Annotated in this window: 94 protein-coding genes and 22 pseudogenes (1 of these 116 only partly in view); 68 read left to right on the top strand and 48 right to left on the bottom strand. The window is 57.1% G+C overall.

The window, feature by feature from the left end; translation table 11 throughout:
• Positions 1-14: 14 nt before the first annotated feature.
• The 3 genes from NE851_RS07765 to traA are packed head-to-tail and all read right to left on the bottom strand — an operon-like array spanning position 15 to position 5,057.
• Entirely contained in the window at positions 15-1,181 is a 1,167-nt protein-coding gene (locus NE851_RS07765) for a conjugal transfer protein TraB (RefSeq protein WP_128408812.1), read from the bottom strand.
• On the bottom strand, positions 1,171-1,683 hold the full coding sequence (gene traF / locus NE851_RS07760; RefSeq protein ID WP_245458277.1) for a conjugative transfer signal peptidase TraF: 513 nt from the start codon (positions 1,681-1,683) through the stop codon (positions 1,171-1,173). Before traF ends, NE851_RS07765 begins: the two co-directional genes overlap by 11 nt.
• A 47-nt stretch (positions 1,684-1,730) precedes the next feature.
• Positions 1,731-5,057 (bottom strand): Ti-type conjugative transfer relaxase TraA, encoded by a 3,327-nt coding sequence (traA, locus tag NE851_RS07755; protein ID WP_254956948.1) that lies wholly within the window; start codon positions 5,055-5,057, stop codon positions 1,731-1,733.
• A 254-nt stretch (positions 5,058-5,311) separates the two neighbouring features.
• Between traA and traC the strand changes: the two genes are divergently transcribed.
• The 6 genes and pseudogenes from traC to NE851_RS07725 form a co-directional block, all read left to right on the top strand.
• A complete protein-coding gene (gene traC, locus NE851_RS07750; protein ID WP_128409207.1) occupies positions 5,312-5,605 on the top strand; it encodes a conjugal transfer protein TraC in 294 nt (97 codons plus the stop codon).
• A 4-nt stretch (positions 5,606-5,609) separates the two neighbouring features.
• Complete coding sequence (traD, locus tag NE851_RS07745) at positions 5,610-5,825, top strand: type IV conjugative transfer system coupling protein TraD (protein WP_011654561.1); 216 nt, start codon at positions 5,610-5,612, stop codon at positions 5,823-5,825.
• Complete coding sequence (gene traG, locus NE851_RS07740; protein WP_128409206.1) at positions 5,812-7,746, top strand: Ti-type conjugative transfer system protein TraG; 1,935 nt, start codon at positions 5,812-5,814, stop codon at positions 7,744-7,746. Before traD ends, traG begins: the two co-directional genes overlap by 14 nt.
• 439 nt (positions 7,747-8,185) lie before the next feature.
• A pseudogene (locus NE851_RS07735) lies at positions 8,186-8,488 on the top strand (thermonuclease family protein); the annotation flags it as partial.
• A 69-nt stretch (positions 8,489-8,557) separates the two neighbouring features.
• Positions 8,558-9,638, top strand: a pseudogene (locus NE851_RS07730) (IS630 family transposase).
• Positions 9,623-9,784: pseudogene (locus NE851_RS07725) on the top strand (thermonuclease family protein); the annotation flags it as partial. The pseudogenes NE851_RS07730 and NE851_RS07725, both read left to right, overlap by 16 nt.
• A gap of 231 nt (positions 9,785-10,015) precedes the next feature.
• On the opposite strand, the gene NE851_RS07720 reads toward NE851_RS07725, so the two are convergent.
• Positions 10,016-10,330 carry a hypothetical protein gene (locus NE851_RS07720; RefSeq protein ID WP_128408836.1) on the bottom strand — a complete coding sequence of 105 codons (315 nt, stop codon included), beginning with the start codon at positions 10,328-10,330 and terminating at the stop codon, positions 10,016-10,018.
• 443 nt (positions 10,331-10,773) lie between these two features.
• Between NE851_RS07720 and NE851_RS35305 the strand changes: the two genes are divergently transcribed.
• Complete coding sequence (locus tag NE851_RS35305) at positions 10,774-11,082, top strand: WGR domain-containing protein (RefSeq protein ID WP_130784881.1); 309 nt, start codon at positions 10,774-10,776, stop codon at positions 11,080-11,082.
• A gap of 168 nt (positions 11,083-11,250) precedes the next feature.
• Positions 11,251-11,394: a hypothetical protein gene (locus NE851_RS07710; protein ID WP_245488070.1), complete on the top strand. Its 144-nt coding sequence runs from the start codon at positions 11,251-11,253 to the stop codon at positions 11,392-11,394.
• Positions 11,395-11,615: 221 nt separating this feature from the next.
• Here the strand turns inward: NE851_RS07710 and NE851_RS07705 are convergent, their stop codons facing one another.
• Together NE851_RS07705 and NE851_RS07700 are read right to left on the bottom strand one after the other, a co-directional pair.
• Positions 11,616-11,777, bottom strand: coding sequence for a hypothetical protein (locus tag NE851_RS07705; protein WP_018516739.1), 162 nt, complete (start codon positions 11,775-11,777; stop codon positions 11,616-11,618).
• A gap of 300 nt (positions 11,778-12,077) precedes the next feature.
• Positions 12,078-12,389, bottom strand: coding sequence for a DUF736 domain-containing protein (locus tag NE851_RS07700; RefSeq protein WP_127431460.1), 312 nt, complete (start codon positions 12,387-12,389; stop codon positions 12,078-12,080).
• A 450-nt stretch (positions 12,390-12,839) separates the two neighbouring features.
• Between NE851_RS07700 and NE851_RS07695 the strand changes: the two genes are divergently transcribed.
• Positions 12,840-13,016, top strand: coding sequence for a hypothetical protein (locus NE851_RS07695; RefSeq protein ID WP_018482051.1), 177 nt, complete (start codon positions 12,840-12,842; stop codon positions 13,014-13,016).
• A gap of 6 nt (positions 13,017-13,022) precedes the next feature.
• On the opposite strand, the pseudogene NE851_RS07690 reads toward NE851_RS07695, so the two are convergent.
• From NE851_RS07690 to NE851_RS07670, 5 genes and pseudogenes are all read right to left on the bottom strand, one after another.
• A pseudogene (locus NE851_RS07690) lies at positions 13,023-13,322 on the bottom strand (zincin-like metallopeptidase domain-containing protein); the annotation flags it as partial.
• A 138-nt stretch (positions 13,323-13,460) separates the two neighbouring features.
• Complete coding sequence (locus tag NE851_RS07685) at positions 13,461-14,069, bottom strand: DNA-3-methyladenine glycosylase I (protein ID WP_254956053.1); 609 nt, start codon at positions 14,067-14,069, stop codon at positions 13,461-13,463.
• Positions 14,070-14,072: 3 nt separating this feature from the next.
• A complete protein-coding gene (locus tag NE851_RS07680) occupies positions 14,073-14,360 on the bottom strand; it encodes a YciI family protein (protein ID WP_254956055.1) in 288 nt (95 codons plus the stop codon).
• Positions 14,361-14,411: 51 nt separating this feature from the next.
• The gene (locus NE851_RS07675) at positions 14,412-15,035 is read right to left on the bottom strand and encodes a TetR/AcrR family transcriptional regulator (RefSeq protein ID WP_254956058.1); all 624 of its coding nucleotides are present in this window, start codon (positions 15,033-15,035) and stop codon (positions 14,412-14,414) included.
• Positions 15,036-15,066: 31 nt separating this feature from the next.
• Complete coding sequence (locus NE851_RS07670) at positions 15,067-16,158, bottom strand: alkene reductase (RefSeq protein ID WP_254956060.1); 1,092 nt, start codon at positions 16,156-16,158, stop codon at positions 15,067-15,069.
• Positions 16,159-16,397: 239 nt separating this feature from the next.
• On the opposite strand from NE851_RS07670, the gene NE851_RS07665 reads away from it, so the two are divergent.
• The 3 genes from NE851_RS07665 to NE851_RS07655 are packed head-to-tail and all read left to right on the top strand — an operon-like array spanning position 16,398 to position 19,542.
• Positions 16,398-17,618, top strand: a complete 1,221-nt coding sequence (locus NE851_RS07665; protein ID WP_254956290.1) for a site-specific integrase — start codon at positions 16,398-16,400, stop codon at positions 17,616-17,618.
• Entirely contained in the window at positions 17,615-18,553 is a 939-nt protein-coding gene (locus NE851_RS07660) for a tyrosine-type recombinase/integrase (RefSeq protein WP_254956062.1), read from the top strand. Before NE851_RS07665 ends, NE851_RS07660 begins: the two co-directional genes overlap by 4 nt.
• Positions 18,550-19,542, top strand: a complete 993-nt coding sequence (locus NE851_RS07655; RefSeq protein ID WP_254956064.1) for a tyrosine-type recombinase/integrase — start codon at positions 18,550-18,552, stop codon at positions 19,540-19,542. The genes NE851_RS07660 and NE851_RS07655 overlap by 4 nt, the downstream gene beginning before the upstream one ends.
• Here NE851_RS07655 and NE851_RS07650 read toward each other — a convergent pair.
• From NE851_RS07650 to NE851_RS07620, 7 genes and pseudogenes are all read right to left on the bottom strand, one after another.
• On the bottom strand, positions 19,469-20,254 hold the full coding sequence (locus tag NE851_RS07650; protein WP_254956926.1) for an ArdC family protein: 786 nt from the start codon (positions 20,252-20,254) through the stop codon (positions 19,469-19,471). The genes NE851_RS07655 and NE851_RS07650 overlap by 74 nt on opposite strands.
• Positions 20,255-20,556: 302 nt before the next feature.
• Complete coding sequence (locus NE851_RS07645; RefSeq protein ID WP_128408831.1) at positions 20,557-21,141, bottom strand: hypothetical protein; 585 nt, start codon at positions 21,139-21,141, stop codon at positions 20,557-20,559.
• 243 nt (positions 21,142-21,384) lie between these two features.
• Positions 21,385-21,735 (bottom strand): hypothetical protein, encoded by a 351-nt coding sequence (locus NE851_RS07640; protein ID WP_130714105.1) that lies wholly within the window; start codon positions 21,733-21,735, stop codon positions 21,385-21,387.
• Positions 21,732-22,607 (bottom strand): annotated as a pseudogene (locus NE851_RS07635) (DUF7007 domain-containing protein). The gene NE851_RS07640 and the pseudogene NE851_RS07635 overlap by 4 nt, the downstream one beginning before the upstream one ends.
• A pseudogene (locus NE851_RS07630) lies at positions 22,604-23,077 on the bottom strand (UCP036055 family protein). The pseudogenes NE851_RS07635 and NE851_RS07630 overlap by 4 nt, the downstream one beginning before the upstream one ends.
• A gap of 90 nt (positions 23,078-23,167) precedes the next feature.
• A complete protein-coding gene (locus tag NE851_RS07625; protein WP_254956920.1) occupies positions 23,168-24,991 on the bottom strand; it encodes a ParB/RepB/Spo0J family partition protein in 1,824 nt (607 codons plus the stop codon).
• Positions 24,992-25,635: 644 nt separating this feature from the next.
• Positions 25,636-26,257: pseudogene (locus NE851_RS07620) on the bottom strand (IS6 family transposase); the annotation flags it as partial.
• Positions 26,258-26,322: 65 nt separating this feature from the next.
• Between NE851_RS07620 and NE851_RS07615 the strand changes: the two are divergent.
• Positions 26,323-26,427, top strand: a pseudogene (locus NE851_RS07615) (IS6 family transposase); the annotation flags it as partial.
• Between the two features lie 72 nt (positions 26,428-26,499).
• Here NE851_RS07615 and NE851_RS07610 read toward each other — a convergent pair.
• Both NE851_RS07610 and NE851_RS07605 read right to left on the bottom strand, forming a co-directional pair.
• On the bottom strand, positions 26,500-27,978 hold the full coding sequence (locus tag NE851_RS07610) for an alkaline phosphatase family protein (RefSeq protein WP_128408829.1): 1,479 nt from the start codon (positions 27,976-27,978) through the stop codon (positions 26,500-26,502).
• On the bottom strand, positions 27,968-28,693 hold the full coding sequence (locus tag NE851_RS07605) for a DeoR/GlpR family DNA-binding transcription regulator (protein ID WP_254956916.1): 726 nt from the start codon (positions 28,691-28,693) through the stop codon (positions 27,968-27,970). Before NE851_RS07605 ends, NE851_RS07610 begins: the two co-directional genes overlap by 11 nt.
• Before the next feature lie 396 nt (positions 28,694-29,089).
• Between NE851_RS07605 and NE851_RS07600 the strand changes: the two genes are divergently transcribed.
• The 4 genes and pseudogenes from NE851_RS07600 to NE851_RS07585 all read left to right on the top strand — a co-directional run.
• Entirely contained in the window at positions 29,090-30,172 is a 1,083-nt protein-coding gene (locus NE851_RS07600; RefSeq protein WP_397463103.1) for an ABC transporter substrate-binding protein, read from the top strand.
• A gap of 1 nt (position 30,173) precedes the next feature.
• On the top strand, positions 30,174-31,097 hold the full coding sequence (locus NE851_RS07595; protein WP_130692316.1) for an ABC transporter permease: 924 nt from the start codon (positions 30,174-30,176) through the stop codon (positions 31,095-31,097).
• Complete coding sequence (locus tag NE851_RS07590) at positions 31,094-31,876, top strand: ABC transporter permease (protein WP_065276647.1); 783 nt, start codon at positions 31,094-31,096, stop codon at positions 31,874-31,876. The genes NE851_RS07595 and NE851_RS07590 overlap by 4 nt, the downstream gene beginning before the upstream one ends.
• Positions 31,877-31,910: 34 nt before the next feature.
• Positions 31,911-32,769, top strand: a pseudogene (locus tag NE851_RS07585) (transposase); the annotation flags it as partial.
• Between the two features lie 21 nt (positions 32,770-32,790).
• Here the strand turns inward: NE851_RS07585 and NE851_RS07580 are convergent.
• From NE851_RS07580 to NE851_RS07565, 4 genes are all read right to left on the bottom strand, one after another.
• Positions 32,791-34,485 (bottom strand): asparagine synthetase B family protein, encoded by a 1,695-nt coding sequence (locus NE851_RS07580; RefSeq protein ID WP_254956986.1) that lies wholly within the window; start codon positions 34,483-34,485, stop codon positions 32,791-32,793.
• A 223-nt stretch (positions 34,486-34,708) separates the two neighbouring features.
• Positions 34,709-35,344 (bottom strand): CDP-alcohol phosphatidyltransferase family protein, encoded by a 636-nt coding sequence (locus NE851_RS07575; RefSeq protein WP_128408824.1) that lies wholly within the window; start codon positions 35,342-35,344, stop codon positions 34,709-34,711.
• A 180-nt stretch (positions 35,345-35,524) separates the two neighbouring features.
• On the bottom strand, positions 35,525-36,412 hold the full coding sequence (locus NE851_RS07570; protein ID WP_254956909.1) for a GHMP family kinase ATP-binding protein: 888 nt from the start codon (positions 36,410-36,412) through the stop codon (positions 35,525-35,527).
• A gap of 10 nt (positions 36,413-36,422) precedes the next feature.
• Positions 36,423-37,283, bottom strand: a complete 861-nt coding sequence (locus NE851_RS07565) for a phosphocholine cytidylyltransferase family protein (RefSeq protein ID WP_254956907.1) — start codon at positions 37,281-37,283, stop codon at positions 36,423-36,425.
• Positions 37,284-37,570: 287 nt separating this feature from the next.
• Here NE851_RS07565 and NE851_RS07560 point away from each other — a divergent pair.
• From NE851_RS07560 to NE851_RS07545, 4 genes and pseudogenes are all read left to right on the top strand, one after another.
• Positions 37,571-38,029: pseudogene (locus NE851_RS07560) on the top strand (IS21 family transposase); the annotation flags it as partial.
• 64 nt (positions 38,030-38,093) lie between these two features.
• Positions 38,094-39,241 (top strand): IS3 family transposase gene (locus NE851_RS07555; protein ID WP_130718853.1). Its coding sequence is split into 2 segments (ribosomal slippage): positions 38,094-38,343 and positions 38,343-39,241, totalling 1,149 coding nucleotides; the frame shifts between segments, so codons are not numbered across the junction.
• 29 nt (positions 39,242-39,270) lie between these two features.
• Positions 39,271-39,593 (top strand): annotated as a pseudogene (locus NE851_RS07550) (IS21 family transposase); the annotation flags it as partial.
• A gap of 68 nt (positions 39,594-39,661) precedes the next feature.
• Positions 39,662-39,868, top strand: a complete 207-nt coding sequence (locus NE851_RS07545) for a hypothetical protein (RefSeq protein ID WP_244915125.1) — start codon at positions 39,662-39,664, stop codon at positions 39,866-39,868.
• Between the two features lie 356 nt (positions 39,869-40,224).
• Here NE851_RS07545 and NE851_RS07535 read toward each other — a convergent pair.
• Positions 40,225-40,355, bottom strand: a pseudogene (locus tag NE851_RS07535) (SOS response-associated peptidase); the annotation flags it as partial.
• 866 nt (positions 40,356-41,221) lie between these two features.
• Between NE851_RS07535 and NE851_RS07525 the strand changes: the two are divergent.
• Positions 41,222-41,521: pseudogene (locus NE851_RS07525) on the top strand (DDE-type integrase/transposase/recombinase); the annotation flags it as partial.
• A gap of 55 nt (positions 41,522-41,576) precedes the next feature.
• On the opposite strand, the gene NE851_RS07520 reads toward NE851_RS07525, so the two are convergent.
• Positions 41,577-42,557 (bottom strand): LysR family transcriptional regulator, encoded by a 981-nt coding sequence (locus NE851_RS07520; RefSeq protein WP_033181974.1) that lies wholly within the window; start codon positions 42,555-42,557, stop codon positions 41,577-41,579.
• A gap of 828 nt (positions 42,558-43,385) precedes the next feature.
• On the opposite strand from NE851_RS07520, the gene NE851_RS07515 reads away from it, so the two are divergent.
• Together NE851_RS07515 and NE851_RS07510 are read left to right on the top strand one after the other, a co-directional pair.
• Positions 43,386-44,246: a S49 family peptidase gene (locus NE851_RS07515; protein ID WP_065276653.1), complete on the top strand. Its 861-nt coding sequence runs from the start codon at positions 43,386-43,388 to the stop codon at positions 44,244-44,246.
• Between the two features lie 128 nt (positions 44,247-44,374).
• Positions 44,375-45,079, top strand: a pseudogene (locus tag NE851_RS07510) (IS6 family transposase).
• Here NE851_RS07510 and NE851_RS07505 read toward each other — a convergent pair.
• The 8 genes and pseudogenes from NE851_RS07505 to NE851_RS07470 all read right to left on the bottom strand — a co-directional run bounded on the left by NE851_RS07505 (position 45,025) and on the right by NE851_RS07470 (position 50,345).
• Positions 45,025-45,216, bottom strand: a complete 192-nt coding sequence (locus NE851_RS07505) for a hypothetical protein (RefSeq protein WP_254956999.1) — start codon at positions 45,214-45,216, stop codon at positions 45,025-45,027. The pseudogene NE851_RS07510 and the gene NE851_RS07505 sit on opposite strands and share 55 nt — an antisense overlap.
• A gap of 120 nt (positions 45,217-45,336) precedes the next feature.
• Positions 45,337-45,736: pseudogene (locus tag NE851_RS07500) on the bottom strand (DUF3085 domain-containing protein).
• A pseudogene (locus NE851_RS07495) lies at positions 45,723-46,288 on the bottom strand (DUF1419 domain-containing protein). The pseudogenes NE851_RS07500 and NE851_RS07495 overlap by 14 nt, the downstream one beginning before the upstream one ends.
• Positions 46,289-46,346: 58 nt before the next feature.
• Entirely contained in the window at positions 46,347-47,315 is a 969-nt protein-coding gene (locus NE851_RS07490; RefSeq protein WP_438270074.1) for a DUF3991 and toprim domain-containing protein, read from the bottom strand.
• A 681-nt stretch (positions 47,316-47,996) separates the two neighbouring features.
• Complete coding sequence (locus NE851_RS07485; protein WP_063473361.1) at positions 47,997-48,197, bottom strand: helix-turn-helix domain-containing protein; 201 nt, start codon at positions 48,195-48,197, stop codon at positions 47,997-47,999.
• Positions 48,198-48,538: 341 nt separating this feature from the next.
• A complete protein-coding gene (locus NE851_RS07480; RefSeq protein ID WP_254956887.1) occupies positions 48,539-48,673 on the bottom strand; it encodes a hypothetical protein in 135 nt (44 codons plus the stop codon).
• A 29-nt stretch (positions 48,674-48,702) separates the two neighbouring features.
• On the bottom strand, positions 48,703-49,467 hold the full coding sequence (locus NE851_RS07475; RefSeq protein ID WP_254956885.1) for a GntR family transcriptional regulator: 765 nt from the start codon (positions 49,465-49,467) through the stop codon (positions 48,703-48,705).
• Positions 49,464-50,345, bottom strand: coding sequence for a glucosamine kinase nucleotide-binding domain-containing protein (locus tag NE851_RS07470; RefSeq protein WP_128408581.1), 882 nt, complete (start codon positions 50,343-50,345; stop codon positions 49,464-49,466). The genes NE851_RS07475 and NE851_RS07470 overlap by 4 nt, the downstream gene beginning before the upstream one ends.
• 471 nt (positions 50,346-50,816) lie before the next feature.
• On the opposite strand from NE851_RS07470, the gene NE851_RS07465 reads away from it, so the two are divergent.
• Positions 50,817-51,539, top strand: coding sequence for a Crp/Fnr family transcriptional regulator (locus tag NE851_RS07465; RefSeq protein WP_128408580.1), 723 nt, complete (start codon positions 50,817-50,819; stop codon positions 51,537-51,539).
• Between the two features lie 90 nt (positions 51,540-51,629).
• Here NE851_RS07465 and NE851_RS07460 read toward each other — a convergent pair.
• Positions 51,630-51,761, bottom strand: a pseudogene (locus NE851_RS07460) (L,D-transpeptidase); the annotation flags it as partial.
• A 65-nt stretch (positions 51,762-51,826) separates the two neighbouring features.
• On the opposite strand from NE851_RS07460, the gene NE851_RS07455 reads away from it, so the two are divergent.
• The gene (locus NE851_RS07455; protein ID WP_254956881.1) at positions 51,827-53,038 is read left to right on the top strand and encodes an NADP-dependent isocitrate dehydrogenase; all 1,212 of its coding nucleotides are present in this window, start codon (positions 51,827-51,829) and stop codon (positions 53,036-53,038) included.
• 318 nt (positions 53,039-53,356) lie between these two features.
• Here the strand turns inward: NE851_RS07455 and NE851_RS07450 are convergent, their stop codons facing one another.
• From NE851_RS07450 to NE851_RS07435, 4 genes are read right to left on the bottom strand one after another with little or no spacing between them, the layout of a single operon-like run.
• Complete coding sequence (locus NE851_RS07450) at positions 53,357-54,280, bottom strand: sugar phosphate isomerase/epimerase family protein (RefSeq protein ID WP_063473366.1); 924 nt, start codon at positions 54,278-54,280, stop codon at positions 53,357-53,359.
• Positions 54,281-54,297: 17 nt separating this feature from the next.
• A complete protein-coding gene (locus NE851_RS07445; RefSeq protein ID WP_128408578.1) occupies positions 54,298-56,007 on the bottom strand; it encodes an ABC transporter permease in 1,710 nt (569 codons plus the stop codon).
• On the bottom strand, positions 56,004-57,008 hold the full coding sequence (locus NE851_RS07440; protein ID WP_065276673.1) for an ABC transporter ATP-binding protein: 1,005 nt from the start codon (positions 57,006-57,008) through the stop codon (positions 56,004-56,006). Before NE851_RS07440 ends, NE851_RS07445 begins: the two co-directional genes overlap by 4 nt.
• 50 nt (positions 57,009-57,058) lie before the next feature.
• On the bottom strand, positions 57,059-58,063 hold the full coding sequence (locus NE851_RS07435; protein ID WP_254956877.1) for an extracellular solute-binding protein: 1,005 nt from the start codon (positions 58,061-58,063) through the stop codon (positions 57,059-57,061).
• A gap of 147 nt (positions 58,064-58,210) precedes the next feature.
• Between NE851_RS07435 and NE851_RS07430 the strand changes: the two genes are divergently transcribed.
• Complete coding sequence (locus NE851_RS07430) at positions 58,211-59,368, top strand: ROK family transcriptional regulator (RefSeq protein WP_254956875.1); 1,158 nt, start codon at positions 58,211-58,213, stop codon at positions 59,366-59,368.
• Between the two features lie 92 nt (positions 59,369-59,460).
• Here the strand turns inward: NE851_RS07430 and NE851_RS07425 are convergent, their stop codons facing one another.
• The gene (locus tag NE851_RS07425) at positions 59,461-60,720 is read right to left on the bottom strand and encodes an ROK family transcriptional regulator (protein WP_065276662.1); all 1,260 of its coding nucleotides are present in this window, start codon (positions 60,718-60,720) and stop codon (positions 59,461-59,463) included.
• 281 nt (positions 60,721-61,001) lie between these two features.
• Here NE851_RS07425 and NE851_RS07420 point away from each other — a divergent pair, with 281 nt between their 5' ends.
• The 6 genes from NE851_RS07420 (at position 61,002) to NE851_RS07395 (ending at position 68,678) form a co-directional block, all read left to right on the top strand.
• Positions 61,002-62,456, top strand: coding sequence for an ABC transporter substrate-binding protein (locus tag NE851_RS07420; protein WP_130784896.1), 1,455 nt, complete (start codon positions 61,002-61,004; stop codon positions 62,454-62,456).
• A 70-nt stretch (positions 62,457-62,526) separates the two neighbouring features.
• The gene (locus tag NE851_RS07415) at positions 62,527-63,456 is read left to right on the top strand and encodes a carbohydrate ABC transporter permease (RefSeq protein ID WP_128408575.1); all 930 of its coding nucleotides are present in this window, start codon (positions 62,527-62,529) and stop codon (positions 63,454-63,456) included.
• Position 63,457: 1 nt separating this feature from the next.
• Positions 63,458-64,291: a carbohydrate ABC transporter permease gene (locus tag NE851_RS07410; protein WP_064682883.1), complete on the top strand. Its 834-nt coding sequence runs from the start codon at positions 63,458-63,460 to the stop codon at positions 64,289-64,291.
• A gap of 28 nt (positions 64,292-64,319) precedes the next feature.
• On the top strand, positions 64,320-65,345 hold the full coding sequence (locus tag NE851_RS07405; protein WP_254956866.1) for a Gfo/Idh/MocA family protein: 1,026 nt from the start codon (positions 64,320-64,322) through the stop codon (positions 65,343-65,345).
• Between the two features lie 79 nt (positions 65,346-65,424).
• Positions 65,425-66,591 carry an ABC transporter ATP-binding protein gene (locus NE851_RS07400; RefSeq protein ID WP_254956864.1) on the top strand — a complete coding sequence of 389 codons (1,167 nt, stop codon included), beginning with the start codon at positions 65,425-65,427 and terminating at the stop codon, positions 66,589-66,591.
• 179 nt (positions 66,592-66,770) lie between these two features.
• Positions 66,771-68,678, top strand: coding sequence for a methyl-accepting chemotaxis protein (locus NE851_RS07395; RefSeq protein ID WP_254956862.1), 1,908 nt, complete (start codon positions 66,771-66,773; stop codon positions 68,676-68,678).
• Positions 68,679-68,737: 59 nt separating this feature from the next.
• Here the strand turns inward: NE851_RS07395 and NE851_RS07390 are convergent, their stop codons facing one another.
• Positions 68,738-70,012, bottom strand: a complete 1,275-nt coding sequence (locus NE851_RS07390) for an ROK family protein (protein ID WP_166481260.1) — start codon at positions 70,010-70,012, stop codon at positions 68,738-68,740.
• 404 nt (positions 70,013-70,416) lie between these two features.
• On the opposite strand from NE851_RS07390, the gene NE851_RS07385 reads away from it, so the two are divergent.
• The 5 genes from NE851_RS07385 (at position 70,417) to NE851_RS07365 (ending at position 75,770) form a co-directional block, all read left to right on the top strand.
• Positions 70,417-71,703 (top strand): DegT/DnrJ/EryC1/StrS family aminotransferase, encoded by a 1,287-nt coding sequence (locus tag NE851_RS07385; protein ID WP_166481259.1) that lies wholly within the window; start codon positions 70,417-70,419, stop codon positions 71,701-71,703.
• A 130-nt stretch (positions 71,704-71,833) separates the two neighbouring features.
• Positions 71,834-72,505 (top strand): HAD family hydrolase, encoded by a 672-nt coding sequence (locus NE851_RS07380; RefSeq protein ID WP_128408570.1) that lies wholly within the window; start codon positions 71,834-71,836, stop codon positions 72,503-72,505.
• 145 nt (positions 72,506-72,650) lie between these two features.
• Positions 72,651-73,178, top strand: coding sequence for a GNAT family N-acetyltransferase (locus NE851_RS07375; protein WP_254956857.1), 528 nt, complete (start codon positions 72,651-72,653; stop codon positions 73,176-73,178).
• A gap of 129 nt (positions 73,179-73,307) precedes the next feature.
• Positions 73,308-74,654: a glycerophosphodiester phosphodiesterase family protein gene (locus tag NE851_RS07370; protein ID WP_245458260.1), complete on the top strand. Its 1,347-nt coding sequence runs from the start codon at positions 73,308-73,310 to the stop codon at positions 74,652-74,654.
• Positions 74,655-74,687: 33 nt separating this feature from the next.
• Positions 74,688-75,770: a hypothetical protein gene (locus NE851_RS07365; RefSeq protein WP_254956848.1), complete on the top strand. Its 1,083-nt coding sequence runs from the start codon at positions 74,688-74,690 to the stop codon at positions 75,768-75,770.
• Between the two features lie 222 nt (positions 75,771-75,992).
• Here NE851_RS07365 and NE851_RS07360 read toward each other — a convergent pair whose 3' ends face one another.
• On the bottom strand, positions 75,993-77,318 hold the full coding sequence (locus NE851_RS07360) for a CapA family protein (RefSeq protein ID WP_254956846.1): 1,326 nt from the start codon (positions 77,316-77,318) through the stop codon (positions 75,993-75,995).
• Between the two features lie 405 nt (positions 77,319-77,723).
• Between NE851_RS07360 and NE851_RS07355 the strand changes: the two genes are divergently transcribed.
• The 8 genes from NE851_RS07355 (at position 77,724) to NE851_RS07320 (ending at position 88,236) form a co-directional block, all read left to right on the top strand.
• Complete coding sequence (locus NE851_RS07355) at positions 77,724-78,803, top strand: IS630 family transposase (protein ID WP_254956844.1); 1,080 nt, start codon at positions 77,724-77,726, stop codon at positions 78,801-78,803.
• 1,252 nt (positions 78,804-80,055) lie between these two features.
• Complete coding sequence (locus tag NE851_RS07350) at positions 80,056-81,093, top strand: transporter substrate-binding domain-containing protein (protein WP_254956842.1); 1,038 nt, start codon at positions 80,056-80,058, stop codon at positions 81,091-81,093.
• A gap of 44 nt (positions 81,094-81,137) precedes the next feature.
• Positions 81,138-82,343: an ABC transporter permease subunit gene (locus tag NE851_RS07345; RefSeq protein ID WP_254956840.1), complete on the top strand. Its 1,206-nt coding sequence runs from the start codon at positions 81,138-81,140 to the stop codon at positions 82,341-82,343.
• A gap of 212 nt (positions 82,344-82,555) precedes the next feature.
• The gene (locus NE851_RS07340; protein WP_254956838.1) at positions 82,556-83,314 is read left to right on the top strand and encodes an amino acid ABC transporter permease; all 759 of its coding nucleotides are present in this window, start codon (positions 82,556-82,558) and stop codon (positions 83,312-83,314) included.
• A complete protein-coding gene (locus NE851_RS07335) occupies positions 83,314-84,096 on the top strand; it encodes an amino acid ABC transporter ATP-binding protein (RefSeq protein ID WP_254956836.1) in 783 nt (260 codons plus the stop codon). Before NE851_RS07340 ends, NE851_RS07335 begins: the two co-directional genes overlap by 1 nt.
• A gap of 185 nt (positions 84,097-84,281) precedes the next feature.
• Positions 84,282-85,259 (top strand): asparaginase, encoded by a 978-nt coding sequence (locus NE851_RS07330; RefSeq protein ID WP_254956834.1) that lies wholly within the window; start codon positions 84,282-84,284, stop codon positions 85,257-85,259.
• A gap of 135 nt (positions 85,260-85,394) precedes the next feature.
• Positions 85,395-86,834 carry a M20/M25/M40 family metallo-hydrolase gene (locus NE851_RS07325; protein ID WP_254956984.1) on the top strand — a complete coding sequence of 480 codons (1,440 nt, stop codon included), beginning with the start codon at positions 85,395-85,397 and terminating at the stop codon, positions 86,832-86,834.
• Between the two features lie 28 nt (positions 86,835-86,862).
• Positions 86,863-88,236, top strand: coding sequence for an amidohydrolase family protein (locus NE851_RS07320; protein ID WP_254956832.1), 1,374 nt, complete (start codon positions 86,863-86,865; stop codon positions 88,234-88,236).
• Positions 88,237-88,312: 76 nt separating this feature from the next.
• Here the strand turns inward: NE851_RS07320 and NE851_RS07315 are convergent, their stop codons facing one another.
• Positions 88,313-89,107: an IclR family transcriptional regulator gene (locus NE851_RS07315; RefSeq protein WP_254956830.1), complete on the bottom strand. Its 795-nt coding sequence runs from the start codon at positions 89,105-89,107 to the stop codon at positions 88,313-88,315.
• Between the two features lie 400 nt (positions 89,108-89,507).
• On the opposite strand from NE851_RS07315, the gene NE851_RS07310 reads away from it, so the two are divergent.
• From NE851_RS07310 to gfa, 4 genes are all read left to right on the top strand, one after another.
• Positions 89,508-90,674, top strand: a complete 1,167-nt coding sequence (locus NE851_RS07310) for an aminotransferase class V-fold PLP-dependent enzyme (RefSeq protein ID WP_254956829.1) — start codon at positions 89,508-89,510, stop codon at positions 90,672-90,674.
• Positions 90,675-90,787: 113 nt separating this feature from the next.
• Positions 90,788-92,212, top strand: coding sequence for an aspartate ammonia-lyase (locus NE851_RS07305; RefSeq protein ID WP_254956828.1), 1,425 nt, complete (start codon positions 90,788-90,790; stop codon positions 92,210-92,212).
• A gap of 64 nt (positions 92,213-92,276) precedes the next feature.
• Entirely contained in the window at positions 92,277-93,389 is a 1,113-nt protein-coding gene (locus NE851_RS07300; protein ID WP_254956827.1) for an S-(hydroxymethyl)glutathione dehydrogenase/class III alcohol dehydrogenase, read from the top strand.
• A 39-nt stretch (positions 93,390-93,428) separates the two neighbouring features.
• Positions 93,429-93,998, top strand: a complete 570-nt coding sequence (gene gfa, locus NE851_RS07295; protein WP_254956826.1) for an S-(hydroxymethyl)glutathione synthase — start codon at positions 93,429-93,431, stop codon at positions 93,996-93,998.
• A 575-nt stretch (positions 93,999-94,573) separates the two neighbouring features.
• Here the strand turns inward: gfa and NE851_RS07290 are convergent.
• Both NE851_RS07290 and NE851_RS07285 read right to left on the bottom strand, forming a co-directional pair.
• Positions 94,574-94,875, bottom strand: a pseudogene (locus tag NE851_RS07290) (FAD-dependent oxidoreductase); the annotation flags it as partial.
• Positions 94,876-94,951: 76 nt separating this feature from the next.
• A pseudogene (locus NE851_RS07285) lies at positions 94,952-95,704 on the bottom strand (IS5 family transposase).
• Positions 95,705-95,967: 263 nt separating this feature from the next.
• On the opposite strand from NE851_RS07285, the gene NE851_RS07280 reads away from it, so the two are divergent.
• From NE851_RS07280 to NE851_RS07265, 4 genes are read left to right on the top strand one after another with little or no spacing between them, the layout of a single operon-like run.
• Positions 95,968-97,125 (top strand): M20 family metallopeptidase, encoded by a 1,158-nt coding sequence (locus NE851_RS07280; protein WP_254956825.1) that lies wholly within the window; start codon positions 95,968-95,970, stop codon positions 97,123-97,125.
• Between the two features lie 8 nt (positions 97,126-97,133).
• Positions 97,134-97,853: a gamma-glutamyl-gamma-aminobutyrate hydrolase family protein gene (locus NE851_RS07275; protein WP_233942772.1), complete on the top strand. Its 720-nt coding sequence runs from the start codon at positions 97,134-97,136 to the stop codon at positions 97,851-97,853.
• 4 nt (positions 97,854-97,857) lie between these two features.
• Positions 97,858-98,331, top strand: coding sequence for a RidA family protein (locus NE851_RS07270; RefSeq protein ID WP_233942770.1), 474 nt, complete (start codon positions 97,858-97,860; stop codon positions 98,329-98,331).
• 3 nt (positions 98,332-98,334) lie between these two features.
• Positions 98,335-99,546 carry an FAD-dependent oxidoreductase gene (locus tag NE851_RS07265; RefSeq protein ID WP_254956824.1) on the top strand — a complete coding sequence of 404 codons (1,212 nt, stop codon included), beginning with the start codon at positions 98,335-98,337 and terminating at the stop codon, positions 99,544-99,546.
• On the opposite strand, the gene NE851_RS07260 is transcribed toward NE851_RS07265, so the two are convergent.
• The gene (locus NE851_RS07260) at positions 99,543-100,430 is read right to left on the bottom strand and encodes a LysR family transcriptional regulator (protein WP_233942766.1); all 888 of its coding nucleotides are present in this window, start codon (positions 100,428-100,430) and stop codon (positions 99,543-99,545) included. The genes NE851_RS07265 and NE851_RS07260 overlap by 4 nt on opposite strands.
• 689 nt (positions 100,431-101,119) lie before the next feature.
• On the opposite strand from NE851_RS07260, the gene NE851_RS35300 reads away from it, so the two are divergent.
• The 14 genes and pseudogenes from NE851_RS35300 to NE851_RS07195 all read left to right on the top strand — a co-directional run.
• A complete protein-coding gene (locus NE851_RS35300) occupies positions 101,120-101,350 on the top strand; it encodes a 3-keto-5-aminohexanoate cleavage protein (protein WP_368411033.1) in 231 nt (76 codons plus the stop codon).
• 258 nt (positions 101,351-101,608) lie between these two features.
• Positions 101,609-101,713, top strand: a pseudogene (locus NE851_RS07255) (thiolase family protein); the annotation flags it as partial.
• A 217-nt stretch (positions 101,714-101,930) separates the two neighbouring features.
• On the top strand, positions 101,931-103,130 hold the full coding sequence (locus NE851_RS07250; RefSeq protein ID WP_254956822.1) for a M20 family metallopeptidase: 1,200 nt from the start codon (positions 101,931-101,933) through the stop codon (positions 103,128-103,130).
• A gap of 217 nt (positions 103,131-103,347) precedes the next feature.
• A complete protein-coding gene (locus tag NE851_RS07245; RefSeq protein ID WP_233942762.1) occupies positions 103,348-104,946 on the top strand; it encodes an ABC transporter substrate-binding protein in 1,599 nt (532 codons plus the stop codon).
• A 5-nt stretch (positions 104,947-104,951) separates the two neighbouring features.
• Entirely contained in the window at positions 104,952-105,893 is a 942-nt protein-coding gene (locus tag NE851_RS07240) for an ABC transporter permease (protein ID WP_254956819.1), read from the top strand.
• A gap of 52 nt (positions 105,894-105,945) precedes the next feature.
• Positions 105,946-106,776: an ABC transporter permease gene (locus tag NE851_RS07235; protein ID WP_438270073.1), complete on the top strand. Its 831-nt coding sequence runs from the start codon at positions 105,946-105,948 to the stop codon at positions 106,774-106,776.
• 1 nt (position 106,777) lies between these two features.
• Complete coding sequence (locus NE851_RS07230) at positions 106,778-107,785, top strand: ABC transporter ATP-binding protein (protein WP_254956815.1); 1,008 nt, start codon at positions 106,778-106,780, stop codon at positions 107,783-107,785.
• Positions 107,782-108,822: an ABC transporter ATP-binding protein gene (locus tag NE851_RS07225; protein ID WP_254956813.1), complete on the top strand. Its 1,041-nt coding sequence runs from the start codon at positions 107,782-107,784 to the stop codon at positions 108,820-108,822. The genes NE851_RS07230 and NE851_RS07225 overlap by 4 nt, the downstream gene beginning before the upstream one ends.
• Before the next feature lie 83 nt (positions 108,823-108,905).
• Entirely contained in the window at positions 108,906-110,258 is a 1,353-nt protein-coding gene (locus NE851_RS07220) for a CapA family protein (protein WP_233942752.1), read from the top strand.
• A 173-nt stretch (positions 110,259-110,431) separates the two neighbouring features.
• A complete protein-coding gene (locus NE851_RS07215; protein ID WP_233942921.1) occupies positions 110,432-111,229 on the top strand; it encodes a gamma-glutamyl-gamma-aminobutyrate hydrolase family protein in 798 nt (265 codons plus the stop codon).
• 113 nt (positions 111,230-111,342) lie between these two features.
• On the top strand, positions 111,343-112,494 hold the full coding sequence (locus NE851_RS07210) for a M24 family metallopeptidase (protein ID WP_233942750.1): 1,152 nt from the start codon (positions 111,343-111,345) through the stop codon (positions 112,492-112,494).
• A 114-nt stretch (positions 112,495-112,608) separates the two neighbouring features.
• Positions 112,609-113,307: an aspartate/glutamate racemase family protein gene (locus NE851_RS07205; RefSeq protein ID WP_254956810.1), complete on the top strand. Its 699-nt coding sequence runs from the start codon at positions 112,609-112,611 to the stop codon at positions 113,305-113,307.
• Positions 113,304-113,675, top strand: coding sequence for a transposase (locus tag NE851_RS07200; RefSeq protein ID WP_254956808.1), 372 nt, complete (start codon positions 113,304-113,306; stop codon positions 113,673-113,675). The genes NE851_RS07205 and NE851_RS07200 overlap by 4 nt, the downstream gene beginning before the upstream one ends.
• A 132-nt stretch (positions 113,676-113,807) precedes the next feature.
• Positions 113,808-113,888, top strand: a pseudogene (locus NE851_RS07195) (IS66-like element accessory protein TnpA); the annotation flags it as partial.
• A 1-nt stretch (position 113,889) separates the two neighbouring features.
• Here the strand turns inward: NE851_RS07195 and NE851_RS07190 are convergent.
• A pseudogene (locus NE851_RS07190) lies at positions 113,890-114,519 on the bottom strand (transposase); the annotation flags it as partial.
• 124 nt (positions 114,520-114,643) lie between these two features.
• Positions 114,644-115,343, bottom strand: the 3' portion of a protein-coding gene (locus tag NE851_RS07185) for a M24 family metallopeptidase (RefSeq protein ID WP_254956806.1). The gene runs 434 nt beyond the window's last position; only the last 700 of its 1,134 coding nucleotides appear in the window; the start codon falls outside the window, past its right edge — the gene reads right to left on this strand; its stop codon occupies positions 114,644-114,646.

Here is a 115,343-nt window from a genome sequence, read left to right as displayed (position 1 = left end):
GCCTCCTTGGCGCCTCAGGTGTTGAAGGCGGTAACAAGCGGTTTTGCGAAGAGCCTCGCCCAGGCGGTGGTAGCGGCGCGCTGGATGGAGACAATCGATGTCCCTGTGGTCCACCAGCCGTTTCCCACGGCAACGACAAAATCCGGATCGTGGAGCATGGACTGGAGGATCGGCCAAACGATCAGTTGCTCGTAGCAGATCAGTGGCGCTGCCCGGCCGGCACCGATGGAGACGGCCGGGTTCGCAAAAAAATCCGCCCTGGCACCGCCACTCTCCCCGAACAAGAAACGCCACGGCTGCCACATCGAGCCGGGAACTGGCATGCGTTCGCGATAGAGGATGCTGCTTCCGCCCTTCCTGTCGATCGCGACGAGGACATTGTCGTAGCCGGTGGCATCGAGCACCGTTGCGCCGGCGATGACCGTCGCAGCCCCGCCGCGGAGGGCGCCTGTCCAAACCCTCTCGACGGTCGGCGTCCAGAAACCGAGCGCACTTTCGGGCAGCGCTACGAAACGGGCGCTATCGTTGGCCGCGCCACGCACCGTTGCGATCATGTCACGCTGCCGTTGAAGACCGGCTTCACGACCAAGCGAAACGCCCAACTCCAGATCGACGCCACGCCAGCCTTCCGGTAGTTTCGGGTCGGTCCAGGTAGCGGCGGACCACAGCCAAAGGCCTGCGAAGGTGATGGCGACAGCTGGCCATATTCGGGTTACGAGGCCCGCAAGGCCAGCTGTGATCAAGCTCAGTCCCCACCACCCCCATCCCGGAAACAACACGCCGGCGGCGGTGACGGGATGCGCCCAACCTGTGATGCCGAACGGCGGGATGGCCATAATCACGGCCCCGAGGAGATAGCGGAACGGACGAGTGCCAGTTTTCTTCGTCCAGAGGACGGCATGCACGATGACAAAGCTTATGGACGCACATAGCCAGAGCAACAAGCCCGGCCAGATATCGAACGAGTAAAAGGCGGCCACGCCTTGGGGCAAACCACGTGATGCGGCCAGGAAATATCCGGCGGAGACAAGTGCCGCCACTGATCTCGTTCGCGCGATCGACCAAAGAACCGGAAACCCCAGCGCGATGGGTAGAAACAACGCATGGCCGCTCCAGCCCACCACGCCGATCCCGATCGAACCGAATATCAGCAGCGCCGGCCGAAGGTAATCACGGCACATAGGTGAGGACCTCCTGCGCCAAGCCGCGAATGCCGGAGATCGGCACCGGGCCAAAATATCGGGAGTCATAGGAGCCGGGGAATGCTGAATGCAGGAAGACATATCCTGGCGGTACGATGCCGCTCGGAAAGGGCGTCAATGGCCGGCCTTTTCCATCTCGTAGTGCGAGACTGGAAGAGGAAACCCCCCGCCCATCCACGCTCACGCTGACGCCGATTTCGGCATGCTGTCCTGCAACGGCGATCACTGTCTTGATCAACGGTGCAACACCGCCCCGGCAGGAACCAGAACGGAGATAGCCTCGTGCCCTCGCTTCCCGCATCGCCGCCGTTTCCGGTGGGCAGATGAACAGGAGGTCGCCAACTGCGGCAGGTCGATGAAGCGGGATAATGCGCCACAGGCCGAGTGGCTCGCTCAGTGTCAGATTGATGCGGTAGCCGCCGGCGACGGCAGTCACCACCAGCAGGATGGCGGCCACCGCCGCCATCGATAGAACCGCCATGGCTCGTCGTTGCTGCGTGGTCATCGACCGGCTGGTTGCAGCCCGGGTCATTTCAGCGAGAGCCCTTGGCTCTTCGTCTGACGCATCGTCTCAGCCTGCTTGAGCGCTTCCGTCGTTCGTTCATGAGAGCCAAGTTGCTGGACTGTCCGCATGGAGTTCCACGCGGACTGGACCTCCGCCTTCTGGTCGGCCGTCATTCCTGCTGTGACTGTCTCAAAAGTCTTGCCATCAGTGTCTTTCGCAGCCAAAGGCAGGAAGGTCCGTTCCCCGAAACGTTCGGAAACCGCCTTGGCGAAACCTTCGAGTTCTGCCTTCACCATTTTGTCGGCAAGCGCGTATTCGAGGCCGGCCGGAAGATCGTTGCGATCGATCGCATCGCGCACGCGTTCGAGCGTTTGCTTGGCGGCTGGAGAGAGCGCCGGAATGTCGACCGAAACCTTGAGCCGGACCGCGCGCTCCTCCGTCTCATGTTTGAATTCGGCCTCGGCCCGCTCACGAAGGTAACGTTCAAGATTTCGGGCGAGCGCCGGCACATTGGCGAGCGCTTTTTCCCGGTCCTGCTTGTCGCCACGGCTGGCGAGAACACCGGTTTTGCCCTTCAGCGCGCCAAAGCTCTCTGGCTCGCCGGCAATCCTTGCCAGGGTGGACTGCGCGACCGACTGGTCCTTCAACATGGTATCGACATTGATCGCCTTGAAGGCAGCTTCCGGCTGCGCGTAGACGAGCTGGAAGCGGGTCGAGACGTCCTCCCATTGCTTCTTGAGGCCGGGATCGGCGGCCAGCTTGTCCTCAACAGCGTGATCGAGCGATTTCGGGAAGGTGGTGATGCCTGATACCATGGGCTTGGCCCCCTTGATCGTGTTCGGGATGGAGTGTTTGTTGCTGCCGCGGGCCAGCCCGAGCGCTGTGCTGATGGCCGCAAGACGGGCGCCGAGGTCGGCGAGTTTCTGTTTTTGGCGGACGGCCCAGTGGATACGATCGTGTGCGATCGTGCGGGCGACGTTGACAAGATGAAGGCCCCGCGCTTCCGCGAAGCGCAGCGCTTGGCCGTAGAACGACGCCTTCTCGTAATCGAGCGTCGTTTCCTTGGCGTTCCGGCGCGACAGGATCGGAATGAGGCCACCGGATTTCGCGAAGGAGCGTCTGCCGTAGTAGACGGCGAGATCCTCGCGATGGCGCGTCATAGCCACATAGGTGAGATGCTTGTCCAATGAAAGGGAAGCAAGCACCTTCACCCGGTCGACGGTCGCACCCTGGCTCTTGTGGATGGTCGTCGCATAGCCGTGGTCGAGATTGTTGTAGAAGCGCTGCTCGACCGTGACCTGCCGGCGGTGCTCGCCGTCACCAACCTCGGCAACAATCCGGCCAGGAGCGGATTCAAGCACCTTTGCGAGCATGCCATTCTTGACGCCAAGGCTGCCCTCGTTCTTGAGGAACACAACCTGGTCGCCGGTCGCGAACATGCGGGTTCCGTCCTCTGTCTTGAACGCAAATCCGTCTGCGACGACGCCGCGTTCGACCAGCTTGGCGCGCGCCATATCGTTAAGCATTCGGACGTCGCGGCGAAGGTGTGCGAGGATCAGGCTGGTCTTCGAAAGGTCGTAGTCCCGGTCCCAAGCTGCGATCAGGCTTTCGACGGCCTCGTCCTTCAGTCTCAAACCAATCATTCGACCATGGGCGGTGTAGGCATCGACAGCCTTGCGGACATTGCCACGCGCGAGATCGAGCGAGGCGTCGCGCATCCATTGCTGGCGCTGACGATAGATCGTCTCGAGTTCGGCATAGCCGATGCGATCGGCGATCGCACGGAAGGCGGCGCCCGCTTCGATCGGTTGAAGCTGTTCCGGATCGCCGACAAGCACGAGTTTGGCGCCGGCCCTGGTGACGGCTTCGACAAAGAGCGCCATCTGCCGTGACGACACCATGCCGGCCTCGTCGAGTACGAAGACCGTCTTGTCGTCGAGCTGATTGCGGCCCTGGTTCCAGCGAAGCTCCCACGACGACAGAGTGCGGGAAACGATGCCAGCTTCCTTCTCCAAACCTTCGGCGGCTTTGCCAGCCAACGCTCCGCCGACCACTCGATAGCCGGCCGCTTCCCACGCCTCGCGCGCCGCCTTCATCATCGTCGTCTTGCCGGCGCCGGCGCGGCCAATGATAGCGGCAATCCGCGTGGCCCTGGCGACATGCTCGATCGCCGTTCGCTGCTCATCCGACAGACGGGAATGGCGCGCAAAGGTCGTCTGCAGGACCTCCTCACGGACGCCATGGGAGGCGCGACCGGAGAGCCAGATCGCGCGATTGGCCATCTCGGCTTCAAGCCGGACCATGTCGCGCGTGGTGTACTTCGCGGGAGTCCGAATACCTGTCGCAAAGTCGATCCGCTCGCGTTCGAGCCGGAGCGCTTCCGGACTTTGCAGAATGCGGACCATCAGACTTTGGAACAGAGCGGCGTCGTCGATATAGCGATACAACACCTTCGCAACATCGCGTTCGTCGAAGACGCTCTTCTCCCGCGTGATCAGGTCGAGCACGATCTCCGGACGGCGCTCGATGCGGCGGGCGTTCTCGCTGCGGCGCTCCCCCTGAAGCTCGATGCGTTCGAGTTTGGGAGCCGACGCCTGCGTCTTGTGGTCGGATTGCTCGGCCTTGCGCTCGATGGCTTTGGCGCCGACGCCGAGGTGAATGGTTGGCTCGAGGTCAATACCCTGCTTTTCGAAGGAACGGCCATCGATGTGGATCTCGAGGCCGGCAAGCGCCAGATGTTTGTTCTGGCAGGCAAACCAGCCGTCGCGAAACGCATTAAAATCCTCAGTGCTACCGGCCCACAGCTGATAGACGAGCTTGCCGGCGTCATTGCGGACCGGCTTGCCGTCCGGGCCGAGGAGCGCAATCTTCTTCGAACCAAAGCCATCTTCGGTTAGCGGGCGCAACGTGGTCATGAGGTGGACGTGAGGATTGCCGGGGGCGTCGTGATAGACCCAGTCCGCGACCATGCCCTGCGCGGTGATGTGGCCCGCCACAAAGTCGCGCATGAGCGCGATGTTCTGCTCGGCCGTCAGCTCGAGCGGCAGGGCGATGGTGACGTCCTTTGCGAGCTGCGCGTCGGATCGCTTTTCGAACGTCTCAACCTTGTTCCAGAAGGCTTCGGATGCTCCGGCGACCGAACGATCGGCTATCATGCTGCACACCCATTCCGGCGCGTCGGCAGGGATCACGAACTCCTCATGCAGGAGCCCTTGCTTGCGGGTGTAGTCGATCGTCCGGGCTTCCCGCTCGAACTCCATCTTAGCGCAGTGCCGGTAGGCCGCCGACAGCACGGCACTGCGGCCGGAGCCGCGAGCGACGATGCTGACAGAGAAGTGAGGGACGGCCACGGCGAAGTTCTTCCCGGTTGCGAACGAAATCAATAGGTTCGTCGGGAACGGGAGGCCTGACCAGGCCTCAAGCAAGGACGTCGCGCCAGCGACGTATAATTGCGCCCTTGGAAGCCGCTCCTTCGGAACGGCCGGGATCATTCCCGAAAGCATCGCCCTTGGCGATTGTAGGATTCACAGTAGTGCGTTCCGCACTCCGGTCCGAAAAACTGGGTTCGAAAGGCAAGCTTTCGCACCCAGGGAGACAGACGGAAATGAAGAAGCCATCCGCGAAACTTCGCGACGAAATCGCCAAGCTGCAGGAACAGCTCAAGATCGCCGAGACCCGGGAAGCGGAACGCATCGGCCGGATCGCGCTCAAGGCGGGCCTTGGCGAGATCGAGATCGACGAGGCGGAGCTTCAGGCAGCGTTTGAGCAACTGACCAAGCGATTTGGCGGAGGGCAGGGCGCTACGGCCGGAAAAGAAAGGGGAGGGGCAGCCGTCGTCTCGCAGCAAACCGCGCCGGTCACGTCTGGCGCGGGCGCGGGCAGCGCTGGCGAGGCTTGAACGCATGGCGAGGACGATGACATCCGACGCCCGCAAGAAGGACACGCGAGAAAAGATCGAGCTCGGCGGACTGATCGTCAAGGCCGGTCTGCGCTACGAGAAGCGAGCGCTGTTGCTGGGCGCGCTGGTCGATGCAGCGCGCCGCATCAAGAGTGACGATACCGAGCGATCCAGGCTCACGGCAATCGGCGTGGAGGCCTTCGGCAATGACGATCAATAGGATTGCGCTCGTCGTCATGCCAGGGACGTTGATGATCCTGGTCGTCATCGGGATGACAGGGGTAGAGCAGTGGCTTTCCGGTTTTGGCAAGACCGAGGCCGCGCGACTGGCATGGGGGCGGGCGGGCATCGCATTGCCCTATGTGGCCAGTGCGGCGATCGGAATTCTGTTGCTGTTTTCGAGCGCCGGTTCGATCAATATCAAGCAGGCAGGTTGGGGCGTCGTCGCGGGATGCAGTGGGACGATCTTGATCGCAGCCATTCGCGAAACAATGCGCCTTTCCTCTTTCATGAAAACGGTACCCGCCGACAAGACGGTCTTGGCCTTTCTCGATCCAGCAACGTCGATCGGAGCGAGTGCGGCGCTATTATGTGCCTGCTTCGCACTCCGCGTCGCGCTCATCGGCAATGCGGCATTCGCAAGGGCCGAGCCGAAGCGCATTCAGGGCAAGCGGGCGCTCCATGGCGAAGCGGATTGGATGAAGCTCACAGAGGCGGCAAAGTTGTTTCCCGATGTTGGTGGCATCGTCATCGGCGAGCGCTATCGGGTCGACAAGGACAGTGTCGGGAGCCAAGCGTTTCGCGCCGACAGCGCTGAGACCTGGGGCGCCGGTGGCAAGTCGCCGTTGCTGTGCTTCGATGGCTCGTTCGGCTCGTCGCACGGGATCGTCTTTGCCGGCTCCGGCGGTTTCAAGACGACGTCGGTGACGATCCCGACGGCACTGAAATGGGGCGGCACGCTGATCGTGCTCGATCCATCGAACGAGGTCGCACCGATGGTCTCCGGGCATCGGGGCCGAGCGGGAAGGGACGTGTTCCTTCTCGATCCGAGGAAGCCTGACATCGGTTTTAACGTCCTGGATTGGGTCGGTCGTTTCGGCGGAACCAAGGAAGAGGATATTGCCTCGATCGCCTCATGGATCATGAGCGACAGCGGCGGCGTGCGTGGTGTCCGTGATGACTTCTTTCGCGCATCGGCGCTGCAACTGCTGACGGCACTCATCGCCGATGTCTGCCTTTCCGGTCACACGGATGAAAAAGACCAGACACTTCGGCAGGTACGCATGAACCTCTCGGAGCCGGAACCGACATTACGCAAGCGGCTGCAAGACATCTACGACAATTCGGGCTCGGATTTCGTGAAGGAAAACGTCGCAGCCTTCGTCAACATGACGCCGGAAACCTTCTCTGGCGTCTACGCCAACGCGGTCAAGGAGACGCACTGGCTTTCCTATCCGAACTATGCCGCCCTCGTGTCGGGAAAGAAATTCTCGACCAGCGATATAGCGGCCGGCAATACGGACGTCTTCATCAACATCGACCTCAAGACCTTGGAGACCCATTCCGGTCTTGCGCGGGTCATCATCGGCTCGTTTCTCAATGCGATCTACAATCGCGACGGACAGATCAAGGGGCGCGCCCTGTTTCTCCTCGATGAGGTCGCCCGCCTAGGCTACATGCGGATCATAGAGACCGCGCGCGATGCCGGTCGCAAATACGGCATCGCGCTGACGATGATCTATCAGTCGATCGGCCAGATGCGCGAAACTTATGGCGGCCGCGATGCGGCAAGCAAGTGGTTCGAGAGTGCCAGCTGGATTTCGTTTGCCGCGATCAACGATCCAGAGACCGCCGATTACATCTCCCGACGCTGCGGCATGACCACGGTCGAGATTGACCAGGTGAGCCGCAGTTTTCAGGCAAAGGGATCGTCGCGAACGCGATCGAAACAGCTCGCTGCTCGACCATTGATCCAACCTCATGAAGTTCTGCGCATGCGGGCGGATGAGCAGATCGTGTTCACCGCAGGAAACGCACCGCTCAGGTGCGGACGAGCTATCTGGTTCAGGCGCGACGACATGAAGGCCTGCGTCGGCACGAACAGGTTTCACATGGTCGGGGATACGCCAAGGCCCGCATGATCCAAGCCGGCGCGCGGTGCAACCGAGCAAGGCTGATCCAGAAAAAAAGAAGAGTATCGGAGAAATCAGCATAGCGACGCCCGGCGGGCGGGATTTCGGGAACTCTCGTTGCGCGACGGGAGGAAAGCAGGGCAGCCGCAGGAGCCTCAACATAGTGGTCCGAAGGGGAGGCGGGATCGACTGCTCCCCGCCCCTCGCGCACCATTTTGCCGGCCACACCGCAGCCCGGAGCCAAGCTCCTCCGTAAACGCAGATGAAACCGGGTCCGACATAGGCTGAGGCGAAACGAGGGGATCGGATAGTGGCGAAATCAAATGTGGTTCCGTTCAGAAAGCCGCCGAAGGCCGGAGGCGGTCGCGACCGGCAGCGCGCGGGTGGAGGATTGCTGAGATCTGGCCGGAACAGATGGCGTAAACGCTCGACGGCAGTTCTATGCACCGTGATCATTGCTGTTGGAGGTTGGCTTGCCTATGGCGGCGCCGACGCTCTCCCCGGTTTCGCCACTTTGGCCAAGACACCGACGACGGATTCATTGTCGGCCGCATTTTCGATCTGCGACGGAAGCCATCGAGCGAACTGCGTCGTCGACGGCGACACCTTCTGGTTCGAGGGCCAGAAAATCCGCATCGCCGATATCGATACGCCCGAACTCAGCCCGCCCCGCTGCGAGGCCGAACGGATAAAGGGTGAGGCGGCAAAATCCCGCCTGCTGACGCTGCTCAACGCTGGAAAATTCTCGCTAGTGGATTGATCGCGACGAAAGATTCCGTCCTGAGATTCCCAACCGTTTGGGATTGTGCGACGGTTGGGGATGCGCACAGGGATCACATTTGACGTCACCGCCGCCGACCGTTCTCGGCTTGAAGCCATCATTGCTGCCCCAACGTCTCCGCAGAAGCATGTCTGGCGGGCCAAGATCATCTTGATGAGCGGCAACGGCCTGGGAACGGTCGCCATCATGCAGGCGACGGGAAAGTCCAAACCTTGCGTCTGGCGCTGGCAGGAGCGTTTCATGTCCGAGGGGGTCGATGGCCTGTTGCGCGACAAGAGCAGGCCTCCGGGCATGGCGCCTCTGGAGAGCGACGTGGTGGAGCAGGTCGTTGCGCTGACGCTGGAACCGCCTCGACAGGAGGCAACGCACTGGACCGTGCGTGCCATGGCAAATGCCGTTGGGATCGCGGCCTCTTCCGTCGTCAAGATCTGGCACGAGCATGGGCTGGCGCCGCATCGGTGGCGCAGTTTCAAACTCTCCAACGACAAGGCTTTTGCCGAGAAGCTTCACGATGTCGTCGGTCTCTACGTCTCGCCACCGGCCCACGCCATTGTCTTGTCCGTCGATGAGAAAAGCCAGATCCAGGCGCTCGACCGGACCCAACCGGGCTTGCCGCTCAAGAAGGGGCGCGCCGGCACAATGACCCACGATTACAAGCGCCACGGCACGACCACCCTGTTTGCCGCCCTCAATGTTCTCGACGGATCGGTCATCGGCCGAAACATGCAGCGCCACCGGCATCAGGAGTTTATTCGGTTCCTCAACGCCATTGAGGCGGAGCTGCCGAAAGATAAGGCGGTCCACGTCATTCTCGACAATTACGCGACGCATAAACAGCCGAAGGTCCGCGCCTGGCTGGCAAGGCATCCACGATGGACCTTCCACTTCGTCCCGATATCGTGCTCATGGCTCAATGCTGTCGAAGGCTTCTTCGCAAAACTGACACGCCGGCGGCTGAAGCACGGCGTTTTCCACTCCGTCGTTGACCCTGCAGGCGGCCATCAACCGCTTCGTCAAAGAACACAACCACGAACCAAAGCCATTCATCTGGAAAGCAGACCCCGATGAGATCATCGCAGCCGTCAAACGTGGGCACCAAACGTTGGAATCAATCCACTAGCCGCCGGGTTCCGTGACGAAGACAGATATGGACGCAAACTGCGAACCGTATTTCGTGCAGGCAATTCGCTGGGCGATGCCTTGATCAAGGAAGGGTTTGCCCGATCATGGGATGGTGCCCGACACGGCTGGTGCCAGGGCGGGTGACAGCCATCATCACCTTCCCTGCACGGGAGAGGGATAGGGGCTTGGGGAAAGGGAGGAGGGAACCGTCCCCTTTCTCCATTTGAAGGAGGGGCATTGCCCTTCCTTCATGGGGTGAGATTGAGAGGGGCGGCAGAGCACCCTTTCATAGCCGCTCGGCTCGGTCGATCCGGCTGGAGGGGCTCATGTGAATAGGCAAAGACCAGAGGCGACAAGCCGCCTCTGGTCTCGACCTCAGTCGCTCGGATCGAAAGGCTCTTTGTCCTCAAGGCCGATGTGCCATCGTTTGTCGGACCACTGCGACGGGAGGTAGATCTCATCACCGCCGAAGTGCGCAATGATGATCTCGCTGGCCTCGTGGAACAAACCGAAATCGACCTTGTTGTCGACTGCCCAAAGCAGCGCTGCAGACAGAAACTCCCGCGAGATATCGGCGGGAAGATGCACTTCCGCATCAAAATTTCGGCGCAGTCGTTCAAGCCAATCCGGCTGTTGATCCGGCCGCTTCTGATCTTCTTCCACCACACGAGCGAATTGATGCTTTGTCATCAGAGTCTCCTTTTCGTTTTCTGACGAAAGGTGTCGGCACCGTAGTCCGTGAGGGGTCAGGGACCGCGGAACGCGGCCGCCCTGCGGCGAGCGGAGGAACCGATTTTCTCTGTGCCGCTTGCGGCGTTGGGAAAATTGGAGGGGCCGCGATGTCCTTGACGCCGGAACGGCGGGTGCAAAATGGGACGTCAGAGAGAGATAGAACCGCGTCCTGAAGGGATGCGACCGCTTGCCATCTCCGATGGCGACGGGAGGCTCCGGCTGTCTCCGGACAATGAGATTTCGCAGAGGCATGCTTCTTGCTGCGAGAGGATCGTAACCCGGCGGGGCGGAGACCGCGTGCGGGCTCCGGTCGCAGTGCGACTAGAGCCGCGCGCCATCGGCGCCTCGCCCGAACGCCATTCTTCACGAAAATGAATCGGTCGCACCTGTAGGATTCACATATGTCGTTGGACGTAGCGGCGCTGTGTGACGATCATGCGGCCATGATTTCGCAACCCTACCAGCTCTATGTCGAACGAACGGATCCAGCCAAGAACATGGCGCGGTACTATGCCATGGAGATCGGGCCGACGATGTTCGGAGAGGCTTGCCTGACCCGGCGATGGGGGAGGATCGGCAAACGAGGCCAGGAGAAGCAGCATGTGTTCGAACGGGAAGAGGAAGCGGTTCGGTTGTTCCTCGACCTGGTCAAACAAAAACGTGCTCGCGGCTATCGGCCACGAGCCACTCTCCGATATTTCCAAAGCTGACCCCAATCGTCTCCGATCGCTCGAGTAGCGAAACAGGGGGCCGCCGAAGCGGTCCCCTGATGGCGCGTCATTCGCGCCGGTTCCAGTCGGTCTCGAACGACGCCTCGATCTCACGAAGAACGGAATCTTGATGGCCAGTTTCAGGCCGAGTTTCCCCTTGCGGAAGTAGTGACAGATCACCTTGCCGAGGGTGCGGAGCCGACGGCCGGTGGCGGTGAGGAACTGAGCGAGCTGTTGCACGGTATTTTCTCCTTTCGAAATGCCGATATCGCGGGGATAGGCCGCATGGCGGACAAGGAGGGACGCACCTGAAAGGACGAAACGAGAGTGAAGGACCTGCCGGCGCCAGAATTTAGCACGCGAGGAGCCGCAATACGGCGGGGAAAATTCTGGCGCCGGCTGGTTGCGGGCGACGGACGGGATGCAGCATCCCCGATGTCGATGACGGTAGATCGAAAGGAGAGTCGCAGCGGATCGCCCCTCTCGGGATCCTGGATGCCGGCGGTCCCCCCAGTGCTGGTGGTATGCCGCCCTCAGAAGGGCGGCTCGGCGTCGATGGAACCATCCTGTTCGCCAAGCATCATGATCAGCTCGGCCTGGGCGATTTCGAGCTCGGCTTCGATCTCGCGACGCTCGGCGGGCTCGATGCAAGCGTTCAGCTCGGCGCGCAGTTCTTCGATTTGTTGTTCGATCATCGTCATCTCCTTGATGTTTGAGAAAGATGACGCCCGCCGGCGTGGCGGTGGGTCAGGGTCAAGGATCGCGCATGCGACCGCCAGCGGCGGTGAGTGGAGGAGCCGAAATGCGCCAAGCATTTTGGGGGGACCGCTCATCCTTGAGGCTGGCCCGGCTCCACGGCACGATTGGCTTGATATGAGCAGACCCCACCTCTCCGTACGGCACCCAAAAAGCTGGAAACGGGCTCGACGCCCGTCGCCTGCTTTCTCAAAGCGGCCTGTTGGCCCCGCCTTAGGCGGCGGGGCCTTGGTGGGACCTCAATCCCGGTTGGGGCGGGACCAGATCAGCTGGTAGCCGTCCTCGCCTTCGACCTCGGTGAGCGTTGCGTAGATCGGCGCCGGGAAGCTCGGGTCGTCCAGCTTGACCGAGAGGTAGTCGCGGTCGGTCTCGCTGGAGCGCTTCTGCCAGGCGGCACCCAGCTCGACATTGCCGGCGTAGATACGGAAGTGCGGACCCTTGTCGGAGGGGTTTTCGATGCGGGCGATGCGGGCCTTGACGTTGAGTGCGAGGGTGCGGATCGAGCCGGTGAAGCCGCTTTCGGTGGAGGTGAAGGTGCCGATGGTAGCCATTGTCTGTTCCTTTCGGTTGTTTCGGGCCGCGCCCTTCGCGGCCTCGATGGCTGTCGCAAGGATCGGGGGCGATCGGACCGCACCTGAAAGGCCGCAATGAAATGGAGGGCGGCCGGAGAAACTTTGTTGTCGCGCGAGGAATGCGAACACAGTTCGCAGGGGGAGAAAGTTGCGGACGGCCGTTGCGGGAGAACGATCGAGGCGAAGCCGGTCTCCGATCAGACATGCCTCATCGAGCCCGCGGAGGGCGTGGCCTATGACAGCGGTGGAAGGAACTTGGTCATGGCCCTCGCCGTGCGTTGCCCCGACAGAACAGCCCGGCCGCGAAGCCGTTCCTCTGTCTCTAAAGCATAGCGTCGGCTTCGGATGCGACAAACTCGGCCGTCCGGGCAGTTGTCTCCCCTCATCAACGCAATATTGTCGGGCCGCGATTCGTCGCCTGGAGGATCTATGCGTCAGCAGACAAAGCCGTTTACCGTCGAAATCAAGCAGTCCCGAAAGCTGAAAGCCAACGATCGGAAACCATCGATCTGGGGGAGGCTGGACCTCACGTCCGATGAGCACGCGCTCGCGGAGAGAGCGCCGAAAGAGCTGTCGGCCGTTGCGGGTGACAACGACCGACCTTGACGTCTCCTACGCGGCCGCTCTCTCGTCGGCCTGAACGGGCTGGAGACCGTGCAGGAAGCTGACAGCACGCTGGGCATGCGCCGCAGCTTGGAAGATAGCCCGCTTGTCGTCAGATAGAACCTTCAGCCACGAGCCGAGATAAGACGCATGGTCCGGCCGTGGCTCCAGCTCCGGTGCGATCCCGAGATCGGCGCATAGGAAGCAACTCCCGAGCTCCGCAATCAGCTCCTCGCGGGCGCGTTCGGTCTTGTCCTTCGCATAGCGACTAAGATCGCGATCGACGCGATCGGGGCGCGCAGTCCAATGTGAATTATGCCGATATCGGCATAAGACGCATTATGCCGTAAGCCGGATTATGCCGAATCTGATGAGAACGACACTGGAATTAAACACTAACTCCGCCTTGATGGTCGGCATAATAGCTACCGGTTTGCTTTCCGTTGGCTACACTGGTCGCTGGAAATCCGCTCTCGCCTCTTCGACAGAAGCCCTGATCTCGCATCCCCAAGCGTGGTCGTTGATGAGCCCCATTGCCTGCATGAAGGCGTAGACGGTGGTTGGCCCGACGAAGGACCACCCACGCTTTTTTAAATCTTTCGATAGCGCGATTGAAGCTGCGGAAGTCGATGCAGTCTGCGGTTCGGCGCAATCTTCACGTCTCGGCTCGAAGCGCCAGATGTAGTTGGCGAAGGAGCCCTCCGCCTTGACGAGTTCTTGCGCACGCTTCGCATTGTTGATGACAGCATTGATTTTGCCACGATGGCGCACAATTCCCTCGTCCTTCAAGAGTCGTTCGATGTCGGCGTCATTGAATTGCGCGATGCGGTTGAAATCGAAGGCCCAAAAGGCAAACCTGAAGTTCTCGCGCTTGGCCAGGATTGTTCGCCAGCTCAAGCCCGACTGAAAGCCTTCGAGGCAGAGCTTTTCGAACAGACGAAAATCGTCGAAGACCGGAAAGCCCCACTCGGCGTCATGGTAATGAAGAAAGTGGGGTGCGGCCGCACACCAACGGCAGCGCAGCCGCCCGTCATGACCCAGGACAGTTCCGCTCATCAATTACCCTTTCAGGAACATAAGCCGTTCATCAAGCCGGCCTGGGGTGACTTCGTGGATCTCGGCGCTCACCACACGCTCTGCCACGAACGGATCCTCCTGAACCAACGCCTCAAGGCTTATCCGATCAATGTTGTGAGCGAGAAGTGTACCTCCCGCGTTCGGCTGCAGGCTGCCTGCAAGCAGAAAAGTTCCGCTGTCGAAACCTCTTTTGATCCAGGCATTGTGTCCCTCAAGAAATTGAGAGGCCTGCGGCTTGTTGTCGGAAAACCTGAGAAATACGATAAACATGAACTGTCCCGTTTCTTGAGCTGTGATGGAATGAGAAAGACACGCGCCTCGTTATGTCGCGTTGAGCGGTTTCGTTCGAGGCAGCTTATCACCGGTCGGTTTTGACGCCTCGGCAGCGATATCCTTCAACCAGCCCTTCATCTGATCGACCTCGCGCTGAACGAAGTCTTGATCCTGGAATGCATTGAAAAGGGTCGCTGCGCCCTGACACCGGGAGAGAAGATGCATGGCAAGCACATCCGCATCGGCTTCTCGACCCAGTGTTACGAACTGACGGCGAATCCATGTCCGAAACAGCGTGAACAATCTGCCGGCGTCTGGCTGCGCTGGATGGTTCAGTTTCGCAAGCTCGCTCGTCAAAGTCCCGATCGGGCATCCATACAGTTTGATCTTATCCCCATTCACAATCAGGATATCGATGAAGCTGCTGATCCGCTCTACAGGTGTTTCGCCCTCTATCTCCCATCGCTCCACCATGGCATTGCGATCAGCGAGGCGTTTCTGGATCACCGCTTCGAGAATGTCGTCCTTCGTTTTGAAATGGTGATAGAAGTTGCCGCGAGAAATCTTCACCAGCTCGGCAATGTCTGCAAAGGACGTGTGATCAAATCCTCTGCGATAGAACAGATCGTCCGCTACGCCGACGATCTCCTCACGTGTAGCCCGATTGGCCATCGTAGTAATTCCCTGTTGGTCTTCGGACGCCTTAGGCAGCAGAGGCCTCTTCGCCCGTGAAGAACGGATAATCAGTATATCCGGCGTCGCCCCCACCATAGAACGTCGCTGGATCAGCCGTGTTCAATGGCAATCCCTGCCGGTAACGCCGTACGAGATCAGGGTTGGCGAGAAAGGGGAGGCCGAATGCCACGAGATCGGCTTCGCCATTCGCGATTGCCTGCTTTGCGCGGGCTAGGTCATAGCCGTTGTTCGCGATATAAGTGCCAGCGAAACATGCCCGAAGAGCGCGATAGTCGACCACAGACGATTTTGCTGACATGTCTCCTTGTAGAACGTGGACGTATGCAACCCCTCGAGCCCCAAGCTCCCTGATGACGTATTCGAAATGAGCTTGCGGGTCGGAATCGACCATGTCGTTGAAGCTGTTCTCTGGTGTCAGGCGCACACCAATTCTCCCTACGGGCCAAACTTCACTGACGGCGTCGAGGATCTCGTTCAGCAATCGCATACGGTTGCCGACACTGCCGCCGTACGCGTCACCTCGCCGGTTGCTGCCGTCGCGCAGGAACTGGTCGATTAGGTATCCGTTCGCTCCGTGAATCTCGACCCCATCGAATCCCGCGCGCTTTGCCAACGCCGCGGCATGTCGAAACTGAGCGACGAGACCTGGAATCTCTGCGAGCATTAGTTCGCGCGGCGTCACAAAATCCTGCATCCCGGCGTATGTGACTGCCTTGCCGGCTGGACGAACCGGCGATGGCGCGACCGGGGGAGCTTCTTCCGGCTGGAGGCTGGGATGGGAAACCCGGCCGCAGTGTTGCAGTTGCACGAAAATACGGCCTCCTGAGGAATGCACGGCGTTGGTCAGTCGCAGCCAACTGCTCACGTGTGTGTCGGTGAAAAGGCCGGGAGTGAAGGGGTAGCCAACAGCCTCGGGAGAAACAGTAGTGGACTCGGCGATGATTAAACCGGCTGAAGCCCGCTGTTGGTAGTGCGAAACCATAATGGGCGTCACATTGCCACCACCGTCGGCGCGGTTGCGCGTCATTGGCGCCATCACCATGCGATTGGTCAGCGGCAAATCACTTAGCTGAAAGGTATTGAAGAGATCGGCGATCATGAAACTTCTCCACGACTAGGTCACTTGTCCTAGTTTGGTAATTAGGTCAATTGTCCTACTCTGTCAACATCGATATATCTTCCCTACCGACATGTGGCAAACCACCCTCTTGCGGCACTCCCGGCGTGCCGTAATCAGCTCGACCACGTCATGTCTGCCAGCAGGTCAGCAAAGGCCGGTATCGAATTGATGTAGAGTTGTTGAAGAAGATTGTTGCTCCACCAACCCGGAGCACAATGATGGACATATCCAACCGATTTACCTGCCTTGAGCCCTATCTCGCCTCTTTCGAGGAAAGCCTCTCCGCCAAGAACTACAAGCCTGCCACCGTGGAGAACTATCGTTACCTCCTGCGGCGCTTTGGCCAACTGCTGGAAGACGAGGGAATTGCGCCGTCAGGTTTGACGACAGAACTTGCGGTCGAATTGGGTCGGCGGCTGCCGACGACACCAAAGAGCCAAAACAAGGTTCCCAACCTTGCCAGGCTATTTGTCGAGCACCTGATCGAAATCGGCGTAGCGACGCGACCGCCACTCACTGCTGCGCAAGCCGAACGCCGAGAGCTTCTCGGCAACCTTGAGCTTTACCTTCTGCGGCAGCGCGGCCTCAGCCCACGGTCCGTCAAACACGTGCTGGGGTTTGCCGCCCGCTTCCTGGCTCATCGCTTTGGAGACGGTGGGCTCGATCTTGCTGTGCTCAGCGCCCGCGACGTCGTTGCGTTTATGGAGCATGTTATCGCGCGCAAGACGCCCTACCGCGACAAGACGTTGTCCACGCATCTGCGTGGCTTCTTCCAGTATCTGTTCGCCCGAGGTCTGACCACCACCAACCTCTCGCTCTGCGTGCCCAGGGTGCACAAGCCTTGGGGCGAGAGGCTTCCGCGATATCTGTCGCCCGACGAAGTGGATGCCCTTCTGGCATCGGTCGCGACCAATCCGCGGCGTGGCGCCCGTGACTACGCGATGTTGCTTTTGATGGCCAGGCTCGGCATGCGCGCGCCGGAGGTCATGGCGATCCAGCTCGATGACATCGACTGGCGGGCCGGCGAGCTTCTGGTTCGCGGAAAGGGTCAATGTCATGACCGTCTGCCAATCCCGCCAGACGTCGGCGAGGCAATCAGCAGGTATTTGCGCGACGAGCGAACGTCAACGACAACCCGCACGCTGTTCGTGAGCCATCGGGCACCGAACCGCCCGTTCAAGGATAGCCAGATCGTCAACTCGATTTTGCGGGAAGCGTTCGCGGCAACCGGGGTGAAGCCGCCGACACCCTATGTCGGATCGCATGTTCTGCGTCACAGCCTTGCGACAAACCTGGTTCGGTCCGGTGCCTCGCTGGAGGAGATCGGCGATCTGTTGCGGCATCGATCGCGTGCAACAACGATGATCTATGCGAAGCTCGACACGGATGGATTGCGCTCCATCGCCCAGCCTTGGCCGACTGTGGAGGCAGCGCAATGAGCTTCCTCGCCGAACAGCATCGCTACATCAGCATCAGAAGACGGCTGGGTGCCGACCTGAGTACGGACGAACGCATTTTGCGTCGCTTCACCGCCTTCGCCGATAACAATGGTGCGGAGTACGTCGATACCAGATTGATCATGCGCTGGCTCGAAAGCCTGCCCTCCGCCAGTGCCGGAACACGAGGCGCTCGCTTCCGGGTCGCTCGTCAATTTGCCCTCTGGCTACACGGCATGGATCGGCGGCACGAGGTTCCGCCCCAGGGGTTGGTGCCTGCTCATGTCCAACGGGTACATCCATACATTTACAGCGACGCCGAAATCATTGCGATTATCGAGCATGCCAGCACGTTGCCATCAGTCTACGGCATCCGCGGTCTCACCTGTTCGACGCTCTTCGGCCTGATCGCCGTGACCGGACTTCGGATTAACGAAGCCCTGCGTCTCGACCAGACCGATCTCGATGTTGAATCGGGCGTCCTTCGTGTTCGCTTCGGAAAACTTGGCAAGGAACGGCTTTTGCCGCTGGATCAAACCGTCGTGCACCAACTGGAGATTTATAGGCGTGAACGGGACCGGCTATTAGGGCACAGATCAGAGCCCATGTTTGTCACGTGCGATGGCCATCGTCTCGGCGATTGCGGCGCACGCTACAACTTCGCGCTCGTCTGCCAGCAGATCGGTTTGAGGCCGAGGCAGGCTTACAAGCGCCATGGGCGCGGGCCACGTATCCACGACCTTCGCCACACCTTCGCGGTTCGGACGATGCTGAACTGGTATCGTTCCGGCCAGGATGTCGGGCGCGAGATGATCAAGCTCACGACCTGGCTCGGTCACGCAAGCCCCGCCAATACCTATTGGTATCTGGAGGCGGTTCCGGAATTGCTGGAATTGGCTTCCGCCCGAATAGCAAGGGCGGCGGAGGGGGAGCTATGAAGGCGAGCAGTTTCCCCGCACTCATCCAACGCTTCTTCACTGACCGGCTATGCACACAGATGGAGGCAAGCCCCCACACCATCGCCGGCTACCGGGATACATTCCGGCTGCTGATACGCTACGCTGGCTCTCGGCGTGGAAAGCCGCCCACGAAGCTGACGATCGAAGATCTTGACGCCGATCTCGTCGCCGACTTCCTAACCCACGTCGAGACGGCGCGCGGTAACACGGCACGAACCCGCAATACGCGCCTTGCCGCAATACGCTCATTCTTCCGATACGTTGCGATGACCGATCCGACCTGGCTTCTTCATTGCCAGCGCATTCTCTCGATGCCAAGCAAGCGATACGTGAAGCGAAGTGTGACGTTCCTGGACGCAGAGGAAATAGCGGCGCTGTTGGCCGCGCCGGATCGAACGACGTGGGTGGGGCGACGTGATCACGCCCTGCTGTTGCTTGCGCTTCAGACCGGATTGCGGGCCTCCGAGCTGATCAGTCTGCGCTGCAATGATGTGGTCCTTAGCACCGGCGCCCACATCCGGTGCATCGGGAAGGGGCGAAAGGAACGCAGTACGCCTCTTCGTCGCGATACGGTAAAGCTGATCCAGGGTTGGATTGGGGAGCGCCGTGACAGCGACAGTCCCCTGTTCCCCTCGATCCGGGGCGAGCGGCTCAGCCGTGATGCGCTTGAACATCTGGTGCGCAAGCATTGCCTCACGGCATCCCGAGCATGTCCGAGCCTCAAGAGCAAGCGCGTAACGCCGCATACCTTGCGACATAGCACGGCGATGGAACTGCTTCATCACGGCGTCGACCAATCCGTGATTGCGCTCTGGCTTGGGCATGAATCCGTGGAAACGACCCAAATCTATATCCACGCCGACATGCGGTTGAAGGAGAAGGCGCTCTCTCAAGTCACCAGGCCGGAAGCCCATCCAGGACGATATCAACCCAACGACGAACTGCTCGCGTTCCTAGAATCGCTCTGATTATGCCGAACCGTCGCATGGCCGAATAGAGGAGTTTCCACCCTGAAGATCGGTCATGCGGCATAATCCGGCTTACGGCATAATGGCAACTTTCGTGACTGAGCGTGGCCACGTAGGACGCCGCGTCGCGGAACGTTTCGAACGGCGGCATCTGGATGTGGTCCGTGATAGGGGAATAATAGGCCTGCGCTCCACCATGGCGGATGACAGCGCCCGTGTTGCGGAAAAAGCAATCGGCGTGCTCGATGTGCTCGATCGCATCGAGCACCGGGGTCGGTGGGTGACGATAGTGTTCGGGCAGTCCGCCGATCTGCTCGATGTTGAACACTGTGTAAGCCTTCAAGAATGGGATTTCTCGATCGACTTCTCCACCACTGCCGTCCGCCTCGGACTTGGTGAACCGGCTGGCGAAGACGACCGTCGAACCGGTCTCGCCCTTTCGCACCGCCGCCCCCAGTTCAAGCGCCTGCTTGAAGGTCATCCACATGGGGGAAGTGAACCCCCGCGCCATTCCCTCCGACCATAACAAGAGAATGTTCATGCCCGAATACGGCTGGCCGTTGTGGCGCAGCGGCAGGGTGATCCGGCCATTGGTGGTGGCCGCGTGCCAGGGTTTCATCCAAGGCTTCACACCCTTTTCAAGATCTGCGACGATCCTATCCGTGATCCGCGCATAGATGTCGGCGCGTTCGCCTTCGGCTTTCCTGCTCATGTCATTATGCTCCGTTTTGGAGGCCGCGCCATCGCGGCCCCGTCGCGGAGGTCCGAAAGCAGGAGCGATCAGGAGGCCGGCCGCACCGGAACGGCCGTAACGGAGTGAAGGACGGCAAAGCCGTTGCGGCAGGCGCCGGCTCCTGCAGGACCGCCGAGCGGGACGGGACGCGTGGCGGGCGGGGTCCGTGTTCTTCCTTCTCTTCTTTCGTGACATGGAAAAAGGCCGGTCCGAAAGGAACCGGCCTAAAGGTCAAAGAGGGAAGAGATGGCGAAGCCGAAGCTCTCCGCGCGACAAGCGGCTCAACCGAGAGCCGCCATCTGTGCCTCGGCCGCCTTGCGGTCGAGCGATTGGCCCAGGTTTTCGACCGGGCGGTCGAAGGGCTTCCAGGCTTCGCCGATGACGTGGCTGTAAGCTGCGACTGCGCCCTCGGCGGCCATCCGCAACGCGTGGGACTGTATGCCCATGTCGGCGGCGAATTCGCGTTTGCGCTGGGCGGCGCTGTCGTAACCGACCGGGCCATCGAGATCCTCGTCGCGGGCATCGTTTGCCGATTTGGCGGTTGCGTCTCGGGCTTCGGAGATTGCTCGACTGTAGAACTGGCCGGCGCCGTGCGCCGAGCCGACATAGGCACCGACGATACGCTGGAGATGGATCTGCATCGCCTTCTCACCGAGACCGTCCGAGAGGCTATCGGCGGTCTCAATGATCAGGCGCTCGTGGAGTTCACGGATGCCGTCGCTGTCGACCACCGCGGTTCCGAAACTCTCGGCGATCAGCATTGCCTGGGCGGTGTCCGGGCATGTGAGCCTGACCATTTCAAGGGTGGCGCCCTTGCGGAGCGGCACGACGCGGGCGGCAGGTCGATTGGTTGCGGGCTTGGCCATGGGATCTTCCTTTCGTGGTTTTCACCGAAGCGGCTCCGGCCCCTGCCGGTCTGCCCTTCGATGCGGTCGACAGGAATCGGTTGAGGACGGGCGCTTTCACAGGTCCGAGACGGCCGGACGAGCGAAACGGGTTTGCGAACAAGCGGGGTAAAGCCCTGCGAAGGGCGCGGAGCCGTTTTGCGAGGGAGGCTGCACCGGCCGCTCCGCGGCGCGCCAGCGGCCTTGAAACGACCGGCCGCCGGTTCAGACCGCGGCGAAAACGAAGGGCGGGCCGGCAGGGGTCGGGCTATGACTCAGAAACCCCGAAGGACAGAAACCACTGCGACCGATAGCCCCCGCATCCCTTTCTCCCGCTCGGATCAGCCGCCACGAAAGCCCCATCCGGTCGGGCTCACGCCGCCGCATTGCCCACATCATCGCCGAGCACATACGCATGGTGGCGATCGCCCGCTCCTGACGTTGGAGTTTGCGAGCCAGGGCAGCGATTTCCGTTCGCCGCTCGACGTGATCGTGAAACAGCAACTCGTCGGAGCGCGTCCACCGCCGCGCCGCCTCAATGCGGAACAGAAGAACGCGAGAACTGACCGGATTCATGGACCGGTCACCCGCGGCTGCCAACTGATGAACGACGACGGTCCGTCATGGCCAGCATGTCGCGCGGTATCGATGACGAAGCCAAATCGGCCGACCTCGTACTCGTCGCTTGGCACAAAGAAGCGGCGCTCTTCCGCGTGGACGGCACGCACGCCACCAATCGTGGCGATAACTTCGGTCATGCCGGGTTGGTGATCTGAGCGTAGCGCGGAGATGACGATCCAGTCGCCGGCATGCTCGCGCTCAAAGGCGCGGCGATCCTTCTCGTGGGATTCGGCCGAAAATCGATTCCCAGGCATCGGGCAAGAAATCCCGGATCGTCCGATCGGCGGACTTGCGCTCGTATCTCGTAAAGGTGTTCCGGATAGGCGAGGGCAACCGCGGCCCACGCGGCACCTTCGTCGTACCAACCACCGGCGCAACGAAGCATCACATGGATTTTGCCGTTGCGATCGTTGGACAACTTGAACCCGCCATGCCCGGCCGTGGTGTGAGATACGATACCCTCCGCGTAGACGGTGGCGCCCTGCGACGGTCCCCATGGGGTGGAGCAGCTCATCCGGACAGTCTGCCGGGCGAGCGCCCAGAGGTCTCGGGACGTGCTCCGCCTGTTCGAACATCCGTGCCCGAAATTCCGCCTCATCCGCAACGGCGCCATGATGCGAGTAGAAGTCGTAGCGCTTGAGCTCGGAAGACGGCCGTGACACGCGCCAGGCACTCGCGAGAAAATGCTGGCCGTCACGTCCCGGCACCGTGGCGAAAACGAGATCGCCGACACGGGCAACCGGCATGTCATCGGCGCTGCGGCCAAACTCCACCCCTGAACCTTCAGGGGTGGAAGCTGCTTTGGCTTGGAGAGCAGGCGTGTTCATGCCGCGACCCTCCCTTCGACATGGGCGGCCGCCACTTCATCGGCAGTGACCTCTTCCAGCACGGCATTGGGATAGCCATGCTGCGTCAACCATTCTCCGCGGCTTGGCGATTGGCGGCGAGGTGGACGATCTCGGCGTTTTCGCCGGCGAGGTCGAAGACCCTGATGTGGCCGAGCTGCGGGCGCTCGATCACCTTGAATGTCAGGTTGGTGTCGAGCGAGAACGTCCGGTGGATGCGAATGGTGATGACGCCTTTGGCGCTGAAATCGCCCTCATGCAGCGTAAAATCCGGCGACAGGCCGACATTGCCGATGCCACGCTTGCCCTCCTTGCGGATCAGGCGGCCCTTGCTGTTGCGGTCTTCCCAGGCGGCGAGCTTCTTCCTGTGGCGCTCGGGCGGGCGGTGCGTGCCGTCGGACCAGACGACAATCGAGCCATGGGGTGAGGTCATAAATCAAAGACGCGGACATGCGTATTCTCCTATTTTGAGGTGAGGAAACAAAGCCGCCGCCGGTGATGGCCGGCGGCGGTATCGATCAATATGACGTTGTGGGGGAGGATTACTCTGCCGCAATTCCGTAAGCGGTATCAGGATCCTCAGTGCTGGTGTCAGCGGCGGCATCGTCCAAGTCTTCGAGCTCGGTGTCGGCTGCGCTGCCGCCGTCTTCGGTTTCCGGAACATGCGGTTTGACAAGTGCGCGATCCTCGATCGACGGATCAGACCCACCGTCGGCGCCGTTCTCGATGCCGCCGATCGGCCGGTCGGCAGGTGCATCTTCGTCCTCGCTGCCATGCTCCATGTTCTTGGCCAGCCACTCGGCCAGCTTTGCGTCATCGGGTGCGAAGAGGGCTGCCGGATGCACGAAGCGTTCTTCCTTGAAGTGCTCGACAAGGGCAGCCCGGGTGTCCCTGACGCGCGGGCGGGGGGCGACACTGGTGCCGCCGCAGGACGCTTCCAGCGCCGGGCGGGAGAGGCACGCGAGGAACTCCTCCGTGCCCATGTTCGGAAGATAGGTGTCGGCGCCTATGGCATCGCCGGCGATCCGGGCGACAATGCCGCTGTCCGTGCGGTTGGTCCGCGCCGACAGTGCGTCGATCAGTGTCAACCTGGCCACGACACGAAGCGTATCCGTGTCGAATTCCAGCTCGCCGCTTTCACCGATCAGCGGGACCGCGTGCCGGGCAAAACGCCTGGAGCCGTAGACATGGTTAGAGGTTTCGGAGCCGGAATCTACCGAGACGTTCTGCCCGGCGAATGCGAGGACGAGCAGCGCCATGAGGGTATCGTCCTCAATCGGCGCTCGTGCCAGTGCCTCGTGCAGAGCGTCTGTGCGGAAATCCCCGATCATGTCGAGGCCGTTTCGGGTCACGTCGGGACGGGTCTTCGCTGCAACGTCGATACCTTCGTTTTCGTCCTCGCCGCCGGGGGCGGTCGGATCGCCCTTTCCCTTCGCCTTCTTGATCTCCGGCAACCGGAAATGGGCGGACTGCACCTTCCCCTCGCGATCAAGATACATAGCGGTGCAATCGCCTTTGCCGGGCTTGCCGTAGACACGCTCCGCCTTCGGCGGCAATTGCGGTTGGCCCCAATTGTTGAGCTCGACGATGGAACCCTTCTTGGGAAGATTGCTGCTCATCCATTCCTGCTGCGCACCGAGGAATGCTTCGACGTTGGTGGTATAGCGGTTATCCTGGTCGGCCGGTCCGAACAGGTCTTCCGCCCATTCGATGCCATAGGCCTGGCGGAGATCGTCGCCGAAACTCGCATCGCGCGCGAACATGCGGGTCTTGGTGAGGCCGTTGGCGATCGCCCACCAGGATGCTGTGTCACTCTTCTTCGGCTTTTGTGCCTTCCAGACTTCCTTCTGCTCGTGGAGTGACGCCGCGGAAATCGTGCGAAGCTGCTGCTCGCTCGGCATGTCGCCCTTGGCCATGTGATCGAGCATCGCAGGCAGGACATTGGCGAGCAGACGAAGCTTGCGGATCTGTCTGACCGACAACGCCAGCGCGATCGCAATCGCTTCCTCGGTCCAACCGAGTGCAACGAGACGCTCGATGCCCCGCCATTGGTCGACCGGATTGAGGGGCTCGCGCGCGATGTTTTCGATCATCGATCGCATCGCGCCATTGTCGTTGGCCGCCTCGACGACGATAACATCGATTTCCTCGATGCCGGCGGCGATGGCCATGCGCGTGCGCCGGTGGCCCGCTTCGATGACATAGCCGTTTCCGCTGGCTTCGGCGAAAATGACGGGCGGCTGGATGACGCCGACAGCCTTGATGGTCGCAAGCAGCAGCGCGTCGGCCTGGGGCGTCGACTTCGACTGACGAGTATTGTCGGGATTGTCCTTCAGCGCACGCGGATCGACTTTCATGAGTTGCATGGGAATGTTCCTTTTTCCGGCGATGCGGACGCGGCCTTCTGCCGGTCCTTCCTGTCTTCATTTTTTTCTGAAGACACCTCCCGGAGCGCAAAGCGGCCCGACCGGCGCAACTGCGGGCGAGCTGCCCTGCCGCGAAGGATAAGCGGGGCCAACAGCCATGCGAAAGACGAGTGGCCGGGATGCGGAGTGCCGCGGTTGAGCGCCAGCGGCGGCGGGAGGACCGATCTGCGACCGGTTTTCCTTCCCTTTCCCCTTCTCCTTTCCCAACTTCTTCTGATAAGCGCTCTGCTACAGAGCTCGGTATCTGGGTTGAGCGGGAACAAAAAAATGGGCCGTCGGAAGAACCGAGGCCCATGAAGTGTGAAGGTTATTTAACCTCCAGAGGGGAACAGCTGTTGCGGCGGCACTGGGAGGAGACCGCCATGTGCATCAGCTGTGTGCACTATGATGATATTTTGATCAGATGGAAACCATTTATTGTGCAATGCACCTATGCATATGCTGCACTGCTTCCAAAATCAGGCTGCCTCCCTGGTAGGGGCACCTGCTTCGCACGCCTCGGCTGCGAGCTCGGCCTCAACCTCCCGGAGCTGGCGACGCTTTTCGGGCAGCTCACTCGCGAAGGCAAAATCGCCACCCTGACGGGACAGGAAGCCGCCGATCTTCGGCATGTTCTTTTTCACACGGAAATGATCGCTCTCAATGCCTTGTTGCAGGTGCTTGGTCGCATAGTGCGCGGGGGCGGGCTGTAGGAGCCCGTCTTCAACCGAAGCTTTGGTCGCCGACGGGAAGGTATTTGCACCATCTGTGCAGATCTTGTTCGGCGACAGTAAGGGTTGATCTTTCAGCGTCTTGCGGAAGAACCGCTTGGCGGCTTCGAGATCTCGCTTTGCAGAAAGCAGGAAATCCACCGGGTTGCCATGCTTATCGATGGCTCGGTATAGATAGCGCCATTTGACGCGGATCTTAACGTAGGTCTCGTCAATCCGAACCGATCCGCAATGCGGCCGGCGAAACTGCCGAAGACGCTTCTCGATCATCGGCGCATAGCTCAATACCCAGCGGTTGATCGTGCTATGATCCCTCGAAGCCGCGCTCTTCGAACATTTCTTCCAGATCACGATAGCTCAGGGGATATCTCAAATACCAGGTGACCGCCTGTACGATCAGCCATGCCTCGAAATGCCTGCCTTTGAAATCATCCTTCGACTGCCGCTTCAGCTTTTCGGCAATAGCATTTAGAATCGTCCGTAGGCTCCACAACATTTGGAGCGGAAATTTCTCCTCCGACGATCAACATACCGTTAAGCGCAAAAATTTGCGAAGGGCCCCTCTTTAACGTTCCCCGCCACGATATTCCATCCACCCACCATCGAGAACTGCGAGCAACTGCCATGCAAGCATGGCGCCAAATCGCCCGCCTTCACGCCGAATGAACCAAAGCCTCACTCCCAGATCTTGTTTTCACAGCGTTAAGTTTACGGTGCCAGCCCTTCTGTAGGATGCCCCTACTGAATCCCACCTTCGCTGACATGGAAATGGCCCTGCCGCTCGATGCCCGTCAGGAAGGTGGTTTTGTGGACGCCGGCAGAGAGAATCTCCGCGTATGCCAGTTCCTCACTCTCCGGCGCATCGCCGCCCAGCACGCGGCCTGTCATCGTCTTCGGCGCTTCGATGCCCAACAGTGACAGGATTGTGGGCGCAATGTCCGTGATTGAACTCGGAGCATCTGAAACCCGGCCCTGCGCGAGTCCCGCGCCGTAGCCCGCGAGAACGGCCGTGAACTCGCCGCGATGCAGCCCCCCATGCGTGCCGCCGCCTATCCGCAGATCGTTGTCGCCGGGGTCGTAAAAGACCGAATCCACATGCCCGGCCTGATCGGTCTGATTGTCGGCAGGCGTTTTCCCGAGGTGCACGAACAGGCCAGGAGCGCGCTCGCCGCCCGCACCCAACAGTTCCAGCGCAAGACTGCCATCCACCGTGCCGCTGGTGCTGCCCGGTTCACTGGCAGGGCTGAATGCGCCGCCGAACCATACCTGTTCCATCATGAAGTCCCGTATGTCCCGCAGTAAGGCCGGGTCATCATGTTTGAGCCACAGGCCCACGGCGCGGCCCGGTCGAACAAGCACCTGCGTTGCATGATCGTTGAACGATGCCGCCGCCTTGAAACCGGCCTGACAAAGAGCGTCGGCCACGTTGACTGTGCCGCCGATCGTCACATGGCCATGATCGGAAACGATAAACAACGTGATGCTGTCGCGCTCCGGCTGGGCGTCCCGCCATGCCCGCAGCTCTCCAATTACATCATCGCAGGCCCGCATAATCTCTCGTAGCTGGGTCGATTGCAGGCCGTGCAGATGGCTGACGCTATCGACTTCGGTGCACCATAGAATGGTGGCGGCGGGCTTGTCGTAGGGCCATACTTCGCGCTCAAAAACCCGGAACGCTGTCATTGGTCCATCGGCGGAGATGCCCCCGGCCGGGATTTTCAGGGAACGATGGGCGCGGGCGGCAAACGAATGCGGGTAGCCGATCTGGGGATGGCGGACATTGAACCCGGTTTGTCCGCGCTGCTGGCCCTTCCAGTTCAGCGCGGGCAGAACGCCGGGGCCACTCGACGTGACGACCGCAAACGGCCGTCCCGCTTGGTGTAGAACTTCCGAGATCGAGGGCACTTTCACCAGGTTGCCCGCTAGGCGTTCATCCGCCGCCCACCAATCATGCGTGGTTTCTGTGAACACTTGATCGGGGCTGGTCCCCCGGATATAGAATTGGTTTCCGGCAATCCCGTTCACCTGCGCGGTTGCGCCAGTGGCCAAGGCCGTGAGCGCCCCCCGCGTCTCGCTGGGGAACACAGTGGTATGACGGCGGCTCCACGTTCCGTCGCTGGCCAGCGCCGCAAGATGGGGCATGGTGCTTTCAGCGACCAGATCGGGCCGCAGGCCGTCAATTCCCAGCACCACGACATGGCGCGCGTCATTGGCCATTGGTGTTTTCTTCCATGTTGTTCGTATCGTTCTTTTGTGGACAAACCACGCGCACACCTGCATCCTTGAACCCATCCGCAAAGCGGGCGGGCGGTGGCTCGTCGGTGACGATGGTTCCAATGTCCGACAGGGACGCCGAGACATAAGCTCCTGACGCGCCGAATTTGCTATGGTCAGCAACGAAGATGCGACGGCGACTGCGCTCGAACAGCAGTCGCTTGAAGCGTTGCAGGTACTTGCTTGACTCTACCAAGCCATGCACCGGGTCAACGCCGTAGGCTGCAATGATGGCCGTGTCGAAAATGCACTCGGAAATGGCCTCTAGTACTTGTTCGCCCATTAGCGCGCCATTGGCATAGTCGTACTCCCCCCCGGTGAGCGTGACCCGGTGCTTGAGGCCGCTTTGCAGCACTTCCGCGATGGCCGGCATGTTCGTCATGACCGATACCGCAGGGCCATCGTTCAACGCCTTTGCGACGGCCAGTGCTGTGCTGCCGTGGGTGATGAATATCCAGCCGTCCCGGGTCGCGGTTTGCGCTGCCAGCTTTCCAATCACGGCTTTTTCTGCACTCAGGCTGGCCAGCCGCGACGGCAGCGGCGCGGCGCGGGAAACTGGGATTGCGCCCCCATGCACCCGCGTCAGCAGGCCGTCCTTTTCGAGAAGGACCAGATCACGACGGACGGTTTCCATCGTCACCGAGAAGCGCTCGGCCATTGCGGCAATTCCAATGCCTTCGCCTGTGCGAAGCATATCAGCTATGGCTTGCAGGCGGCTTGCTGCCGGTAGTTTCGTCACAAATTCCTCACTCTACACGATGGAGTCGGCCGCGCTTGCAACCGATATGTTGTCATTTTTGGGAATAATTGCCTTTCAAATATCTGTCAACGGCTCTTTCATGACAGTTTTCGCGAGCATACACTGAAAATGCCTGCCATTCCTTCATCTCACCTTATGGGTTCCAAGCAAAAGCGCACTTTCCTGGCACGTATTTTCTGTAATTGCCACTTTATGCCAGATATTGTCACATTCTTGTAAAGAGTAGCCGTTAGTCGGCAAGGCTTCATTTAATTGCTAGTTCCCGCGAGAGGAAACCGGATGATTAGGAAACGGATGACTGCCTATCTGACTGTAGGTGTTGCTTGCCTGGCCATGCCATTTGGCGCGCATGCTGACGAAATGGATGATCTTGTCGCGGCTGCAAAGGCCGAAGGGCAATTGACGGTTATTGCCCTCGGGCATGATTGGTGCGGCTATGCTGCGCTGATTCAAGGCTTTAAAGATAAATACGGCCTCACCGTAAACGAACTCAGCCCGACTGCCGGATCCGGTGAAGAATTGGCAACGATCAAGGCTAATATTGGCAACAACGGCTCGCAGGCGCCGGATGTCATCGATGTGGGCCTTGTTTTTGGCCCCATTGCGCAGAAAGAGGGCTTGCTGCAATCGTACAAGGTGCAAACGTGGGACGAAATCCCGGCCACCGCCAAAGACCCCGAAGGGCAATGGTACGGCGACTATTACGGCGTGCTTTCTTTCGTCGTGAATAAGGACGTTATCTCAAAGTCTCCAGCCGATTGGGCTGATCTTCTCGACCCCGCCTATCGCAAGAGCGTTTCACTGCCTGCTGACCCGCGAACCGCCAACAATTCCATCCTGAGCGTCTATGCCGCGGGCCTTGCAGCCGGCGCGCAGCCGGGCGCGGCAGCAGCCCGCGCTGGGCTCGAGTTCTACCGCCAATTGAAGGACTCCGGCAATCTCCTTCCCGGTTTCGGCTCTGCAGCATCCATCGCCAAGGGCGAAACGCCAATTACCACGCGCTGGGATTCCAACGGCATCACCTATGCCGAAAATTTCAAGGGAAATCCGCCACTGGACACCATTGTCCCGGCAAGCCTTACCGTGGCTGGCGTTTATGCCCAAGCCATCAGCAAGTACGCGCCGCATCCGCATGCCGCCAAGCTCTGGATGGAGTACCTTTATTCCGACGAGGGGCAACTTGGCTACCTCAAGGGCCTTTGCCACCCCATCCGCTTTGACGCCATGCGCAAATCCGGCAAAATTGCCGATGACATGCTGACCAAGCTCCCGGCGACAGGTAACAATCTAGTATTTCCCGAGTTGTCCCATCTAGTGGAAGCCGGCGAAGTGATTGCCAAGGAATGGACTTCAACCGTAGGCGCAGGCAGCAAATAAGTTGAAACCACAGTCCACACACGGCAAGCCCGGTGCGAGTGGCATTCGCGCCGGGCTGGCAGGTACCTCATCCCTCAAGTCCATTGACTGGCCCGCACTGCTTGCCACGGCCCCGTTTTTCATGTTTGCCATCGTCATGATGGTGATGCCCACCGCGGCGCTACTGGCCACGGCCTTTGTTGATAAGCAGGGAGGTTTTACGTTAGCGAACTTCGCGGAGATCGTCACGCCGGAGGTTGCCGACGCCTTCATGGCTTCGGCCAAAATCTCCGCCGTCACCGCCGGTCTTGGAACGGTGCTCGGGCTCGTACTGGCCCTCACCGTTGGCCGGCGCATGACCAGCCAGAAGGTGAAGGCCGCCGTTATGAGCTTTTGCGGCGTGGCCTCGCATTTCTCAGGCATTCCCCTTGCCTTCGCCTTCATCGCCACTTTGGGGCGGCTTGGCCTCGTGACTGTGTTTTTACGGAAGGCCTTCGGCATCGACATTTACGCGGCAGGTTTTGAGCTTGCTAGCTTTTCCGGCTTGACGCTTACCTACCTGTTCTTTCAGGTCCCGATTGCATTCACGATCATCATGCCCGCCGTTGACCGGCTTTCCACACAGACACGTGAGGCGGCCGAGATGTTGGGTGCCACGGCTACCCAGTATTGGCGCTTTGTTGGCCTGCCAATCCTCTGGCCAACAATCCTCGGGGCGTTGGCGTTGTTGTTCGCCAATGCATTCGGGGGCGTCGCAACGGCCTACGCGCTGACAGGAACGGCGGTGAACGTCATCCCGATCTTGCTCTACGCGCAAATTCGCGGCGACGTGCTGCACAACGAGCAGCTTGGCGCCGTCCTAGCCTTGCTCATGGTATTTGTCATGACGGTGACCATTTCTCTTTACCTGATGCTTCGCGTGCGCTCCGAACGGTGGATGAAATGAAATTCGTCCTGCGCTATTCCCCTTGGACCATATTCGCCATCGCCGCAGTGTTCTTTCTGATGCCGCTTTTCAGCACGGCGGAATTTTCATTAAGCATCCGGCGCGGCGTATATTCGCTTGAGGCTTACGAGTCGGTTTTCTTAGACCCGGAATTTGCGGCCAGCTTCTTCTATTCGCTGATAATAGCAGTATTGACGATTATCTTTGGCACGATCATCGTGGTTCCGATGGCCTATTATGTCCGGTTGCGCCTCCAATGGCTACGGCCTGTGGTGGAAATCTTCGTGATGCTGCCCATGGTCGTGCCGCCTATCGTGCTTGTCTTTGGCTATCTGCGGCTGTTTTCGTCATCGTCGGTGCTGCCGCTGGCCGATAGCAGCGCTGGTGCGAGCATCCTGCTTATCTGCGGCTGTACCACATTATCTCTGCCGTACCTCTACCGCACGATTGATACCGGCTTGCAGACGATTGACGTTCAGACGCTGACGGACGCCGCTGGCATTCTCGGCGCTCGGCCATTCGCGACAATCAGGCTGGTGATCTTCCCGAACATCTTGCCTTCCGTCATGGCAGGCGCATTCCTGACCTTCGCGGTCGTGATGGGCGAATTCGTGATTGCTAGCCTTTTGACGCGCCCGGCTTTCGGCACCTACATTCAAAAAATCGGCATGAGCAAAGCCTATGAGCCTGCGGCTCTGACCATCCTGTCTTTTGCCATCACTTGGGGCGCACTGGCCATGATGAACGTCATGACGCGGTTTTCGCGGCGAGCAGGGTAGGGTTTCCTCTCATTCTTCTGGTGTGAACGGTATCCTGTATCTGAAGGCTCTGCAGATGCTGGTCCGTCACGCCAAGAAGCATGGCATCGAGCTGAGGCAGAGCGATACGCGTCTGACGAAAGCAGCGGCGGTGCGCGCCGGCCGTTATGCCCATGCCCGGCAATTCCGCCGCATGCGCCGCGAACTGAAGCGCCGGCGCATCTCTCTTGGCTGCGTCTTGCGCGATATTGGCCGCAAGGTCGCCGGCAACGTCGAAGTGGAGCGGACTTTTGCCCGGCTGTTCGGTCTTATCGAACGGCTGCTGGCGCAAAAGCCGAAGGACAAGAACAAGGTCTATGCGCTGCATTGCTCCCGAGGTCGTCTGCTTCTCGAAGGGCAAGGCTCGCGCGCCATTCGAGTTCGGTTGCGAGGTAGGGTTCGCGGCGACGGACCGCGAAGGGCTGGTTCCGGCCGCCAAGGCATTCGAAGACAATTCCTATGGCGGGCACACCCTCTCACATCCCGTCGACCAGGCTGTTGCCATGGGTGGTATCAAGATCGCATCTACGTCGAGGAATATCGCGGTCATGATTACACCGGATCGGCGTCGGTGATGATTGCCGGAAGCCGGCGCGGGCTGACGCCGACCATGCGACGGGAGCTGAAACGACGATCGGCCATCGAGCCCACCATCGGCCATATGAAGACCGATGGCAGGCTGGACCGGAACTTCCTTCTCGGGCACGATGGCAACACCATCAATGCGCTGCTCGTCGGCGTAGGTCACAATCTGCGCCTCATCCTGGCCAAACTGGCCCCTTTGGCGTGGTTCATCAGGGCCGCGCTTAACGTTCTCATGGCGAAATCGGATACTTCTCCAGATCTTCCCAACCGCCAGAAGATCAATGATTTAAGCCTTTCTTCAGGCCGACTAATTAGGGGCTGGCGGGCGAAAAGACCGCTTCCGGTTTTACACTTTCGTCGGTAATGGCGCGGGCGAAATGCTCCTCGTCCGCGAACATCCGAAGCCAAGTTTCAATCGAAATGGCTTTCCAGGCGTTTTGAACGGTACTACGGGTGACCTCGCGCACGAGCTCTTCCCTTACCAGAGCCAGATTTTCATAATCGTAGACGTCCCGCTTTTGCGCCGCGACGGAGTTGAACAAGAGATCAAATGTCGTCAACAACCAAGTCCGCATTGCGCTGTCATACATCAGCTGTTGTATTCGCTTCGGTCGCTTTACAAGCTCCTCGGGCAAAAACATCGCCGACGCTTGGCGCAGGATAAGCTTATTTCCTTTGTCGTTGACCTTCTGGGCGTCAGGAATGCGCATTGCGGTTCGGACGACGTGGGTGTCGGCATACGGCATGCGCAGATCGATGCCAAAACGAGCGGCTAGCATTTCCTGGGCACCCATCCGCTCGTCCCGCCTATCCATTGTGGCGACAAGTTCGGCATGCAAGGAACCGTGAGAAGGCGACCGCGTCCGCAGCGTCGCGTGGGTGCCGCTTGCTGCCCCCTTGAGGATTGTAAGGCTTCCATTTGGGGCCGATTCCTCATCAGTTGGCCGCCCGTTAAGGCTCTTCCACAACTGTGTGTGGAAGTTCATGCCTCCAAATAATGTATCCGAGAGATTGCCAGAAAATAGAACATCGACATGCGACCCTGCCATCTCGCAAAGCCCGAACAAGCATGGATACTCGTCATAGCCCCCGGGGTTCTCCATCGCCCACATCGCTTCTGGAAGCAGTCGTGAAAATTCTGATGGTTCCAGAAATAGTTCGTGATGCTCCAGTCCCAAAGCCAACGCGGTCAACCGGGCGCCTTCGATCTCGGGGTCTCCTCCGTTGTGACCAACAGTGAACGACTTGACCGTGATTTGCTTCATGGAGCGGGCGACCAACTCTGCGATTAGAGCTGAGTCCACTCCGCTACTCAGCATTATGCCCACCGCTGGCGGTTGATCGGCGCCGAGCCTTTCCACAGCGCTCAGCAAAGCGTCTGCGACCACCTCCACCGGTACGAAAGCATCCGCTATCGCAGGCGTGAACGATGATGCCGCCTCCGATGGAAAGGAATTGTCTTCATAACTGACCTTCGACCATTTTCCGGGCAAAACCGGCTTTACCTGGGAAAAGAATGTTAGCCCGCTCGGCACCCACCCGGTTCGTTCGAATCCCTTGATCGCTTCCAGGTCGATTGATCGATCAAAGCCAGCCAAAGCCCGAAGGCATTTGTATTCAGTGCAGAAGGCCAGGCCCCTTCCGATCCGCGTGACATAGAGGGTGTTGACCCCGATGTTGTCACGGAGGAAACGAATCTGTTGCTTCGGTATGTCGACCAGTGCGATGCAATAGTGACCATTTACTGCATCTGGGGCGTCCAGCTTGCCTGTTGCGTAAAGCTCCGCAAGATCCGCGGCCATCGAGACCTGTTTTCCTTCGACAGAAGGGGATCCGGTATAGGCCACCATCAACTCTGGATCCTTGAAGATTCTACCAGGCAACCTACTGACCGTGGTTAGTGAAATGTCGGCCCCTTTGATCGTGTCGACGTAACTTCCCCGGTGTTTCAGCATCCTGGAAAATAGTACGGGGTCGACAAGTGGCATGCCGATCGAGCCAAACATTGCGTCCACGATAATCCTCTCCTGTTCGATGGCTAAAATGACGTGCCAAACTCGAATTGTGCTTTTGTTGCTTAGCCGGATGTCTTTTCGTGACCTGCGGCAGTTCATGTGAAACGGTGTCACAAAAGGGTGGTATTGTCGGGATTACGACGACGTAAAGCATCGAACGAATTCGGTAGTAAAGAATTGCAAGAATAGAGACCGATACTGAGACATTTGTTTACTAAAGAGCGAGAAGAGCGCTCATCGCGGTAATGAAGACTGCCGAAAGGACAATCCAAGTCACATTCATCTTTGGAAATCGGATCGACGAGAGATGTAACCCGCTCATGATGACCGCAACGGCGCCCATCAGCAGGATCAGGTGATCCGTTACGATTTGGGAGCCGATGTAGTACGACAGGGCGAATACGAGGATGTTGTGGGGCAGCGGCACCCCGACGAAAGAGCCTCCCGACAGTCCGAACGCTTCGAAGTAGCTCAGCCGCAAAATGCCCGCGGCACAGATGAGTAGCCCCGCGAACGTCGGGAATGGTGCCGCCTCACCCAATGAAGCGAGAAAGATCAAGGGAAAGACACCAGCGGATAGGAAATCTCCCAACGCGTCCATCGCCTTTCCGACATCGCTCATCCCCGGTTGGCGATGGTGCATCCTGCGGGCAACCAGACCATCCAACGAATCTGCCAGATGGCTCCAGAGAACGCATATCAGGGCGAGGTTGTATTTGCCCATCACTGCCATCGCGCATGCGGACATTGCTAAAAGAGCTCCGACGAACGTTATCGCGTTCGGCGGATCCAGGAGAATTCCCACTATGGGTTGGCGGCGTTCTTGTTCCATCGACGATACGTTGGTCATGATTGTTTCTCGTAGCCTTGTTGGCGAAGATCGGTGTTCGTGCATTGTCGAGTCCCAACTGGAACAAACGATGCTTCTCTGCCGCTCATGCAACTAAGCCGAGCAAGCTGCTTAAATTGCAATCCATTACCGCCAATTACCCGACCATCAATCGTCATTATGCTCTCCTCACCAACAATCTTAAACGGATGTTTGGCCAGACCTGAAAAATTCGGAGGACAGGTTTAACCGCAGCAATTCGCGTTGGATGTGCTCGACAGATTTATCTTCTTTCTCCAATCGCGGATCCAAGAACATGCCAACCATCCTCCCGCTGTGCGCAACTTGAAGTCCGAAGGCGTTCGTGGATTGGGACAGTTCCAAGAGCGAATCGAAGTGCGGCTGTGGCAGGTACCGCTGATTAATGACAGCGCTTCGCGTGGCCATTTCCCCCAATTCACCAAGGCTCCCGTTTTCTAGCGCTCGCCGTAGTAGCTTCCGCAGGTCTCCGAACTCCCTGATCTCGTCCCCTGTATATCTGGTCGGCGGATGGGCTAATGTGTCAACGGGGTGGTCAGGAGCTACGTTCACACTGATCAGCGAGAACTCGGGTATTCTGCTTTCGAAGCGCTCGAGCACAGTGCCCTCTCGCGGACAGATGAGCCTGGGATTTCCAGTAAACATGGTGCCGTCACTGGCCACCTCGGCTCGAACAGCTAGGCGAAAGATCGTGCTAGCCTCTAGCTGCAGTCCTAACAGTCGAGCCGTTGCGCGGATGGTCGCAACAACGTCCGTTGTTGATGAGCCTAAGCCGAACCCTTCTGGAATATTCGAATTCACGGTGACCTTGATTCCCCTGCCAGAATACCCGATCCCACCTAGAAGGAGCCTCGCCGCCGCTCCCGATTTTGTTTTGTGCTTAGGGCGGACGAGGACTTCGATGCCATCAATCGGCTCAGCGACGGCAATCGAGTACCGAGGTGGGAAGGGAAGCGTCACTAAGCCTCGGTGCAGCCGACTATCTTCGCCTCGGAAAACGCCTTGGAGGATTTCGCCGTGGTGGCCAATTGCAAAGCCGCTCGCGCGCATGATAAACCTCTCATGATGATCGTAGCCAGTTGTTGCCGGCAGCCGCGACCCAGGATTCTGCTTCTTCGAGGTCTTCTGGGGTGTCGATCTCGAACGCGGTGACGTCGAAGCGCTCTGTCTCGATAATCCCTAGCCGGTATTTCGAACCGAGCGAGCGAGCGAGGATATCCTCATAGTAGAGTGCCGTTTCGCCTCCCGAAATCGCGTCCCTCATGTTTCGATGGAAATCGAGTACAAACTCGTTCGAGCGAAGGAGGTATAGGCTGATCGTCTTGCGATCGCTTGGAAGGGTTTCGTCGCAGTTGCGCGTGACAACTATGTACCACTCCCCATCCATCCCCCGCCGCAAGACAGTCCCCGTTTCTTTAGGTCGAAGTGGGCGGGTAGGAACCGTTATGTCAGCACCGTCCGGCTGCAACCAGTGGGCGGGAAAGTCGGAAAGGAGAACATCGCAATCCGATAGGATAACGGCTCTTCCAGGGACAAGCGCCAGGCCCAAGGACGTAATGTTGTTCTCAGATCGGTATCGAGGGTTTTCGACGATATCGATGTTCATCGCTCCCGAGGTGCTGCGAACGTGCGCGATCAACTTATCGCCGAGAAAGCCGACCACGACTGTTGCGTTCGAGACACCGGCCCGCTGCATTTGACTGAGGAGGCGTGACACCAATGGCTCGCCGGCGACTTCGATAAGCGCCTTCGGACGATTGGCGGTTAGATGACCGAGACGTCTTCCCATTCCAGCGGCGAGGATGATTGCTTCCGATATATTATGACCCGTTCGGGAAGAGCTATTCAGCTTAGCTCGGTGGCGACCCACCTGCCCATACTCGCCAGGTGCTGTCGCCGATCCATCATTGTTGTAAGCCATTGTCCACCTCCATACACTGATCTCCTCCACCCCGCTTAGGCTCGAGCTGCCATCTGTGGCGATGAAGAATCCGCTAATCACCTAGGCAAACCTCATGCCAAAATGGCAAAGTGCTTTGAAAACAAGACCAGATAGACCCGGATGTACGACATTGTCAGAACTCTCGTAACTAGTGTGTTGGTTTCCACGCAGAAGTGAGCCGGTTAGGCGCATAATTTCCATTGAGAATTGAGCCATGTGAACCTTCCCCCAACGCGGTGAGCGGCGGGGGCAACGGAGTGATCCACATGGGACTTTTGAACATCATCCGCCGGATGGCGCTGCGCGAGAAGCAATCGATCCGAGAGATCAGCCGGCGCACTGGGCTGTCACGCAACACGATCGCGAAGTATTTGAGTGCCGGTACGATCGAGCCGACGTTCACGGTACCGGAACGACCGAGCAAGCTTGATCCTTTTGCCGACAAACTTGCTGGCTGGCTAAAGACCGAGGCCGGGAGGTCACGCAAGCAGCGCCGAACGCTGAAGCAGCTTCATGCTGATCTGATGGCTCTCGGCTTTACCGGATCCTATGGTCGGGTCGCCGCGTTCGCCCGTGACTGGCGGACTGAGCAGCAGACGGCGGGCCGCGGCATATTCGTTCCTCTGTCTTTCCGCCCAGGCGAAGCATTCCAATTCGATTGGAGTGAAGATTATGCCGTGATAGGCGGCGAGCGCACGAAGCTGCAGGTTGCCCACATCAAACTATTGGCCTGCTGCCGGTTTCATAGACATCGAGTTAAGGTGTTCCTCCTGAAACCGGAGAGCATGAATGCAAAGACGAATATTCAGCCGCGAGTACAAGCTTGAGGCGGTGAAGCTGGTCAGGGAGCGTGGGGTTGCCGTTGCGCAGGCTGCCCGTGATCTTGATGTCCACGAGAATGTGTTGCGCAAATGGGTTCGGGAATACGGCGACGATCCCAGCCAATCCTTTCCTGGAAAAGGGCAAATGAAGCCGGAGCAGCTTGAGATCGAGCGGCTCCGTCGTGAAGTCGCAAAGCTGAAGGCAGAGCGCGATATCCTAAAAAAGGCCGCAGCCTACTTTGCCAGGGACGCGATATGAAGTTCGCGTTCGTTGCAAAGCACCGCTCGATCTGGCCGGTGGCATGGCTCTGTGAAGCGCTGGGAGTTTCTCGTTCAGGTTTCCACGCCTGGTTCAATCGTTCTCCGAGCGAACATGCACGCCATGACGAGGTCCTGCTGGAAAGGATCAAGCAGAGTTTCCAGTCCAGCGACCGCACCTATGGTGCCCGACGGGTCTGGCACGATGTGCTGGAGGAAGGGTTATCCTGTGGCCTCCATCGTATTGAGCGGCTGATGCGCTTGAATGCGCTCAGGGCAAGACCGAGGCGGCGTGGCTTGCCAAAGGATGCCGGTGACCGTGCCGTCATCATGCCTAACGTGCTGGACCGCCAGTTCGTGGCAGACCGTCCGAACCAGAAATGGGTGGCTGACTTCACCTATATCTGGACCGCGGAAGGCTGGCTGTATGTCGCAGCCGTCATCGACCTGTTCTCACGCCGTGTCGTCGGCTGGTCGATGAATGCCAACATGACAGCCCAACTCGTCACAGATGCGCTGATCATGGCGATATGGCGTCGAGGAAAACCAGATGCTCTGCTGCATCACTCCGACCAGGGCAGCCAATATACCAGCGAGCAGTTCCAGCGCCTCATGGGAGATCACGGCATCACCTGCTCGATGAGCCGCTCTGGAAATGTCTGGGACAACGCTGCAATGGAGAGCTTCTTCTCCTCACTGAAAACGGAGAGAACGGCACGGAAGGTTTATCGCACGAGGAATGACGCCAGAGCCGATGTGTTCGATTACATCGAGCGCTTCTACAACCCGAAGCGTCGCCACTCGACACTGGGCTATCTCAGCCCCAATGACTTTGAAACAAAGGTGGGATTAGCTTAACCTCGTGTCCGATAAACCGGCAGCAGGCCATATCACACAGCCGGGCGTTCTGATCAGGGCCTACCTGCTGCAGACGCACGAGATGCTCTTCGACGCTCACTGGCACGGGTTCCGCGTGTTCGGCGGCGTGCCTGGTCGCGGCATTTACGACAACATGAAGACCGCGGTCGATCGTGTCGGCCGTGGCAAGGAACGGCAGGTCAATATCCGTTTCCTCGCGATGACGAACCACTACGTCTTTGCCCCTGAGTTTTGCAATCCCGCCGCGGGTTGGGAAAAGGGTCAGGTCGAGAAGAACGGTCAAGATGCCCGACCACGGTTGTGGCAACAGATGCCGGACTTTCCAGATCTGGCGCAACGAAAGTCGAAAAGCCGGCGGTCGTCACGACTAACTTTGACACGTTTTTCGAAAGATCGCTGATGCAGTCATATTCGCCGGAGTTTGCGACCGCCGAGAGTGCCGCGGGACAGGATATTCCTGCGCCTGGAAGCAGCAGGTTCCATGGCATCGTCCATCTCCATGGAAGGCTCTCTGATCCTCAGCTGGGCCTTTCTCAAACCGAGTTGGTGCTGACAAGCGCCCAATATGGCGAAGCCTATCTTCGCGCAGGTTGGACTAGGCTGTGATCGGGCCCAAACTCAAAGCACGACATTTTGACAATCAGAAGACTGAAGCGAAGATTGGCGTCCGTGTTCTTAACCGGATGACAGAGCTTGGCCGGCCCTAGTTCGAGCGCGTTGCATGAAAATGCAGTGGATAGGGGTAGCCTCTGCTATCTTCTGACCATCGAAGCGATGCTCCTCTTACTCGCGAAGCTTCGTGTCTCAGGTGAACCTATTCCTCCGCCCAAGGGGCGCTTGACGGAACAGCGGACTCCTCCCAGCCGCTGTTCAATTAGAAAAGCCTGCCGCACCTCCTCCTGCGGCAGGCTTTCGCGTTTTCCGAGACGATCAAGCTCTCAGCTCAGGCGCTCAATTAGGCTGTGCGGAAAATTGAGTTTTGGCATGTTGGTCTTACCGCGGCCCCGGTGCGGATCAGCTCTTCGAGATCGAGTGGCTTGCCCTTGGTCACAAGTTTCTCGGCTTTCGCATTCGCCGCCTTCTCGAGCGCGCAGAGGGCAGTCTGTGCTCCCCAACATTCGTAGCCGAAAAGCTCTGCCGATGGGCGACATGCGGTTAACCAGAAAATTTGCGACAGGCCGAAATTCTGATTGAGTTCTGCGAAGGAGATTGAGTTCAAGAGCAATCGCTGATCCCCGAACTTGGTTCCTAATGCACGCCAGACGAACCGTTTATCTTCCAAGATCCATCTGATGGACAAGCGACACCATTGAACCGAGTCACGCCCTCGAGACTTTGCTTGCTTGTGACGAAGTCGCGGCATCCATTTGGATTGTTTGTACCCGGCCGGACCTGCTCGATCACCCCGGCGCTGCCAGTTGACGGGTTGGCCCACGCTAGCGGATCAGAACCGACCGTCGCCCGACCCACGGTTTCGGCTATCACCGTTTGGTCAGTGATCGGAACTGCCGCCGCAGCAACCGGAGCACCTGTGGACGTCTGGAGCGGTTCGGTGTTTGAGCAAGCGGTAAGCACCAGCGCAGGGAACACGATGGCAATCTGGATCAGTTTTGAAAGCATTGAGTGATAAACCATCCTTTCGGACGCTGCAGATGACATCATATTGTGACCAGATGCGGGCGCCATTGACTGCTCATTTCGCGGACAACGACGAAAATCTCCAACATAATGGTTCAAATTCTCAAAGACCCAATAGGCTGGCTCGTAATTGCCCCATCTTCAGGAAATCGGTGGCGGTACGCCAATGGCTACCGCCATTACTCCGTGAGGAGTCCTGGCGATCCTCAAACGGGGTCGGTGTGGGGCAGAGTGACTGACGAGTTTTCGCCAGCATTTCGGTTGAAGTAGCGGACCTCTGAATGCTAGCATACTGTCTCTTAGGACAAGGGCCCACCACTTCGGAAGAACCGGGCGGCAAAGCGCTTGATGCGCAAGCTCCTGAAAACACAAGACCGTCCGCCCCGTGTAATGATCACCGACAAGCTACGTCCTATGGTGCGGCGAAACGAAAGAGCACACCAGGCCTCAATCATCGTTCTCACAACCGACTGAATAATAGGGTGGAGAATCCTCATCAACCCATCCGACGACGGGAGAGGATCATGAAGCGCTTCAAAGTATCTCGACAGCTTCAGCGTTTTCGTTTCCATCCACGACCGGATCAGCAGACACGCAGATCTTCACCCAGCCGGAACATAGTAACGTCCCGGGTTTCGAGCACCGCTAACAAAACTGCGTATCCGCATCTTCAGGCTCAAGCCGCACACCATTCGGCAGCGACGCTGTCAAACATAGGCGTGTCGATGTCTGCCGAGCTTTCCGCCGGGGCCTCCATGCGCGAAGCCTCCTGGAACATTATCTCGCGCATCCAGATGCTTCCGGGGTCGGAATTGTGAAGCAAGGGCCACTGCACAGCCTCCGTGAACCAGAGGGAAGGCAGCGGATGATCGACGATCTGGAGGCGGATGGTGGGTTCGAAATGTCTGACGAGCCGCAAGGGAAGGGTTGCTATCCGATTCGTCCCCTGAAGTAACATCGGGATCGCGTTAAAGCCCTGGACCACGATTTCGATACGCCGCTTAAAACCGTGCTCTAGCAACAGCCATTGTTCAATGGATGGCTTCAAAGTACGTCCAAACATGGCCGCGACGTGTCCCAGCGACATGAATCGCTCGAGGGAAAGCTTCCCGCGCAGCTGCTGATTGTTAGGGCAGCCGACGCATACGAGCTTCTCCTCAAATAGCTTCGCACTGGGATGAGCGGCAGACATGAACTGATCTGGAAAAATCAAAAAATCCAAATCTCCACTGCGCAGACGCTCGTCCGGATCATCATTGATGTGAAGCAATTCAAAACTGACGCCGGGTGCCTCGCGCGCTACGCGCTTTATCACCTTTTCGAAGAATACGAGCGTCATGAAATCGGACAGTACGATTCTGAAGCGCCGGTTAGATTCCGCTGGGACTAATGGATCCCACGCAATGACAGAGAGCTGAATCTGCAGTAGAGCTTCGCGAACTGCAGGGGCGAGCGCCTCGGCTCGCGGGGTCGGGACAAGTCTACGCTGCTGCATCACAAACAGCTCGTCATTGAAGTAGGCGCGCAACCTAGCGATGGCTGCGCTCATGGCTGGCTGACTAAGGTTGATGCTGCGCGCCGCTGCCGTGAGCTTCCGCTCGGTCATCAAAGCATTGAGAGCGACGAGAAGATTTAGGTCCAGGCCCTTAAAACGCATTCCACCACACCTTGATGGTCCCATCAATATCGGGGCACGATCTCCCTCCTAACAAGTGTGGAGGCGAATGTGGCGCCTTCGCCTTCAATGAGAACTGTCTCCACTGGATGACCGCGGACTTGACCGCCGGTTCACCTTATCTTCTCGTATTATGGTATACCATCAACCGCAAGTCAAGCTTCCGCGGACTCTCTGTCTGACACCTCGATGAAGTCGTGGTACGCAGGGAGAGCAATCCCCCGCTTTATGGCGCAGCTTCTCGCCGAGAAGAAGTTCCAAGCGCGATGTCACGTTGTTTCATCGACGCCTCGGTAAAGAGCCGTGGTGGTGAGCGTTGCAGAAAGGGCGGATCTTAGTCCGTCAGGTGAGGTTTAGAGAGACGAGCGTATTGGTCATCACCTCCGAGGTGAGGATCTAATTTACCCACCTAATTTGTTGGGGTTGTCTAGCAAGAGGGGGAAACTCATCGGGCTGCTTGACAGGTTGGTACGCGAACATAATTGCTTTAAACCTTCCCACGGACCAACTACCGATCTTGCGATCGAACCTTCGAGATATTTGTATTAATACTTTAACGAACTAAGTATTTCTGTTTGTACCGCAAAAACCCAAAATACAGAATCGCATTCGAGCGCGGCAATCATGTATATCACAAAATATATTATTGTTTTATATTGATCTACGCCAAGGTGCCGTCTAGATGTGGCGTACGAGCGGCCGGAGTGTGCCCCGGGTAGCGACAAGAGGCCTAAATGACACGACCTAACACCCTGACGATGCGGACTTTCGTTGCGGTGAAGATCGCGCGACCCAAGCGAAGGATGAGAGATGGCCGGATTTTTGAGAAAGTTGCTGCCGAAACGGTTCCGCAAAGATGGGCTCACCATCCCGGTCGTTAAATTGCAGGGCGCAATCGTCGCCGGCGGCGGCCCGTTCCGGCCAACCCTCAACCTCGCCAATGTCTCTCCGGTTCTGGAAAAGGCCTTCGCCATGAAGGACGCACCGGCGGTCGCCATCTCCATCAATTCGCCGGGTGGCTCGCCCGTCCAGTCGCGCCTGATCTTCACCCGCATTCGCGAGCTCGCCCGCGAGAAGCAGAAGAAGGTTCTGGTCTTCGTCGAGGATGTCGCTGCCTCGGGCGGTTACATGATCGCGCTGGCCGGCGACGAGATCATTGCCGACGCCACCTCCATCGTCGGCTCGATCGGCGTCGTCTCCGGCGGTTTCGGTTTTCCCGAGCTCTTGAAGAAAATCGGCGTCGAACGCCGCGTCTATACGGCGGGCGAAAACAAGGTGATCCTCGATCCTTTCCAGCCGGAAAAGGAAAAGGACATCGAGTATCTGAAGAGCCTGCAGCTCGAAATCCACCAGGTCTTCATCTCCATGGTGCGCGAACGTCGCGCCGGCAAGCTGAGGGACGATGCGACGGTGTTTTCCGGCTTGTTCTGGAGCGGCACGCGCGGCCTCGAGCTCGGCCTCATCGATGGCCTCGGCGATATGCGCCAGGAATTGAAGAGGCGCTACGGCCAGAAGACCAAACTGGAGCTCGTCACCGCCGGCCGCGGCCTGTTCGGCCGCCGTATTCCAGGTGTGTCGCCGGTCTCGCTCGAAGGTGCTGCATCCGGTCTCGCGACAGGGCTTGTCGAAGCGGCGGAAGAGAGAGCATTGTGGAGCCGTTTCGGGCTTTGAAGGGGTGCGGTGCCGGTCCATGGTGGTGGACGCCACACATAGGCGCGATCGACATCGCCCCTTGGGGTATTGTCACGTTAACCGGGGCTGCGGTTGCCTGCCTGACGGGTTGGGCATAATTTTCGGCAGTGCAGACATCAGATATCAGTTTTAAGCGTCACCGTTTTCCCCCGCAGATCATTACTCACGCCGTCTGGCTTTATCTGCGGTTCAACCTTAGTCAGCGTGAAGTTGAGGAAATGCTGCTCGAGCGTGGAATCGACGTGTCATACGAGACAGTCCGCCGCTGGATCGCCAAGTTCGGACCCCAGATCGCACGCAACTTGCGGCGGCGGCAGGCGCGCCCCGGCGATATTTGGTATCTGGACGAAGTCGTCGTGAAATGCGCTGGAGAGAAATCCTGGCTCTGGCGTGCGGTCGATCAACATGGCACTGTTCTCGAAGAGATATTGCAGAAGCGGCGTGATAAAAGGGATGCAGCGAAGCGCGTGCTGATGGCGTTAATGAAGCGCTATGGCTTTGCTCCCAAACGGATCATCACCGATAAGCTCCGCTCCTACGGTGCAGCAAAGGCGGAAGTGGCACCCGGCCTTGACTATTGATCGCACAATGGCCTCAATAATCGGGCCGAGAACAGCCATCTGCCGTTTCGAAAACGGGAACGAACCATGCAAGGCCACCGATCACTAGGCACGTTGCAACGGTTCGTCTCCATGCACTCAGCGACCCGCAATTGCTTTTCGGTTCCGTCCCGTCGCGGCACAGCGCAAACAATTCGCTACCATCGGCTCGAAGCTTTCGATGCATGGAAAATTGCGGCCTGTGTCGCCTGAATATCCACGAGCCGCTGGCATTTCCAGCCAGAGAAACATAACGTGACAACACCCACCAACGCGGTGACGCCCAGGCCGAAGCCGGACGACAATGCGCTGCTGCCGAACATATCGAGGGTGAAGGGATCGTGGGACATGAAAGCTCCTTTTCGAGGATGTGCGCCATCTCCCACGGGACAGGTCCCGCGGCTGCGAAGGCGGATGAAATTGAGGTGAGGAAATTTGGACCTGGTTCGTCCGGCGGCAGCGATCGCGAGCTACGAGCGCGTGATTACGGAGCGCTGCATTGTTTCCGCGCAAACTCCGCCCGCAGATGCGTGGCTTCCGGGTTTGTGGAAAGCATGGCTTCCAGTCTCTCAGCGTCGATGAAGACGATGCCGTCGTCTCCCCGAAATACCGGCGCTTGTAGTCCCGGTAGTCCGGATTGGTCTTCGGATCGCACTCGTCGGCATAGACCGCGAGTGCCCTTTGGCCCTCTGCCAATTTTCCGTTGGAAAGCACATAGACGCCTTCATCGCCGACGATCCACAGGCCGTGCCGTTCGTCCTTATCCGGAAGCAGTCCATAGTGAGGATCGCGGAAACCGCCATTGGCTGCCGCGTCGGCGTGTCCGCGCGCGATCACTGCACGAACGTCGACCACGCTAAAAGTGAACAAGGCGTCCTCCTCGCGCGGCAATCGGGGAGGGAAGGTGGCGAAGATGCACCGGCAGCTTCACAGCGCTCTCCCGTCGGTGAGTTCCTCGAGCAGCTTCAAGAAAGTGCCCTCGTTGCCGCCATAAAGCACGACGGTGCGCTTGCCGCGAGCGGACTGCGGCCACTTGTCTCCGGCATAGCCGCGGGAATCGTCGGCAGTCGTGCTCCAGATATGCTCGAGCCGCTCTTGCCGCGTCATGGACCGGACGGCTTTCGCGCTCGATGATGGCGACGCGCATCGTTTCGACGGATGCCTTGTCGGGAAGATCGCAATAGCCATGGAAATATCGAATGGCCGCGTCGATCCTGAGCGCAAAGAACACGGATGTCACCTAGCCGGTCATGTATTCGCGTTTCGCAAACATCGACCCTCGGACCCACAATGGCGGCAGGATCTCGAACATGTAATCATACTCGGTCTCGCCGATCTCGACCATTCGCCTGCGTAGAATGGTGCGGCATCACCATCCCAACGGTTTGGGCGCTGCGCGTGGCGATCGAACATGCGGAACATCTGCTGGCGGCTTGCGACGCCCTGAAAAACCTTGGCGCCGACATCGCGACCGGCCGGGTCAAGGGACGGCTCCGCCGGGCGAAGCCTTCCCTTGGCGCTGCGGCACGCCACTTTCCTTTCTTTCCAGTTTTTGCTTTTCCCTGACTTTCAGGGTCTCGTTCCAATCCTCCTTGGGCGGGCGCAGCCGCGTCCAGTCGCACCCGGTATCCTCGGCGAGCGCCCGCAACCGCTCTGCAAACAGATCCCCCTGAGAATTGGCGTCGGTCGCAGCGACCAGCTGGGCGTCAGGTCTGGCGGCCAATTCCCTCAGCGCGGCCTGCGTGGCCGGCGACCATCCGCCGCCGGTGCTGAGATAGAGCGTGCCGTCACGCAACGCCTCGATGGCCGCGAGACTCATGGCATCGATCGCGGCTTCTGTGACGGCCAGGCGCAACGCAGTAGGCGGCCCGAGACGGAAAAGAATCTTGTTCCCTCCAGAGGCGAACCCTCGGTATTGCGGACCTCGCGCCTCCCAGCCAGTCACAACGCCGACATCGTCCGAATGAGCTGCCCATAGGCTGCCATGCGGGCCTTCTCGAAGAAGGTCGCCTTTGATCGCGTTGCGGAGTAAATGTGCAGGCAGGCAACGCTTGCCATTGAGGTAACACCATGTCGACGACCCGGGCCATGGGCGGCGGCGCGCCTGCCAACGATCGGGGAGAGAGAGGTCGTATCCTCCATCAGGCTTCAATGGCTGCCACTCCGGCTCGGTGATCGTGAAACCGACGAGATCTGCGACCCGTTCGGCGCATTCGATAAATCCGACATGATCGAGATGCTCGACAAGCCCGAACACATCGCCTTTCGCATCGCTGAGCGGATCGAACCATCCGCGCCCCTCATGCGTAACGATGATGATTTCACCGCCACGGCGAAACTTAATCGCCCGCCGGCTGCTTTCCTCGAAGTCGATGGCGAAGCTCGCCCTTTCGAGAACCGCCGCGCAACCGACCCGTTCGCGCAGCGCTTCTATTTCTCTTCTCTTCATTTGATTTCCAATCGCCCGGCGATTGGCCCTCGTTGCCTTTCTTTGCCCTTCGTTTCGCGGGCACCCTTCGGCCAGCCGCGAAGAGCAAAGGCGGCAAGGGCGCGGCTGACAAGTGTCGGATCATGCAATGCTTGACCGCGGCGAAGCCTCCCTTGCGTCTGCAGTTCGCAAGCGGCACGCCAGAACCACGGAAAGAATCGTGAACGATCGCAAGATCGTCGTCGGCGTCGATTTCGTCAGAGGGTAGAACGCCGTACTTGCCGTCGGCTGCGAAGACCGTGACCATCAGGTCGCGGGAGAGCTGGAAGGCGTGGGACCGCACAAAGGAAAGATCGAGCGACTTTAGAGGGCTCAAGCCCGGCCAATTCCCGCTGAATGACTCCTCAAAGGCGCGGGACCGGCGCGATCAGCGCGACGCGGCAGCAGCTTCCTAGCGACCTTTCAGCGGGTTGATCGTGGAATCCGGAAGAGAGCAAGGATCCATCAAACACGCACATTGGCTTGCGTTCGTGGCCACTTCGATTCAGCTACGTTCCGCACCGACCGCAGGAGCCATTGTCTCCGTCTTTTCAAAAACCGATGGCGCGATCTTGCTGAGGACCTGGAGATCGCCGAAACGGTGCATTTACAAGCGGATGAAAGGCAAGGTGAAAGCGTCCGGCGCCCGCAACCATGATGGGATCAGTCTGATCGCGTGAGCTTCGCTTTCTCAAGCGCCTGTTCCAATGATTCGGCGTTGAGCGAAATAACCGCACGCTCCACGCATGCCTGAATTTCAGCGGCACGCTTTCCCTCGATCAACGCGATATCAGCTACAGTCCACCCCCTCGATATCCAGTGGAGACAGGTTCGTTCAATCGGAGAGAGCATTGCTGTCTTCATGGCGCGAGTCCCACTCAGCTAAAGCCCACTAGGGTTTCGAGCGGAAACATCGACTTTACCGGTGTAAATTTGTTCAAAACTCACCATGGCCATTTGCCTCGAATACCTTTGGTCCACCTATCCAGCTCGACTTCAACTCAAACCCGGGGTCAACACCACACAAGCCGCCCTTTGTGCTAAGCATGCCTTTGGCCTTTGCGGGTTCCCCAAGCGGAAGCTTATTCGTCAGAGCGATCGACGCAGCCATCACGGGCGTGGCTGCCTGGGCAAGGCAGCGTTTCGATCAAAGCTGAGCCCGACACCGTAGATTGAGGCGAGGGGCGGCCGAATCGAAGAGACGTTCATTTCGCCCTCAGCTCGATGGGACATCTCAATGAGATGGCGGGATAGTCGGACAAGCAGCACGCGACCGTGACGACGAGCGCGGTGTTCTCGGAACGCAAAGCCGCACCGGCGGCAGCGAAGGTGGCCTGCATGATAGGATCCTGTCTTGTAAGAAGAGAGGTCAGTTTTCGAGAAAGGTGAGCTCGCTGACGAAACCTTCGGCATCGCCTCGAAAAAGTGAGCGGCTGAATTCGATCGCGCGGCCCGAAGCAAGATAGGCAACGCGCTTTGTTAAAAGACCAGCCGTTCCGATCGCGACGCCAAGCGTGGTGGCGTCCGGATCTTCGATGTTAAGTGCGAAAGTGCGCTCGATCGCACGAATGGGTCTAAAGTTTGCGTCCGCGAGTGTGTTGCAGGTGGAAGAGGTAACGGTACGAGCGGCGGGCAGGAACTCGGAGGAAATGCATATGCGTTCAATCGCAAGCGGCTGGCCCGCCGAGCTCCGCAAATGGGTGATGCGCACGACGCGACTGTCGCTTGACAGGCCGAGTGTCATCATCTCCTCGGGTGCGGGATGAGACGTGCTGCGCTCGATGCACTCGACTTTCGTGCCCGATCCAAGCCAGGAAATGTCACCCGTCAAAAGGTTCGCGCGTGACGGAGGCTGATCTGCGCGGACCGCCGATCCGGCTACGAAGGTTCCTGAGCCGCGCCTGCGGACCAGAAATCCGTCTTGGACGAGATGGTCGATTGCTTTGCGGACCGTTACACGGCTAACGCGGACATGTTCAGCGAGGTCTCGTTCGGGATAAAGAACGTCGCCCTCTTTGAGTTTACCCGACAGGATCGCCTTTTCAAGCGCCAGCCGAAGCCTTTGATAGAGCGGACCGGCGCCCTTGATGTCTGTGTCCCATCCTGGAAGCATGGCTGCAAGCCCGTCACTCATTCGATCGCTTTCAGATGCCCGAAGCGCGACACAGCCAAGGCCACGGCCCCGCTCAGTGCATCTCCTTCGGGCGTTACCAATAGACTTTGATGCCGTGCAGCGATCCAGGACGAATACAGCGACCCCAATCCGCCGAGCAGGCAAATCTTCTGCGTTCCTCGAGCGACCAGACGATCAAGTGCTTCGTCAACTGAAACAGCGGCTTCTTGCAACAGGCGCGCGGCGACGGCATCGCCCTGTTTCATGTGCTCGAATACGCGCGGCGCATAGCGGCCGAAGGCGCCGGGCTTTGCCTGCCGCGCAAACTCGACGATATTGCGTGGGTCATTTTTGAATTCCGCAAGGACCGAGGCGGTCATCGCGGACATGTCGTGAATGCCGTCATATGCTAGCAGCGTTTCTTGCAAAAGCGCATGTCCGATACGAGCGCCGCTGCCGAGGTCGCCCACAGTAAAGCCCCATCCGCCCACGTAGGTCACCGTCTCGCAGTGGCGGGAAATGTAGATCGTGCCTGTTCCTAAAATGGCGACGGCACCGTCTTTATCACCAAGCGCGCCTTGTAGCGCGATCAGCCCGTCTGACTCGATGTCCGCCTGGGCGAAAGGTAGCCTGTTTTTCACGTAGTGAACGGCCTCGCCGACATTATTGCCCGCGACCCCCAGAACTGCACGCGCCGAGGCGATGCTACGCGCATTGATGCCAGCTGCGTAAAACGCCGCGCGGGTCGCACTGGCAATGTTGTCGAGCGCCGTATCCGGATCGGAAAGGATGTTGGCTGGCCCGGCTTGAGCCCGCGCAAGGATATTCCCGTTCGAACCGGCGACTGCCGCACGGCAGCTCGTGCCACCGCCATCGATTCCGATTAGGTATGCGGTCATCCGCCCGTTCCTTCAGGAGGTCATCTGACACAACGTCGATCGCGTTCGGGCCGCCCCAGCTGCCCTCGTAGTGTTCGTACGTACGTCGCACAAACATACCTTAGTGTCAATTGGAAAACCGGCTGGCGAGGGCATGGGGCGAGACTGTCGCGAGTAACCCTCATGCAATTTTGGGAAAAGTTCGTGCGCAAAGACGTCGACGGCTTCGTCGCCAAGATTCGAAGATCTTTGCTTCGTTGTTCAAGTTTGAAGGATTCTTCGGACGGCATCGTGTCGAGGCAGTCGCATCAAACAACAGCCATGGCAGCGAAACTTTGATCTGGATCAAAGCGCGGTCCCGGCGAAATTGATAATCATCAAGCCGTGCCGGAAAACGGGATAGCCGAACCCGCAATCGCGGCGTAATCATCTCGGGCATGCCCGGCATGCGCAGCCACGCCCGCCACACGCGGATTTCGAAGGGATCAGGACATGGACGTCGTAAGCAGTGACGTTTCGGACGCCGGCACTCTCGTCGCCTGCCGTTCCTGCCAGGCGCGGCACGGCGTCGTCTGCGGCGCCTTGTCCAACAGCCAGCTCCGGGAGCTCGGCCGCCACTCGCTCCGCCGCACGGTCGGCGCGGGCTGCGAAATCATCGCTCAAGGCTCGGAAAGCTCTTCCTATTCGAACATCATGCGCGGGGTGGTGAAGCTCTGCAAAGTGATGCCGGACGGACGCCAGCAGATCGTCGGCCTGCAATTCGCTCCCGATTTCGTCGGCAGGCCATTCGTGCGCGAAAGCACGCTGTCGGCCGAGGCTGCGACCGATGCCGAAATCTGCTTTTTCCCCCGCAACCTGCTCGACCGCATGATATCGGAAGCGCCGGAACTGCAGCGCAGCCTTCACGATCAGGCGCTAAAGGAGCTGGACGCCGCGCGCGAATGGATGCTGACGCTCGGCCGACGCACCGCAGGCGAGAAAGTCGCAAGCCTGCTTTACCTGATCGCCACACACGCCGAACCGCAGACCGCCACGAGCACCGATTTCGACCTGCCGCTGTCCCGCACCGAGATCGCCGATTTTCTCGGGATGACGATCGAAACCGTCAGTCGCCAGATGACCAGGCTGCGCAAGAGCGGCGTCATTCGCATCGAGAACTTCCGACATATCATCGTGCCCGACATGGATGAGTTGGAGCGAATGATCAGCGCATAGAACGGGATCTGCCAACATCGGGGCGCTGACCCGGGATCGGCGCGCAAAACGGATCAGATGCCGAATTCAGAGTCTGGCGCTGAGCCGAGATCAGCGCGTGATCACGACGCGGGTCTTGGCGCGGCCAGCCCGTGGCGCCAGCGAGAAGAACTGGGCGGCATTCTCGAAGTGCAGGCGAACGCAGCCATGCGAGGCCGGCCGGCCCAAGCGCTTCAGGCTATAGCGCTCCTCATCACATCACCCACCCGGGACGCCGGTCCCCATTGAAGCTCGAACGAGGCAGATACATGAACAAGATCAAGGTCGCCAATCCCGTCGCCGATCTCGACGGCGATGAAATGACGCGCATCATCTGGCAGCTCATCAAGGATAAGCTGATCCATCCGTATCTCGACCTAGACGTCGATTATTTCGACCTCTCCGTCGAAAACCGCGACGCCACCAACGACCAGGTCACCGTCGATGCCGCCAACGCCATCAAGAAGTACGGCGTCGGCATCAAGTGCGCGACGATTACGCCGGACGAAGACCGCGTCAAGGAATTCAATCTCAAGCAGATGTGGAAGAGCCCGAACGGCACGATCCGCAACATTCTCGGCGGCGTCATCTTCCGCGAACCGATCATCTGCAAGAATGTGCCGCGCCTGGTTCCCGGCTGGACCAAGCCGATCGTTGTCGGCCGCCATGCCTTCGGCGACCAGTACCGTGCCACCGACTTCCGCTTCCCCGGCAAGGGCAAGCTGACGATCAAGTTCGTCGGCGAAGACGGCACGGTTATCGAGAAGGACGTCTTCGACGCCCCCGGCTCGGGCGTTGCCATGGCGATGTACAATCTCGACGAGTCGATCCGCGAATTCGCCCGCGCTTCGATGATGTACGGCCTGATGCGCAAATGGCCAGTTTACCTGTCGACCAAGAACACCATTCTCAAGGCCTATGACGGTCGCTTCAAGGATATCTTCGAAGAGATCTACCAGACCGAATTCAAGGATCAGTTCAAGGAAGTCGGCATCACCTACGAACACCGCCTGATCGACGACATGGTCGCCTCTGCGCTGAAGTGGTCGGGCGGCTATGTCTGGGCATGCAAGAATTATGACGGCGATGTCCAGTCCGATACGGTCGCCCAGGGTTTTGGCTCGCTCGGCCTGATGACCTCGGTACTGCTCACGCCCGACGGCAAGACGGTCGAAGCCGAAGCTGCCCACGGCACGGTGACGCGCCACTACCGCCAGCACCAGAAGGGCCAGGAAACCTCGACGAACTCGATCGCCTCGATCTTCGCCTGGACGCGTGGCCTGGCGCATCGCGCCAAGCTCGACGACAATGCCGAGCTTGCCCGCTTCGCCGCAACGCTCGAAAAGGTCTGCGTCGACACTGTCGAATCCGGTTTCATGACCAAGGACCTGGCGCGGCTGATCGGCCACGACCAGCCGTGGCTCTCGACCACTGCCTTCCTCGACAAGATCGACCAGAACCTGCAGAAGGCCATGGCGTAAGCCGGCTTATCCAAGATAACATGGAAGCGGCGGGAAATTCCCCGCATTCAGAGTGCTGACAAAACCCCTGGCCTTGGCTGGGGGTTTATGATTCAGTGGGACATGTCGAAGAAACTCCCGCCGCAGCAGACGGCTCTCGAGGCAAGTGGCCTGAAACGTCGCTAGCCAGCAGTCGCCGGCGAGGATCTCTGCCGATTGATCGATGACACCGACGAAGCCGACAGATTCTTTGGTCTAGACTGTCCATCCATCCGGGCCTGGAACTGTTCAGGCGTCAACGCTGCTACCGAGAAGTGTCGAGGGTAAGAGTATTCGCCATCATGCGCTTTGCCTCGCGCGCGCCTCGGCGACCATCTCCTCGAGCCTAACAGCAACACTGTGAGCGCGGCGATAGTAGGCGGATTCTGGAATCCCATACCGGTCCATTGGCGTCTCGAAGTTGAGCGGAGTCTGATAAGGAGTTGCGGCGATCGCCGAGGTGATCGTGTGCCAATCTAATCGTCCATCGAATGGCAAGAGATGGTTATCCATTGCTCCGAAATTGTCGTGAATGTGAGTAGCGATGAGCCGATCCGCGAAACGCTCAAGCACGCTGAGCTTGCCTGGCTCGATCAGTTCCCAGTGGCCACAATCGAAGCAGACGCCGATGAACTCCTTGCCGTATCGGGCGAACAGTCGATCATAGAGGTTGAGGAAATTCTGAGCGTTGGCGCAAAGAAGAGTTTCCGCGGCAATCTGGATGCCCTTTTCGACGCAGTAAGGCCTGATCTCGTCGAGAGACTGGAAAAGGGGGTCGAAGAAAGCTCGTTCGGCGGCTTCGCTGCCGAAGACGTTGTCGTTGATATCGATGTGCAGAACAATATTGGGGGACTGGAACGCGGCCGCCAGGTCGACACGGTTACGCAACAGCTCGACTCCGCTGCGGCGCTGCCATTCATGCGGCGACAGGAAGTCCTTGCGCGTCTCCATCGCGAAAGGGCCAGGGTTTTTGTGGCCGATCTCGGTGATAGGATTGCGGCCATTGCTGCCATGAACCGAGTGCACTTTCAGCCCAGCATCGGCCACGATCCTGCTTGTAAACTCGATCTCGGCGTCGCCTAGCCAGTACGAACTGCCGGAGTCGGGATTCCAGTTGATGTGTGTGAAGCCAGCTTCCTTGATGAGGGTGAGCGAGTTGCGAATGCCTTCGTCGTACCAACGCTCCTGGTGCGGCCAATGCCAGACGGTGATGCAGGTATCCAATGGATCAGTCTCCGGTTCTACAATGTTGTGGTTTCTGGACCTTTGCCAAGGCCGATGCGCTCGGCCAACAGAATGATCGCCAGTGAAAACGCCATGATCAGAGTGACATAGACAAGGTTGAGCGCTGCCTGCTCAGGATCGACAGACAGCGAGCTGTCTACGATTGCAATCGGCAGCGGTTTGTTGTTGACATTGTATAGAAACGCCGACAGGGGGTATTCCGACAGGAGATCGTTGAAGGCCATCCCGGCGACGAGGATTACAGTCGGCGCCACTATCGGCAGAATGATGCGGCGATAGCGATAAAGACCAGTGGCGCCCATCGAGCGGGCCGCCTCGTTATAGGCCGGATCGATTCCTACGAAGGCTGCCCGCAGGAACCTCACCATAAGCGGCAAGGCGACGATGGCGTAGCCAATCGGCAGGAGCCAGTAGCCGCCGAGGAGGACTGCGTTTCCAACGAGCGGGTTTGGCGTGTCGAAGGTGACGATCAGCCCGACAGCGAGCAGAACACTAGGAACTACCCATGGCAGGAAGAAAGTGATGTCTAGGAGGCGCGTCAGCCAACTGCGCCGGCCAAGAATAACCGGGACAGCAAACAGCGTAACGACCAGCGCCGCCGATACCGCGACAAGGCTCATCACTATGGAGTTGAAGAACGGAAGAAAGGCGGTGCCTTCGGTAAAGACGCGGGCATAGTTCTTCAGGGTCAGGCTGGATGGGATCACTTCGATGCCGATGCTCGCGGCCGGGGCGAAGGAGAAGAGTACGACAAGAGCGATCGGCACCGCATAAATAGCCACAAGAAGATAGGCAAAAAAGTGTAGCACTGTATTGCCGATCGGGCTGCAAATTTTGCGTAGCTGGATGGGCGCAGTCGCTTTCGCGCCGCCGACATAGGAGCCGCGCGCTTCGTAATATTGAGACAGCAGGATAAGCGCCATGAGACACAGTCCCATCATAAGCGCCAGTAAGGCGGCCATGTCGGGACGGCGCAGGCTGTTCAGAGTCAGCACCATCTGGCTCAGCATGTGGAAATCGCGACCGCCCAGCACCTGAGGGGCGGCGAAAGAGCTGATCGCGGTGTAAAGGGTAAGAAGGGTGACAGCGAGGAGCGTCGGCATGATTGCGGGCAGTACCACACGCCACAGGATCGTATATTCCGAGGCACCCATACTGCGCGCGGCTTCGATGGTTGCGTGGTCGACGCGGCGCATCGCAGCGCGCAGAAAAAGATAGTAAAAGTTGGTCATCAGAAAGGTATGCGTGAAGAGCACGCCAAACCAGCCGATGAACCAGTCTTGCGGGAGGCTGGAAACGATCGCCTTCACCAGATGTGTCACCGCACCGCCGGGACCATAGGTGAAGTTATAGCCCGCCGCCGCAACGACACTGCCGAAGACCAGCGGCGTTGCATAGGCGATTTTCAAGAGCGCGCGACCGCGTACGTGAAAATATTCAAGGACGACGACCTGGAAAATCCCGACAATGGTCACCGTGACCATGGTCGCTGACGTCATCCACGCCGTGTTCCAAAGGGCAGCGCGCACTCTTCGTGATCTTGAAAGTTCGCTTAGGGTCTGGCCGACCACCAGGCTGCCGTGCTTGAAAAATGCCGCATGAAGTGACGCGACGAGCGGCAGTATCAGGAAGGTGACGACGATCCAGATCAGGGCCGCCAACCCGATCCAATAGACTACGCGCTCGACGGCAGCCGCGCGGTTCATCTGTCCGCTTCCTCAAAGATATGCGCCGAGCCCGGGCGGATCGTCCAGGACACGGTCTCACCGATTTCGGGTAACTCGTGCCCCATCCTGGCGGCCGAAATGAAATAACCGCCGGTATCCAGGTCGATACGGCTGTGGGCGCCAAGGAATTCCACGTGGCGGACGATCGCCCGCGACCCGACTTCTACCGCCTTCCCGACGAACACATCTTCGTGGCGGACAAAGATGCGCCCTCGAATGTCGCCGCCCAGGATTTGCCTGGCAAGCGGCGTAGGCAGTTCGTTGGCGGCGCCGACGAACTCGCAGATGAACGGCGTCGCGGGTTTTCGGTAAAGAGTACGCCCGTCACCGATCTGTTCAACGCCACCGTTCGCCAGCACGACGATCGTGTCGGACATCGTGAGTGCATCTTCCTGATCATGCGTAACAAAGACTGCCGTGAAGCCAAACTCCCGCTGGAGCCTCTTGATCTCGCGGCGCATCGTCACTCGTACCTTGGCGTCGAGATTGGACAATGGTTCGTCGAACAAAAGCACCTTGGAGCCCGCGACGAGCGCGCGCGCAATCGCAACTCGCTGTTGTTGCCCGCCTGACATGGCCACTGGCTTCTTGTGCAGTTGCTCCGTAATCCCCGATGTTTCGGCGATCTCGGCGACGCGCCTGCCGATCTCGCTCTGCGGCATCTTCGCGACACGCAAAGCAAAGGCGATGTTTTCGAACGCCGTCATCGTTGGAAACAGCGCATAGTTCTGGAATACCATGCCGACATTGCGGCGCTCCGGAGGCTCGTTGGTGATATCTTTTCCTTCAAGGATAATCCGCCCGCTCATTGCCGAATGAAAGCCGGCGAGGGTCCTTAGAACGCTGGATTTCCCACTGCCGGAAGCCCCGAGCAGAGCAACGAACTCGCCTTCGTGAATTTCAAGCGAGAGGTCGCGGATGACTACCTTATCGCCATAGCCAATATGCAGTTTATCGATGATGAGGATCGGGGTCGGCATGATCATACTCCTGTGAAGCCTGGCGATCTGCATCGCCCGGTCCTACATGCTCACCGGATTTCAAGCTCGATCTTCTGCAACCAGCCGTCCAGTTTGGGCGCGACGGCATCCCAGTCGATAGGCTGAGCCTTGACTAGTTCCGCATTCGCCTGCACCTCTGGCGGTGATTTAGCCAGCGCCGCCGGCAGCACCGGAACCTGACCGAACTTTTTGGCGTAGCCGGCCATGACATCGGCAGAGCCGAACCAGTCTACGAATGCCTTTGCCTGCTCCAACTGATCGGTTCCGGCCATGATCGCCACGCCTTCGGAGATGACGGGCGTGCCACCTTCCGGGTCAATGACCTTGACTTGCATGCCGAGTTCCCTGGCGTCCTTGATGACGCCGCCGAACCAGTTCAGATTGATGACCGCACCGCCCGATTTGAAGGCTTCCTTGCGCGCATCGGCGTCATCGACAACGATCGCGTTCGCATAGAATGCGCCAAGAAAATCCCATCCAGCCTGAGTGACTTCGCCCTTGTCGTCGAGGAACCGGGCCAAGATACCGGCCAGATAGACCCTTGTCGTCTGCCAGGCGGTGTTGCCGATGACGTATTTGCCTTTGTATTCGCCCCTTGTCAGGTCCAGCCAACTTTTCGGCGCCCGCTCAGCGGCAAGCTTTTCGGAATCATAGGCTATGACGACCGGTGTGCTCCAGAATTTGTAGACAATGCCTTCTTTGTCCTTGTATTGCGCAGGGAGGTCCGCCGCCCAGGCTGGTGTGTATGGCTGGAACAGGCCGTTCTTTTTGAGCAGAGTCATAGACGTGTCGACCATGCCGAGTACGACATCGGCCTGGGGGTTGTTCTTCTCGGCGACCAGCCGATCAAAAAGTTCTCCTCCGGGTGCGCGCAGAACCTGCACATCGTAACCGGCGGCTTTAGCCTGGTCGACTATCCACTGAACGTTCTCTTCTCCCTGAGGCGAATACACGACAAGACTATTGGCCAAGGCCGGAGAGGTCACCGCGATCAGCACGGCTGCCAGGGTCAATAAGCGTTTGATCTGATGCATGGTGTTCCTCTCGTTTCAGATTGGCCGGTCATCTCCGACTTGGCGCGTTCTTAATGAAGCTTTATGACAGTTTAATTACATTGCGTAATTTAATATATATTGCAATAGCTCTTTGGCTGCTAACCATTTGAGGCACTCTTGGAACCAATGGACCTTTCACGGAACGAACGACGACTGGTCGAACTGATTTTCGTGGGCAAGAAGATTGCGCGCGTCGACCTGGCCGAACGGTCCGGCATGACAGGAGCTTCTGTCACTCGGCTGATAGGTCGCTTAATTGAGATCGGACTTCTGATCGAGGTGGTCGAGCGGACCGGCGCCCAAGGCCAGCCTCGGCGCTTGCTGAGCCTGCGGGCTGACCGGTATCTTTCCGCGGGAATAACATTCTCGGTCTCCCGAATGGAGGTAGCAATCGTTGATCTAGCGGGAAAGATTCTTACCTCCCTATCAGTCGACATCGAGACCAGCACGGCTTTGTCGGTGGCAGGCGCGGCGCAGGCGGCTATCGCGGTGATGCTGGCCGACCTTGGTATGCCTAAGGATCGCCTTCTCGGGGTCGGCTGCTCGGTGCCCGGCAATTTCGGCACGATGTCGAACATCCTCAAGGCCCATAGCTTCTTCCCGGCTTTCGATGATGGTGAGGCGGACCAAGCTTTTAAAGCGACTTTCGAAGCGCCCTATTACATCGAGAATGATGGAACAGCTGCAGCGCTCGGAGAATATGTGTTCGGCGGACGCATCCCGCAGCCTGATCCGATGTTCTTCATTCACATTGGACACGGTGTCGGGGGAGGGGCGGTTATCGACGGACGACCGTACCGCGGTGTCAATGGAAACGCCTGCCTGCCCGGAGTTCTCTACCCGTACGACCAGCCGCGCCCATCCGGCCAAGACCTTTTTGCCACCCTCAACGGTGCCGGCTTCGCCATCCACGACTTCGTCGATCTCGAGCGGTTGCCAGACAGCGCCGAAGTGGCTTTAGGAGCCTGGGTAGAACGCGCCGGAAAGCAGCTCAGCGAGACAGTACGTGTTGCAACGGCGATGTTCGACCCCGCGCTGATTATCCTTGGGGGACGGCTGCCAGAACTCGTGACAGACAAGCTGGTGGGTGCAATTTCCAGTCAGCCAATCCTTGGTCCGTCGCGCGGCTTGGAGGTTGCTGCAGTCGAGGCCTCCCGACTTGGCCCTCGCGCCGGCGCGATCGGGGCCGCCTGCATTCCGTTCTTTGCCTCTCTCTTTTCAGCCGCCGTCGCAGACGATGGCAGTCCCTACCTTAACGGTCGCAAGCCCAAATCCCGACCCTAGATAATTCGACGGCGCGCCTGAGTGTCTTCGGGAGTCTACCGGGCAGACCCAGACGCTAACCTCCTCCTTACAGGTCGGTTCCCTGTAAAACCTCAAATGACTAGCTTTAGGTGGCTGGATAAAACCAGACCCGCGGCGCCACGCAGAGCCGTATGGCCTTCGCCGATACCATTCACTGTGATTGATATCTCCTGACCAGGTCTCTTTACCACTAGCTGCTCGACATGCCGTCTGATCAGCTCCGCAGCCTTCATTCCGCCTCCGGCGACGTCTCCGTGAAGGACGTAGGAGTTGAGGGACAGTGTTTGCTGCAGGTTGACGATGCCGAACGCCACGTTGCGTGTATAACGGTCGAGAAGTTCCTCTGCCGCATTCGAGCCTTCGTCTGTTTCCTTGACCAGTCTGGCACAGGTGACGCTTCTGGGATGTGGCAAGCCCATTCGGACGGCTTCTTTTCGTAGCCACGGAAGGGCAGCTACCGTCTCCCAGCAACCGTGCTTTCCACAATTACAAAGGGCACCGTCGATCTGAACCACGCTGTGCCCGAGCTCACCGCCGGATCCGGCGAGTCCACGATAGACCTTGCCGTCGATGAAGAAGGCGCCGCCGAGCACCTCGCCGGTATAGACCGCGGCAAAATTTTGTTGGCCGCGGCCGGGCCCGAACCATCTGTCCCCAACAAGCAAGGCACGAGGGTGATGATCGATAACAACGGGAAGAGAGAAGCGTTCTTGTAGTAGCGCTACAAGAGGTAGTCCCGTTAGAACGGGAGCAAGGTTGACGGTAAGAATTGTTCCTTTGTCACTGTCGATCATTCCAGCAGAAGCCACGCCAATGCCAAACGGCGCCTGCTGGGCCTGAGACAGTGTGGCAGTAAGCGTCTTGGTCATGACAGCGATGAATGCTTCTGTGTCGCCATGCGGATCAAACTCAGCTTTCGTGACGGCCTTGATCTCGCCGGTTAAGGCCACGAGGCATGATTGTATCGTGCCGGGCAGAAGGAGCACTGCGCCAAGCATCGGTGCATCGGGGTTAAAATAAAGCGGACGAGCCGGCTTGCCGCCTTTGACGTCGGAAGGCGACGCATCTCCCTCGATAAGAAGCTGGTCTTCAATCATCGGCTGCACAATACCGGTGATCGTAGTCCGGTTGACGCCCGCGAGTCGAGCGAGATCCGCCCGGCTTTTGGGTCCGTTATCATACAAAGCTTGAAGTACGCGACCGCGGTTTATGGCGCCGAGTGCCGATTGGGAGACAAGCGTCACGTTGCCGCTGTTCTCGCCGGCGGCGACTTCTCTGGTGGCAGGGGTGCGCTGGCCCAACGAATAGGACGGCTGGCTCTCAAACTTCACTTCTCTTCTCCAATCTACCGGATCCTTTTAGCCCGTACATTATCGAACGGCCATACAGCAAAGGTCCCTTCCGGTGATGCAAGCAGGATGTCGATGACAAGGGCGGTTCGGCGAAAATTTTGGCGACAACTTGTTGACACTAACATAAGTTTGTGCGAGGTACAAACTAACTGCTTACAAAAAGCAAATTAGGGGTAGCAATCTCAGATCGACAAGCGGAAGCCCGGTGGCTCCGCTGAAGGGGCCGAGGTTGGGATACGAAGCAACTGAGGAGGCTGTTTATGACAATCGATATCGGAAATATGTCGCGACGTGACCTGCTGAAAAGCGCTTCCGTCGCAGCTCTTGTGGCTGGCGCGGGATCACTGGCCATTCCACGGCGCGGGGCCGCGCAGGATGCGAACACGGTTCGCGTCCTGTCCGTTGAAGACCCATTCTTTTTCTCGATGAAGGCGCTGGTGCCGGAATACGAGAAAGAAACCGGCATCAAGGTCGAACTGGAGAGTCTCTCCTATGACGCCCTTCAATCGCGCCTCGTGTCTGCCTTTGTCGCCAAAACCTCAGACGCCGACGTCATTGTTGTCGATCAGATGTGGCTCGGGCAGTACATCGACAATGGATGGATCATCTCGCTGAACGATTTTATTGCCAAGGACAGTGAATTCGATCTCTCCGATTTCATCCCGGAGGTCCTTTACTCCTCGAATATGTGGCGCGGCCAGATCGGCACATTGCCGATCGCCGCTTATGCACAGGGCGTCATGTACCGCAAGGACGTGTTTGACGAACTCGGCATCGCAGCGCCGCCGACCAAGACCTCGGAAGACTGGACCTGGACGAAATATGTCGACACACTGAAGTCGATGGAAGGCAAGTCATTTGGCGGCAAACCGTTGTTTCCCACGGTGGTCTGCGGCTCTCAACCGTCGCCGATCGTCCACATGTTTACGCAGGTGTCGGCAAGCCACGGTGCGAACTGGTTCAAATCATTCCCTGCCGACCCGTGGGATTTCTCTCCGCAGCTGACAAGCCCCGCCTGGGTCAAATCTGTTGAAGTCTATAGGCAGCTCTACAAGCTGTCTCCGCCTGAAGCGATCAACTATGTCTGGTTCGACGCCGGCACCCGTTTTGCAAAAGGTGACATCGGGATGTTCTACTGGTGGACGCCGTACTTCTACCTGATCAAAAACTCGGGCTACATGACCGGCAAGAAGTCGGACGTGATGGACAAGTACGCGACGGCGGCCTTGCCAAAGGCTGAGGGCGTGCCTCAGACGGTCAGTCTCGGCGGATGGAGCCTTGGCATCCCATCCAGTTCCGAAAGGCAAGAAGCAGGCTACGCCTTCATCAAATGGGCGACCTCGAAAACCACGCAGAAGAAAATGGCTCTTTGGCCGGACCTTAACTACCAATTCTCCGACTTTGCGCGCGTTTCACTCTACGAAGACGAGGAAGTCAAAGCGCTCTATCCGTACCTCGATGTGCAGTATGCGATGATGAAGCAGGGCAACGGCAAGGTCACACGCCCGCCTGTACCTGGTTACACGGCCATTGAAAGCGTGCTGGGCCTCACATTGAACCAGCTTTTGACCGGTAGCGAAGAGCCGAAGACCGGCCTTGAACGTGCCAACAGCCTGTTCGAGAGCATCCTGAAGGGTAATCTCATGATCCCTTATCAAAAAGCCAGCTACGCAGACACTCTTGACGGGGCCAAAGCCCTGATCGCCAAGAGGTAATAGAGTTCTCCTCGGGCCGGCGCGACAGCGATCGCGCCGGCAGCTACTTGAAGAAGAACTGGATCTGCCAATGCACACGACAACTGTTCGCTCACCGCGAGCCTTCAGGCCCGCCCGGAAGAGCTTTATCCGACGAAACCTGCCATACTTGCTGATCGCGCCTTCGGTCGTGATGCTGCTCGCTCTGATCGCCTACCCCTTACTGTTTGCCCTACGATCGAGCTTCTACTTCTGGAACCTGCAAATCGGCCCGGAGCCGCTTCAGTTCGTTGGCTTCGAGAATTATGTGCAGGCCTTTAACGCCTTTGACTTTCGCGCCGCACTGACCAACACCTTGATCCTGTCGATCCTAGGCACGACACTTGAGTTCACGTTTGGCCTGGCGATCGCCCTCATCCTGCTCAAGGTACTGCCTGGCATGAACGTCGTGCGTGCCCTGCTGATCCTCCCCACCACGATTGCCCCTATCGTCGTCGGATTTTTGTTCCGCTATCTCTATGATCCAGGCGGTGGACTGTTGAGCTGGGTGTTGCAGTCGCTTTGGCTACCGGTGCCGGCAGAGGGAATTCTTGGCTCGCCTTCAACCGCACTTGCGGCAATCCTCTTCGTCGACATCTGGCAATGGACGCCGTTCTTTGCAATCGTCCTCTACGCAAGCCTCTTAGCCGTTCCTGACGAAATCTTGGAGGCCGCGCGACTGGATCGGGCTTCCGCCTGGACAATCCTGATGCGTATCAAGCTGCCGCTGATCAAGCGCACCGCGATCATCATCGTCATGCTTCGCTTCATGCAGATCTTCAACACCTTCGACACGGTGCTTGTGCTCACTCGCGGCGGACCGGGTACTTCCACGCGCACCCTTGGATACTCGCTCTACGAGCAGGGCCTCGTCAACTTCAACATTGGCCTTGTCAGCGCAATGACCTGGATCACAGTGCTGATCGTCAATGTCATCGTTGCCCTCTACGTCTTCTTCGCGTTCAGAAACGAGGAGTGGTAAAATGTCCCGTCGTCGCACAAGCTTCAACACGGCACTCACCTACGCCGCCGGCCTCCTCTTCCTGGCAATCTTCGTTGGGCCGATCCTGTGGTTTATCGCTCTTGCCGTTCGCCCGGCCGAAACGGCCTTCACCATGCCGCCGCAAATTACCTTCGAGCCTAATCTCGACGCATTCCGGCACATCCTCGTCGATCCCGGCACCAACGCACCGCAACTGGTCAACAGCCTGATCGTCGCAATCGGCGCCGTGTTACTCAATCTGCCCTTTTCCGTTCCTGCTGCCTACGCGTTGTCCCGCTTCAAGCTGCGCGGCAAGAAAAACATCATGTTGTGGTACCTCGGCTTGCTGATGGCCCCGCCAGTCGCGTTCCTGATCCCTTATTTCATCCTCATCACGCGCATCGGTCTCCAGGGTTCCTACTTCTCGATGGTCCTCGTTCTGCAGACGCTGACGATCCCGTTTTCCGTCTGGTTGATGAAGAGTTTCATCGACGAGGTGCCGGTGGAACTGGAGGAGGCTGCCCGGGTCGACGGCGCTCGATGGTACACGATTATGTTGCGGATCACGCTACCGATCGTTCGTCCCGGCATCATCGTAACCTCGATGTTTGCCTTCGTGTTCGCGTGGAACAACGCGGCTTTCCCGCTGGTGCTGAGTTCTCGCTCCACCGCCACCCTCCCGATCGGAACACTTGGATATTTCGCGACAAGCGGTGTGACGTGGAACTACATCGCCGCCGCTGCGGTGCTCGCGATGATACCGCCGATGATCATCTTCCTTGTTTTCGATCGATACGTCGTACGAGGCCTCACCTTTGGTTCGGTGAAGGGCTGAGCTTTCCCTTTATGAATGGAGTAATGAAATGAGCAGACTGCGAATGGGCGTCATTGGCGCCGGTCTTTGGGGCGGCAATCACGCCCACACCTTTAATGTCTTGCCGGAGACCGAGCTGGTCGGCGTCTGCGACCTCGATGAGGGCAGGGCGCTGAAGATGAAGGAAACCTACCGCGCAACGCAGGCCTTTACCGACTATCAGAAGCTGATCTCAAGCGATCAGATCGATGCCATCTCGGTTGCGACACCTGACTTTACCCACACGCCGATCATTCTGGCCGCTCTGAAAGCCGACAAACACGTATTGAGCGAAAAACCGCTTGCGACGACAGTGCGCGAAGCCGAGGAAATTGCTGCGGCCGCCGCAAAGTCCAAGGGCAAGCTGATGATTGATTTCCATAATCGTGTGAATCCAATTCTCGCCCAGGTTCGTGACATGATTCAAGACGGTCAGATCGGCTTGGCAAAGCATGGCACTGCGCGTCTCTCGAATACGACATTCGTTCCGTTCGAAATGCTGAGCTGGGCCGCGAAGTCTTCTGCACTCTGGTTCCTGGGCAGTCATCTGGTGGATGTCCTGCGCTTCATCCTGGCGGACGAGGTCGTACGGGTTTATTCCGTCGCCCGCTCGGGGACCCTGTCGGCCGGCGGTGTGGATACAAAGGATTTCCATGTCTCGGTGCTTGAATTTTCCAAGGGCACGGTGGTGACCATGGAGAACAGCTGGATCCTGTCGCGTGACAATCCTTCGCTCGTCGATTTCAAGATCGAGTTTGTCGGTGAAAAGGGGCAGGTCCAGGCGGACCCCACCCACAATGGCGGCCTGCGAAAGATCGTCGACGGCGGACTAAAATACAATGACTATATCGGCATAACACCAACCGGCGCGACGCGCATCGGCGGCTTTGTCCTGGAATCCATCGCTCGCTTTGTCGATAGCGTCGTGCGCGACGCTCCGCTACTGGCAGATGCACAGGACGGCCTGGCGAACACCAAGACCCTCGCAGCCATCGAGGAATCCGTCGCGACCGGCAAGGCTGTGAACATCGGCTAGAGCCGGAACCAAAAGCGCGGGGCATGTCCGCACGAACAGTGCGGCTTGCCTCGCTTGAAAATACGGGGAGTAAATAAAAATGGCGTCCATGACCTTCGACGGGATCGGCAAGACCTTTCCGGACGGAACCGTTGCCGTTGCGAATGTAAGTTTTTCGGTCGCCAACGGAGAATTCGTCGTGTTGGTCGGCCCGTCCGGTTGTGGCAAGTCGACATTATTACGGATAGCAGCGGGTCTTGAAACGCTCAACAGCGGCCGATTGCTCATGGATGACGCTAATGTCACCGAGACTGAGCCCCAGGACCGGGATATCGCGATGGTTTTTCAGAACTACGCGCTTTACCCCCATATGACTGTCTACGACAATATGGCCTTCGGTCTGCAGCAGCGCAAAATGCCCAAGGACAAGATCGATAAGCTGGTGCGTGACGCGGCGGAAATGCTCGACCTTACCCGCTATCTCGAACGCAAACCAGGGGCGTTGTCGGGTGGCCAGCGGCAACGTGTGGCAATGGGTCGGGCGATCGTTCGCCATCCCATGGCCTTCCTGATGGACGAGCCGCTTTCAAACCTTGATGCCAAGCTCCGCGTACAGATGCGCGGCGAACTGAAGCTGCTCAACCAGCGGCTCGGTGTAACGACGCTCTACGTAACCCACGACCAGGTCGAAGCCATGACCATGGGCGATCGTGTCGCTGTGCTGAAGCCAGTATTCAATGGAGAGGAGAGCAATCTTCAGCAGGTCGACACCCCGCAAATGCTCTACGACAAGCCCGCCAACCTCTTTGTCGCGGGCTTCATCGGATCGCCCGCGATGAATTTTGTGCGCGTCGAGCTGACTGCGGAAGCCGGGGCACTCAAAGCTGCGGTAACTGGAACGCCGATATCCTTCTCCGTCGCCGCCAAGCCGGCACTTTCGGAATATATAGGCCGGCAGGTCATCGTTGGAATTCGCCCGGAGATGTTTCTGGTTTGCCCCGCGTCTGAAGCCCTCTTCAACGAGCAGGTCCCGGTTGCCGAAGCGCTGGGAGCCGACACCTTCGTCTTTTTCGACATCGCGTCACCGCCGGTCAACGTAAACGATGCCGAAGATACCGAAGACTTTACAAATAAAGGTAAGAACCGACTTGTCGCGCGGATCCCACCGGCGCTCACACCGCGTCCCAACCAACATTTGCCGCTCACTGTCGATCTGGAAAAATTGCACTGGTTCGATCCGGTAACCGGAACTGCGATCCGAGACTGACAGAACATCCGCAAATTATCGCCTCACTAGGAATTCAAGTCTTTTCTCCTGCCCTCCCAGGCAACTTGGCTGTCGTCGAATACGAGGTCGGCGGCAGCCATTTTATTCTTCGGATTCCGAATTTTGAAATGCAGAACCTGAACATTCATGCACCGTGACAGAGCTTAGAGGAGTGGCTTGTGAAACATGTTTCCATTGTCGGGAAGTTCTTTGTCATCATGGCCATTTTTGGTGTCACGGCGCTGGGACTGACATTCTATCAGAGCCGCCAGATGCTTGCGGTAAACGATAGTTACCAAGGGCTTCTCGACCGGGATGCATCTGCAGCGCTTCGATTGACACAGTCAAACAGAAGTCTCGAAACGGCGCGTGCCAGCATCAGCGACATGGTGATGACGCGGTCGAAAGAAGCGAGGGCGCGGGCAGAAGCAGGTTTGAATGACGCGCGAGAGAACTTCGTCAGGTTCATGGATCTGGCTGTCCAGGCAGTTCCCGAGCAGGGCGAACTGCCGAAGTTGAAGGCGGATGGATTCTCTGTCCTGACCGACACGTGTGGTGCAGCGATCGCTGTGGCCCGCGGCGCGACCAGTGAAGCCGAGCTTGCCATGGTACAGCAACTCTATCTGACTTTATGTCAACCCGCCTTCGCTGCCATTTCACCGAGGTTTACGTCCGTGACGGAAGAACTCGCTTCAGACGCGGAGCAAAAGCGTGCTGATGTTTTACGCATTGTCGGTGACACGTCAGTAGTGAGTTTAGGAGCAGCTATTGCCGCACTGCTCGCCGTCTCATGCTTTGGTTTCATCACAATTCGCTCCTGGTTGGTCAAACCTATCAAGCAGATGGTTTCGACGATGAAGGTCATTGCCGAGGGCGATCTGACGTTGTCTGTTGAGGGAACGATCCGCCGTGACGAGATCGGATCCATGGCCCGCGCAGTGCAAATCTTTAAGGACAACGAGTTGCGGACACGCGATCTCGAAAAGGATGTAGAGGCCAGTCGTGGGGCAAGCGAGATCGAACGTACCCGCATAGCCGACACCGAGCGCCAGCGGGCACGTGATATGGCCGAGGCCACGGCCGGGCTGGCTGAGGGTCTGAAGCAGCTTGCGGGCGGCAACCTCGTGTTCAGGCTCGACGTCAGTTTCGCTGAGGATTTCGAACCATTGCGCGCAAACTTCAATGCCGCTGTTGTTCAACTCGCTGAAAGCCTGAGAGCCGTGTCGCACACTACCGGATCGATAAATGAGGGCGCGCAGGAGATCGCTTTGAGCGCGCAGGACCTGTCCCGGCGGACTGAGCATCAGGCCGCTTCTCTGGAGGAAACTGCCGCCTCCCTGGATCAGATCACCCAGAATATCGCCAGCTCTAGCACGCGCACGGCGGAAGCCCGACACGTTGCGGTCGAGGCGAACAAATCCGCCCGTCATTCCGGGAAAGTCGTTTCCAGCGCTGTCGCAGCAATGCAGCGCATCGAACATTCTTCCTCGCAGATATCGGCTATTGTCGGCGTGATCGACGAAATCGCGTTTCAGACCAATCTCCTGGCCCTCAATGCAGGCGTTGAAGCGGCACGGTCCGGCGAGGCCGGAAAGGGCTTTGCAGTCGTTGCGCAGGAGGTGCGCGAGCTTGCTCAACGCTCAGCGCACGCAGCAAAGGAGATAAAGGATCTGATCCTCAATTCCGTTGACGAGGTCAGCAGTGGCGTCACGCTGGTTTGCGATACCGGTGAGACGCTCAAGATAATCGAGGAACAAATCGTGTTGATCAACACCCAGCTTGATGCAGTCACGGTTGCTTCCAATGAGCAGTCGGCAACTCTTTCCGAGATCAATCGGACCATCAATCAACTGGATCAAGTTACGCAGCAAAATGCTGCCTTGGCGGAGGAGTCCACGGCTGCAAGTACTGCACTTGCCGCAGAGGCAAAGCGGCTGCGGTCGATCGTCGCCCGGTTTCAGTTTGACATCGGCAGTGGGATCTCTGAGCAGCGAACCGATCAGACCAACGCCGGGACAGCGTCAATGTCTTCGCCACCGCGACATATACTGGGAAAGGGTGCGCACCCAGTCGGAACATCGAGATAGCTCGACAGCTCCATTTTGGCGCCGCTCAATACATAGCCGAGGATCGCATGCGGAGGCCGTTAGATGACGAAATTCAGCAATTCAGATAGAAGCAGACTGGCGGCACCGCGTAGAGCAGCCAGGCATTCGCCATCTCCGAAGACAAGGGCGATATCATCACCTGGGCGATGGAATACCAGATCGTGGAAGCTTTCCTGAATCAGACGAAGAATGGGGCCTCCCCCCCGTACGATGTCCCCGTGAATAACAATGAAATTCGGCGCCATAAACTGCTGGAGGTTCGCCAGGCCAACCGCGATATTGAACGCGTAGTCGCGAATGAGATCTCTCGCGCCCGGCACGTCCTTGTCGGCCAGCGTCAACAATCGGCTCACATCCAGGGAGAGAGGTCGTGGCAACCGCCTGACCTTAGCTTCGGTCCTTAACCACTTCGAGCTGGCGATCGTTTCCCAGCACCCGCGTCTGCCGCACTGGCACATCCGACCTTTGATGTCTACGGTCGTATGACCGATTTCACCACCTGCACCTGCGGGTCCGCGATAGAGATGTCCATCAAGGTAAAGCGCTCCGCCCAAAGTCTCTCCGATATAGACCGAGGCGAAGTTTCTCCGACCGCGGCCTTGTCCAAACCAGCGATCCCCAACGAGTAACGCCCTCGTATCCTGATCGACGCAGACTGTGACTCCGAAACGCCTGTTCAATTCGGTTTCGAGCGGAAATCCATCGAGGAAAGGCGCAAGCCCGACGGTCACGATCGTGCCAGTCTCCGTATTGATCATTCCTGCGACGGCTACACCGATCCCCAAGATCGGTTTTCCAAATGCGACGGCTTTTTCGATACAGGTGCTTATAACACGGAATGCGTCGGCCGCATTTGCTACGTTCTTCGGGAAATAGACGGCACTTTGAGCATAGACCTCCCCCTCCAAAGAGACCAAACACGCACTCACTCGGTCGTGCAGCAGGAGCACCGCGCAAATTGGCCTTGCGTCCTTGGAAAACCACAATTTGGTAGCCGGCTTGCCGCCTGTTTCATTGGGGGGGATGACCTCTCCTTCCGCGAGCACCCCCTGATCGAGTAAAGGCTGCACAATCCCACCGATAGTTCCTCGAGTCACACCGGTAACGCGGGCCAGATCCGCCCTGCTAGATGCTCCTATGTCGTACAAGGCTTGTAGCAATCGTCCTCGATTTGCGGCCCCTAAAGTTCCCGTCGAGATTAGCTTTTGAGCCAACGTAATGCCCTTACCGCTTTCGCTTTTATGGCTATCTTCAGGGCTGCTCTCATTCTCTCCAAGCCGGAAAGCTTGAAGTCTTCTTATCAACGAGTCCATTTCATCCGATCCTGTTTATGAATCCAACCGAGCCGCAACAGTGAGCACTCGGATTATGCGTTAGAGCCATCTGGGGTTCCTTTAAACGCGTCCTATGACCCTGGAAAACCATGAAGGATCCCTCACAAGGCTTTCTTCAATGACCTCAGATGTCCGAGCAATCGTTAAAAAACAATTGAAATATCGAAGTAACGAGCCGAAGCGGAGCGGCTCTAACGGTTGAGCCAATCATTCTACGCAACCATGTTTTGAATCCGGTATGTACTTGTCTATATTATGCCATCCAAATATATCTTCGTATATACTTGATTTTATACCCACTTTTAACTTTTGCATCTCCGAAAACGGTGCTAGCGATTGTGGGGGCTGATCAGCATTTCAATGAACGATGATTGGACAATGCAATGAACGGATTTGGTGCACCAGAGCGCAAAACGCGCAACGCGCAAGGTTCTTTCGCAGTCGAGAGGCTCGCCATTTTCGGTGGAAAACCTGTGATCCCTCGGGGACGGGTCACACCCTGGCCCGCGGCAGAGAAGAAGCACTTGGATGCGCTTCGCGGAGTTGTGGATAGTGGAAAATATCACCGCGTCAATCATCCAATTGTCAGCGATTTGGAGCAAAATCTTGCGAGGTGGACTGGGAAGTGGCAAGTGCGCGCTGTTGGCAGCGGAACGGCGGCCATCCACATCGAACTCGACTACGTCAAGGAGCGCGGAGAGCAAGTTGTTACCGCGGCACTGAATTGGCCGGGAGCGGTAGGGCCAATTACAATCAACGGCCTCCAACCGGTCTTCGTCGACGTCGACATGAGCGTAGCCGGGATTGATCAGCGGGCGGCCGCTGAAAGGTTCAACCCCGACGTCGCTGCGGTTCTGATCACCCACCTTTTCGGGAACAATGTTCTCGTCCCCGATGGAAGGCATGCTGCGCGCGCTCAAGGAATTGCAGTGATCGACGACATCTGCCAGTCGATCGCAGCCGCGAAAGCAATCGTCGGCGGCTCTCATCTTGATGCAGACGCACTCGCTCTTTCCGGAAACGGCGCTAAACACCTTGGGGCTGGCGAGCTGGGATTTGTCATAACGGAAGACGCCGACCTAATTGCACATGTTGATCGCGTATCGCTGTCAAGTTCGTCTCGGAGCGGAGCGCGAATATTTTCACCTCTTTCTCAAGGGTATAATTACCGACCCAACGTATTCTCTTCATCTATTGCGAAGCTGCGGGTCACAGAGATGGATGCGCAACTCGAAATCCGAAGAGACAACAGCAATCTGTTATGGGAAATGATCAGCGACCTAGCGGGTATACTTCCGCTTTTCGACCCGTCAGACTGCGACCATTCAATGCTCAATTTTCCTTTGCGGATTGAACCTGAGGCGCTTGGCTTTGCGCCAGGTCCGGCTGCGAGGGATTTCGTGGTCAAATCGCTGCAGGCCGAAGGTGTGCCTATCTGTGTTTGGCTTACGAAGCCCGTTTTTGAATATCTGCCGGAAATTCGCAACAACTGGAACGCCGCTGATTTTCCAAACACCGTGAGAATATTGGATACGATGTTCTACGTCTCCGAGATCGCGCCGCCCAACGGTAGCGAGTTGATGCACCTTTACGCAGATGCTTTTCACAAGGTTTGGAGTGCTCTTCATAAGCAGGGGCCGGAGATCGCCGCTGGAGCAATTTCCGGTTAAGCACCAAGCGTCGCGACAATTCCCCAGTGCCGCAATGGTCTACCTCACAGCTTTAAGCACTCCCTTCTGGGAGAAATCCAATGCTGCGCTGGGACAAACCCGAAGCCATTTCTACGACGAGGCTCCTTGTATGTCTTTCTTAAAAAAACCGGAATTATTGATCTTCGACTGCGACGGGGTTCTCGTCGACAGCGAGCTTATCGCAACCGCAGTGCATATCGAAGCGTTGGCGAAGTGCGGCTATATCATATCCGCTGAAGAGTACAATGATCGCTTCGTGGGAATGACCGACCAGCAGAGTTATTCAGTCATAGAATCCGAGCGAGGCTTCCGCCTACCAGAGGATCACCATGAAAGCGTGATGGCCGAAATTGCAAATCGTTATGCGCGTGATCTGCGCGCGACCAGCGGCGTTCGGCAAACCTTGCAAGCTCTCAATTTAAAGAAGTGCGTGGCCTCGAACAGTGACACTACAAAGCTTTGCTTGGCACTTATAGTCACTGACCTACACAATTTTTTTTGGCCCCATGTCTTCAGCGCTTCGCAAGTTGCGCGTGGTAAGCCGGCTCCAGATCTCTTTCTGTTTGCAGCACAGAATATGAAGACACCGGCCAACAGTTGTCTCGTTATTGAAGATAGCGTTGCTGGTACTCAGGCGGCGGTGGCTGCCGGAATGACGGTGATTGGCTTCGTGGGTGGCTCCCATTGCCTGCCTGGGCATGGAGGTAAACTGGCAGAGGCAGGTGCTATAGAACTATTTAATGACATGGCTACACTGCCACAGATCCTGGCGGGTTTGTGATCAGCAATTGCGCGATGGCGACCACTTGAGTCCTGGCGTCACTGTCCAGGTCAACGTCGGTGCGATAGCATCATGATAGTGCACGGTCTTCCTCATTGACCTATCCGCGCTTGTTTGCTCGGACCGCTATAGACATGGAGACACTATGACCGCGAAACCAATGGCAGCTGAAACTCCGGTAACGATCGATTACCTAGAAGAATTTCCGAATTTCCTCTCCGTTTGCACAAGCTGGGCCTTCGGACAATGGGGTTGTCAATCGTATGACTCATATGAACAAACGCAACGTGAGTTTGAAGCAGCGACGAGCAGTTCAATGCCGCTAACACTTGTTGCCATTGAAAACGCCGTGCCAGTAGGAATGATCACGTTAGCTGATCGTGACTTCGACGGAAAGCCCAATCTATCCCCGTGGTTTAAGTCGCTGTATGTCCATCCATTCCACCGCAATAAAGGAATAGCCGCGTTGTTGATCGAGCGGCTGGAGCAGGAGGCATTGCGTCTCGGTTGCAAAAGCCTTTACTTGGTAACAGAGGACGCGCGCGTCCTTTACGAAAAGAGTGGCTGGCGGGCAATTGACTACGTTCAAACATCGTTTGGCCCAGCAGATTTGATGACGAAGGTTCTGCCGGAGACTTCACTTGCCGGAAAACTCCCTACGCCACAGCATTGAGGGCGCGATATCGCGACCCATTGATGTGATCCGACTTTATGGACCATCTTGATGTTGCTGTCGCAACCATAAAGCAACCATAAAGCAAGCAGCAACCTAGGCGCTGGCTAACAGTTTCTTGTCGCTGCGATGGCATTCATCCGTGCTTCCGTTTCCAACAGCTTAACCACTTCTGAGACGCTTGTGCTGTTGCACAAGGCCGCAGGAAAAAGACGGACAACGTGCCAGCTATCCAACATTCTCGTCGAAAGGTTTTCAATCTTTATGCAAGTCAGCAACAACGTAGCAGCATCAGCGACTCTTCATTCTAGCACCTGGCGTTTTGGCCACCTCTGCAGCCGGTGGTATTTGCGAGCATCGCTCATATTGACTTCTTTTTTTGCTTTCGGTGTTTCATCCAGTGCCGAAGCAGCGGCTCTGCTGCCGGTAGAGCCTTCGCCATATCTTGTAAGTGCGATTACGAAAAACATGTTTAAGCTGCCGGAACCCGACGATGACCTGGTCATCTTATCTGCGCACCGCGGATCCTGGGAGATCTATCCAGAGAATTCAGCCTACGCCTTGCAAGACGCGTGGAATTCGCAAATCGAGAGCGTGGAAGTCGACGTCCGCTTCACTGCCGATAAGGAAGTGGTTCTATCTCACGATTACAGGATTGAGCGTGAGTCAACTGGAAGCGGTCTTCTATATAATCAAAACTTCTCTCAATTAGCAAAGGCGGATCTAAGGGACCGGCATGGTCGCGTTTTTACGGATTCGCACGGGCGCAAGGCTAAGTTCCTGACGTTCTCTGCCGCGCTCGATCTACTCTCCCAGTATGTTTCCGACGGTGGTCGTGGCTACGTGATGATCGTGGATGTAAAGGCGGCGGTCGATGATCAGGACCCGACCGATCCCATCGAGCTCATGCAACATTGCCTTGACATTCTTGCAACCAAGGCAAATGCGCAACTCAGCAAAGCCGTCGTATTCAAACTCAAAGCGAAGGATGCGGTGGATGTCGGCACGGTCCTAAATCGAACGACCTACGACCCCGGCCTCATTGGTGGGTTAATTATTGTCGAGAACCCGGATGACCCGAACGTGAAGGATTCCGGCTATGATCCGCACGAGGATCCAATCTACGATCAATGGAATGTGGCGCCGTTTTCCGTTCAATTTGAGATGAACCAATTCTACAAAGGTGACGGCCTTCAGGACTATTTCGACTATACCGACCAGAAGCAGGGCTTCGCCACCTATCATGAAAGTAACTACTATCCGGAGGGCGTTGCCAACAGCGCTGGCAAATGCTGCTTCGAGCATAACACCGATCCTAAGTCGACCGCGCAACGAGGTATTGTACCCGATTATCGAGGTGATCCGGAGATGGCGATCGTCAATCGTACGAATCTTATCACCACCGATTTGCCCGACGTAATCGGCGACATGCTGCGCCAGATGGGGCGCCGCAACACGACCAAACTCAGCCGTTAAGGCAAGACCAACGCGTCCACAAAGGATTGTTTAATGAATTATGGCAAAAGAATCTTCCTACTGTTTTCTGCGGTGGGTTGTCTTGCTGCTGGCGCGGGCCAATCGGCATCATGCATCGATGAAGCCAGTTGTCTTACAAGCGCATCCGGCAAAGTATCTCAGACTCTCACACCGAAAGTCGTGCCGATTTTCGGGCAATATCCAAAGGTGTACATACACGACTCGGCTGCAGGAGTGGATTATCCAGTGCCTGAAAATACGAGGCAGGCATTTGACTTCTATACCAATAAGACTTCTTTCAACTTTCCACCGAATGGGTCAGTCGAGACGAGTCAACCCGCATCGATCCGACCCGACAGAGGATTCACAGTCCTTTTGGTAGAAAAGACCCGAGACAATACCGTTCCTAATGGCGGTAGCGCGCTGTCGCTACTCAGTTCCACTTCCAGCGGCGCCCACCTATCGTTCGCGTTAGGCGCCACGCCTAACGCCAATGGTCAAAAGTGGTCTTTTGCAAAAAGCCTGCTTCAAAGTGGAAAGGCGGATACTGCGTGGTGGCAAAAGCCGTGGGATATGAACGTCGTGGGGCCAACAGGCGCATTCTCCGGCACAGAGTGGATTTACTACACCTTCACTCCAGACGGCAAACTTCGCATCGACCGTTTCGCGCCATATTCCTATCTTTTGGTGCTTACAGCTTACCGATGGGATGAGGCAGTGCTCGACAGCGGGTTCCCGCATTCTGCCTACAGCTCTGGTACGCCAACCGGCCGCCCGAAATCCGTCACTTTCGACTCGGTTGGCCCATGGGTTATTGGCGCGGCCGCAGTGCCCGGGCAGAGCTCGCCGATGATCGAGCCAATAGAGGCACTGCCGGGCTTTGAGGGGGCGACGGTCTTTTCGACCCCGTTGTCCATGAAAGAAGTTATAGCGTATCAGAATTCTCTGAAGTCGAGCGATTTTCTCGGTGTCAACATGCTGCCATGCAACAGCGGTCAGTACCTTTCCAGGGAAATCAGGACTCCCTGTGGTACGGGTAGTCCTGGTAATCCTCCGTCGAATGTTAATTCGGTGGCTCGAGATGGGATCAGCACCAATGTCGAACGCCAAAACTAGGCACGTTGGACGACCCTCGTTTGTTCAGACGACGATTAGTGGTCGGTTTTCCTTTCCGCGTTTCTCGCCGACGGTCGGTGCGTGCTTCAATTACAAAGGTGAGGATTGTGGTTTCAGACACTGGAACGAGTATGCCGGTGACGTGCCCCCCGGTAGCGGCCGGGACCAGTTCTTATCCGATCGCTAACAGGCCAGCGTGCGCGTTGCAGGTTCGGTAACAGCCTATCGCGCGTAAGCGTCGCCCAGAACCAGCTTCGCATATTCGTGCATCCTCTGTATCGAGGAGGGTATATCTCCAGTGGAAGCCACATGATCGGAAAGTTTCTCTATACGCATAAGTAGCTTTCCGGCTTGCATGTAATGATGCCTGAATACCGGGACAGGGTATACTGCCGAAATATAGGTTTGCTGCGCCCCATCGAGACAGCCTTTCGACAGCTTGATGTCCAGCATCAAGCTCAACATCATGTGCGGCGCCGTGAACCATCCAAATGTCGTACTGCCAAGAGAATAGGCAATCACGGCAATTCTCTTTGGATCGCGTTTGGTAGGGTAAAACTCGACAGGTTGGATTACATGTGGGTGATGACCTAAGAGGAGATCTACTCCAGCCTCGACCAGTTCATGCGCAGCATCTATCTGACTTTTCCGAGGGAAAAACTCAAACTCCCAACCCCAGTGGAGCGAGCCGACGATGAAATCGCAGCCTTGCGCTTTGCAGTGCGCAATCTGACGTTTCAATAGCTCTAGTTCGGGTGCAACATATTTCGAGCAGAGTTTGGCGACGTGAATGCGATGCGTCTCATGAGCCGGCAGCTTGAACCTTCGGATGCCGAAAGTTGCAGAAACGAATCCAATTTTGATACCCTTACTCGTCAGAATGCTTCCACGGCCATATTCGTCGACGTCTCGCGGCGTACCAACATTCATGATGTCGTATTGCTCGAGCAGCTTCTGCGTCGTTTCCAAACCCGCGAGATCGAGGTCGAAGGTGTGATTGTTTGCGGTGTTGAGAACGGTGAAATGTTTGCCGTTATGCTGAGTCAACGTCGAATACTGTTCCGCTGAACAGCACATCGTGAATGAGCGTCCGTCACCCAGGACTTTCTTGACTTTATCATCTTGTGCAACGACGGACTCGTAATTTGCAAACGAGAGATCTTTTTGGAACAGAACGTCGGCTACATTCGAGAAGAGCACATCTTTCGATCGTTCAAGGCCCTCGGCTTGAATCAGATCGCCCGCAACTCCCATTGAAAGGGAGCACTCGACCTTGAAGTTGGGAGACAGCGTCAAGGCATTATTGTCACGGCGCTTTAAGAGGTCACGTGCACCGGCCTCTGGTTTGGTGATCGGTCGCGCGCTCTTATAAAACCAGTAAACCTCGTCACGAAAACCAAATTCAGCGCCATCGGTAGCAGCGCCTTCAAGCGGCGCATCCCAATAATCGACAAGCAACGCCCCGCGTGCGGCAAGTTCTATCAAGCGAGCGTCCGGCCTATAAAATTTGTAGGGGGTTTCAGGAAGCTTCGGGGCTGTCAAACTCATCTTTAGTCTCCAATCATATCGCGGTCTAACGAGCTGGCTCTTCTATAAGTCTGACAGCTCAATAGGAGTCGGCGATTGGGCCTCGCGCCGACGGCGCTTGAATGCAACAACCACACCGCTACAAAGGTGTCTAAATATTTATCAGCAAAAGCCTCTATTTTTTCCGATTTTCGGGAATCCCTTCGGCTAACCGAGTCGGAATAGCGGTTTGTCCCTGGTTTATTTACGGGTCGCCTGAGGCCGGCACCGCCTGTAAGCAGGCAAAAATGAGTGCAACGGATAATGTGGCAAGCGCGCATGCCAAAAGCAGTAATAGGGGAAGAGAATTGGCGGCTAGTGGATTGATCGCGACGAAAGATTCCGTTCTGAGATTCCCAACCGTTTGGGATTGTGCGACGGTTGGGGATGCGCACAGGGATCACATTTGACGTCACCGCCGCCGACCGTTCTCGGCTTGAAGCCATCATTGCTGCCCCAACGTCTCCGCAGAAGCATGTCTGGCGGGCCAAGATCATCTTGATGAGCGGCAACGGCCTGGGAACGGTCGCCATCATGCAGGCGACGGGAAAGTCCAAACCTTGCGTCTGGCGCTGGCAGGAGCGTTTCATGTCCGAGGGGGTCGATGGCCTGTTGCGCGACAAGAGCAGGCCTCCGGGCATGGCGCCTCTGGAGAGCGACGTGGTGGAACAGGTCGTTGCGCTGACGCTGGAACCGCCTCGACAGGAGGCAACGCACTGGACCGTGCGTGCCATGGCAAATGCCGTTGGGATCGCGGCCTCTTCCGTCGTCAAGATCTGGCACGAGCATGGGCTGGCGCCGCATCGGTGGCGCAGTTTCAAACTCTCCAACGACAAGGCTTTTGCCGAGAAGCTTCACGATGTCGTCGGTCTCTACGTCTCGCCACCGGCCCACGCCATTGTCTTGTCCGTCGATGAGAAAAGCCAGATCCAGGCGCTCGACCGGACCCAACCAGGCTTGCCGCTCAAGAAGGGGCGCGCCGGCACAATGACCCACGATTACAAACGCCACGGCACGACCACCCTGTTTGCCGCCCTCAATGTTCTCGACGGATCGGTCATCGGCCGAAACATGCAGCGCCACCGGCATCAGGAGTTTATTCGGTTCCTCAACGCCATTGAGGCGGAGCTGCCGAAAGATAAGGCGGTCCACGTCATTCTCGACAATTACGCGACGCATAAACAGCCGAAGGTCCGCGCCTGGCTGGCAAGGCATCCACGATGGACCTTCCACTTCGTCCCGATATCGTGCTCATGGCTCAATGCTGTCGAAGGCTTCTTCGCAAAACTGACACGCCGGCGGCTGAAGCACGGCGTTTTCCACTCCGTCGTTGACCTGCAGGCGGCCATCAACCGCTTCGTCAAAGAACACAACCACGAACCAAAGCCATTCATCTGGAAAGCAGACCCCGATGAGATCAACGCAGCCGTCAAACGTGGGCACCAAACGTTGGAATCAATCCACTAGGGCGAACAGTCCTGCACAACAGACTAGTGGCCCCAACCTGCCAGCAAGGCTTGCTATGGCAATGACTAAGGGACCGACCACGACAGCTGAACTGCCTAATGCTGCCTCCAAGTCGAAAGCAGCTGCCATGCGGCTCCCGTCAAGCATCCGCGCAAGAAGGGCCCGCGTTGGGGCGGTGATAGGCGGGACCGTAGCACCAGCCAAAACAGACGCGGCAACGGCAGGCGTTGCGCCATTCACAACTCCAATGGCCACGTGACAGGAAAAGGTCACTAACCCCAGCCCTAACATTACCGATCGAAGTCCTGTTTTCGTCGCGACCCAAATCCATAGTGGTTGGCTAAAAGCGCCCATTAAGGTCCAGCCCGTTAGCGCAATTGATGCAGATGCCATCGAAGGTCTCTCGGAGAGCGTGAGGAGGATCGCAAGGGGCGCCATTGCCGCGGCGATACGATAGAGAAACGTTATGCCGAGGATACCCAGCGCCCTTGAAGGAAGTCTACTCATGCTAGTGACATTCACGTGGGTCAAAACTCGAACTAACTTTCCCAAAAAGAGGTGACTGTCTCCGGACTAAGGAAGATTGATTGCTCCTGCCATTGATCTCGCCCGGCGATTGTCGCGCCAGTGTGTCCAGCCTTGCGCGAACGTTCGGAACCGAGATCGTCGGCGTCGCATTGCTAGAACGTGCGGTTTGGAACTACCCGCATACGGTATTCTTCGATACTGTCAGACTAGGTAGGGTTCGCATTTCAAGGTGGAGGTGGGCGGCATGATGAAGGTGTGGCGCTTGACGAGACCCGCTAAAAGGGGATCAGCCAGGCGACCTACTCTAACTCATGCCGCCCGAGAAGAGGCGAAGCGTGAGAAACAAGTACGCGCCCGTTTCCCCGCGAAACTCGCTGAGGTGACCGATTTGAAAATCCACGCCAGTTGAGTTGACGGGCAAACTCGGTCTCGCTCATGAGCAGCGCCCTCGCAACCGAGCTTGATCACCAATTCACCGCGGGTTCTAGGACGACGATTCTCCGGGCCGCGCACTCTCTTGTTCTGAAACAAAGCTTCACATCACCTCGAATTCACAGCAAAACTTAATTTTCCCTTTCTCAAAAAACGGAAAGATAGACACTCAATATTGATAATTCGGTAGACTTTGCATGTGCGCTGTGACTTCCTCAAGAGACGCCTTTGAAGTTTGCTCAAAGCGAGAACTACAAAACTGGGCTCATCAAATAACCACAGGGGAACTCACATGCGCCTAACATCATCAATCGCATACCTCACTGCCGCATTCGCTCTTACAGGTGCAGCAGCCACTTCGGCGCAAGCTTCTGTGCTCGAGAATGTTAAGCAGCGTGGCGTGCTCAATTGTGGAACCGACAATACCACGCCAGGTTTCGGCTACCTTAACCCGAAAACCTCGAAGATGGAGGGGGTTGATGTAGACCTTTGCCGCGCCGCTGCGGCCGCCGTTCTGGGTGATCCCGACAAAGTCAACTTCGTTGTTGTGACGGATAAAAGTCGTTTCAACGCCGTACAGACAGGTCAGGTTGATATCGTTTACGCACATACTTCTCTGTTTGCGTCCCGAGCAGCGGCGCTTGCAGTCGATTTCCTTCCGCCGTACTTCTTCGACGGCGGCGGAGTCATGGTCACTGCCGCGTCCGGTGTGAAGTCGATCAACGATCTTTCTGGCGCAGCAATCTGCACTACTCAAGGATCCGGCAGCGAGGCGACGATTGCCCAAGAAGTCAAAGCCCGTAACATCACGAACACGAAAATCCTGACCTTTGACACAAGCGAAAAGCTGTTCTCTGCACTCACGAGTGGCCGGTGCAACGCCATGTACACAGACAAATCGGCTCTTGCAGCTTGGCGGGGAAACTCCCCGAAGTCATCTGACTACGTCATATTGCCGGAGACGCTCGGAGTAGCTCCATTTGCCGGAATTGTCGTTCAGAACGATCCTGAATGGCGAAAACTGATGAGCTGGACGCTCTACGCTTTGCTTCAAGCCGATGACTGGGGCATTACGAGCACGAACCTGGCCGAGATGCAGAAGTCTGCGGATCCGTCGATTCAGAAGTTTCTTGGTGTGAATGGCGGATTTGGTGCCGATTTCCACGTCTCGGATAGCTTTATTTCCGACATGATCAAGGCGGTCGGCAATTATGGCGAAATCTATGACCGGTCGCTTGGGCCGAAGACACCGCTCTTCCTAGAGCGCGACAAGACTCCTAACGCTCTCCCGAAAAACGGTGGCATCTTGTACTCGATCCTGTGGCTTTGACGCCGCACCGACCATGCCAGGACGTTTTTGCTTAGGGCCGTGATATGATGAATAACCTTACGCAGGTACGGCTCGAGCCGGCTACGCCGCTGTCAGCAGGACGGCGGCGTAGCGCCCGGATCCGCCACAAGATGATCCACGGCAGCATCGTCATCGCTGCAATTGCCCTCGTTGCTGCCGTTGGCGTAGCAATCCAGCAAAGTTTGATGGCTCGGGGCATTTCCTTCAGCTTCGATTATCTTTCGCGACCGTCGCAGTTCAATATGAGCGAAGGTTTTGCAACTGCCTGGCAAGGCTGGTGGCCGGTATTTCCCGAGGTCACGTCGGCGTCCACAAACCTGCAGATGCTCACGGCAGGATTGTTCAATACGATAAAGGTAGCGATCCTTGCGGTCATATTCTCCACCCTGGTCGGCGTGGTTTTCGGTGTCGCTCGACTATCGACGAACTGGTTAATACGCCAGTGCGCTTTCATCGTCGTAGAGTTTGTTCGCAATACCCCGCTGCTCATACAGGTGGTCTTCTGGTACTTTGCATTCTTTCTTCAGCTTGCGCCTGTAACAGATGCGGCGAATGTTGAATCGTGGTTTGTCTTTGGGCAATCCGGCCTGTTTTTGCCTTTACCTCAGATTTCTAGCGGCTTTGGCGGCCTCGCTCTGGTCGTCGCGGCGATAGCTTTCTTGTTGGCGGCCTGCTCTTCGCGCCTCTCTTCCACCCTTCGGTGGTCGATGCTCGCCGCAGGTATTTTGGCAGCTACCGCGAGCTATGCCGCAGGGTTTCGCATCGAACTGGCTTTGCCGATTGTTGGACGTTTCGGTGCTACTGGGGGAATTCAGTTATCAGCTGAGATGTCTGCGATCCTCACGGCCATAATTGTCAATAGTACAGCCTATATCGCGGAGATCGTTCGCGGCGCTATTGAAGGGCTGCCGAAAGGTCAGTGGGAAGCCGCCGCCTCTGTCGGGTTATCCCGTCGAGACACGATACGAGACGTAATCCTTCCCCAAGTCATTCGAATTATTTTACCGTCCCTCGCAAACCGCTACATCAGCTTGACTAAAGATACTTCACTCGGGATTGCGATCGGATTCCCTGACCTGTTCAACGTCAGCGGCACGGTCGCAAACCAGTCGGGACACAGTCTCGAGACAGTAGTGATTGTTATGGCCATCTATCTGCTGCTCAGTTGGATAATCAGCGCCCTCATCAGCTATGCGAACGCACGCGCTACTTTGGAGGGTTCACGGTGATGGCAAGATCGTACCTGTGGATACGACGGAACCTCTTCAGCAGTGTCTTCGATTCCGTTTTGTCGATACTTGTGCTCGCGCTGCTCGTTTGGGCATCGGCGCGCTTTCTAGGCTGGGCACTACACGATGCACATTGGCGCGGCATATATGAAAGCCGACGCCTTCTGCTGGTTGGCTTATATCCGCCGGAGGACATATGGCGGACGTGGGTAATGCTTGGGATCGTAGCCGTTGCGATCGGCGCCATGATGCTCCCCAAGCTACGTCGTTTTCCGATTTTGATCTTCCTGGTCGCGAGTGCAGCCGCAATTTTGGTTTTGGCGCCTCCGGGATTTGATCGCTGGGGCGGCCTGCTTCTGAGCCTTATGCTCGCTGTGATTGTCTCAGCTGCATCCCTGCCGCTTGGTGTCCTGCTAGCCTTCGGCCGGACCAGTCGTAACCCGAGCCTACGAGCCTGCTGCACCGGGTATATCGAGGTGATGCGTTCAGTTCCATTGATCCTCGTTGTCTATTGGATCTGGATCACAGTGCCGTTGTTTTTGCCTGACGGGTCAGTCTCCTCTCTCGTGCGTGGTATGATTGGTTACACCGCATTCAACGCCGCTTACGTGGCGGAATTTGTTCGCAGCGGCATCCAAGCCGTGCCGCGTGGGCAGGCGGAAGCGGCCAAGTCTTTGGGAATGTCGAATTGGACAATCTCCACCGAAATCGTTTTGCCCCAAGCCATTCGGTTTGTTCAACCAGCCCTTGTGGGCAACGTACTCGACGTCTTCAATGGTGCAACACTGGTGTTCATTATCGGATTGACCGACTTTTTGCGAGCAGGACAGATGATCCTGGCGGATCCGGCTTCAAGCGGCACGGTCACCGAAGTGTATGTCTTTATGTTCGCCGTGTACTTCCTGATCGGTTCAGCAATCACCTTCGGAGCTCGCCGGATGGAAGCTCGTATGCAGAGGAGTGCTCGTTAATGCCAACCCAATCCAATGGCTCCAATCCAACGATTGTCACGTTCGCCAACGTCAACAAATTTTATGGCACGTTCCAGGCACTATCAAATGTCAGCCTGTCGGTGACAGCAGGCGAAGTTGTGGTGCTCATTGGCGCAAGCGGCTCTGGGAAATCTACCCTCATCCGATGTGTCAACGGCCTGGAGACATATCAAGACGGCTCATTGACGGTCGACGGCCATTCCATGCCGACCACGGAAGATCTCGAGTCCAGCGGTGCCAAGGCGCTGCATCAGATCAGGCGTGGTGTGGGCATGGTGTTCCAGCAATTTAATTTATTTCCGCACAAGACAGTGCTGGAAAATGTCACGCTCGCTCCAATTCGCGTTCGTGGGAAGTCTCGGGCAGACGCGGAGGCAACGGGTGTGCGGCTACTTGATCGCGTTGGATTGGCAAACCAAGCACAAAAGTATCCGGGTCAATTGTCCGGCGGACAGCAACAACGTGTCGCTATCGCACGTTCTCTAGCGATGGAGCCGCACGTCATGCTGTTTGACGAACCTACATCTGCGCTCGATCCCGAGTTAGTGGGTGAGGTGCTCGACGTCATGCGCGAGCTGCGCAATGAGGGCATGACGATGATGATCGTGACCCATGAAATGGCATTTGCTCGCGAGGTCGCCAATCGGGTCATCTATATGGACCGAGGAGCGATCGTGGAGGTTGGTCAGCCGGAACAAATATTCGACAAACCGACGAATGAGCGCACTCGCACCTTCCTGTCTCGTGTGTTGAAGCACTGAGAACGACCAGCTGAGCGCTGTAGATCTGGCTCGAGTTCGCAGCTTTTTAGCTTTGGCAACCATCAGTTCGATTGCTGGTGCCTCAACTGTGACTATCAGCTTATCGAACTGAATTGCATGACGCGGAGCACGTTGCAGAACTCTAGTAGGCCTGCCAGCGGGTTCCGCCGTAAATAGGTTTTAGGATGGCAACGGAAATTCAAAACGCAAATATTCTCGTTTTGGCGACTGGTGGATCGATCGCGCAAACGTCACCCGACGTTCCAACGTTGACCGGAAAGTCGCTGCTCGGCGCCATTCCCGAATTTCAAAATAAGGCCGGTATTGTCGTAGAGCAGATTTCCCAAGTTTCCAGTCCTGACGTCACTGCGGGTCATTGGCTGGCATTGGCGCGCCGCGTCAACATGGCAGCAGTCGATGACCAGATCCATGGAATTGTTGTGACGCATGGTACCGATACTCTGGAAGAGACTGCATTCTTTCTGCATCTCACAGTCAAAAGTGACAACCCGGTGGTCGTCGTGGGCGCAATGCGTAGACCCTATTCACTCGGCGCGGACGGGGCGGCCAACCTCCGCGACGGAATCGTTGTCGCGGGTTGGCCAGAGGCGAGAGGTAGGGGCGTTCTTGTTGTCCTGAACTCTGAAATCCACTCCGCCCGGGATGTCTCTAAAACCAACTTCAATCTCGATGCATTTAAGTCTCCGGATTTTGGCATTCTTGGCCAGGTGGTCGCTGGGCGGCCCCATTTTTATCGGCGCGTGGAACGAAAGCATACGCTTGGCACCGCGTTCACAGCCGATTTACCGCACCTGCCACGTGTTGCGATCGTCTACAGCCATGTCGGCGTGACACCGGACATGCTCGAGGCAGTTGCGACGTCCGGGTACGAAGGCATCGTTTGGGCTGGCACCGGCAGCGGTAGCCTTCCTCAGGCAATAAGGCCAGCCGCCACGGCACTCGTGAAGAATAACGTGGCTTTCCTACGCTCATCACGCGTGAACTGCGGCCATGTCAAACGCAATGATGAAGTCGATGACGATGCGCTGGGGTTCATCACCAGCGATACGCTCAACCCGCAGAAAGCGCGCATCCTGTTGATGCTTTCGCTCACCCGGACTAAGGACCCCGTGGAGATACAGCAGCTATTTGACACTCACTAGAAGAGTACGTTGCGGTGGCGTTCTTTAAAGGCTCCTCACGGCTCAACGGCGCATTAGAAGCATAACGTGCGGGCTAACCTTCACACGGGAAAGGACAGATAGATGTCTAAATTGGATGGCGCATTTGCTGCGGACATGCCGAAGGAAAAGTTGCAGAGTCTGGAAAAAATTCTGAGCTACGCGGACACCAATATAAGCGGCAGCTTAGACCGGCTTTTTCAGTTGTTGCGCATACCTTCTGTCTCCTGCGATCCGCATTATGCCGGCCAATGCCAGGAAGCCGCAAGATGGTTGTCTGACGAACTCGAGAACATCGGATTTGCCTCTTCGGTTCGGGAAACAATTGGACATCCGGTCGTTGTTGCACATCATGAGAACTCTGGCGGTCCGCATGTCTTATTCTATGGTCACTATGATGTTCAGCCTATCGATCCACTTGATGAATGGGAGGCAGACCCATTCGACCCACAGCTAAGAGTGCAGTCGAGCGGTGAAACCCATATTGTCGCGCGTGGTGCATCCGACGACAAAGGCCAGCTTTTAACGTTCATAGAAGCGTGTCGGGCCTGGAAGGCTGTGACAGGCAGCTTGCCCATAAGCGTTTCTATGTTCTTCGAAGGCGAGGAAGAGAGCGGCAGCCCCAGCATGGATGCATTTCTGAATCAAGCTGGGGATGAACTAAGCGCAGACATCATGCTGCTGTGCGATACATATCTTTGGAATGACGCGGTTCCAGCAGTCACTGTCATGTTCCGCGGCTTGCTTGAAGAAGAAATAGAAATCACTTGCGCCAATCGTGATTTGCATTCGGGTGCCTACGGAAATGCTGCTCGCAATCCTATTCAGGTTCTGGCCGAGGTGATTGCCAGCTTGCGAGGCCCGAAAGGGGAAGTCGCGATCGCAGGGTTCTATGACGACGCAAAGGAACCCAGCCGAGAGCTGAAGGCCGAGTTGGATAAGCTCCATTTCGACACCGAGAGGTTCCTGAAGAACGTCGGGCTGTCACAGACTGCCGGCGATCAAACGTATTCCGTCTTGGAGCAGGTTTGGACACGCCCCTCATGCGAAATCAACGGAATTGCGGGCGGATACTATGGCGATGGTTTGAAAACGATCATCCCCTCCAAAGCGACCGCGAAAATATCCTTTCGCTTGGTAGATGGCCAAGACCCTAATCTGATCCGGGCCAAGTTTCACGAGCACATCCGCACGAGAATGCCATCAGACTGCGCTGTCAAGTTCACCGAACTTGGCGGAAGCAAAGCTTCGGTCATCCCCTGTGACAGCAAGTACCTGCGGCGCGCTCGCGCCGCATTGAAAGATGAATGGGGCTGCGACTCGGTGCTGATTGGGTCCGGTGGCTCCATCCCAATCGTCAGCGTCATGCAAAGCAAGCTGTCCATCAATTCCTTGCCAATTGGCTTTGCGCGATCCGACAATCGCCACCACAGCCCGAATGAAAAGTATGATCTCTCGAGCTTCAAAAAGGGGATCCGGTCCTGGATCAGAATCTTGGCCGAGCTGTCAGCCGATGAGGGTAATGATGGATATCTGAAGCCGCACCCACAGGTTTGACGGTACCTCGCAGGAAATGGAGAATAAAATGGCTAAGAGAACAGCTTCAGATTTTGATCATTTGGGACCTTTCCTTTCAAAGCAGCACCCAGAGTTCCTGAAAATCTTCGAAGCGATCGACGAGCTGCCGATCGATGATGCGCATTGCCATCTGGTAACTGACCGCGAGCCGATCATGACATCGACGCGCTTCCTTGAGCGGATGTCTCTGGCAGCGATGGACACTGTGCCCGCCTATTTCCCTGCAGGTGTTTATGATCGATGGCTCGTCGCTGACGAAAAGGTTCGACACGAGCTCAACGCGAAATTTGGGATTCAGCAAAAGATCGACGGGATCATTGGTGACATATCGCAGAGTATCTTCGTCAAGTTCCTTGTGAAAGAGATGGCGCAGTTTCTCGGCTGCGAGCCAAATCTCGAAGCTGTCATGGAGGCCAGGAATGCTCGTTCAAAGAACTACTGGAGTTATGTAAGCAGCCTGCTTCAAGACGTCAGATATGAAAATGTCATGGTTGATACGGGCTATTGCGAAGGCGCTTCGCGCGCGGAAATCGACCGGTATGAAGAGGGTATCCTACCGTGTCGGATGAACAGACTGGCGCGAATAGAGATGATCCAGAAAGAGCTCTTTCCGCTGGAAATCACGTTCGAGGAGTACGAGCAACGCTACACCGCTCGCCTTTTGGACTTGCTTGATGGCACAGGGAACTATGGCAAAAAGTCCTATGGGATGAAGTCCTATCTTCTCCCCTACATCGGGCTGATAGAACCGCTTTATGACAGGGAAATCGCTCGGGCATCCTGGCAGGCACTGAGAGCGTCATATCACAACATCCCAACGATGGACCGCCAGTCGGAATACAACTTGTCCAAGGATCTTCGACGGTACAATTTCACGCTTGCTCTTGAGGAATGCCTTAGGCGGGACATGCCAATGCAAATCCACACGGGCGACGGCGAGGCGCCGTCCGTCATCCTTCGCAATCAAGATCCATTCTATCTGGAAGAAGTCTGTCGGTTTGATCGGGACGGCGTTATGCGCATGCCAAAGATAATTCCCCTTCATGCAGGCTATCCTTCTGTAGGAAAGGCCGCCTGGCTCAGTCACCTTTATCCGAACTGCTATTTCGAGCTGTCGATCATGACGCCGTTCGTGCACCAGAATTTGTTTCAGCGATATATGCAGGTGATGGAGGTCGTTCCGCTGTCCAAGATCCTCTATGCAAGCGACGCGTTTCACGTTCCTGAATTGTATTGGCTCTCCGGTCGCTGGGGCAAGCGATACCTAGCCAAGGCATTGACGGAGTATGTCGTTGGGGGAAGTCTAGACTTTGATGAAGCAATTGAGGGTGCGAGAATGATACTTTATAAAAACAACAGGTCGTTGTACGCGCTCGATTAAGCCTCGATCCGGGCTCGCTCATATCCTCGCCATCTTCGGTACGCATATACCGGTGGGTTGAAAGCGCGCAACGCGATTATGCGTCGGATTGCGCCATGGCCTCGTTTGTCTCCAGTATCGTCTCGGACAACAGCTTCGCTGCCCGGACCAAGGGTTCGCGAAAGTTCTGGAGGTCGTCAAAGCTAACTCGAGCCACCGGAACCGACACGCCAAGGCAGGCTATCAATGTACCCCCTGGCGCAAGGATCGGCACAGCACAACCCACCACTCCCTTAACGAACTCCTCGTTAGTGCGAGCCCACTCGCTTCTTCGTGTCTCTTCCAAAACCTGCAGGAGCGCTTCGGGATCCGTTATCGTGTGGTCGGTGTGCTGCTCCAGATGCAAAGCGCGAACAAGCTTCTCACGAGGCTTTGTGGCAAGCATGCTCAAATAGATCTTGCCGGTCGATGTGCAGTAAAGAGGAGCGCTATGACCAGGATCAAATTGTAGGCTTTGTGGGGCTTTTACTCGTACGCTGTCCACATAGACGACGGCGGTATTCCTGACGATCCCGATCTCGCATTGCTCTCCGATCTCTGCAGCGACATTTTGCAGCACGGCATGCCGCCGCGCTGTTCGAAACGCCGATCCTATCGTTTTGCCTGCCAAGGTCACGAGGTTGTTCCCGACCACGAAGCGTTTCGTTCCCGCTGCGCGCTGCAGCAGTCCACGCGACTCAAGATTGCTGATCAACCGGTGGGCAGTCGGCAACGGCAGATCGAGATTCTTGGCAATTTCTGCCGCAGTGACCGCTTTAATCTGAGCCGCGACGAAGTCGAGGATCGCGAAGGCCCGATCGAGTGGACCATCGGTTTGGATGCTGGGAGTCATTGATACGCCGTTTCATGATGTTTGCGATCGAAAAACGGAAAGAAATTTTCCGATTAACGAACATAGCAACGATTGACAGGTTTGAGAATGCCGCTCGTCCACAATGTACAATCATATGCATTTTTCCAAACGCTATGGCTTCTGCGCCTTTGAAACAGGGTAAACTATAAAGACCTTAAGAGAATGGAGATCGAAAATCTTCCTCAGATTCTCACAAATTGGAATAAAAGAAGCTGGAAAACGATATATCGATGGACCCGGCAAGCGTTTTAAATATGCTCCGAATGTCACTGTCAGACTTGGCGCCCGCCTCAAAACTCGCAGCGCCGACGCGGCAGATAAATTTGCACGGATGTAATGGCTAGCTCCGCCTGCGGTTGGCTGCCAGTCGGAGAATTAAATGAAGCAGCACTACGACGTAGCCGCGGTGAGGAAGTTGTTTCCCGCCGTCGAGAAGATGACGTACCTTGACTCTGGCTTCCAGACGCCGATGTGCGCTCCCGTCAAGCGGGCGCTAGAAGCCTTCTTGAACGAAAGCTACGAAACCGCTGGGCCGAAATCCGTTTGGCTCGAGCGTATGGAGGCAACACGGACCAAAGTTGCCAACCTCCTGAATGCGGCGCCAGAAGAAATCGCCTTCACAAAAAATACATCGGAGGCAATGAACATCGCCGCCAACGCCTTGCCGCTAAAGGCCGGAGATAATGTTCTGATGATCCATGGGGATCATCCGAACAATGCCTATGCATTCTTGAACCTTAAGAAAAAGGGCATTGAGGTTCGCTTCATCGATATGACCGAGACGGTCAATGCGGACAGCTTTCGCGCCGCGATCGATGCGAACACAAAAGCGATCTCGATGTCGTACGTTACCTTTCACGCCGGACATCGCTTTGACATCGAAAGCGTAGGCAGCCTTTGCAAGGAAAGGAACCTCTACTTCGCGATCGATATCATGCAGGCCGTCGGTGTAGTCCCTATCGACGCAAAGAAAGTTGGAGCAACATTCATCGGCTGCGGCACTCATAAAGGGCTGCTCGTCCCTCAAGGCCTGGGCCTTCTCTTCTGGGATCGAACGCGGACCGAATTGGAGCCGGCTTATCTGGCGGCGATTAGTCTCAAGAAACCGCCTGCCGATTTCATCGCACGTCCCGACGACATGGCGGTAGCTGTCACGGCCACCAGATTCGAAATCGGAAATTTCAATCTTCCGGGTATCCAGGCCCTCGACGCGGCTCTCGATCTGATCGCCCAAATTGGGATGGAGAATATTCAGGCGCATTGTTTCGAGCTTGGAGACAGACTCATCGCCGGCCTCGATGCAATGAACATCCAATTGGTAGGACCTCGCGACCGAGCTGTTCGCGCGCCCCACATCTATGTGGCGGCACTCCCCGCAGATGAATGGGTGGACTATTTTACATCCGTCGACGTCCGCGTCTCGCCGGAACGTGACGGAGTGCGGATCTCGCTTGGAATGTTCAACGATGCCTCGGACATAGACCGCCTTCTGGAGGTCATACGCACTCGGCGCCAAGCAATCGGCCAATCGACGCAGGCGGCCTAGGTTCGGTCGCTTGAGCGCATTTGCGCACGGGCATTCGACCGGCTGGGGTGGCCGAGGGCGTTCACGCACTAAACGCGTTTTACCGATGAGCATTCAGCAAAGGACCAAGCAAATTGACCAGCGCTCCCACAATTGAACGCGTCGAGAGAGATTCGCTCGGGCCAGTACAGATTCCGGCGGCTGCCTATTATGGACCGCAAACGGCGCGAGGGATTGCCAACTTCCCGATCTCAGGAATTTCAATCAATCACTTTCCAAACTTCATTCGGGCCCTGGCTTACGTGAAGATGGCGGCAGCGCGAGCAAACGCTAAACTTGGCCACCTCGATATCGCCAAAGCTGATGTGATATGCGCGGTTTGCGAAGAAATTGTCGCCGGGCACCATATGGGCGAATTCCCTCTCGATGTTTTCCAGGGCGGGGCGGGCACATCGACCAACATGAACGTCAACGAAGTCATAGCAAACCGGGGCCTTGAAGTCATGGGGCTGCCACGGGGACAGTATGCTGACCTACACCCAAACAACGATGTGAACCTTGCCCAATCGACGAACGACGTCTACCCGACGGCGATCAGGGTGGCGATCCTGCTCTCCCAAGGAACGCTTGAGCGTGCTCTTCGCCAACTGGCGAGCGAGCTAGAAAGCAAGGCGGAGCAGTTTTCGAGCGTGATCAAGCTTGGCAGGACCCAGCTTCAGGACGCCGTCCCAATGACCTTGGGACAAGAATTCCAGGCGTTCGCAACGACGTTGCGTGAGGATGTTGCACGCCTTGGTGAAATTGGTGCGTTCTTCCACGAAGTGAACCTTGGAGGAACAGCAATCGGAACAGGAATAAACACGAGTCCTGACTATCAGGCCGAAGCTGTTTCTCAATTACGATCGATATGTGGACTGCCAATTGTTGCCGCCGGCAATCTGATCGAGGCTTGTTGGGATACCGGCGCATTCGTCCTCTTCTCGGGAATGTTAAAGCGGACAGCGACCAAGCTCTCCAAGATCTGCAATGATTTGCGACTGCTTTCCAGCGGCCCGCGAGGCGGCCTCAACGAGATCAACCTGCCTGCACTTCAGCCAGGTTCGTCAATCATGCCGGGCAAGGTCAATCCTGTTGTCCCGGAGGTGGTCAACCAGGTTGCCTTCCAGATCATCGGCTATGACCTCACTGTTACAATTGCTTCCGAAGCGGGGCAGTTGCAACTCAATGTGATGGAGCCGGTAATTGCGTATAATATCCTGCATTCACTTGAGCTTCTGACCAACGCCGTCGACGTGCTCCGAACCAAGTGTGTTACTGGAATCACCGCTAACATCGAGACATGCCGCAAGCACCTCGAAGCAAGTACTGCCGTTGCCACAGCACTCACGCCGGCGATCGGCTATGAGAGGGCCTCTGAACTGGCCAAGGAGGTGCTGGCCTCTGGCAAGAGCATCCGTGAGGTTCTCGCCGGAAATCCGGACCTTTCGGAGGATCTGATAGCGCAAACCGCTGATCCGCACCTTCTCACCAGCCCACGCAGATCCACAGCATCGCGATAATTGGTCGGCTGTCGGACTGGCAGACGTCACATTCAGACATTTATGAATCCGAAGGACCCGATCGATGAAGAGCAGAGCAGCTGTCGCGTGGGAGGCCAATAAACCTCTTTCGATCGAAACGATCGAGATCGGCGGCCCAAGGGCGGGTGAGGTTTTGGTCGAGGTCATGGCGACCGGCGTATGTCACACGGACGCCTACACGCTTTCTGGCCTTGATTCCGAGGGAAAATTTCCAGCAATTCTTGGTCATGAGGGTGCGGGCATTGTTCGTGAGATTGGCGCGGGAGTCACAACACTGCGGCCCGGTGACCACGTCATTCCGCTCTACACCCCAGAGTGCCGGCAATGCAAAACGTGTCTTTCCCAGCGGTCTAACCTCTGTACCTCAATCCGAGCCACTCAAGGTCAGGGGCTCATGCCCGACCAAACCACGCGTTTCTCCTGCGATAGCTGCGAGATTTTCCACTATATGGGATGCTCGACCTTTTCGAACTTTACTGTTCTGCCCGAAATCGCGCTCGCGAAGGTTCGCGAAGATGCTCCCTTCGACAAGATTTGCTACATAGGCTGCGGCGTCACCACCGGCATCGGGGCAGTAGTCTATACCGCCAAGGTGAGGGCCGGCTCAAACGTTGTCGTCTTCGGCCTGGGCGGTATCGGTCTAAATGTCATTCAGGGCGCGCGCATGGTCGGCGCCGACAAGATCATCGGCGTCGACCTAAACCCGGCCAAAGCTGAAATTGCCAAAACATTTGGAATGACACACTTCGTCAACCCCGATGAGGTCGGCAACGACAAGGTCGTACAAGCGATTCAAGATTTAACTGACGGCGGCGCCGATTATTCCTTTGACGCGACGGGCAACGTCCATGTCATGCGCCAGGCGCTGGAATGCTGTCATCGAGGATGGGGTGAATCCATCGTTATCGGCGTCGCAGAAGCCGGCAAGGAGATCTCTACCCGTCCCTTCCAGCTCGTGACCGGCCGTGTCTGGAAAGGCACCGCCTTCGGCGGAGCTCGCGGGAGAACAGACGTACCAAAGATCGTCGATTGGTACATGGAGGGTAAAATCAACATCGATGACCTCATCACGCACACAATGCCTCTGCCTGAGATCAACACGGCGTTCGACCTTATGCATGAGGGTAAATCGATCCGGTCAGTAATCGTCTACTAAGCAGAATTAAGCCGCGCTCGCGGCAACCAGGAGGAAACTATGAACGTTCGGCTTCTTCATCCATCAATTCAGAGCCATGTCCACAAATGTGATAGCGATAACTCCGGTGGCATTCTCGTCTGCAAGTGTTCCGACAAGCCAGTGAGGGTCAATGTCCAGGGCGGCATTGCGCATAACCACGCCTGCGGATGCACAAAATGTTGGAAACCAACGGGTGCCGCATTCTCAGTTGTTGCCGTGGTGCCAACCGAGAACATCTCAGTTGTTGAGAATAGCCACAAGCTTACCGTTGTCGACAAAACGGCTCTCATCCAGCGGTACGCATGCAAGGCGTGCGGCACGCACATGCATGGTCCGGTTGAGCGGGAGCACGCCTTCCAAGGATTGTCGTTTATTCACCCCGAATTGTTTGAGAACGACAGTTGGCCGCAACCGACATTTGCCGCTTTCGTATCCTCGGCTATCGAAGGCGGTGTCGACCCGTCCGAAATGAGTGAGATCAGAGCCAGGTTTAAAGATCTCGGACTGGAACCGTACGACTGCCTCTCACCCGCGCTGATGGACTATGTTGCCACGTGGACTGCGAAGAAGAGAGGCGCGTTGGGTTAGTAAAGTGATGCAAGACGATTGCACCTAAATCGATGCTTTTCGCTCCACCGGCGGACAGAGTCACGCCATACTTGGTAACTCAGGTTCTATCGCCCGTCCGTCCGCCCAAAAGCCGGGGCGATGACGATCATCGCCCGGCCAAGCGCCCGACTGTCGCAGCCGGTTAAATAAGGGTGATGACAGCTTCGATCGCGACCTTCGCACCTTTCGGAAGGCCCTTGACCACGGAGCACGCGGGCGGGATAGCTCGTTGAGAAGAAGCTCGCGTAAACTCGATTGACGTCGGCGAAGTCGCCCAGGTCGGTGAGCGACACGGTCGTCTTGGCTGTCGTCGACAGTTCACTAGCGGCGGCCCCGGCGATCGCCCTGACGATTCCTCAGGCACTGCTCCCCTATTGAACGGCGTTTGCGGAATTGCACGAGCCCGTAGCCGGATCAATGGGCAGTTGCCCCCGAAACGAAGAGCAGATCGCCGGCCTTGATGGCCAGTGAGTTTTGGCCGAGTGCTCCAGGTGCGTCGGTTATGGATATCTGTTCGATCAAAGTTCGTCCTCCGTGAAGTTTCTGACCGTGGTTTACGCGTAGCTGCTAACCGCCAGGTCAGTTGCATCGATTTGGGGTTTTCGTCCGGACACAAGATCAGCGATGACGCGGGCCGAGCCAGAACTCATCGTCCAGCCGAGCGTGCCGTGTCCGGTGTTCAGGAAGAGACCCGCGATCTTGGTCGGACCAATCACCGGCGATCCATCCGATGTCATCGGGCGAAGACCCGACCAGAATGTCGCCTCTTTTGCATCGCCGCCGGGAAAAGATCCATGACGGAATGCTCGAGGGTGCTCCGGCGGGCTACGCCCAGATCGTTCATATAGCCGAAGACCACACGGCCGGCCTCGACATCCAAGCCCGTGATCTCGGTACTCCACAAATCGCAGATGATTAGGCTCCAGACTCAATCATGCCCACCAAATGACGAGAGCAGCGATGTAGCAAGTTGCCTCGAAGTTGATCATGAGCTTGTCGTATCGTGTTGCGATACGCCTCCAATCTTTTAGGCGGCAGAAGGTGCGTTCAATAATATTCCTGCGCTTGTAGGCAATGGGGTCGAAGGGCTGTATGCGCTTTCGAGTAGGATTGTTGGGAATGACCGGCTGCGTGCCGCGGGCGGTGAGGAAGTCGCGTAATGTGTCGCTGTCATAAGCGGTGTCTGCGGCACATAGGCGGCTCGCAGGCAAGGGCGTGAGCAGCGGAACGGCAACGGGTGCGTCGCCGCGCTGCCCGGGCGTTATTCGCAGCGCGATTGGACGGCCGCAACCATCGACAACAGCATGGATTTTTGTCGATCTGCCGCCTCGCGAGCGGCCGATTGCCTCGGCATCCGCCCCCCTTTTCCGCCAGCGGCTGATCGGTGGGCTTTGGCGGTGGTGCTGTCGATCATATGAAGATCCCGATCGGCTGTTTGCACCAGAGCTTTAAACAGCCGCCGCCATATTCCTTTCGCAGACCAGCGATGGAAGCGATTGTAGATGGTTGTTGGAGGGGCCGTAGCAAGTGAGACAATCCTGCCATCGGCAACCTGATCGCAGTACATCGATGATTCCACTAATCACTCGACGGTCGTCAGTGCGATGAGCCCCGGGTTTGTTCGTGGGGAGTAGAGCCGCAATCACCGCCCACTGCTGATCGTCAAGCCAGAACTCTCCTGCCATCATCAAAACTCCCATTGTCATCACAATGAATCACAGCGATCGATTTTGATCAATGGCCTGATTGGGTTTGGAGCCTAAGGCACCATTCACAGCTCATCTCGATATATGATCACAGCGCGAAGGGGCTGTGCCAATGAGGCTTTGTGAATCAATTGATCCGCAATGGTCGCCATTCATAAAGTTGCTCGATCAACTCATTGCGCATTTGCGCTTCTTCTGCGGGACCGAAATCGCCATTCTTCTTCAAAACGAGAGGATTTTTCATGGCGACCAATACTGCTCAAGCTAAGAGTGAGAGCAAGGATCCGTTTAACCCGGTACGATTCCTTCAGCAAGTTGTCGCAATAGACAGCTGTGATCCTCCAGGCGGCGAACTGGAAATAGCGCGGCTGGTTCACCGTGAGCTTCTTGCGCTTGGTGTCGAGTCGGAGCTCGACGAGTTTCTGCCAGGACGGGCCAATGTCCTGGGGAGGGTTCGTGGTAGCGGCGAAAAGCCTGCACTGGTTCTTTCTTCTCATATGGACACTGTCCCTATCGGCACAGTGCCTTGGCAGAGGATGCCCTTCTCCGGTGAGATTGAAAACGGGCGTCTGTACGGCCGCGGTGCAACAGACATGAAGAGTGCACTGGCTGCGATGATCGCAGCCGCTGGACGATTGGCCAATGACCCGGGCGGTCGACTGAAGGGCGATGTCATTCTGGCGTTTACAGCCGGAGAAAGCGCCAACCTTCTGGGAGCGCGACGTTTTGTTGAACGCGGCCTAAAAAAGGAAATTGGAGCGTTCCTGTGCGGCGAGCCAACCGATCTAGACGTGGTGATCGTAGAAAAGGCTGCTCTTTGGCTTCGCGCGACTGCCACAGGGCGGCTTGGGCATGTTTCCGGCGAGGCGGGTGTCAATGCAATCGAGCTGATTCATTCCTTTCTTTCGAGCGTCTATGATATCAAGCTCGAGTTTCCGAAGCACCCGCTTCTGGACGAACCAACAGTTCGTGTCGGTCTGATACAGGGCGGTTCAGCGGTAAATCTCACTCCCGACCACTGCGCGGTGGACATTGATATTCGTTTGCCTCCAGTTGCCGATTACGAAGCCGTCGTCGCACAGTTCCGGTCGATCGCACAGGATGGCGTATCGGTCAGCATTCTTGATTTCAAACCTGCGGTAGAAAGCAAACCCGAGGACGAATTCGTCAAGCTCTGCGTCGATACCTGCAGCGTTCATCTAACTCGCGCGCCGGACATAAAGGGCGTCTCGTACTACAGCGATGGCACTGTTCTGCTGGAAGGGCTTTCTGTGCCTTTCGCCATAATCGGACCAGGATCACTGGGCCTAAGCGGGCAGCCCAACGAGTCAGTGTCGGTCGATAATGTGTTGAAAGCGGTCGAGATCTACGAAGATGTAGCTCGCGCTTGGCTCTCTTGAGGTATAATATGTCCCGTCTTCCCCGCATCGGAATAACTCCCGACATCAACGATACGGCCTCTCCAGAAACGGAATACGTCCTTCGAAAAAACTATGCCGATGCAGTGCAGAACGCTGGTGGTCTCGCCTTCATCCTTGCATATAGCGATCAAGTAGAGAAATATCTTGATGCGATTGATGGGCTAGTGATTACCGGTGGCATGTTCGACATCGATCCCGTGCTGTATGGTCAAGTCGCGAAAAAACCATACGAGATGAAGCCCATCAGAACAGATTTCGAGCGCGCCCTCATTCATGGAGCATTGGCGCGAGAGATGCCGATTCTTGGAATCTGCAACGGCATGCAGTTATTGGCGGTCTGCCTTGGGGGGCAACTAGTCCAAGACATACCGACGGAAATTTGCCAGGCACTCGAACATAAGCCGATGCAATCGGCTACCGCCGCTCAGCATACAGTTCAGTTTTTGGGCACATCCCGTCATCTGCCGGACTTGAACGGGCAGACTTTCAGTGTAAACAGTGTTCACCATCAGTCTGTCCTCCCCTCAACGCAATACAAAGCGTTAGCGCGCGCACCGGACGGCGTGCTGGAGGCGCTAGAGGCGAGGGGAGGGGGCTTCGCCATCGGCGTTCAATGGCATCCCGAATACGGCGTAGCTGAAATCGACACCGTAATCTTCGATAATTTCCTGGCCAAAGCGCGCGAATTTTCTCAAAAGGAATTGTGATCCAATGAACTCAACGCCCGAAGAGCGTCTCGAGGCGCTCAGCCTCATTCTACCAAAAATCACAAAGCCAGCGGGAAACCTCCTTGGGTTCAAAGTTGACCGCGGCCAAATTTACGTCTCGGGCCAGTTGCCGCTCGCAGACGGCGCCGAAAAATACGTTGGCAAGGTTGGCGAGACGGTGTCGGAGAGTGAAGCATACGACGCCGCAAAATTGGCAGCCCTTAACGTGATCAGCCAATTGTCACTTGCTACCGGTGGAAACCTGGCCAGGATCGAAGCCATCATCAAAGTGTCAGGCTTCGTAAACTGCACGTCGGATTTCACCAAGATACCATCGGTCGTCAATGGGGCATCAGATCTGTTCGTTGAGGTGTTCGGAGATCCTGGCACTCACTCGCGGTTTGCCATCGGGGTTGTTGCCCTTCCACGAGGGGTGCCGGTGGAGATCGAGGCTATTGCCCGTCTGCGGGATAATTAGTCGATGCGCGACATTCTCGTTCTCGGCGCCGGAGTCGTCGGCATGGCGACAGCTTATGCCTTGTTGCGACAGGGTTTCTCGGTCACCGTTATTGATGCCGCAGCCGGTCCTGCAGAAGCTGGAGCAAGCTTTGGCAATGGCGCCCAGCTAAGCTATTTTTACACGGACGCAATGGCTTCACCTTCATTGGTGACCAATTTGCCAAAGTACATGCTAGGCCTTGATCCAGCGTTCCGTATTAGACCCGGGTTGTCGCCGGCATTCATCGCCTGGGGGCTAAAATTTCTGCTGAATTCCACTCAGTATGCATTTGAACGCAATACGCTCGATATCTTGAAGGTCGCCCTGGAGAGCAGACCGGCAATGAGGGAGATTGCCAAACAAATCAACTTCGACTATTCAAAAACCGGCAAAATCACCCTATATCCGGATGATCATAGCCTAAATAAAGCTAAAGCTCTCGCCGATCTGAAGAACCAATTCGGTGCCCAGCAAACAATCCTCTTGAGAGATCATGCTTTGGAGAAGGAGCCGGCTCTTAAAGAGTACGGGCACGATTTCTTTGGCGCGGTGTGGTCTCCGTATGACGAAGCAGGTGACTCGCGGCTTTTTTGCATTAACCTGCAAGAACTGCTGGAGCGAGACCACGGAGTGAAATTTAGGTTCGGCTCCCGCGTTCGCCGTCTCCTGACCCGATCGGGTGCGCTAGTTGGGGTTGAGACCGATCGAGATCGAATTGAGTGTTCGCGGGCCGTCGTGGCCCTTGGAGCGTCTGCGACTGCTATCACAAGGACGGCAGGTATCCGATTGCCGATTTGGCCGGTTCAGGGCTACTCATTCACAGTTCCTGCACTTGCAGCCGCTCCAATTGCTAGCATAACGGACACCGCGCGAAAGACGGTGTTCTGCCGAATTGGTGACAGGCTGCGAGTTGCCGGCCTAGCAGACATCGGAGAAGTCGAAGGCGGTTTTCGCGAGGAGCGGTTCAACTGCCTTCTAGAGACCGCTAAGGGCATTTTTCCGCGTGCCGGAAATTATGGAGGAGATGTCAATGCCTGGACAGGCTTCAGGCCCATGACCCCCGACAGCAAACCGATTGTCGGTAAGACAAAAGTTCAAGGTGTATACCTGAACTGCGGGCATGGCTCCCTTGGGTGGACCTTATCGATGGCGACCGCCAACAGACTCGCAGATTTAGTTCAGCGTGACTGTTAGTTCGCCAAACAGTTGTTGTTATCCGCTTTGGCGAGGGGCCCCCGTGTCTGTAAAGTATTCTCGATAACCCTCGCCAACTGCTTAGCAGCGAGAGACGGCTCCTGCTCGTTGAAACTGATCTTGAGCCCCGTGTAAGGAAGGGAAGGAAGGCGATGGTCGCCAACGATTTCCATTCCGGCGCGCAGTTCTCCCTCTGGCACGACGGATACCGCCAAGCCGGCACGCACAACCTCCATGACCCCCTCTAAGCTACTGCAGGTCACGACGCGGCGCGACTGCATACCGGCGCCTCGAAGGGTCTCAACCGCAGTTTTATGGTAATTGCACGTTCCACCAACTACTGCCAGAGGAATGATGCCGCTACTGGGAACCTGCCAATTTGGGCGGGAGACCCAGATCAGTCTGCTCGTTTGAAGAAGATTAGATCTGTCCAATTCAGGATCCACTCGAACCAATGCAAGCTCGATATTTCGGGCTTTCAACTCACGCAACAGGTCCGCCGACATTCCCGCCCTGATTTCCACGTTTACAGTTGGTCGTCGTTCGACAAATTCCGCCAGCGCGCGAGTCAACGGCGCAAACAGGTAGGAGTCATCAACGACGCCGACAACAACGGTGCCACTACTCAGTTCCGGACGAAACGCGCTTTCCATTTCGTCCACAAGGGACACAACTTTGCTGGCTCTTTCCATGAGTTCATCGCCTGACGGTGTAAGCCGGCATCGCCGAGTGGTCCGAACAAACAGTTGTTTACCGAGGTGCTCCTCAAGGCGGGCTATCTGCTGACTGACCGTCGATTGGGTCATGTTAAGCCGCTGTGCTGCGCCGGAAAAACTTCCAAGCGTGGCAACCGATGTAAATGTTCTCAAAAGACCGATGTCCATGACATTGCCCTACTTATTCAGCCTGCGCATGTATCGATAACAGAAAACGAATAATCTTCAACTATCTACATGGTAATCCAGAAGGATACCCACTAAAGGAATCAAAATGATTGCAGATGTACGCCAAGTTCTTGAGTTTCGCGACGACGTGAAGGCGGGTAGTCTGCTAGCAGTAAGCACCCGCGTTTGAAAGTCGGCCGGACCTCGCTTGCATTTTGCCACGACTTAAAAGGTCTCAACCAGAACCTTCATGCTACGATGGAAGTAGTCTCAGTCATCTTTGATCTTAGAGCTCGCGGGGCAACGTCGTTGCCTGGCAACAACCGAGCTGCCGCCGAAAAACTGCTCATTCAACGATCGATGTAGGCGTCGTTTGTTTTGGCGGGTGCGCGACTGGGAAGTGAACCTTTCTTTCAGATGGCATGTAGAACGATCCGGATCTTAATTCATGTCCCTGCTCAGAGCCGCCCCGCTCTTATTTTAGCGCGCGAGCCGATTCTGCTTTTCGATCTGACAATATTGCGGCGAAGGGAATTGGCCCCGAGCATTAATGCGTTTTCAAGATGGATTTATGCCAAGCGATAATTTGTCTGCATCCAAACGCCGCGTCATAGTGTTGTCACAAGCGCAGTTGGGAAACCCGCACACGGATCGGTTTCGACCGGATCAGACAAGAATTTCAGTCAGACGTGGTGCAGTCGATAGGCTTAACAAAGGATCTAAAATGGGCACTATTTATCACTTGCGCAGTAACCGGCGGTGGGGACACGGTATCCCGACACCCGCTCATCCCGGTTACACCCAGAGAGATTGCTGACGCAGCCATTGCTCCTGCATCCGCAGGCGTAGCGATCATTCATTTGCACGCTCGCGATCCCGAGGCCGGTCAGCAGAGCAGAAGATCCGGAGTTATTTGCTGAGAACTATCCTTGATAAGAGACAGCGACATCGACGTCATCATAGACATCAGTTGCGGAATGGCTGGAGATCTAATCCTATCAGAGAGCCCCAATGGAATCGCGGGACTGGGCACCGATCTTCTTGGCCCAATTGACCGTCTACGACATCTGGAACGCCTTTGCGAGTGATGCTCCAATGCTAACGTAAAAGGGGGAATTCCCCGGGGGGATAACAAGCGCTCGGAAGCACATCGTTGAAGATCTGGAGCGTCTAAGGAAAATACGCCAGCGCATGAACTCGGCGTCGCCGCCATCAAGGGCGTGCTGGAGCGCGCCGGTGTCGAAGCCGGCGAAGTGGACGAAGTCATCCTCGGTCAGGTTCTCTCGTCGCAAGCGACAATTACCACGTGGGTCGCGAAGGCATTCGTTTCGCCTACGAGGGACATGACCCAGCCAAAGGTCGTTTGTATCAATCGGGGTGAAGAAAGTTCGTACCGGCCGGCTTTCGATTGCGCGCGCTGACTTATTGCAGTGCGACTCGGAACTGAAACGAACGAATTCTTTTGAACGCCACCAGGCATCCAAAAAGGGATAAGCGACAATGCTCACCAACGATCTGCTTTCCAACGATGAACGCGAAGCCGTTATCGGAATGCGGCATGCGATGCATCGCGAACCCGAGTTGTCAAACCAGGAGATCAAAACGCAGAAGCGGATCATCGAGACGCTAAGGCAATTTGGGTTGGATGGAGTAAAGACGTTTCACAATACCGGTGTCTACATCGACATTATCGGCCTCGCTCCCGGTCTAAAACGTTCGATTGCCCTGCGCGGTGATATTGACGCGCTTCCCATTCACGAAAACCGTGACGATCTTCCCTATCGGTCGCAGACCCCCGGCGTAATGCACGCGTGTGGGCATGACATGCATGCCTCGATCGCACTTGGAACGGCTTTGGCGTTTCACCGGAGGCGACAAAGCTTCTCCGGCAGGGTCCGAGTGATTTTTCAGCCTGCCGAAGAGGCCGAGCCGCTCGGCGGACGGACCGTCGCGGAAGAGGGGTTGTTGGTCGGGTTCGACGCCGCGGTGGGTTTTCATGTCGACACCGATATCCCGGCAGGATCCTTCGGTGCCCGGGCCGGCGCAGTAACAAAATCCTCCGAACAATTCGAGCTGACTTTCATCGGGACGATGGCGCATGGCGCAGAATCACACGCCGGCGTTGACGCCATCACAATAGCGGGAGCCTTCATCAATGAGGTTCAAAAGGTGGTGTCACGCGAAATGCCGGTCGATGACGGAGCGATCATCACCATTGGCACCATTCACGGGGGTGAGGCGACAAATATTATCTGCCCATCTGTCGTGATGACAGGAACGATCCGGACCAGCAGTCCTGAGCGGCGGAGCTTGTTGGTCCAGAGAGTTGGCGAGCTGGCCGAAGGTGTAGCCGCAATGCACCGCGGGAGGGCTGAATTTAGCTCCCACTCGGGCGAATCTGCCGTCGTCAATGACGCAGGGATGGTCGATCGTTTTCGTCAGATCGTCAGCCAAACTGCCGGAGAAGATAAATTTATTCAGGTAAAACCAAGCTCCGGCAGCGATGACTTTGGTTTTTACTCCGGTTGCGTACCCTCAATATACTTTCAATTTGGCAGCAGAGAGCCCGGGAATGAAACGGGGGTGCACACGCCAACCTTCGGAGCGTCTGACAAGATCCTCATACCGACCACTGAGTTAGCGATACGATATTGCTGGGAGCTTCTGCATGGAAATCTTGCGCCATCCGAACGCCTGTAAGTCGACCCATATAAGCAATCTACTACGAGTATTCATGTGTGGTTAGCAGTATTTCTGCGCAGTCATAGAACATTTTGCAGGAGTCATGCGAAAAAGTCTTGTAAACGCCGCGATGAGACCTGAGGTCAGATTTATTGTCAGATCGCACCCGGCCAAAGGCGATTTCCGGCCGCAGGTGTTAAATGTCCTAAAAACGACAAATACTGGGGAACAAAAAATGAGAACTTCAAGACGTGATTTAATGAAGATGGGCGTCGCTGCCGGTATGGCGGTGTCGATACCCTCGATCCTCCGTGCGCAGACGACGGACGCGCGAACTGTTCGCATGGTGATGGGTGATCTACAAGTCTTCGACCCAGTTTTTACGACCTCTGACATCACTCAGTTCCATGGATTAGCTATTTACGACACACTTTTTGCGCTGGATGTAAACCTTGTGGCCCAACCGCAAATGGTCGGTAAGTGGATGATCTCGGAAGACCAGAAGACCTATACATTCGAGCTGCGGGATGGCTTGAAGTGGCACGATGGTACGCCTGTCAAGGCGGTTGACTGTGTGGCGTCAATCCATCGCTGGGGCCAGGTAGATCCGTCTGGACAGTTGTTGTTGGAACGGGCTGCAGACATATCGGCAAAAGATGATAAGACTTTTACAATCCTACTTAAGGAGCCGTTCGCGCTGGTTCTCGACTTGTTGGCTAACACAGCAGGACGCCCGCTTTTTATCATGCGCGAGCAAGACGCCAAGCTCCCCGCAACCGAACAAGTGACCGCGAATATCGGCTCAGGTCCGTTCAAATTCAACTTGGCGCTTACTAAGCCTGGCTCGAGTGTCACCTACGATCGCAACGAACACTACGTGCCTCGTCAAGAGCCAGCTAGTGAATATGCCGGCGGGAAGGTAGTAAACGTTGATCGTGTTGTCTGGGAAAACATAACAGACCCGCAGACCGCCGTTGCAGCTTTGCAGGCAGGCGAGGTCGATTTCCTTCTCCAGCCTTCAGCGGACTTATTCCCAGCAATCGAGAGCGACACAAATCTTCAGCTGCAAGTACTTGGAAAGTCAGGATCCGACTACTATGCCCGCATCAACTTTCTGCAGAAGCCGTTCGACAACATTAAGGCGCGGCAAGCGCTTCTTCATCTGATTGATCAAGAGGCATTCCTTGCGGTCCTTTCTCCCGACCCAAAATATGGGGGCACCGTTACCTCATTGTTTGGATCAGGGACCGCGTACTCCAATGACGAGAATACCGGATGGTTCAAAAAGGGCGGGAATCCGGAGAAGGCGAAGCAGCTGTTCCAGGAGGCTGGTTACGCCGGCGAGAAGGTCCTCATTCTCACACCTACAGATTGGCCGGAAGGTAACAACGCATCCCAGTTCTTGGCCGCAACTCTTCAGAAAATCGGGGTGAATGCTGAGCTTGCCCCAATGACCTGGAGTGAACTGTCCGCGCGCCGGGAAAACAAGGGCCCGGTGGAGAACGGCGGATGGAGCATCTTTATAACCACTCAGTCTGATTTTAGCCTGGGCAACCCAATCGGCTCCTCCTTCTTCCTCGCGAATGGCGAAAAGGCTTGGTACGGTTGGCCGAAGAGCGATGAGTTCGAGACTCTTCGCGCCAAGTGGGCTGATGTCGGAACAGTTGAAGAGCGCAAGGAACTGGCCCGCGAGATGCAGCAAGTTTGGTGGGACTTCGTAGGCACCGTCTTCTTGTGTCGAGCATTGTCTCCCAGCGCGCACCGCACGGGTCTCGTCGACCTCGTCACCACTCAGGGCGAATATCGCCCGATGTGGAACATGAAGAAGGTCTGAGGCTCTTGGGCACTTATATTCTTCGCAGATTGGTGTCGACCATCGCCGTCATGGCGATGGTCGGAGTCTTCGTCTTCCTGCTTCTTAGGCTTGCGCCCGGCGACCCGGCTGCGGTCCTCGCTGGAAGATCGGCTACCGAGGAAATGATCGCGGGCATCCGGCAGCAGCTTGGACTGAATGATCCTCTGCCAATTCAATTCGTGCACTGGGTGTGGGATATGCTTGGCGGCGATTTCGGCACCTCAATCTTTGCCAGGCGACCTGTCCTCGAACTTATTTCTCAACGACTGGAGCCAACCCTTTCTCTATCGCTTTTGACAATGATCCTGTCCGTGTCTGTAGGTGTGACGTTCGGTGTTCTTGCTGCGTGGCGCGCCGGTGGTCTTATCGACAGGACCCTCACTGCGATTTCGGCGCTGGGTTACTCCGTGCCCGTCTTTGTGATTGGATATTTCCTGATTTACGTTTTCGCCATACAGACACATTGGCTTCCGGTCCAGGGATATAAACCGATCGCCGACGGGCTGGGAAAGTGGTTCGTGCATTTGATCCTGCCCACGTTAGCCTTAGGTCTTGGTTTCATTGCCTTCATCGCCCGCGTGACACGAGCAAGCATGCTCGAGGTGCTGACTGAAGACTATATGCGAACGGCAGCGGCCAAGGGGGCTTCGCCCTATGCCATGCTTGTTCATCATGCATTGAAGAATGCCGGCGTGCCAATCCTGACGGTCATTGGGATAAGCTTTGCTTACATGATTGGCGGCGTCGTGCTCACGGAAACGGTGTTCAATATACCAGGCATTGGGCGGCTGGTTGTCGATGCAATCAACAACCGCGACTATCCGATCATCCAGAGCGTGCTCATCCTGACCTCTGGCCTGTACGTCCTCATCAACCTCACGGTCGACCTCGCGTACACGTTGATCGACCCTCGCATCCGGTACTGATATGACGATGTCCACTCTAACGGTTGAGACTGCACCTACCACGCGTTCGCGAATGTCGGGCCTGATCCGGTTTGCGAGGCGGCACCCGCTTGTTATGTTTGGCGGCGGCTTACTTGGGTTGCTCGCCGTTCTGGCACTCGCTGCTCCGCTGTATGCAGGCGATCCGGTTAACATGGATCCTTTCCAGCGCCTTAAACCACCATTGGGCGAGATGTGGTTTGGAACAGACAACCTGGGACGAGACGTCTTCGCGCGAACAGTCTTTGGTGCGCGAATATCGCTTTTGGTAGGATTGCTTTCGGGCGCATGTGCGGCACTTTTGGGGCTCCTACTTGGTATTATAGCCGGGTATAATCGCGGCATCGACAGCCTTATCATGAGGGTCATGGACGGTCTGATGTCGATACCGACAATTCTACTAGCCATTGCTCTTATTTCCCTAACCGGACCAGGCATCGGCATCCTCATTGTTGCAATCGCTATACCTGAGACACCCGCTGTCGCACGTCTGGTTCGATCGGTAGTGCTTAGTGTTCGCGAACGTCCGTATGTAGAGGCCGCACTGTGCGGCGGTGCGCGCCTACCCAAGGTACTGTGGCGGCATGTCCTTCCGAGTACGATTCCCGCGCTAATGGTGCAAAGTGCTACTGTTTGTGCCAGCGCCATCATGACGGAAGCTGCGTTAAGTTTCCTTGGCGTTGGTGTCCCGCCTGAGATCCCTAGCTGGGGTAACATGATCGCCAGTTCGCGATTGTATCTGGCCATCGCCCCATTGACGATCTTTGCTCCCGGCATCTGCCTCGCCGTTACCGTGCTCGCGGTCAACCTTCTTGGCGATGGGTTACGCGATATGTTCGACCCCCGTGCCAAAAGGAGGCGTTGATATGCTGATGCAGAAAAGTCGGGACGAACGCATCCTCCTCGATATTCGGAACCTTGAGACGCACTTTTACGGCGAAGAGAGCACTACACGCGCCCTCGGCGGTGTAAGTTTTCAAGTGATGAAGGGTGAGACGCTTGGCGTCGTCGGCGAATCTGGGTGTGGGAAGAGTGTTACGGCTCTTTCCATCCTTCGCCTGTTGCCGAAGAAGGCCGCTAAGACTGTTGGAGGCGAGGTCAGGTTTCAGGGCATTGACCTCCTGGAGCTGTCAGAAGGCGAGATGCGTAAGATCCGCGGCGACAAGATCGCGATGATTTTCCAGGACCCGATGACCAGTCTGAACCCGGTCTACACGGTTGGCCGCCAAATCGCCGAAGCTATACAGATCCATACAGGGGCTTCCCGTTCAACAGCGATGACCAAAGCTGAAGACATGCTGCGTTTCGTGCGCATCGCAGACCCTGAGCGTCGCATGAATAACTATCCCTATGAGATGTCGGGCGGGATGCGGCAACGTGTTATGATCGCGATGGCTCTTGCCTGTTCGCCGGAGTTGCTCATTGCCGACGAGCCAACCACGGCACTTGATGTTACCATCCAGGCGCAGATTCTGCAGTTGATCGTAGAGTTGAAAGAGCGCACGGGATCTGCCGTGATGTTTATAACGCATGATTTGGGCGTTGTCGCGGAGACATGCCAGCGCGTCATCGTCATGTACGCCGGCCGGATCGTCGAGCAAGCGACGGTAGCGGATGTGTTCTCGCGCCCTATGCACCCGTACACTCAAGCTCTCATGCGCTCAGTGCCTGACCGGCGGCACGGAAGAAAGGCTCGTTTGCCAGAGATTGCTGGCATCGTCCCAAATCTACGTGAACCAATTGTCGGATGTAGTTTCGCGCCGCGGTGTCCCTTTGCCATCGACATTTGCCGCGAGAAGACGCCGATCCTCAAGGAGGCCGAACCCGGACACGCCGCGGCTTGCTGGCGCTCGGAGGAGATTGTACGCACATGAGCGGCCCGTTGTTAAGAGTCGAAAACCTGACCAAACATTTTCCGATTGCAGGCGGGTTCCTCAAACACACCCGTCAGGTCGTTCGCGCAGTGGAAAGTGTATCCTTTTCAGTCGACGCAGGTGAGACGTTCTGCATCGTGGGCGAATCGGGCTGCGGAAAATCCACCGTTGCCCGGCTCATGATGCGACTGACCGATCCAACCGGTGGACGCGTCCTAATTGATGGGATCGATATTGCTGGCCTCAAGAAGGATGAGCTTCGCGCCTCGCGTCGTCGCATGCAAATGGTATTTCAGGATCCGTATTCGTCACTCAACCCGCGGCTCACGGCCGGCCAGATCGTTACCGAGCCACTTGAAAACTTCGAGCGCCTCAGCGGGTGTCAGCGTCAGGCCCTCGCTGCGGACCTTCTGAAGAAGGTCGGAATGTCTCCGGAGATGATGCACAGGCTACCGTCCGAAATGTCGGGCGGTCAGCGGCAGCGCCTCGGCATCGCACGAGCACTGGCATTGGATCCCATGCTCGTCATCCTTGACGAGGCGGTCTCGGCGCTCGATGTCTCGGTGCAGGCGCAGATCCTGAACCTGCTCATGGATCTGCAACAGCGGCTCGGAGTCGCTTTCGTTTTCATTTCGCATGACCTTGGCGTCGTCGAGCATATCGGTCATCGCGTCGCGGTCATGTATCTTGGAAGAATCGTCGAAGTTGCGCCATGCGAGGCGCTGTTCGCCGTGCCGGTTCACCCCTATACCGAGGCGTTGATCGCGGCAGCACCCGTGCCAGATCCGACGCGGGTCAGGCTGGAGGCTCCGGTCCAGGGCGAGGTGCCAAGCCCCATTAATCCGCCGACGGGATGCGCTTTTCATCCGCGCTGCCCGCTCGCACAAGATCGCTGCCGCGAGGAAATCCCTCCGCTGGTTTCAATGGCAGATGGGCGCGTCGTTGCCTGTCATGTGCGCGCGCCAGCTGCAGATATCGCTGCTTCGCCAACCTCAGCCGCCAACTATTCGCACGATGCGGCAGCTCCCACAGAGTAAATGGTTTAGCGACCCCGGTCGCCAAGTCTGGCACGCGCCGAACGATCCATTCGAGATCCGCCAAATAGAAGAGAAAAAGGACAATGGAAGAACATTCAGCGCACCAAGATGATGGCTATGACTTGATTGGATCCACCGCCACCACCGTAGTTGATGGGTTTACCATGGTGGCAGTCGGTGACCTCATCGTGACGCGGGCGCTAACGACGGGTCAACATCCAGGGTTTAGCGAGATCACAGAGATTCTTCGGAAGGCTGATGTCACTTTCGGAAACATGGAAACCAATATCTTTGACATGCGATCGTTCAAAGGATTCCCTCAGGCTGAGCATGGTGGTGCTTACCACGTCAGCTTGCCAGAGCTCGGACCTGACCTGAGGGCCATGGGCTTTAATTTGATGAGCTATGCCAACAACCACACATTCGAATGGGGTGTTGAGGGCATGCGTGAGACGTGCCGGGCACTTGATCAGAACGGGATTAAATACGCAGGAGTTGGTGAAAATCTTGCACAAGCTGGTGCAGCGCGTTTCCTGGAGACCCCGTCTGGTCGGGTGGCGTTGGTGTCATTTGCTTCAACGTTTACACCGATGTCCCGTGCGTGCGACCCGGCCGGCGAGGCACCGGGTAGACCGGGTCTCAACTCCCTTCGTTTGGAAGAAAGCATCGTAGTCACTTCCGCCATGCTGGAAAGCTTGCGCGAAGTCCGCGATGCATTGCCCAACTACAAGTCGGATCATGTCGATCCGAACCGACTCACCCTCGCTGGGACGATCTACAAGTCGGGCGAACAATCCGGCTATAGCTATCAACCCAACGCAGCCGACGTCGCCAGTATTTTGCGCAACACACGTCAGGGAAAGCAGTTCTCCGATTTCTGCATCGTCACGAACCATGGGCATGAGCCAGGTAATTGGAGCCAGCAGCCGCCAGACTATGAACAATCCTTCTCGCGGCAGATAATCGATGCCGGGGCCGACGCATATATCGTGCATGGGCCCCACCAGCTAAGAGGCATTGAGATCTACAAGGACAGGCCGATCCTCTACAGCGTCGGCAACTTTATCATGGACGACCTTCGGACGCCGATAGGCGCCGATATGTTCGAAGCGTACCGAAAGGATCCTCGAACCGACACCGATGCGGACGTAACCTTGGCAGAGATGGCCGAAGGATACGAGACGGATGCTGGATTTACTGATCCCATCTTTTACGAGAGCGTTATTGCAGTGAGCCGGTTTGAGGACAACCGGCTTGCCGAATTGCGGCTCTACCCGATCGAACTTGGACACGCGCGCAGATTTGCAAATCGCGGTGTCCCTCGGCTCGCTGTCGGCCAGCAGGCAAGCCGAATTCTGGAGCGTCTCCAGGAGCTATCGAAGCCGTATGGAACTGAGATCAAGATCGAGGACGATATCGGAATCATCAAGCCATAACAGCCTCCATCAACGCAGCGAGATGATGAGTATAGCCCGTCGGGCTCCAGCAGGTAAAGTTTGAGCAGCGGTCTTTTCTGTCTCTATAAAAATAAAGGAGCGCATAGATGTCCATAGGAAGAGCTATTTTGCCTGAACCATCTGTGGTCTCGCATCAGCTCGATACATCGCAACTGTATCAACCCCTAATAGCCGTCTCGGCGGACGTCCGCGAGTTATATGGCTATCTTTGGCACGCGGCACCTCAACAGTATCTTGAGGCGGCCATAGCCGGTGCGGGGGTTTTTCCGTTGGTCGTCCCCTCCTTTGGCGATAGACTCGACTTTGACCAGCTGTTCGCTGCTGTCGATGGCATTATGATTACTGGATCAGGATCAAACGTGCATCCCTCCCTTTACGGGGGTGATGCATGTGAGGCAAACGGACCTTATGACACCGCACGGGATTCAACGACATTCTCTTTGATCCAAAGAGCAATCAACCAAGGGATCCCGCTGCTAGCCATCTGCCGAGGTGTTCAGGAGATGAATGTCGCGCTCGGCGGCACCTTGGCAACCGAAATCCAGGATCGGCCGGGCGCACTTGACCATCGAGCGCCCCCAACTGAAAGCCGTGATGGGCAGTTCGCCATTCGCCAAGCGCTGATCGTCAAGTCCGGTAGCTGCCTTTTCAAGATACTTGACTCCGAACACGCCCAAGTAAATTCGGTTCATCGGCAAGCGATCGATAAGGTGGCCCCCCAACTCGAGGTCGAGGCTGTTGCCGAGGATGGAACTGTTGAGGCGGTTTCGGTGCGGAATGCGCGGGGTTTCGCCATTGGCGTTCAGTGGCATCCCGAATACTGGGTGAAATCCGACGAAACATCGGCGCGTATTTTTCGTGCATTTGGAGATGCCGTGCGTGCTCACGCCGCAACGAGACGCGAGATGTCACGAGCTGCAGAGGGATTACTCAAATCGACCCGTGATTAGGCTCGTGTAAGTCGGGCGCGTAGTTGATTCAGAGTACAATTTGAGTGGGGCCCGTCTGAATGCCCGCGATCCTTACACGGGCAGGCTAATACTCCGGCCCGGAATTCACGCTCATGTACAGGAATGACTTGATGACACACCTTCCTCTCCTCCCACCGCCTTTTCCCATCGAGGAATATCACGCCCGTCTCGCAGCAACGAGAAGCATCATGGCGGATCGGCGGGTTGATCTACTGATTATCGATCAATCTGAGCACAGGTCATATCTCAGCGGATTCTGGTCGACTGCTGCAATGTATCAAGCACTGCTTGTTTCCCGCGACCAAGAGCCTATTGCGGTCATCCGCAGCATAGATGCTCCAAGCTTTAGCGCGTCGAGTAGGTGGGGCGATTGCGTAACTTTCTCCGATAGCGAAAACCCGATCGAAGTTGTCGCCGAGACGATCAAGTCCCGCGGTTTCGGAGCCTCAGTGATCGGCATCGAACGCGATAGTCATTTCCTTACTATAAACCGAGCAGCGGAGCTCGACGCCCTTCTTCCAGAGGCCAAGTTCGCCGATTTCTCAAAAATCATGTGGGAGATACGACTGGTCAAATCCCCACTCGAAATTGCCTGCTTGAAGGTTGCCGCAGAAATCTGCGACCGGGCAGCGGCGGCTGCCTTTGAAGTAGCTCAGACAGGTATAAACGAGCGTGAAGTCTTCGCGGCAATGACGAGCGAAGCGTGGCGCTGCGGCGCAGACAACGCGCAAGTTGCCGTCCTTTCGTGTGGGCCCACGACATCGTTTCATGCGTCGTTCAGCGGGCGCGTTTTGGGCAAGGGGGACATCGTGTTTGTGGAGCCAGTCCCGCACTTTCGCGGCTACACCGCTCGGTTGATGCGCCCCAAGGTCATTGGTGCGCCGACTGATCGGCAAATGCAGACCGCGGAAACGATGATCCGGATCCAGGACGAACAGTTCGACCTCATGAAGCCTGGCGCTTATGCACGGGACGTCGACCGGGTTTTGCGCGAGGGGATGTTGGCAGCAGGACTGCGCGACAGCTACACCGGTATCACTGGGTACACGCTCGGACTTAAATGCCCGCCGCGAACGAGTGACTTTACCCGCGTGTTCCTGCCGAACAGCGACTGGCGGCTAGAGAAGAACCAAGTCTTCCACATGTACACCTCGGCGCATGGCCTACCATTTAGCGAAACAATCGTTGTCACCCCACATGGAGGAAAACGGCTTACGGAAATGGAGCGGAAACTCTTCCGCTGATGACGAACTAATCGTGGCGGACGGAGCTGACCTATAATCACTGAACGGTTAGGGCGTAAGACGCGGCCGCGCGGAACGCACAACCCGAAACGTATTGTTTGAAGGATATGAAACATGACGACCCTAGGTATTTTGAGCCTATCGAATGATGGCGACTATGTTGGGCAGAACGCCGACTTCGGCCCGGGAATTGCCGGCGCTTCCCACTATGACTCCGCGCCGATATGGAGACAAGTCCCTGGTGCTTGGGCGGATAACGTGGTCTCTGGTGACGTTGCTTGCGAGGCTGCCTATGTTAAGGCGGCGAAGGAGCTTGTCGAAGAAGGAGCAGATGCAATCACATGTGACTGCGGCTTTACTATTCGATACCAGAATGCAATCGCAGCGGCCGTTTCTGTGCCGGTATCGACCTCAAGCCTGCTTTTGCTTCCAAAGCTGCTAATAGAGGCGCCAAAGGATCAGAAAATCGCGGTGCTCACTGCGGATACTCGCTGTCTAGATTCCGACATTTTTGCGACGTTGGGGATTGCAGATCGCTCGAGACTGGTTATTGAAGGTTTGGAAGGTACAGCCACGCACGCCTACATGTGGGCCGAGAAGGGAGCGGTAGGTGTCGAAGACGTTCTGACGGACACTGATAACATCATCGAGCGTGTGCGAAACGTTGAGAATATTGCCGCTGTCCTTTGTGAATGCACAATCTTCGTAAGAGTCTCATCGAGAATACGACGGCTAACTGGGTTGCCGGTTTATGATGCTGCAAATAATGCTGCCCTCCTAATGGCATCCATGCGACGTGGGCGAATTAATTGAGCGGAGCGATCGTCTGTCTCAAGGCTCCCCTTTTGAAAACGAGCTTGAGCCGGGGCGATTTGATCGAAGCAGAGTGGCGTGGTTTGAAGGACTTTCTGCCGATTGAGACGGCAAAGCAAGACCGCGGCCGTCGATTCAAACAGAACCGGTTTATCGTCCGCAGGATAGGCATGCCTTGGCATGATGTTCCGCCAAAGTATGGCAATTGGAAAACGATCTACCGGCGGCTGCAGCAACCGTTTATAATCAGAATCAGTCCGCCAAGGGCTCGACACCCTGTAGAAAAGCGGCGGCAGGGCACTGATGTTGGCGCTATGCACAGCGAAGGTCGTTCTGCCGACAGCCGTTTTATCGTCTTGGATAATTGAGCCGGGCCAGGGAGTTTCACAGTTAAGTCGGGTCGCGCTGCCTCCGCCAGCTTGCGAACGCAGATGTCCGGGTTCCAATAAAACTCTCGACTTCACTGTAAGCGCGAATTTCCCGGCACCTTTTTCTGTTGCCCCGCATCGAAGTACCGTCTCGTAGCGGCTTGCCTTGGGCCTGGCGTGTCGGTATCGAAGCTTGCGCTCGAGCATGGGGTCAGAAGGTATCGACGACTGTTAGAATCCTGATCTTACGGCCGGTAGCCAACTGGTCGTGAACGAAATCCATCGCCCAGACATGCTTGGAATGGGTCGGTTCCGTGCGGTCAGCCCGCAGCTTCGCTTTGACCCGTCGCTTCGGAACCTTGTTGCGTAGCTGGAGGTCCATCTCCTTGTAAAGGCGATAGATCCGCTTCGGATTGACAGGCCATTCCGTCACGTCTGAGCAGGACATGAACACGGCGATAGCCGTAGCGCACCCGTGTCTGGCAGATGTCCTTGATCTTCAGTTTCACATGCACGCCGGATCGAGACCTTCCAGTCCGCCTTGACCGTATCGACAAGCTTGCGTTTGCGGGCAGGCCTCAGAGCTTTTTTGACAGCACGTCCTGAAGCATGGCCTTGTCCAATGACAGGTCCGCGACGATTCGCTTCAGCTTAGCTCTCCTCTTCGAGCTGCCGCAGACGCTTCATCTCAGACGGCATCAGGCCGGCGTATTTTTTAGCGCCAGTTGTAGAACGTCGCGTCCGAAATTCCTGCCTTGCGGCACACCTCGCCGATCGGCGTGCCATCCTCTGCCTGCTTCAACACGAACGCGATCTGCGCTTCCGAAAACTTCGAGGCCTTCATCGAATTCTCCTCTTCTTCCTATCGGGGATCATAAGTGGAAAATTCCAGCTCCAAATGGCCTAAATTATTGGGGGCACGTCAGAAGGCTTCGTGCCGTCGTGGAAAATTTCTCGTTGGACGGACATCAACAGAAGAGCTTCCGCTCCATTTCCGTAAGCCGTTTTCCTCCATGTGGGGTGACAACGATTGTTTCGCTAAATGGTAGGCCATGCGCCGAGGTGTACATGTGGAAGACTTGGTTCTTCTCTAGCCGCCAGTCGCTGTTCGGCAGGAACACGCGGGTAAAGTCACTCGTTCGCGGCGGGCATTTAAGTCCGAGCGTGTACCCAGTGATACCGGTGTAGCTGTCGCGCAGTCCTGCTGCCAACATCCCCTCGCGCAAAACCCGGTCGACGTCCCGTGCATAAGCGCCAGGCTTCATGAGGTCGAACTGTTCGTCCTGGATCCGGATCATCGTTTCCGCGGTCTGCATTTGCCGATCAGTCGGCGCACCAATGACCTTGGGGCGCATCAACCGAGCGGTGTAGCCGCGAAAGTGCGGGACTGGCTCCACAAACACGATGTCCCCCTTGCCCAAAACGCGCCCGCTGAACGACGCATGAAACGATGTCGTGGGCCCACACGAAAGGACGGCAACTTGCGCGTTGTCTGCGCCGCAGCGCCACGCTTCGCTCGTCATTGCCGCGAAGACTTCACGCTCGTTTATACCTGTCTGAGCTACTTCAAAGGCAGCCGCCGCTGCCCGGTCGCAGATTTCTGCGGCAACCTTCAAGCAGGCAATTTCGAGTGGGGATTTGACCAGTCGTATCTCCCACATGATTTTT

Origin of the sequence: Rhizobium anhuiense bv. trifolii (genome assembly GCF_024346605.1) — a bacterium.
In the GTDB taxonomy this organism is placed as follows: domain Bacteria; phylum Pseudomonadota; class Alphaproteobacteria; order Rhizobiales; family Rhizobiaceae; genus Rhizobium; species Rhizobium anhuiense.
Note: the sequence above shows the minus strand (reverse complement) of the source record. Positions and strands in the feature narration are given on the sequence as shown.

What these genes read in the sequence shown, in the direction of transcription:
- NE851_RS07765 (WP_128408812.1), bottom strand. Translation starts at nt 1,181, where the DNA reads ATGTGCCGTGATTACCTTCGGCCGGCGCTGCTGATATTCGGTTCGATC.
- traF (WP_245458277.1), bottom strand. Translation starts at nt 1,683, where the DNA reads ATGGCGGTTCTATCGATGGCGGCGGTGGCCGCCATCCTGCTGGTGGTG.
- traC (WP_128409207.1), top strand. Translation starts at nt 5,312, where the DNA reads ATGAAGAAGCCATCCGCGAAACTTCGCGACGAAATCGCCAAGCTGCAG.
- traD (WP_011654561.1), top strand. Translation starts at nt 5,610, where the DNA reads ATGGCGAGGACGATGACATCCGACGCCCGCAAGAAGGACACGCGAGAA.
- traG (WP_128409206.1), top strand. Translation starts at nt 5,812, where the DNA reads ATGACGATCAATAGGATTGCGCTCGTCGTCATGCCAGGGACGTTGATG.
- NE851_RS07720 (WP_128408836.1), bottom strand. Translation starts at nt 10,330, where the DNA reads ATGACAAAGCATCAATTCGCTCGTGTGGTGGAAGAAGATCAGAAGCGG.
- NE851_RS35305 (WP_130784881.1), top strand. Translation starts at nt 10,774, where the DNA reads ATGTCGTTGGACGTAGCGGCGCTGTGTGACGATCATGCGGCCATGATT.
- NE851_RS07705 (WP_018516739.1), bottom strand. Translation starts at nt 11,777, where the DNA reads ATGATCGAACAACAAATCGAAGAACTGCGCGCCGAGCTGAACGCTTGC.
- NE851_RS07700 (WP_127431460.1), bottom strand. Translation starts at nt 12,389, where the DNA reads ATGGCTACCATCGGCACCTTCACCTCCACCGAAAGCGGCTTCACCGGC.
- NE851_RS07695 (WP_018482051.1), top strand. Translation starts at nt 12,840, where the DNA reads ATGCGTCAGCAGACAAAGCCGTTTACCGTCGAAATCAAGCAGTCCCGA.
- NE851_RS07685 (WP_254956053.1), bottom strand. Translation starts at nt 14,069, where the DNA reads ATGAGCGGAACTGTCCTGGGTCATGACGGGCGGCTGCGCTGCCGTTGG.
- NE851_RS07680 (WP_254956055.1), bottom strand. Translation starts at nt 14,360, where the DNA reads ATGTTTATCGTATTTCTCAGGTTTTCCGACAACAAGCCGCAGGCCTCT.
- NE851_RS07675 (WP_254956058.1), bottom strand. Translation starts at nt 15,035, where the DNA reads ATGGCCAATCGGGCTACACGTGAGGAGATCGTCGGCGTAGCGGACGAT.
- NE851_RS07670 (WP_254956060.1), bottom strand. Translation starts at nt 16,158, where the DNA reads ATGATCGCCGATCTCTTCAATACCTTTCAGCTAAGTGATTTGCCGCTG.
- NE851_RS07665 (WP_254956290.1), top strand. Translation starts at nt 16,398, where the DNA reads ATGGACATATCCAACCGATTTACCTGCCTTGAGCCCTATCTCGCCTCT.
- NE851_RS07660 (WP_254956062.1), top strand. Translation starts at nt 17,615, where the DNA reads ATGAGCTTCCTCGCCGAACAGCATCGCTACATCAGCATCAGAAGACGG.
- NE851_RS07655 (WP_254956064.1), top strand. Translation starts at nt 18,550, where the DNA reads ATGAAGGCGAGCAGTTTCCCCGCACTCATCCAACGCTTCTTCACTGAC.
- NE851_RS07650 (WP_254956926.1), bottom strand. Translation starts at nt 20,254, where the DNA reads ATGAGCAGGAAAGCCGAAGGCGAACGCGCCGACATCTATGCGCGGATC.
- NE851_RS07645 (WP_128408831.1), bottom strand. Translation starts at nt 21,141, where the DNA reads ATGGCCAAGCCCGCAACCAATCGACCTGCCGCCCGCGTCGTGCCGCTC.
- NE851_RS07640 (WP_130714105.1), bottom strand. Translation starts at nt 21,735, where the DNA reads ATGAATCCGGTCAGTTCTCGCGTTCTTCTGTTCCGCATTGAGGCGGCG.
- NE851_RS07625 (WP_254956920.1), bottom strand. Translation starts at nt 24,991, where the DNA reads ATGCAACTCATGAAAGTCGATCCGCGTGCGCTGAAGGACAATCCCGAC.
- NE851_RS07610 (WP_128408829.1), bottom strand. Translation starts at nt 27,978, where the DNA reads ATGGCCAATGACGCGCGCCATGTCGTGGTGCTGGGAATTGACGGCCTG.
- NE851_RS07605 (WP_254956916.1), bottom strand. Translation starts at nt 28,693, where the DNA reads ATGGCCGAGCGCTTCTCGGTGACGATGGAAACCGTCCGTCGTGATCTG.
- NE851_RS07600 (WP_397463103.1), top strand. Translation starts at nt 29,090, where the DNA reads ATGACTGCCTATCTGACTGTAGGTGTTGCTTGCCTGGCCATGCCATTT.
- NE851_RS07590 (WP_065276647.1), top strand. Translation starts at nt 31,094, where the DNA reads ATGAAATTCGTCCTGCGCTATTCCCCTTGGACCATATTCGCCATCGCC.
- NE851_RS07580 (WP_254956986.1), bottom strand. Translation starts at nt 34,485, where the DNA reads ATGTTTGGCTCGATCGGCATGCCACTTGTCGACCCCGTACTATTTTCC.
- NE851_RS07575 (WP_128408824.1), bottom strand. Translation starts at nt 35,344, where the DNA reads ATGACCAACGTATCGTCGATGGAACAAGAACGCCGCCAACCCATAGTG.
- NE851_RS07570 (WP_254956909.1), bottom strand. Translation starts at nt 36,412, where the DNA reads ATGCGCGCGAGCGGCTTTGCAATTGGCCACCACGGCGAAATCCTCCAA.
- NE851_RS07565 (WP_254956907.1), bottom strand. Translation starts at nt 37,283, where the DNA reads ATGGCTTACAACAATGATGGATCGGCGACAGCACCTGGCGAGTATGGG.
- NE851_RS07545 (WP_244915125.1), top strand. Translation starts at nt 39,662, where the DNA reads ATGCAGTCATATTCGCCGGAGTTTGCGACCGCCGAGAGTGCCGCGGGA.
- NE851_RS07520 (WP_033181974.1), bottom strand. Translation starts at nt 42,557, where the DNA reads ATGCGTTTTAAGGGCCTGGACCTAAATCTTCTCGTCGCTCTCAATGCT.
- NE851_RS07515 (WP_065276653.1), top strand. Translation starts at nt 43,386, where the DNA reads ATGGCCGGATTTTTGAGAAAGTTGCTGCCGAAACGGTTCCGCAAAGAT.
- NE851_RS07505 (WP_254956999.1), bottom strand. Translation starts at nt 45,216, where the DNA reads ATGTCCCACGATCCCTTCACCCTCGATATGTTCGGCAGCAGCGCATTG.
- NE851_RS07490 (WP_438270074.1), bottom strand. Translation starts at nt 47,315, where the DNA reads ATGAAGAGAAGAGAAATAGAAGCGCTGCGCGAACGGGTCGGTTGCGCG.
- NE851_RS07485 (WP_063473361.1), bottom strand. Translation starts at nt 48,197, where the DNA reads ATGAAGACAGCAATGCTCTCTCCGATTGAACGAACCTGTCTCCACTGG.
- NE851_RS07480 (WP_254956887.1), bottom strand. Translation starts at nt 48,673, where the DNA reads ATGCAGGCCACCTTCGCTGCCGCCGGTGCGGCTTTGCGTTCCGAGAAC.
- NE851_RS07475 (WP_254956885.1), bottom strand. Translation starts at nt 49,467, where the DNA reads ATGAGTGACGGGCTTGCAGCCATGCTTCCAGGATGGGACACAGACATC.
- NE851_RS07470 (WP_128408581.1), bottom strand. Translation starts at nt 50,345, where the DNA reads ATGACCGCATACCTAATCGGAATCGATGGCGGTGGCACGAGCTGCCGT.
- NE851_RS07465 (WP_128408580.1), top strand. Translation starts at nt 50,817, where the DNA reads ATGGACGTCGTAAGCAGTGACGTTTCGGACGCCGGCACTCTCGTCGCC.
- NE851_RS07455 (WP_254956881.1), top strand. Translation starts at nt 51,827, where the DNA reads ATGAACAAGATCAAGGTCGCCAATCCCGTCGCCGATCTCGACGGCGAT.
- NE851_RS07445 (WP_128408578.1), bottom strand. Translation starts at nt 56,007, where the DNA reads ATGAACCGCGCGGCTGCCGTCGAGCGCGTAGTCTATTGGATCGGGTTG.
- NE851_RS07440 (WP_065276673.1), bottom strand. Translation starts at nt 57,008, where the DNA reads ATGCCGACCCCGATCCTCATCATCGATAAACTGCATATTGGCTATGGC.
- NE851_RS07435 (WP_254956877.1), bottom strand. Translation starts at nt 58,063, where the DNA reads ATGCATCAGATCAAACGCTTATTGACCCTGGCAGCCGTGCTGATCGCG.
- NE851_RS07430 (WP_254956875.1), top strand. Translation starts at nt 58,211, where the DNA reads ATGGACCTTTCACGGAACGAACGACGACTGGTCGAACTGATTTTCGTG.
- NE851_RS07420 (WP_130784896.1), top strand. Translation starts at nt 61,002, where the DNA reads ATGACAATCGATATCGGAAATATGTCGCGACGTGACCTGCTGAAAAGC.
- NE851_RS07415 (WP_128408575.1), top strand. Translation starts at nt 62,527, where the DNA reads ATGCACACGACAACTGTTCGCTCACCGCGAGCCTTCAGGCCCGCCCGG.
- NE851_RS07410 (WP_064682883.1), top strand. Translation starts at nt 63,458, where the DNA reads ATGTCCCGTCGTCGCACAAGCTTCAACACGGCACTCACCTACGCCGCC.
- NE851_RS07405 (WP_254956866.1), top strand. Translation starts at nt 64,320, where the DNA reads ATGAGCAGACTGCGAATGGGCGTCATTGGCGCCGGTCTTTGGGGCGGC.
- NE851_RS07400 (WP_254956864.1), top strand. Translation starts at nt 65,425, where the DNA reads ATGGCGTCCATGACCTTCGACGGGATCGGCAAGACCTTTCCGGACGGA.
- NE851_RS07390 (WP_166481260.1), bottom strand. Translation starts at nt 70,012, where the DNA reads ATGGACTCGTTGATAAGAAGACTTCAAGCTTTCCGGCTTGGAGAGAAT.
- NE851_RS07385 (WP_166481259.1), top strand. Translation starts at nt 70,417, where the DNA reads ATGAACGGATTTGGTGCACCAGAGCGCAAAACGCGCAACGCGCAAGGT.
- NE851_RS07380 (WP_128408570.1), top strand. Translation starts at nt 71,834, where the DNA reads ATGTCTTTCTTAAAAAAACCGGAATTATTGATCTTCGACTGCGACGGG.
- NE851_RS07375 (WP_254956857.1), top strand. Translation starts at nt 72,651, where the DNA reads ATGACCGCGAAACCAATGGCAGCTGAAACTCCGGTAACGATCGATTAC.
- NE851_RS07370 (WP_245458260.1), top strand. Translation starts at nt 73,308, where the DNA reads ATGGCATTCATCCGTGCTTCCGTTTCCAACAGCTTAACCACTTCTGAG.
- NE851_RS07365 (WP_254956848.1), top strand. Translation starts at nt 74,688, where the DNA reads ATGAATTATGGCAAAAGAATCTTCCTACTGTTTTCTGCGGTGGGTTGT.
- NE851_RS07360 (WP_254956846.1), bottom strand. Translation starts at nt 77,318, where the DNA reads ATGAGTTTGACAGCCCCGAAGCTTCCTGAAACCCCCTACAAATTTTAT.
- NE851_RS07355 (WP_254956844.1), top strand. Translation starts at nt 77,724, where the DNA reads ATGCGCACAGGGATCACATTTGACGTCACCGCCGCCGACCGTTCTCGG.
- NE851_RS07350 (WP_254956842.1), top strand. Translation starts at nt 80,056, where the DNA reads ATGCGCCTAACATCATCAATCGCATACCTCACTGCCGCATTCGCTCTT.
- NE851_RS07345 (WP_254956840.1), top strand. Translation starts at nt 81,138, where the DNA reads ATGATGAATAACCTTACGCAGGTACGGCTCGAGCCGGCTACGCCGCTG.
- NE851_RS07340 (WP_254956838.1), top strand. Translation starts at nt 82,556, where the DNA reads ATGCTTGGGATCGTAGCCGTTGCGATCGGCGCCATGATGCTCCCCAAG.
- NE851_RS07335 (WP_254956836.1), top strand. Translation starts at nt 83,314, where the DNA reads ATGCCAACCCAATCCAATGGCTCCAATCCAACGATTGTCACGTTCGCC.
- NE851_RS07330 (WP_254956834.1), top strand. Translation starts at nt 84,282, where the DNA reads ATGGCAACGGAAATTCAAAACGCAAATATTCTCGTTTTGGCGACTGGT.
- NE851_RS07325 (WP_254956984.1), top strand. Translation starts at nt 85,395, where the DNA reads ATGCCGAAGGAAAAGTTGCAGAGTCTGGAAAAAATTCTGAGCTACGCG.
- NE851_RS07320 (WP_254956832.1), top strand. Translation starts at nt 86,863, where the DNA reads ATGGCTAAGAGAACAGCTTCAGATTTTGATCATTTGGGACCTTTCCTT.
- NE851_RS07315 (WP_254956830.1), bottom strand. Translation starts at nt 89,107, where the DNA reads ATGACTCCCAGCATCCAAACCGATGGTCCACTCGATCGGGCCTTCGCG.
- NE851_RS07310 (WP_254956829.1), top strand. Translation starts at nt 89,508, where the DNA reads ATGAAGCAGCACTACGACGTAGCCGCGGTGAGGAAGTTGTTTCCCGCC.
- NE851_RS07300 (WP_254956827.1), top strand. Translation starts at nt 92,277, where the DNA reads ATGAAGAGCAGAGCAGCTGTCGCGTGGGAGGCCAATAAACCTCTTTCG.
- gfa (WP_254956826.1), top strand. Translation starts at nt 93,429, where the DNA reads ATGAACGTTCGGCTTCTTCATCCATCAATTCAGAGCCATGTCCACAAA.
- NE851_RS07280 (WP_254956825.1), top strand. Translation starts at nt 95,968, where the DNA reads ATGGCGACCAATACTGCTCAAGCTAAGAGTGAGAGCAAGGATCCGTTT.
- NE851_RS07275 (WP_233942772.1), top strand. Translation starts at nt 97,134, where the DNA reads ATGTCCCGTCTTCCCCGCATCGGAATAACTCCCGACATCAACGATACG.
- NE851_RS07270 (WP_233942770.1), top strand. Translation starts at nt 97,858, where the DNA reads ATGAACTCAACGCCCGAAGAGCGTCTCGAGGCGCTCAGCCTCATTCTA.
- NE851_RS07265 (WP_254956824.1), top strand. Translation starts at nt 98,335, where the DNA reads ATGCGCGACATTCTCGTTCTCGGCGCCGGAGTCGTCGGCATGGCGACA.
- NE851_RS07260 (WP_233942766.1), bottom strand. Translation starts at nt 100,430, where the DNA reads ATGGACATCGGTCTTTTGAGAACATTTACATCGGTTGCCACGCTTGGA.
- NE851_RS07250 (WP_254956822.1), top strand. Translation starts at nt 101,931, where the DNA reads ATGCTCACCAACGATCTGCTTTCCAACGATGAACGCGAAGCCGTTATC.
- NE851_RS07245 (WP_233942762.1), top strand. Translation starts at nt 103,348, where the DNA reads ATGAGAACTTCAAGACGTGATTTAATGAAGATGGGCGTCGCTGCCGGT.
- NE851_RS07235 (WP_438270073.1), top strand. Translation starts at nt 105,946, where the DNA reads ATGTCGGGCCTGATCCGGTTTGCGAGGCGGCACCCGCTTGTTATGTTT.
- NE851_RS07230 (WP_254956815.1), top strand. Translation starts at nt 106,778, where the DNA reads ATGCTGATGCAGAAAAGTCGGGACGAACGCATCCTCCTCGATATTCGG.
- NE851_RS07225 (WP_254956813.1), top strand. Translation starts at nt 107,782, where the DNA reads ATGAGCGGCCCGTTGTTAAGAGTCGAAAACCTGACCAAACATTTTCCG.
- NE851_RS07220 (WP_233942752.1), top strand. Translation starts at nt 108,906, where the DNA reads ATGGAAGAACATTCAGCGCACCAAGATGATGGCTATGACTTGATTGGA.
- NE851_RS07210 (WP_233942750.1), top strand. Translation starts at nt 111,343, where the DNA reads ATGTACAGGAATGACTTGATGACACACCTTCCTCTCCTCCCACCGCCT.
- NE851_RS07205 (WP_254956810.1), top strand. Translation starts at nt 112,609, where the DNA reads ATGACGACCCTAGGTATTTTGAGCCTATCGAATGATGGCGACTATGTT.